Here is a 115,343-nt window from a genome sequence, read left to right on the forward strand (position 1 = left end):
ATCTTCCTGGCAGGCATGTCCAGATACATGAACATCCTGGAAGATTACATCTGCTCCCTTCATCTGAAGCTCGTTAATGATATTAGTAACAGCCTTCTCATTACCTGGGATTGGATGAGAAGAGAAAATAACAGTATCTCCAGCACCGATGGTGATCTTCTTGTGCTGGCTGCTGGCCATTCTACTAAGAGCGGCCATACTTTCACCCTGGCTACCTGTTGTAATGATAACAGTCTTGTTCTCAGGGTAATTTTTGAGCTGATCGATATCAATAAGTGTATTCTCAGGAATCTGGATGCATTCCAGTTTCTGAGCAATATCAATGATGCTCACCATACTGCGGCCTTCTACTACTACTTTTCTACCGCATTTATGAGCTGTGTTGATGATCTGCTGAACTCTGTCTACATTGGACGCGAATGTAGCTACAATGATCCTCTGGTTCTCATGTTCTTCAAAAAGAGAATCCAAAGCTCTTCCTACTGTTCTCTCAGAAGCTGTAAATCCTGGTCTCTCAGCATTTGTTGAGTCGCACATAAGGGCGAGAACGCCTTTTTTACCAATCTCAGCAAATCTCTGAAGATCTATAGGATCACCAAATACTGGTGTGTAATCAACCTTAAAGTCTCCTGTGTGGACTACAGTTCCGGCTGGTGAATATATTGCCAGAGCTGCCGCATCGACTATCGAGTGATTAGTTCTAATGAATTCAACTCTGAACTGCCCAAGGTTAATGGACTGTCCAAACTTAACTACTTTTCTTCGAGTCTTTTTGAGAAGATTGTGCTCCTCAAGCTTGTGCTCAATGATACCCATTGTAAGTCTTGTGGCATACACAGGGACATTGAGTTCATGAAGAATATATGGAAGTGCTCCTATATGATCTTCATGACCATGTGTTATAACAAAGCCTTTTACTTTGTCGATATTTTCCTGTAAATATGTGATATCCGGGATTACAAGGTCAATTCCCAACATGTCATCATCAGGGAATGACAAACCGCAATCCACTACAATAATACTGTCTTCATACCTGAAGGCAGTGATATTCATTCCAATCTGCTCAAGACCACCAAGTGGGATGATCTGCAGTTTGGAGCCATTTTCAGTTTTCTTTTTACTCAAAATAAATCCTCCATTTATACATTGGCGGAGAAATAGAAAAAGCTGTCAACCGCACTCCCCGTTAGGCATCAAGATCTATTCCATCCTCAGAAAGCAGCTTACGAAATACACCTGCAACAGCTTCCAGCTCCAGGTCATCGTCCACAATCACATAAACCGCTTCTTCATCTTTAATATCGGAGTCGTCGCGTAAAATAAGCGCTTCTCCGTCACCATCTTCTTCATCTGTAACAAGCAGGTAGGTCTTGCCTCCAAGGCTTGTCTGTTCAAGGCAGTAGAACTCTACTGCTTCGCCCCCATCCGGGCTAAATAAAATCTTTTCCAAATTATTCACCATTTCCTGACTATGATCAGGTTTTATCTTTGCTATTATCCAGATAATCCTGAAGAATTATCTGAGCTGCAATCATATCTACGTACTCTTTACGTTCACGACCTCTGATACCGGCTTCATCCATGATCTCGTCCGCTTCTACAGTCGTAAGTCTCTCATCCCACATAACAACCGGGATTCCCGTTCTACGTTCAAGCTTATCCTTGAACTCAAGGCATAACTCAGAACGCTCAGAAGGAGTCTGGTCCATATTAAGAGGTAGACCAAGCACCATCTTCTCAACATTGTACTCCTGGATCAGCTCTTCAATTCGAGCCATCGTCCTTCTTAACTTATTTTCCTCTTTTCTACGGATTATCTCTTTACCCTGCGCAGTTAAAAGAAGCTCATCGCTTATGGCAACTCCAACTGTTCTGGAACCGTAGTCCAAACCCATGATTCGCATAATATTACTTTCTAGCCCAGTTGTTGCTCTTGATATACTCTGTGAGCATCTCCTCAACAAGCTCATCACGCTCAACCTTCATAATAAGGCTTCTGGCGCCCTTGTGACTTGTAATGTATGTAGGATCTCCAGACATGATATATCCAACAATCTGATTAACAGGATTGTATCCCTTTTCAAGCAAGGCATCATATACTACAGAAAGTACCATCTTAACGCCAGTTTCTGGCTCGACTTCAACTTTGAAGAATTGGGTGTTCTCTAAATTCTGCTCTGCCATATCATCTCTCCATTCGTATTTTTTTATTTTAAAAAGCACACAGGCTCAATATACTCCAAAAATAATTGTACACTAACTAATTCAAATAAGCAATGTATCAGGAGTTAGGAAGGCTGTTGGAACAACTGTAGAAATGGCTCCAGTACTAGCTTTGTAGTTCTCTTTATCATCAACGTGCAGTGCAACTCTGACATATCTGTCAGTATGTCCGATGATATAAGTCTGACCACCAATCTCTTCTTCATCTTCCCACAAAACTGTGAGCTCTGTTCCGATAAACTTACCTCTATATTCCTTGGAATGTTCCCTTGTCATGTTAAGAAGCACTTCACTTCTCTTGGACTTTTCTTTGTCCGTGAGCTGATCTGGCATTCCTGCGGCAACAGTTCCTTTTCTAGGAGAGTACTTAAATACATGCATCTCATAGAACTGGATCTCTTCTACAAACTTGCGGCAATCCTCAAACTCTTCCTCTGTCTCACCAGGGAATCCCACAATAACGTCTGTAGTGATAGCCGGTTTATCAAAAGCTTCTCTTAATAGTCTTACACCTTCTCTGAATTCATCAGCTGTATAATGCCTATTCATTCTCTTGAGGACTGAATCACATCCACTCTGAAGTGATAAGTGGAAATGTGGACAAAGCTTATCAAGGGCTGCCAATCTCTTTGCATTTTCTTCAGTTATGATCCTTGGCTCCAATGAGCTAAGTCTTATTCTCTCTATTCCCGGAATTTCATTTATCTTTTCAATAAGATCAATAAGCTGCGCCTTACCAAAATCTATACCATAAGAGCTTGTGTGAATACCTGTAAGAACCACTTCTTTGCAGCCCTTCTTAACAAGACCTTCGATCTCGCTCAGGATTTCATCCATATTTCTACTTCTTACTCTTCCTCTTGCGTACGGGATGACGCAATATGAACAGAACTGGTTACATCCATCCTGGATCTTGATATAGGCTCTTGTGTGCTCCGGAAGCTCTTTTAATGTCATGCTCTCATATTCATTAGTCTTGTTGATGTCAATGATAGTACTTCCAAAAAGAGTCTTGTCTATTACTTCATTCCTGGCTTCAATGAACTCATTTAAAATATCTACTATCTCTGATTTTTTGTTATTTCCAATAGCAAGATCAATGCACTCATCCTTCTTGACGCCGTCAAGACCAGTCTCTACATAGCATCCAACTGCAACGACTATAGAATCAGGATTCTCCTTCTTGGATCTATGGAGCATCTGTCTTGATTTTCTATCTGCAATATTAGTAACTGTGCAGGTGTTTATGATATAGATGTCCGCCTTCTCTTCGAAAGGCACGATTATAGCTCCCTGTTCCTGGAGTTTTTGGCTCATAACATCCATTTCATAGCTATTTACTTTACATCCTAGGTTGTGCATTGCAACCTTTAATCCATTAACGTTATTTTGCATAAAGGCATTTCTTTCTTATTTTGTTTAGGGTTAGTCATTGACTTTTGCAGTTACTCCGTTTACTATAAAGAAAAGAAGGAGGTATTTGCGCAATGAAGACCGTAAAAATTTCTTTAAATTCTATCGATAAGGTAAAATCTTTCGTAAACGATATTACGAAGTTTGATTATGACTTCGACCTCGTTTCAGGAAGATACGTTATCGACGCTAAGTCTATTATGGGTATTTTTTCATTAGATCTTTCTAAGCCTATTGATCTTAACATCCATGCAGAAGACGGCGCAGATGAGGTTCTCGAGATTTTGAAGCCTTACATGATCTAATCTTTGGATTAGATCCATCTAAAAGATTATTATAGACCATCTTAAAAGTTCATTTTAAGATGGTCTTTTTTTGATAATCCCAGCGCAAAGCACTTGCTGAGGTTTTTACCTCGTAATCTCAATAACTTCGTCAGTATCAAGAGCAGTCTGCATAAGCTCATCTATCTTTTCTACGAGATTCTCCTCATGCTTTCTGATGATATCAGTTCTTGGCTTAGTAACAGGGTGCTTAGCAACGAAAATAGTACAGCAATCCTCATAAGGAAGGATAGACGTCTCGTAAGCATCAATCTTGTATGAAATATCTACAATATCCTGTTTATCAAAAGCAATGAGCGGTCTGTAAACAGGAATGTCTGTTACTACCTCTCCTGTACACATAAGGCTCTGCATTGTCTGTGATGCAACCTGTCCGATACTCTCACCAGTGATAAGTCCCATAGAGCCTGACTTCTGAGCAAGAATATCTGCAATTCTCATCATATATCTTCTCATGATGATAGTAAGCTCATCATGTGGGCATTTCTCATAGATATACATCTGAATGTCAGTAAAGTTGATAACATGAAGCTTAACCTTACCTGTATACTTTGCAATAACGCCAGCAAGGTCGATTACCTTCTGCTTGGCTTTCTCACTTGTATAAGGTGGGGCATTGAAATATACAGCTTCGATCTCAACACCTCTTTTTGCAACCATGTATCCAGCTACAGGTGAATCAATTCCGCCTGAAAGAAGAAGCATAGCTTTACCGGCTGTTCCTATTGGCATTCCACCTGGTCCAGGAATGATCTCAGAGAAAATATTCAGTTTCTCTCTAAGCTCAACGTTTATGAGAATCTCAGGATCATGAACATCAACCTTCATTTCAGGGAATGCATTAAGGATCCTTGCGCCAAGTTCAGCTGCCATCTCCATAGAATCAACAGGATAGCTCTTATCTACTCTTCTGCACTTAACCTTGAAAGTCTTGTTCTTGTTAGGATACACGCCATCAATAAAATCTAATACAGCCTTAGCTACTCCATCAACATCTGGGAGATGGTTCTCTCCATCTCTTGCGATAGATACAGCTGGGCAGATTCCTGTTACACCAAATACAGTCTGAAGCTGTGATACAGTCTCATCAAAATCAAAGCCTTCTGCTTCAATATAGATACGACCTGCAACCTTAGAAATATTAAAGCTGCCATCACACTTAGCAAGCACTCTCTTTAGCTGCTTAACAAGTGCATCTTCAAAGATATATCTGTTCTTTCCCTTTACTCCGATCTCGGCGTACTTAATTACAAAAGCATGATACTGCATAAAAACCTCTTTCTTTAATGACGGTAGAACTTACGCATATTCTCAACCTGTGAGCATAGCGTATCCAAAAAGTAATCAATCTCTTCCTTGGTAGTCATAAATGACATACTAATACGAATTGTGGATTCAAGCAAATCCTTTTCAAGACCAATGGCCTGAAGCGTATCTGAAATATGTGGGTTGTTGGATGTGCAGGCAGATCCAGCAGATACGTATATATTTTTGCTACTAAGCATGTTGAGAACTGTCTCTGCGGCAAGTCCCTTTATTGAAACGCTGACAATATGTGGCGCTCCCTCTCTGCATGCCGGACCATTTACCTTTATATCTGAAAGCCTCTCATTAAGAGAATTTATGAGATACTCTTTAAGCTCATAGAGTTTGCTTTGCTTGTCCTCAAAGTTCTCGTAGCACATCTTGGCTGCCAGAGCAAGGCCAGCAATTCCAGGCACATTCTCTGTTCCTGATCTCATACCCTTCTGCTGTCCACCGCCATAGCAGATAGGATTGATCTTAGTTCCCTTTTTGATATACAAAAAGCCTATTCCCTTGGGTCCATGGATCTTGTGTCCGCTAACAGACAAAAGATCTATCTTCATGCTCTTTGGTCTAATGACAAATTTGCCATATCCCTGAACCGCATCCACATGGAAATAGATATCGGAATTATATGCCTTGATAAGTTCACCAGCTTCCTGGATCTTTTGAACTGAACCTATCTCATTATTAACAAACATCATTGAAACAAGTATAGTGTCTTCTCTAAGAGCTGCCTTTAAGTCCTCTAACTGAACCACACCTGTCTCATCAACTGGAAGATAAGTTATCTCAAAACCTTCCTTTTCAAGAGCTGAAGTAGTCTCTAGAATCGCAGGATGTTCGATAGCAGTTGTTATTATATGCTTACCACGCCATTTATTAGCCTTGGCTACACCTATCAAAGCAAGGTTGTCTGATTCTGTTCCTCCAGAAGTAAATAATATCTCCTGTGGCTCAACCTTTAATGTAGCTGCTATAGTTTCTCTCGCCTGTGCGAGCCTCTCACCAGATACCATACCCATGTGATGTACACTGGATGGATTTCCATATTCTTCTGTCATTATCTTGGCAACAAGTGAAGCCACTTCATCGTAGGCTCTTGTAGTTGCCGAATTATCTAAATAAGCTTCCATTTCTTTATCCTTCAAGATGATACATAAGCCACGAGATTATTGTAAATCCCGCAGTTTCAGTCCTTAATATTCTCTTACCTAAAGTAATAGGCTTTATTCCATTCTCATTGCAAAGGTCGATCTCCTGCTCAGAAAATCCGCCTTCTGGTCCAATAAACACAGCAATGCTCTGCCCCGGCTTTATAGCTTCAATTATCTTCTTGGTCTCATCAATATGCTCTGCCATCTCATATGGAATAAGCTTAATATCCATATCCTTGGCATATTGAACAGCCTCCTTCATGGTCATAGGCATATGAACAGAAGGAATGATAGCACGCTTACTCTGTTTTGCTGCTGCTTCTGCAATAGCCTGCCAACGCTTTACCTTGCTTTCAGCCTTTTTCTCATCAAGCTTGACGATACATCTCTTAGTGGACATAGGCACGATTTCAAAAGCTCCCAGCTCAACAGCCTTCTGAATAATGAGCTCCATCTTATCAACCTTTGGAAGTCCCTGAAAAAGATATATTTTGGAAGGAAGCTCATTTCCCACTTCCTCTATAAAGCAAAGCTTACCAATGACAGCACTGTCAGTTATTTCTTCTATCTCGTAAAAGAGCTCTCTGCCTTCCTCTTCCTCACGTATGCTTACTGAAAACTGCTCTCCGACTTTCATTCTGAGAACATGAGCAATGTGATTGTAGTCGTTATCAGTGATCTCAACTCTTTTGCAATCAGGCGTTATTTGTGAACTGTCTACAAAAAAATGATACATCAGTTTTTCCTCGAAGTGATTGAAACCCAATCTCCCTGATGATGGATCTCAAGAATCTCAAGACCAGCATCAAGATGTGCTTTCTTAACCTCTTCTTCCTTGGTATTGATGATACCAGAGGTTATATAAATACCACCTGTTTTTAATTGATGCGTGATAACAGGCGTAAGTGGAACAAGTACATTGGCTAAAATATTTGCTACAACAATGTCATATTTATCATAGCCAACTGCATCCTGAATATTCTTGTCATCAATGATATTACCGATCATCATGTCAAACTTCTCAGGTGCAATTCCATTGTTTTCCATATTTTCTTTTACAGCTGGAACTGCGCATTTATCAAGATCAGTTCCTACTGCATGCTTGGCTCCAAACATGAGTGAAAGGATTGAAAGAACTCCGCTACCTGTTCCTACATCCAAAAGCTCAGTGTCGGAAGTTACATACTTTTTGAGCATTCTGATGCAAAGCTGAGTTGTCTCATGCATACCTGTACCAAAAGCTGTTCCAGGATCAATATGAAGAACCATATTTGCCTTTTCAGAGTCCTCATTACTCTCTTTTTCCCATGACGGAATTACAAGTATATCATCAATATAAAATTTATGGAAGTACTGTTTCCAGTTATTGATCCAATCAATATCCTCTGTAACATCTACAGAAATAGTGCCATCACCTATATCAGAAAAAGACTTAAGTTCATCAAGCTTTTCCTTGATCTCTGCCTGCATCTGTTCTGGAGTTTTCTTGACCTTAACATACTCTCCTTCATCATTTGGCATCTCAACAGTGAGCATGTTCTCATCATCTATTTCAAGGAAGAAATTAAGATATGCTGCGCCAGCCTCAATTCCTGTATCCTTCTCATCTGGTTCAAGCTCAGGTGCATCAATAAACATCTGCTCCTTATCTGCAGCAGAAAGTGGTGCGTTGTCTTCAATCTGAGCACCCTCTAATCCAATATCTTCTAAATAACTTACGATAATATCTTCTGATTCTTCGTTTGTACGAACTCTAAAGCGCATCCATTTCATAATTTTAGCTCCTTTTTAATCACACAAAAGCGTGAAGCAGAATTTTGTCTCTGCTTCACGCGTATTGTATCATATTAAGATTACTTAAAAAAACCCTTTTTCTTTTTGCCTCCTGGGCCATCATTTCCCGGGTCTTTACCATCAGCTTCCATCATACGCTCAGCTGCTGTAAGTGAATCTCCTGTTTTTTCATCAAATTTCTTAAGGAGCTCTTTGGCTTCCTTAGAAAGCTTCTCAGGAACCTGAACTACAAGTGTTATGTAGTGATCACCTCTTGTATCCTTATCTCTAAGTGATGGAACACCCTTTCCACGAAGTCTTACCTTAGTGTCAGTCTGAGTTCCAGGCTTAACATCATATGCAACCTTTCCATCAACAGTATCAATAAGAACTGTTCCACCAAGAGCAGCAATTGCAAATGATACTGGTACCATTGAATAGATATTGTAGCCATCTCTCTGGAAGATTGGGTGATCAGAAATGATAACTTCTACAAGAAGATCTCCTCTAGGTCCACCATTAATACCTGGCTCACCTTTTTCACGAAGTCTTACGCTCTGTCCATTATCTATACCTGCTGGAATAGAAACTGAGATTTTCTTTCTAGTCGCAATGTATCCTGTTCCACGGCAGTCTGGACACTTATCCTTGATTACCTTACCAGTTCCTCCACATTCAGGACATGTCTGAACGTTACGAATGGTGCCAAAGAATGACTGCTGCATATGTATCTTCTGTCCTTTACCGCCACAACTTGGACAAGTCTCAGCTGATGTTCCTGGCTTAGCACCTGTTCCATGACATGTAGGACATGGATCTTTCATTGTAAGCTCTAATTCTTTTTCACAGCCAAATACAGCTTCAAGGAAAGTAATTCTAACGCTGGCTCTTATATTAGCTCCCTTAGATGGGCCTGTTCTGGCACCGCCACGAGCTCTTCCACCGCCAAAGAAATCTCCAAATATATCACCGAAGATATCTCCAAAATCAGCGCCATTGAAATCGAATCCACCATATCCGCCAGCGCCTCCTTCGAATGCAGCATGGCCAAACTGGTCGTACTGTCTCTTCTTTTCTGGATCGCTAAGTACGGCATATGCCTCAGAAGCCTCTTTGAATTTTTCAGCTGCTGTTGCATCGCCAGGATTCATATCTGGATGATACTTCTTAGCAAGTACTCTATATGCTTTTTTGATCTCGTCCTCAGATGCGCTTTTGCTGACACCAAGAACCTCATAATAGTCGCGCTTTTGTTCTGCCATATTACTCCTCAACCTTATATCGCTGTCAATTAGAATCAGTATACTCTGAATAGCCAGACGAGAAAAGCTCGCCTGGCTATTTGTATTATAAAACTTTTATTAATTCTGACTTATTAAGATCAAACTTCTCTGTAGTCGCCATCAACAACATTGTCATCATTGCTTGATGTGTTTGCTGAACCCATATCAGGACCTGCGCCAGCACCCATATCTGGGCCTGCTGCACCAGCTGCACCAGCTGCACCCTGAGCGCTCTCATACATCTTAGCAAAGAGTGCCTGAGCATCGTTCATGAGCTTCTCTTTCTGGCTCTTAAGTGAATCGATCTCGCTGTCTGAAAGCTCCTTATCCTTAGTCTGCTCAAGTGTTTCCTTGAGAGCCTTGATATCATCTTCTACAGTCTGCTTCTGAGCTGCATCGATCTTGTCGCCAACATCCTGAAGAGCTTTCTCTGTCTGGAATACGAATGAGTCAGCTTCATTACGAGCATCGATACCCTCTTTACGCTTCTTATCCTGAGCCTCATACTCCTGAGCCTCTTTAACAGCCTTATCGATATCCTCATCAGACATGTTAGAACCAGCTGTGATTGTGATGTGCTGCTCCTTACCTGTTCCAAGGTCCTTAGCTGATACGTTAACGATACCGTTTGCATCGATATCGAATGTAACCTCGATCTGAGGTACTCCTCTCATTGCTGGAGGGATTCCATCAAGTCTGAACTGTCCAAGTGACTTGTTGTCCTTAGCGAACTGTCTCTCACCCTGAAGAACGTTGATGTCAACGGCTGTCTGGTTATCAGCTGCAGTTGAGAATACCTGGCTCTTCTTTGTAGGGATTGTTGTGTTACGCTCGATAAGTCTTGTAGCAACACCACCCATTGTCTCGATTGAAAGTGAAAGAGGTGTTACATCAAGAAGAAGAATGTCACCAGCACCAGCATCACCAGCAAGCTTACCACCCTGGATAGAAGCACCGATAGCTACGCACTCATCAGGGTTAAGGTTCTTGGAAGGTTCATGACCTGTGAGCTGCTTAACTTTCTCTACTACGCAAGGTACACGGGTTGATCCACCAACAAGGAGTACCTTTCCAATATCTGCATTTGTAAGTCCAGCGTCCTTCATAGCGTTCTGTACTGGGATTGCTGTTCTCTCTACGAGATCATGGATAAGCTCTTCAAACTTAGCTCTTGTAAGATCTACATCGAAGTGCTTAGGGCCATCTGCTCCAGCTGAAATGAATGGAAGGTTGATGTTTGTTGTTGTTGAAGATGAAAGTTCCTTCTTGGCCTTCTCTGCAGCTTCCTTAAGTCTCTGCATAGCCATCTTGTCACCTGAAAGATCAACGCCTTCCTTATTCTTGAAGTCCTGAACCATCCAGTTGATGATTGCCTGGTCAAAGTCATCACCACCAAGGTGTGTATCACCGTTTGTTGAAAGAACTTCGATAACGCCATCACCAATCTCAATGATTGATACATCGAATGTACCACCACCAAGGTCATATACCATGATCTTCTGCTCTTTTTCGTTATCAAGACCATAAGCAAGAGCTGCTGCTGTAGGCTCGTTGATGATTCTCTTTACTTCGAGACCAGCGATCTTACCAGCATCCTTTGTAGCCTGACGCTGAGCATCGTTGAAGTAAGCAGGAACTGTGATAACTGCCTCTGAAACTTTTTCGCCAAGATACTGCTCTGCATCAGCCTTAAGTTTCTGAAGAATCATAGCTGAGATCTGCTGTGGTGAGTACTTCTTGCCGTCAATTGTACGACCGTTGTCTGTACCCATATCTCTCTTAATTGATGAGATTGTGTTGTCAGCGTTTGTAACTGCCTGACGTTTAGCTGGCTCACCAACGATTCTCTCACCATTCTTTGTGAAAGCAACGATAGAAGGTGTTGTTCTAGCGCCTTCTGCGTTTGCTATAACTGTAGGCTTTCCGCCTTCCATAACTGCTACGCAGCTATTTGTTGTACCAAGATCGATACCGATAATCTTACTCATTTTTCTTTCCTCCATACCTAAATTATCTGATAGTTTTAAACTTTATTGACTAACACCAACCATGCTATGTCTAAGCACTGTTTCGTGGAACATATATCCCTTTTGAAGTTCCTGTGCAACCATTCCTGATTCAAATTCTTCGCTTTCAACCTGCATTACTGCATTATGAAGATTTGGATCAAATTCTTTTCCCACAGCTTCAATTGGGGTTACTCCAAGGTCTTCAAGCTGCTTCATAAGCTGTTTGTAGATCTTGTTCATACCGTCTGCAAAGGCTCCGTCTTTGTCCGCTTCAGGAACTGCTGCAAGTCCTCGCTCGAAATTATCGACAACAGGTAAAAGCTTCTCTAATACATTAGCCTGTCCCTGTTCAAACATCTGTGCCTTTTCTTTATCTGTTCTCTTTCTGAAGTTCTCGAACTCAGCCATCTGTCTCATGACTTTGTCATTGAGTTCATCAATCTTCTCTTTTAATGGATCTTTCTTTTCTTTTTTAGTTTCCTCAGAAGTTTCTGCCTCAGCCTCTGTAACATTTTCTTCAGAAGCAGTTTCTTCTGCAGCCTTTTCTTCTTTTTCTTCTGCTTCTTTTTCAAGTTCTTCCATGATGTTCTCAAGAACTTCTTTATCTGCTTCACTTACAGGCTTCTTGGCCTTACCATGAACTTCTTTATTTTCTTTGTTACCCAATGTAAATGCCTCCTAATTCGTAAATCATCTATATAAATATGCGCTACTCTTTCTTGTAAAGAGCATCCAGCGCATGTCTCATATTCTTCAAAGTAGAAATAACTTTGTCATAGTCCATTCTCTTAGGTCCGATAATTCCGACCGTTCCTTTCATTCCATCACCAAGTTCGTAAGTAGCTGTTACTACGCTACAATCCTTCATGGCCTGAACAGGAGTCTCATTACCTATATAAACCTGAATGCCAGTCTCTTCTGAATCGGAAGACAATGTATCCTCAACGATACTGGAAAGATCCTTGGTATCCTCGAATGTACTTATAAGTTCGCTTGCCTTTGTGGAATCTGTAAGTTCTGGATATTTGAAAATATTCATAGTTCCACTTGTATATATCTGAAGGTCCTCATCAGCTGTAATCGACTCAGCTGCGGCATCAATGACATTACCTATGATCTCACTGTGTATGCCAGCTTCCTGTTTGACATTAGCTATAAGTCCCAGATTGATATCCTCAACTGCAAGACCATCAAGTCTAGTGTTCATGAGAATATTGAGCTTGAGCATTGTAGCTTCATCAAGCACTTCCTCTACAGGAATGATCTTGTTCTTAATGACATTACCTTCAAGTACAATGGTTGCCAAAAGATGCTCATCATCAACCTTAGATATCTGCATGAATTTAAGCTTGTTCTTCCTGATCTGTGGAGCTGAGATCATTGTGGCATAGTTGGTATCAACTGCCAGTGTCTTAGCTACCTGCTTAAGAAGATTCTCAAGCTTCTCCTCTTTATCAAGGAGCATTTCCTTCATGTTCTCTACTTCTTTTTCCTTGTCCCTGAGCATCTCATCTACATATACTCTGTATCCCTGATCTGAAGGAATACGACCTGCAGATGTATGAGGCTGCAAAATAAGTCCCATCTCCTCAAGGTCAGCCATCTCATTTCGAATAGTAGCAGAACTAAGATTTAAGTCTGTGTACTTGGAAATAGTACGGCTACCAACAGGTTCTCCTGTTTCAAGGTAGTTCTTAACGATTGCATGAAGTATTTTTCTTTTTCTCTCGTCTAGTTCCATATCGCCCTTCCTCTGTATTCACCGGTTAAATTCATTGGAATGGTATCTATTTTTCAAGTGTTAGCACTCACTTGATTTGAGTGCTAACATCTTCTGTAACTTAAAATACAACTTTCTAAGACCGATGTCAACATAGGTTTTTATAAAAAATGTATTAATCTACAGCATCAAAAATGCCCTCCACATTTCGTGGAGGGCAATCCTGTTTTATATAAGATTATTCAAGTCCAATTCTTCCCTGAACCTTATCATTTACTACATAGTAAGCTGCATCCTCTGATGGCTTAACGTAAATGCTAAGCTTCTTGATATCATTTACATTTCCGCCCATCTCATATGCGAAGTTGTTCTTTGAATCTTCAACAATCTTCTCATAAGGAATGTGCTTGTAAGAATACTGAAGCTCGATTGAAACCTGAACTGCCTCTGTTTTCTTAGCTGCTGGCTTCTTTGCTGGAGCCTTCTTAGCTGTTGTCTTCTTTGCAGTTGTCTTTGTAGCAGGCTTCTTTGCAGCTGTCTTTGTAGTAGTTTTCTTTGCTGCTGGCTTTTTAGCCTCTGCCTTCTTTGGCTCAGCCTTCTTAGCAGCTGGCTTTTTAGCTGCAGGCTTCTTTGCTGCTGGAGCTGCTGCCTTTACTTCTGGTGTTTTAGTTGCTGTTGCAGCTACTGGAGTCTTAATTGTTGCAACAGGCTTTACAGATGTCTCTGTTTTCTTGATCTCGGCCATTTCTTGTCTCCTCCTCAAAAAATCACACTTGATTAATATAGCTCGTTAAAACAATAAAGTCTTTTCGAAATAGAGTTTACTCCCATTAACCCCCATTGTCAACGGATTTAGGGACAAAAAATGTCGGTTAAATCAATATTTAAGCCTTGTACACCTCACCGACAAACTGACGCAACCTATCCATGGCTCTTTTCACCTTATCAGTGTCAATGCAATAAGCCATTCTGAAGTATCCCGGAGCACCGAATCCGTCAGCAGGCACAAATATCAGATCGTAATCCTTGGCCTTTTTGCAAAATGCAACAGAATCCTCTTCTAAAGCCTTTGGCATGATATAGAAGGTTCCATCTGGCTTGACCACAGTAAATCCAAGCTCCTTAAGAGTGCTATAGATAATGTTCATGTTGGTCTCGTATACAGAAAGATCTGCTGTCATGTGGCAAACCTTGGCAACAGCCTGCTGTATGATGGATGGAGGACAGTTGTGTCCTGTGCCTCTTGAAATCTGTCCGCACATAGGAACGATAATATCACTTCCCTCGCATGCTGGGTTAACTGCCACATATCCAATTCTCTCACCAGGAAGTGAAAGAGACTTTGAGAATGAATAGCAGCTAAGTGTATTGTCATAGAACTTAGAAACATATGGAGAATCTGCACCCTCAAATACGATTTCTCTATAAGGTTCATCTGAAATAAGGAAAATAGTATGTCCATATTCCTTTGACTTTTCTTTTAATATAGAAGAAAGCTTCTCTAAAGTTGCCTTTCCATATGCTACACCTGAAGGATTGTTGGGCGTGTTAACAAGAACTGCCATAACCTTATCTGTAAGCATTTCCTCAAACTTATCAAAGTTGATCTGGAAAGTTTCGGTATCAGCAGGAACAATCTTTAGTTCAACTCCTGCGCCATTTATATATGGTCTGTACTCAGGAAAAAATGGTGCAAAAGCGATCATCTCATCACCAGGTTTTGTAACAGCGCGTACTGCGTGTGATATAGCGCCTGCAGCTCCTGTAGTAGGAAAAATATGCTCAGGACCATAGTTCATTCCAAAGCGTTTATTTAAAGACTCTGCAATCTTTTCTTTATATAATTGATTACCAAGACTAGGAGTATATCCATGAAGAGTCATGGTGTTTTCTGTCTCCAAAAGTCTTATCATTTCTTCTGTGAATTCCTTTGGCACTTCCACGCTTGGATTACCAAGGCTAAAATCAAAGACATTCTCGTAGCCTATTTCTTTTCCTCTGGCTGTTGCATATTCTGACAGCTCTCTGATCACTGACTTTGCTCCAAGCATATCTTTGTACTGCTGATTTATCATACCCAACCTCCTGATTAAAAAACCTTTGACAAACAGTATAGCACATTATTTCAATGGTTCACAGTACTAAAGTTTAGCAATAGTTCGAAACCTTCTAGCAAGATTTGGTTGGAAGATTTCTGACAAAAAAAGTATAGTAAAAAAGTAAAGAACTATCGGTATTTGGGAGGTTTCAAATGGCTTCAGTAAAGTTTCATCTGCCAGGACTTCGTTACAATTATCCGCTTAACATGTACTGGCTTAGCTTATTAAAACAGTATCCTCATTACTTCCGCGAAGGTGTTGAAATAGCATCTTTTTTTGGTTGCTTTCCTTTTTCACTTTGGAACGGCGGAAGACTTATAGATAATGACCAGTGTGACAGAGCCTTTGTAGAAAATGTAATAAAGAGCATTAACTCTCAGGGCATTCCTGTTCGTTTCACTTTCACAAATCCCCTCATTACTGAGGAAGATCTCCGGGACCCTTTCTGTAACTTCTGCTTGAAGGCCGGTGACAATGGTAAAAATGAAGTTCTGGTATTCTCACCTCTTTTGGAAGAATTCATCAGAACCAACTATCCTTCCTACAAGATTGATTCCACAACATGCAAAGAGATCCGTGATGTGGACGCTCTTAATGAGGAACTTGAAAAAGACTATAAGTATGTAGTCCTTGACTACAACATGAATAACAAGTGGGACATCATTGAGAATATCAATCACAAAGAAAAGCTCGAAGTCCTTGTAAACGCTCTATGCGTTCCAGATTGCAAGCGCCGCGGTGATCACTACAAGAACATCGCCCTTAATCAGAAGATAATAATGGAAAACAGAACGCTTCCTCCTGAAAAGAGAAAGCATATCATTCCTTGGACTTGTGAATACGGTGACAAGAACTGCATCTACACCATCCAGGAATATTCAACTCATATTTCACCAGAGCTTATCTGGGAAAAATATGTACCAATGGGAATCAACAACTTTAAGATTGAAGGAAGAACAGCAAATCTTTTCTCACTTATCGAGACCTACTGCCACTACATGGTAAAGCCAGAATACCAGGGAAAAGTAAGGCTGTTACTCCTCAGAAACTTAGAAGCTTCAAAGATCATCCAGGTCAATAAGCCAAGACCTGCAGCATTTCACTAGGCAGAATTTCATTCTGCCTAGTTTTTTCTTTAGTCACATATCGATCCAATGATCAGATATCCAACAATTGTTAGAACATGACCACAATCTCTTTTGTCTTTTACCATTGTGATATCTATACTTCCAAACAGTTTCTTCGCTAAGAATAATAGCTTTACCATCATGCGCGCTACTAATTCCAGCATTTGTAGCGCATGCATAACAAGTAATTGTACTGTTTTTCATGATCAAAACTGTAGCTACTAGTAATAAACTTTTAACAAATATTTTTTTCATTCTCTTATTTCCAATCTGCAATATGGTCTAGTTTTTAAATCGTCTTTAGGAACAATGCCCCAATCCTCATCATCGATAATGATTCTATATTCATCATCTTCCTTAATCAAATATGCGTTTGTTTCATCAACCGCTACTTCACCTTCTATTTCTGGCTCATAATATGGTTGGAATATTACAGCATATGACAAAAAGAACAAACATATCTCCAACGCTATTGCAACAGCTATCCTTTTTATATTCTTTTTTTCATTTATAAAAACTCTGTCAGCTCTTGAAATAAGCATCGATTTCCTTGATGCAATAGCAAAGCCAGCTTCCATATATCTATAGCAATAATCTAGCTTCACTACTGTCATCTTCTTCATAGTTTCCACATAGGCTATTTTTTCAGATAACGTATAGAATTGTACTGCATTCTCGTCACATCGATATTCCATAAGAATGGAATAGTCTTTCTCAAACAACCTAAAAATTGGATTCCACCAAAAGATACAACAAAAGGCATGTAACAACACTCTATTTCTAATATCTCTATGCTTTATATGAGCAGCTTCGTGAACAAAAATATTATAAAGATCTATGTCAGAATAATCAGTTTGTGGAAGCAAAATCATATATTCTCTAATTCCAACTGTAACAACTTCATCAATCTTATCAGTCACAAATACACAATTTGCATTTAATCCTGCCTTCGTGGCAATACTAAGTTGTTTTTCAGGAAGGCTACTAGCACATTCCTTTATAATCTTTGTCTTTTGAACATCTTTTTTTATAGAACAATTCCATATAAAAAGAGACACTATAGCCCCAATAATCCACGTTAAAACAAGTACTTTTTCTATTGATAGGTCATACAGTAAAGTAATCATTAATAAATCATGAACTGCATTAAGAAGCTTAGTTGACCTGATCACATAAAAAGCATCCGAGTCTACAGGAAAAATCACTCTGATAAAAATCAGCAATAACAGAGTAATATACGGAGTTATAGCATCTTTAATTGTCTTTTTTCTATTACATATTCCAAAATGAAATAATAATAAAAGAACACTTCCTAAAATAATTGCGTAAAATAAAGACCAACGACTTACTTGTATCATTTATCTTTAAGTTCCTTTTTCTTGTCTGAAATCATCCTGTCTAGTTCTTTAATATCTCTTGCATCAACATCACCTTCACCAAGAAGATGAGATACTAATTGAGGCACTTCAATCTTACCTTCAAAAGAGTTGAGCTGTCCTATCATAAAATCTGTATAACTAATCACCGGCGAAAATGTTCTAGCTATTGTCTTTCCGCTATGAACATATCCATCTTCTTTTAGAAGGCCCTTAGTTATCAAACTGTTTATTATCGAAAAACCTGATCGGTCCTTCCAGCATCTGTCAGGGCTAGCCAATATCAAATCATTTAACGACATTGACCTATCTTCCTGCCAGAACGCATGCATAATCTCCATCTCGCTTTGCGTAAGGTACATATTGTTCTCCTAAATAACGAATATTCTTAATTATAATGATACACTTCTTTTCTATACAGTCAACCATTCTTGATTCTTTCTTTTATGTTCAACTGTTCAAAGTCAAAAAACGAAATATATATTCTTCATTTTCCTCAGCTATCATGCATATTTTATTCACCCCAAAGCCTATACCTTTCTCATTTTTTGGGTTCTTCTCGATCCGTTGAACTTTGTTAGAGCTATTTCTACACTTAAATACCCCCTCGTCTTTATTGTATAAATACACATCATCACCTACAATTTTGCAAATACCATATTTACAATTGCTCTTAGGCAGCTTAATCTTTTTCTGTATTTTTCCATCTAGAGATAGTTCCTGATAGTAGCTACTATCATTACTATAGTATGTCAAAACAACTCTGTTATCCAAAACATCCACTGCTGATACCATTCCTTCAGCAGGAAGCTTATCAACACTACCAGTTGCCATATTGACGATAGTCGCCTCGCCATCACAATTCATGGCATATATCATTGAATCGTGAGTTATAAAACTACTAGGTATATTGGTACTAGAAAGAAAAAAACTCCCATCATAACGCTTTACAATGTTTCCATATGAATCAATCACATCTATTCTTGCATCTGCATCCGTAATAGTGCTCAATAAATGACCATCTACAAGTTCATTTTCAGAGCCATATATTAGCAAGCTACATTGGCCACTGTCATCTACATCCATACGAATTATTCTTTCGTTGCCACCGCAAAAATATGGTAATTTTCTGAATCCCGTCTTATCCACATAGTACAAATAAAATTTTTCTTCTTTACAGCAGCAAAGATAAGCCACCTCGCCATTTGAAGCAAAAACCGATTTTTGCGTTCCTTCTCGATCGTATGCATATCTTTCTTCTGCTAAAATACTGCCTTTATTCCAAAGAATACTTAATCTAAACAATGACATCAAAATAATAAGAACCGCACCTATCAAAATGCCACATTTCTGTCCATTATTCATTATTTTCCCTTTTCGCTGATATAAAGCCACACCCTATTTTCAATATTATCTATACATTCATCTAAAGACTTTTGTCCCGCAAAATATCCATCAATTTCTTCGAAAACTATTTCATTGATTTTTCCATCATTAGTAGAAGATACCTTCGCATTTTCTAGAATCCTAACAAAATCATCCTTCTGTTTCTCAGTTATTGAATAGATAGGTTCGCGTTCATATTGATAACTTGTATTATATGTCGCTTTTACAACCTCTTTGTCATTATCCATTTCAACTTTCATAGCTTTGTCTAACTGCGAATTTATGACATCTCTATTAACTGATAAAGTCACTTGATTGTTCAGTTGTTCTTGAAAATCCGGAAGAAGGAGTTGTTTAATAAATTCCCAAGAATAATCCTTATTTTTACTTGCCATGCTTATGGCCATAACATCTAATCCTGGAGAAACTACCGTTCCGTTCCCTTTTTTACTTGGAAATCCCGCATATACTACACCCTCTGTTTGCATTTCTCCTTCAGCAATAGCAGTATCAAACACACTGCCAATGCTTAATGGTCGGACCACGCAGTCCTGCAATTCAAATGAATCCATACTTTGGTTGTACTCATAATCAAAAGTATTTGCAAACTCAACCATATTTCTGAATTCTTCACTATCAAAATAATTCTTACCATTTTCCCAATCAATATAATCTTCTATTGAGTCATATAAAATTTCGCCTAATACAGACGATTTAGTGTCATACCCCATAGGATACTTTTTCCCAAGTCTGTCGAAAGTATCAAGCATCGTTTCAAAATCCCAGTTTTCTACATTGCCTATTTCTGATGACCTTCCTATATATGTGTGAAGTTGATATGATAACGGTATAACATATAACTTTCCGTCAATAGCAAAGGAATCCAATATATTTGTATATAAAGAATCTTTAAGTTCAGTATCTGCATCTATATATGGATATAGATCTTCTGTATACTGACCTATTACGTCTGATTTACTATAATCTGACCGATAGTTGATAATATCTGGGCCTTCACCCGATACAATTTCTCTCTCGATCACGTTAACACCGTCATCATACATATTATCTGATCGAGTATATTCTTTAATTACTATTTCACAGTCATCATGTGTTTCATTAAAATAAGATATCTGATCCTCTAAGGCTTTATCTCCTCTCATATCATCTTCGCTACTATATACCATTGCCAAAACAATCTGCTTTTTCCCTGTGCTGTTCACATTACTTTTTGAACAGCCTGCTATTAACAAAAATAAAGTAATAATTCCTAAAATAATACATATACTTTTTTTCATATTTCCTCTAATAAAATCATTTACTAAGCGAACTACTAAAAACATCATAGCCGATATATTCTATATCAACAGAGTCAATATCTATCAAACAATTCTCTGAAATAGTTGTTTTCAATGATTCTTTAAGTTCATTGGGAATTTCTTTTTCATACACGACCAATATATCCAATTTGCTTAATTGATCATTGTAATACTCTGGATACACCCAATTCTGATAAACATAATCAGAAAGTGTATCATCAACCATTCTTTTTAGTTCCATCTCTTGCTTATAATTTGCATATCCTAAATCCCCATCTCGAATCGGCATCTCAGCAGAATTCCCCATGTGAATTCTAATCATTAAATAAATTAAAAAAATCACTATTATACCGATTAAAATTGCAATATTAACGACCTTTTTACCCTTTTTCTCTACACTCATTTCCCCCTCCATCATTTCTATTGCGAGTATAGGTTATCAATTAATAATAATAGTATACATTAATTATAATTGTGTCAATATTGTTTGATTGTATTTTACCTCGTACTACACAGGTAAAATAGGCACAAAAAAACTGCTTGATATTTCAAGCAGTTTTCGTTCAATAATAATCATTCCTTCATACTTGCCTTGACTATGCCAGCAACAGCTCCAAAAAGAACTGCCATAACAGGCCAGATGATCCATGTATATTCCCACATTCCTGTAATAAAGCTGGCTCCAAGATATGCTGCAACAACTACAGGCCAATAAATTGAACCAATCTTACCAATCTTCTTAGAAGCTTTCTTTCCTTCAAGTGTGTAATCGCCGCTCTGAAGAAGCTTGTCACATGCTGTAGAATACTCACTACCATTTATGATAAGGTTTACGCCAGTAGAAACCAGGATCAAAAGAACTCCAACCATAAATACTACAAGTGACTCATTTCCGCATTTCTCTGAGAAAAGAGCTGAGATGATAAGTGGAACACTACAAAGGATGCAGCACATAACGCCAAAGCCAACCATCATGGTGCGTCTACTCTCAAATTCAGCCTTTCTCTCCTTGGCCATACCATCAACGCCATAAGCTGTGTCTATCTTAACAGTTTCAAGGAACTCAAAAGGCTTACGCTCCTGATTTATCATGATAAACATAAACACAGCGCATGCTACCATCACAAGAAGTACAACTATACCAATAGCAACAGCAAGGTTTTCACCTATGTAACCCATCTCAGAAAATCCTAAAAGAAACATAAGAAGTGCTGGTGAAGCAATGCAAAGAGAAACACCAAATGCCACCTTAGGAGCAGTTCTCTTAACAACCTCTAAAAACCTTGTAGCCTCTTCCAATGAAACTTTTCTTGTATCTTCTTTATAAGAAGCAACATCTTCCTTATATTCGGATGAATCAACAACCTCAATCTCATCCTTTAATAAGTAGTCAGTACTTACACCAAAAAGATCTGCCATCTTCAGTATCTTATTAAGATCCGGTGTTGACTGTGCACTTTCCCACTTTGAAACTGACTGTCTTGATACATCAAGCTGATCAGCAAGTTCCTCCTGGGACCATCCAAGTTTCTTTCTCTCATTGATTATTTTGTCTGCTAATATCATTTTTATTTTCCTCCGTATCTGAAATTTGTTTTTTGATGTATTCAGATTACGAAAAATATCAGTTGCTATCTATAAAGTTAGCTTTGAAATTTGTCAACTGACGGTTGCAAATGCGCTATTTTAGGGCGCTTATAGGGATAATTGACCAATTCCCTCTATCAAATTTATAATTCCGTGGATAAACCATCCAGGTAATATTGATCCATTAGCTTTCTTTTCATTCACCCATGTCAGAAGGAGTGAAACAACCATTGGATAAACCAATAATGCTACAAAAGATATTATACTAAGAGTTCTGCCTGTGGCATATACCAGAGCAACGTGCATAGTCCCAAAGATAACAGCTGTGATTTTTGAACCTATTGCTAACCCTAGCTTTGCGCTTAATCTTTTTAACAAAAATCCTCTAAAGAAAATCTCTTCAGAAAAAGCTGTCTGAACAAAAGCGTATACAATTACGCTACCTATGGCAGATATTCCCATTCCCGAAAAAGTACTGTCAGCTGTCTCAAATCCTCTAAGGCAATATTTCTCAATAATTCCAAGCCCCTCGCAGACTAAAAGGACTCCTATCATTGCTATAAATATCGATTTCACCTTGCTCTTATCTGGCTTCTTTATTCCTACGAAAGAAAAGAAGCTTTCTTTTTTTCTATGGAATATAAGCCACCAGATAAAAGGCACAAGAGAAAACAGGATTACTTGAATGACAGCACTTAAAAGTGTACTAATAAACAAATTCATTCCTGTGCCTCGCCATTAGGGTCATATTTTAAGATGTCTCCAGGTTCACATTCAAGGGCATCACAGATTCCTGCAAGTGTGCCAAAGCGAACTGCATTAACTTTATTATTCTTGATCTTGGACAAATTTACATTGGATATTCCGACCTTATCAGCAAGCTCATTCAAAGACATGTGGCGTCTAGCCATCATAACGTCAAGCTCTAATACTATTCTTCCCATAAGTGCCTCCTTACAGTAATCCATCAACTTCACGCTGAAGCTCTGCTCCATAAGCAAAATACTGAGCAAGGCAAAGGGCTACTAATCCAAATACCACCTCTGATAATGATATTGAGATGTTGAGATTATTTATTCCTACGGTCACAGCAAAAACTGCATACATAACAATTTTGCTCACAGGAATAGCCAGCGCATAATAACCGATATTCTTGATTCTCTTGACATTGGCCTCTGAAAAAGGAGAATCTCCATTAGCCTTCTGGAAAACCTTATATATGTTTCTGAAAATTAGTGCTGAGAGTGCACAAAAGAATACGAAAGGAACAAGAGCCACAATTCCTGAGCCATTCGTAAGGGAATTGATAAATGCCTCTGAATCTACTCCTGTAACAGATATGCTCTGTGAATCAAACGCCCCGCTTTTGTAAGCTTCTGCAATCATATCCCTTGTCGCAAAAAGAACTATCATAGAAAGAACAATACATACTGCCCCGATCCAACTGAGTACTTCAATGATTTTTGCCATAACTGCTGTTATGTTTCTTAAATTTGATTTTTGCATGTCGCCACCTCATATAATCTAAATAATATAAATGAATTAGTTTAAAACGTTAACGTTTATCGTTAAATTATTTATATCATACGATTATATGAGTGTCAACACTTTTTTATCGTAAAACATTAAAAAATTATTTTTCCAAATTAATTACCAGTCTGAACCCCAGTCTGTTGAGCCTGAATCCCAGTTATCTGAGCTCCATCCACTATCATAACTGTCATAGCTACTATAACTGCTATACCCTGAATCATAACGATCATAGCTACTAAAACCACCACCACCAAATCCAAAGAGAAGTGATAAGATCAGGATAACGATACTGATAATAACACCTAGAGCTCCACCTCCCTGTGAATTAGAATGTCCTCTATAATCATAATGATCATAACTACTATGGCTGTCATTTTCGTTATTTTTAAAATATTCCTTGGCTTCATCCACAAACGAATTGATAGGATAATCCGAAGCATGGAAATTCTTTATATATTCATAGCTGTCAGCATTGTCATCCAAAGTGCAATATGTACCAGAGCTTCTGCCCTCGTACTTATTTCTCTCACGTTCTGCCATCTCTGCAGCATAGTGAAGTTTCTGATTGTCGATCTCTTTCTGAAGTCTGTCATAGAGCTCAACTACAGCAAATTCTTCATCAGTTCCTCTGTAACGAACATTTCTGGTTCCGTCGTCTTTATTTTTATAGACAACAAATTCTCCAGTTTCTTCATCTTTATAGATACCAAAAGCTCTGGCTCCCTGATAATTAAAGCCAATAAAGAATCTTGTCTTACTAGCTGTAAAGCCATTTCTTTCACAGTAATCCTTTAATTCTTCAATTGTTTTTGGGATTCCACCGTCTTTGTAATCCATATTTCTTACCTTCCTTTAGAAGTATTTGTATATCTAATATACAAATTAAAAATCAAAACTGTTGCAATCTATAGTTTATCAGACTGCCCCAAGCTGCATTCGATAGTACTTCTCGTAGAGTCCGCCTTTTTTGATAAGCTCCTTGTGATTGCCTCTTTCTTTGATACCATCCTCATCCAGAACAATGATCTCATCAGCTCCAAGAATAGTAGATAATCTGTGAGCAATCGTGATAGTGGTCCTTCCAACAGAGAGCTTATCAAGGCTCTCCTGAATGTATCTCTCACTTTCGTTATCAAGGGCACTTGTAGCTTCATCAAGTATCAGTATTGGAGGGTTCTTAAGGAATACTCTTGCAATGGCAATTCTCTGCTTCTGTCCGCCAGAAAGCCTTGCTCCGCGTTCTCCTACCTGTGTATCAAAACCATTAGGAAGGCTCTCTATAAATTCAAGAAGATCAGCATTTTTCGCAGCTTCTACGATCTCGTCCATAGTAGCATCAAGTCTTCCGTAGGCAATATTCTCTTTTACCGTTCCGTTAAAAAGATATACATCCTGCTGAACTATACCAATAAAGGATCTAAGAGATTTCTGAGTAACATCTCTGATATCTGTTCCGTCAATCTTAACGCTTCCTGCAGTAACATCGTAGAATCTAGGAAGAAGTGAACAAAGTGTAGTCTTGCCACCACCTGATGGTCCCACAATTGCAACTGACTTTCCAGCTTCTACATGAAGGTCGATATCTTTTAGTACTGCCTCTTCGTCACCATAGGCAAAAGAGACCTTCTCGTAATCAATTACGCCCTTAACATCCTTGAGCTCTCTAGCATCATCTTTGTCAACAATTTCAGGCATGGTCTCCATGACCTCAGTAAATCTCTCAAAACCAGCAAGGCCCTTTTGAAGCTGCTCTGTAAACTCAACCAGCACATTTACAGGGTTAATGAATATATTGATATAAAGAGCATAGATAGCAAGATCTTCCCCTGTGAGCTGTCCCTTGGCAATAAAGAAACCGCCTGCCACAAGCACTGTCACAAACATAAGTCCCTCAAAGAAGTTATTTCCTGAGTGGAACCAGGCCATTCTCCTGTAGTTGGCATTTTTGGAATCAAGAAAAGCAATGTTTGATCTGTCAAACTTCTCAGCCTCTATTGCCTCTCCGGTAAAAGACTTAACTACGCGGATGCCGCCAAGTGTATCCTGAAGTGAAGAATTGATGCCTGCTATTTTCTTTCTGTTATCTGAGAATGTAGCTCGCATCTTTTTGTTCTGACTAATAGAGAAAAAAGCCATGCAAATTACTACAGCCACAAGGCACAATGTCATAGGCACATTAATTCTCAAAAGGAGGATAAAAGAGCCTACGATCTTGACTACAGAAATGAATATATTCTCAGGTCCGTGGTGTGCAAGCTCAGATATATCAAAAAGATCCGACACGAGCTTACTCATCATTTCACCGGTATTATGGGTATCATAATACGAGAATGAGAAAGCCTGATATCTGTCAAAAAGCTCTTTTCTCATACCAGATTCCATGCGGGCTCCCATCATATGTCCCTGGTAAGTTACATAGTATCTGCAAAGATACCTGATTACATACATAACGATCAAGGCCAACGCCAAGATTCCCAGTCTACTAAGAATCACCTTGGGCTCCTCAAGAAAAAGAGTACTCCTAAGGATTCTAAGGAACTGTGGAAAGGCCAAATCGATAATAGATAACACCGACGCACAAAATAGGTCAAATAAAAACACTCCAATATATGGTTTGTAGTAAGGAATAAATTTCTTTATCAGCTTCATCTAGTAGTCTCCTCCCATTACTCCTTAACAAGCGTAGTCATCTTCTCAACTACAGCCTCAACTTCCTCAAGAAGCTGCTTCTCAGCCTTGTTTGGATTGCTCTCTTTTTTGTACTTATACACAAACACCGGCACTGTTGTACTGTGGAATGCCATGTTTCCTTTGTAGCTTGATATAAATCCCGGAATCTTGCCAGCATCGATCTTGGCGCTTGGACTAACCTTTATCTCAATTGTTCCATCGCCGCCCTTAATCTCTAATACATAGAGGCTATGTGCCTTGGAACGTAAAAGAGATATTCTAAGAAGGTTATCTGCAGACTCAGGAACTTCACCAAATCTATCGATAAGCTCATCCTTCATATCATCGCATTCCTGCTTGTTCTCAAGGCTTGCGATTCTCTTATATATTTCAAGCTTCTGCTCTTCGTTCATGATGTAGGTATCAGGAATGAAGGCACTTACATCAAGGTCAATATTTGTGTTGATCTCAGCAAGAGTATAATCTCCATCAGGAATCTCATTCTTCTTGATCCTAACAGCTTCGCCTAGCATCTTGCAGTAGAGGTCATAACCTACAGCCTGCATATGTCCAGACTGCTTTCTTCCAAGAAGGCTTCCAGCACCTCGAATCTCAAGATCTCGCATGGCGATCTTGAAGCCAGAACCAAGGTCTGTAAACTCTCTGATGGCAGAAAGACGCTTTTCAGCTACTTCTTTGAGCATCTTATCTCTCTTGTACATAAGGAAAGCATAGGCTGTTCTATTAGATCTTCCTACTCGTCCTCTGAGCTGATAGAGCTGTGAGAGTCCCATCTTGTCTGAATCATGAATGATCATGGTGTTAACATTTGGAATATCAAGACCAGTTTCAATGATTGTAGTAGACACGAGTACATCTATAGTTCCATCAATGAAGTCATACATGATCCTTTCAAGCTCAGACTCTTTCATCTGGCCATGGGCAAAGGCAACGTTAGCCTCCGGAACCAGTTTCTGGATCTGTGCAGCCACATCCGCTATGGTGTTGACTCTGTTGTATACGTAATAAACCTGGCCGTTTCTTGAAAGCTCTCTTACGATAGCTTCACGGACAAGCTCGTCATTGTACTCCATAACATAGGTCTGGATAGGCATTCTGTCATTAGGTGCCTCCTCCAGTACGCTCATCTCACGTATTCCCACAAGGGACATGTGGAGGGTTCTAGGAATAGGCGTAGCAGAAAGAGTCAGAACATCGATGTTCTCTTTTAGGACCTTTAGCTTTTCCTTGTGAGTTACACCAAATCTCTGCTCCTCATCTACAATGAGAAGGCCCAGATCCTTGTACTGAACATCCTTAGAAAGAAGTCTATGGGTTCCGATAACAATATCCACAAGGCCTTTCTTAAGATCTGTTATAGTTCTCTTTTGCTCTGCTGCTGTCCTAAACCTTGACATCAAGTCAACACGTACAGGGAAATCCCTCATACGCTCTGAGAAAGTATTGTAGTGCTGCTGAGCAAGGATAGTGGTTGGAACCAGCACAGCAACCTGCTTGCCATCCTGAACTGCCTTGAAGGCTGCACGGATTGCAATCTCTGTTTTACCAAATCCCACGTCGCCGCAGACAAGTCTGTCCATGGACTTAGAGGATTCCATATCTCTTTTTGTATCTTCGATGGCAGTGAGCTGGTCCTCTGTCTCCTGATATGGGAAGGCATCCTCAAACTCCTGCTGCCAAACATTATCTTTACTAAACTGATACCCCTGTGCCTGCTGCCTCTTGGCATAAAGCTCTACAAGATCCTGGGCAACCTCTTCTACTGCTGCCTTGACCTTACTCTTAGTGTGACTCCAATCACCACTTCCAAGCTTATTGAGCTTTGGCTTGTGGGTTCTCTCGTTATCATCTCCGCCAGAAGCGTATTTCTGGATAACTCCAAGGCCTGTAGCGAGAATATAGAGATTGCCGCCATCACCGTACTCTACCTTGATATAATCCTTAACCACGTGGTCTGTCTCGATCTTCTCGATACCTCTATAGATTCCAAGGCCGTGGTCTTCGTGAACTACATAGTCACCGATCTTAAGATCTGCAAAATTAGATATCTTCTCGCCCTGATAAGCGCTCTTTTTCTTTTTGCGCTTCTTTACATGCTCTGTGAAAATATCTGACTCAGCAATTACAGCAAACTTGATATCAGGATATTCAAAGCCCTTAAGGATCCTGCCGTAGTAGGTCATGATCTCACCAGGCTTTAACACTCTTCCTGGGTCTTCACTATAAAATGCTGTAACAAGATTATCTCTAAGGTCCTCAACAATTCTCTTTGCTCTTGTTCTAGAGCCAGAGAGGATCAGTACTCTGTATCCCTGTTTAACATAATTCTTTAAGTCTTTTACCAGTGCATCAAAGCTGTTGTTGTAAGGGGCAACGCTCCTTGTCTTGATGTCCCAGCTCTTTTCAGGTGAAAAGATATTCTGGCTCTTGGGAAGCTGAAGAGTAGACAGGATAACTCGTCTTCCGTTCTCCATTCTGGCTACGCAGTTATCTGTACTGTATAAAAGTCCCATCTGTCCTGGGAGAACATAGCCCTTCTCTGCTCTGTGGGTCATGCTCTCTCTAAACTCAGCCTCTATTGCCATAGCATGCTCTGCTACTCGGCCAGGCTCGTCAATAAAGATGCAGCTCTTTCCCTTTGGGAACATTTCCTGCATGGTTACGGTATCTTCATAGAAGTATCTGATATAGCTCTCTAAGTTAACTGTGGTCTTAAGTTCAAAGAGCTGCTCTCTAAGTTCCTCAGTCTGAGTCTTTAACTGATGGGCTTCTTTGGTCTTGAACTCACTTCTAAGAGTTTCAACACATCTGTCAGTCTCTTCCTGAATTCTCTCCATGCCTTCTTCAAGTCTCTTTTCATCGAGAATGATCTCAGATGCTGGATAGATTTCAATGGATTCAAGCTTCTCAAGGGATCTCTGGGATAGAATGTCAAAGCTTCGGATTGACTGAATTTCATCTCCCCAGAGCTCAATTCTGTATGGATTTTCCTCTGTAAGATCAAAGACATCCACAATATCTCCGCGGACAGAAAACTCACCAGGCCCTTCAACCTGATAGTTCTTGGTATAGCCCATGGTTATGAGCTTTTTGGAAATCTCTAATTCATCGATAGGCTTGTGCTTATCAATAGACAGAATATTCTCTTTTATGATCTCTGGGCGGATCTGTGGTGCCATAAGGGCAGAAAAGGTCGTAACAACAGTAACAGGTCTGCCTTCGATAAGTCTTCGCATGCACCTGATACGCTGTCTTACGATCTCATTACTGTGAACATCAGCCTGATAGAAAATAAGGTCTTTGGCTGGGTAGACTGTTACATTTCTGTCGTAGAACTTGTAGTCTTCGTAGATCTCTTTTGCTCTGAGATCAGAATATGTAACGATGATCCTATACTTAAAGTCTGCGCCAAGACTATCGATGAAGTGGAGCTTTTGAGAATCAACGCATCCAGTAACTTCGGCGCAGGCAAAAGGTTTTTCAAGATATTTATTTATCTCTTCGAATTCTTTTAATTCATGTAAAGGAGTAGTGATAGCTCTCATTAATTATTTACCGTTAAAATCATTCATGGCGCTGTCTACACCGGTTGAGATGATCTCCTCTACGGCGTTTACAGCTTTGTTAATGCCTTCTTTGATAGAGACTGCGTCTTCTCCCTGGAAGTGTCCAAGGACCCAGTCTACCATATCGTATTCCTTTGGTCTCTTGCCAACACCAACTCTCACGCGGTTAAACTCGCTGTGTCCAAGCTGGGCGATTATGCTCTTAAGACCGTTATGACCGCCGGCACTTCCCTTTGGTCTGACTCTTATCTTTCCTACATCAAGATCTACATCATCAGATATGACGATGAGCTCTTCCTTGGAATCAACCTTGAAGTAATCGCAGATTGGTCTGATTGCCTCTCCGCTAAGGTTCATATAGGTAAGTGGCTTAACAAGGATCACTCTTTCATTTCCTATTCTCCCCTTACCAAAGGCGGCCTTAAACTTAGTCTCTGTAAGTTCAATATTGTATTTATCTGAAAGGGCATCTATTGTTGCAAAGCCCACGTTATGTCTTGTTTCAAAATATTTTTTCTCAGGATTACCAAGTCCCGCTATTACATACATCTTTCCTGTTTCCTCTTCTCTTTTACCAAAAAGTCTGGCGAATATTCCCCACATAACTCCTCCAAAATTATGGACATAGAAATAAAATGGAGCCTAGAAAGTTTAATTCTAAGCCCCATTAATTTAACATTATTTTACCTTTGCAACAAGCTAAATTATTAAACTTCTGCCTCTCCTTCAGCAGGCTCTTCTAAAGCTGCTTTGTCATAAGCCTCAAGGATTGTATCCTGAAGGACTTTACGAGTGTCAGAATTGATAGGATGAGCGATATCTCTGTACTCGCCATCTGATGACTTTTTGCTAGGCATTGCAATAAATAAGCCTCTCTCACCCTCAATCACCTTGATATCATGAACTACGAATTCATTATCAAATGTAACTGATACAACTGCTCTCATCTTACCCTGCTTAGTTACTTTGCGTACTCTTACGTCTGTTATCTTCATTTTTTAACCCCCTCTTTGGTTAATTAGACTTGGTTGTTAGATTACGTATCTTTCATTGTTCTCTACTACGATCTTTATGCCGTTTTCTTCTTTGTAGTAGGAGTTAGCCTGGATAGTTCCATGACTCTCAACAATGCAGTTTTCTATATGAGAATTGTCTCCGATGTATACATCATTCAGTATGATTGAATTTTTGATGTAACAGTTATTCCCTACAAAAGCCCCCTTAAATATGACGGAATCTTCTATTGCACCATTTATTATGCATCCACTGGAGATCAAACTATTTTTGATGCTCACACCTACGTTGTACTTGGCTGGTGGAAGATCAACTACCTTGGTGTATATACCAGGATACTCGCGGAAGAAATACTGTCTTACTTCTGGTTTAAGGAAATCCATGTTGGTTCTGAAATAATCCTCAACAGAAGCGATGTTGTTCCAATATTCCTTGATCTTGTATCCGTATATTCTCTTCATATCCTTGTATCTGACAAGAATATCTCGAACGAAGTCGTATCTTTCTTCCTCTTCAGCTCTTTCAATAAGTTCGATCAGCTGTCTTCGTCTGATGACATATATACCACAGGAGATTGTATTGGACCTTGATACCACAGGTTTTTCTTCGAATTCCTCGATCCTGCTCTCTTCATTCATCCTGATCGTACCAAATCTCTCGGTATCTATACTTGCCGGCATATCCTTACAAACTACTGTGATGTCAGCCTGCTTCTGAATATGATACTCAAGGAGCTTGCCGTAATCCATCTTGTAAACGCAGTCTCCGGAAGTAATGATCACATATGGCTCGTGGCAGCTGCGTAGGAAATCAAGGTTTTGCGCAATGGCATCTGCAGTTCCTCTGTACCACAAATTTCCTGAAGCCTTAACAGCCGGTGTAAAGACATATAGACCACCCTGCTTACGGCCGAAGTCCCACCACTTGGAAGAACTAAGGTGTGAATTAAGACTTCCTGCATTGTACTGGGTAAACACTGCAACCGTCTGTATATGTGAGTTAGTCATATTGCTAAGTGCAAAATCAATACTTCTATAAAAGCCAGCCACAGGCATAGCGCAAACCGCTCTTTTCTTGGAGAGCTCATGCATCCTGCTGCTACTTCCGCCCGCTAAGATAATTCCAATCGCTCTCATGCCTCATCACCTGCCTTCTCTAATGTCCTACCGCTATCGAGAACTCCATTTGGATAATCTTCCAGAACAGTGATACCTGAAATCATTGTATTCTTTCCAATCTGTACATTGTCAGGAATAACTGACTTCTCGCCGACAGTGCAGAGACCTTCGCAATAGATGCTTGGCTTGGTCTCATTTTCTTTCTCCTCAAAGGCTCCGATCTGAACACCATTTCCAATCTTTACCTTCTCGGCAATGATACCTTTTTCTATGTTACAGCCTTCACCAATCTCCGTCTCATTCATGATAATAGAGTGGCTGACTACTGTATCTTTTCCTATCTTTACGCCAGGGCCTATGACTGAGTTGTATACCTTACCGTATATCTCACATCCCTCACCTACGATACTTCTCTCAATAGCACTTTCTGGTCCAAGGTACTGAGGCGGCTGAACATCGCTTGATGTAAAGATCTTCCAATACTCCTCATAGAGATTGAACTCAGGAACTATATCAATGAGCTCCATGTTTGCCTGCCAGTAAGAAGTAAGTGTTCCTACATCCTTCCAGTATCCATCAAATTCATAAGCGTAAAGAGATTTTCCCTGCTCCTTACAATAAGGAATGATATGCTTACCAAAATCAAGACCAGCCTGATCTTTATTCTGGATAAGTGCCTGCTTCAAAACATCCCATGAGAAAATGTAGATACCCATAGAAGCAAGATTACTGCGTGGATGTTCTGGTTTTTCCTCAAAGTCTACGATCTTCTTGTCGTCGTCAGTGATCATGATACCGAATCTGCTAGCCTCTTCCATAGGTACAGGCATAACAGCGATAGTAGCATCAGCATGACTTGCCTTGTGAAAATCGAGCATAGTTTCATAATCCATCTTATATATATGATCACCGGAAAGGATCAGAACATAATCTGGATTATAATTTTCCATATATTCTAGGTTCTGGTAAATTGCATTAGCAGTACCGGTATACCATTCACTATTTGAACTTTTTTCATATGGAGGAAGTACTGTTACTCCACCAAAGTTTCGGTCCAAATCCCATGGAATACCAATGCCAATGTGAGAATTGAGTCGGAGCGGACGATACTGTGTAAGAACACCAACAGTGTCTACTCCAGAATTGATGCAATTGCTAAGTGGGAAATCTATGATCCTATACTTTCCCCCAAATGAAACTGCGGGCTTTGCCATTTTAGCTGTCAAAACTCCCAGTCTGCTGCCCTGGCCCCCTGCCAGCAGCATGGCGATCATCTCTTTTTTTATCATGTTTCACCTCGTTGCATTTTTACGCCATTATAGTCAAGTAACTTTGATACACCATACATGCTTTTACATGTCTCAGAAAATCGCTTCTTTCATATATTAAAGTATAACATAAAGAATTCATTAAAAAAACACAATTTAGATATTTATGTCTACACAATATCATAAACTATTTTACAAAGGGCTTTTTGACATTGATGGAAATAGTGTTAGAATATAATGCGTTATACTTTACAATGATACTAATGAATCGAGGATTGTTATGTACACAATTGATTTTGATAAACCGGTCCATGTCTACTTCATGGGAATCGGCGGAATTTCCATGAGCGGACTTGCCAGCATATTAATAGAAAGAAAATTCAAAGTTTCAGGTTCTGATTCAAAAAAATCTGCAATGACTGAAAATCTTGAGAACCAGGGCGTTACTATTCTTTATGGTCAGAAGGCCGAAAACATCGAAAAGATGCAGCCTATAGACGTAGTTGTTTATACTGCGGCTGTTCATCCTGATAACCCAGAATTTGTTGCTGCCAAGAATGCAGGTATTCCAATGCTCACAAGAGCTGAACTTCTTGGACAGATCATGAAACAGTATGGTCTTCCGATCGCAATCAGCGGAACACACGGCAAAACTACTACAACATCAATGCTTTCAAAGATTCTTTTAGAGGCTGACACAGATCCTACTCTTTCAATCGGCGGAGTATTCAAGGATATCGGAGGCAACATCAGAGTTGGTAAGTCAGAGTACTTTGTAACAGAAGCTTGTGAGTACACTAACAGTTTCCTTAGCTTTTTCCCTAAGATCAGTGTTATTTCTAATATAGATGCTGATCACCTTGATTTCTTCAAAGACCTTGATGACATCAGACATTCATTTAGGAAATTTGCTGAGCTCCTTCCAGCAGACGGAAGCCTTATTATTAACGGAGACATAGACAATCTTTCATATATTACTGACGGACTTAAGTGCAGCATCATCACTTACGGTTCAACATCTGATTGTGATTTCTATCCAACAGATATTACTTACGATGATCACGGTAACCCTGCTTTCAAGGCTCATCTCAAAGATGGCAGTGTTCTTGACATTAAGCTTGCTGTTCCAGGTATCCACAACGTATATAATGCTTTGGCAGCAATTGCTGTTTCTACTATATTAGATATAGATAAAGAGCATGTAGTCACAGCCCTTAGTCTCTTCGGCGGAACAAGCAGACGTTTCGAGTACAAAGGAGAAATTCACGGCGTAACTATCATCGATGATTACGCTCACCACCCAACAGAGATAAAGGCTACTCTTACAGCAGCTCAGAATTATCCACACGGCAAGATCTGGTGTGTATTCCAGCCACATACCTACACCAGGACCAAAGCTCTTATGAACGAGTTTGCAGAAGCTCTTTCACTTGCAGATCACGTTATCCTTGCTGATATCTACGCTGCAAGAGAGACTGATAACCTTGGAATCAGCTCACGCACCCTTAGAGACAAGATCATTGAACTTGGACATGAGTGTAATTATTTTCCAACTTATGAAAACTTTGCTGAAATTGAAAAATTCCTTTTGCAAAATTGCACTAAAGGAGATTTGTTGATAACCATGGGTGCCGGAGATGTTGTTAAAATCGGTAATGAACTCTTAGGTCTGTAACACTTATCCACATATCCACTTTTTGAAATGGATTTATGTAAATCAATCTCGGTGGATAACAGCCAAAAAATTGTCACTTATTTTTGAAATCATAAGTGCCGATGGTTTGGCTGTTTTTTTATTTGTTATATCAATTAATCCACATTATCCACATTGTCCACAATGTTTCACAAAACATGAAACGCCGCACCAGTGCTGGATTTCTTCGTTACTTTTACCCATATCTTTTACATTTTTTGTGTGGTAAGATTTGAATTGTTCTGAGGAACATAAAGAGAAGTGACCGACGATGGTACTTAAAAATGTTCTCGGATAATTTGTAAAGCAGGTGATAAAAGTATATGATGGGGCGAGTAACTATTAGTCATAATTTGGGGGAGGATTCTACCAATGTTTCCAATATTTTCATTGATGAATACATGCAGGACGCCAATGATGCGCAGATCAAGATTTACTTATTTTTACTGCGTATGATGAGTGCCAATCTGCCAACCAGCGTTTCAGCATTGGCAGATAAATTTAATCATACTGAGAAGGACGTAATTCGCGCCCTCAAGTACTGGGAAAAAAAAGAGCTTATCAGTCTTGAGTATGATGTTTCCGGTAACCTCACCGGAATCCATATGGAAGACATTGTAGCTCCACAGAACCTTGGACGTAGAAAGAACGACACTGTTCTTAGAACTGTTTCATCTCATAGAGAAAGCAGCTTTGAGGATCACAAGGAAGAGCTTCCTGAAGTTGTCGCACCTAGCAAGCCAAAGTATTCTGCAGCTCAGCTTCGTGCTTTCAAGCAGACAGAAGGTGCAAACATTGTATTCCTTGCCGAGCAGTATTTTGGAAGACCTCTTGCTTCTACTGAGATGCTTACTTTGTACTACATCCATGATGAGCTCAAGTTCTCAGATGATCTTTTGGACTATCTGATGCAGTATTGCGTCGATAATCATAAAACTGATTTCAGGTATGTTGAGAAGGTAGCATTATCCTGGAGTCAGGAAGGCATCAAAACGCCAAAACAGGCACGCGCGGAAATCTACAAACATGATCCTGAAGTCATCAGTATCATGAAAGCCTTGGGAATGGACAACAGTCCTACTGAGAAGGAGGGGAACTTCATCAGCTCGTGGCGAGGGGAGTTGGGATTTTCGATGGATATCATTGCAGAAGCCTGCGACCGCACTGTTATGGCAACCCAGAAGAATCGCTTGAAATACTGTGATAGCATTCTTCGCAGCTGGCATGAGAAAAAGGTTGAAACTAGGGAGGATATTGCCAGATTAGATGCTGATTTCACCGCTGATCTCAAGAAAAAGAGATCAATGGCTTCTGTATCATCCATCAATAGTAAACTCCGCTCTGACGAATCATATATTCGCCAAAGCGGCAACCAGAACCGTTTCAATCAGTTCCAGCAAAATACATATAATTTTGCTGAACTAGAAGAAAAGCTTCTGGACAACTAACTCTTATAGGATTGGGGAATCTTGTAGGAGCCACATAAAAGTTAAGCCCTGTACTTTTGGTTTGGCGGCGGCATTTGCCTTCCCCAAAGCACGTACAGGGCATACTTTTGTGATTTGCACATTAGCATTTAAGGAGATCACTATGCCATTAACAAATGCACAATATGATCAGATAATGCATGAATATGAAGAAAGACGCGCCTTGCACAGACAGGAGCTTGAAGAGAGACAACGCTATGTCTATGAGAATGTTCCTGGCTACAAAGATCTTGAAGATCAGACAGCTACAGCAAGCGTAACTTTCGGTAAAAGACTTCTTTCAGGAGAGCGCCTTGATAGATCAGCCCTTAGACAGGAACTGGCTGAGCTTGCAAGACAAAAACTCCTTCTTTTAACTGAAGCCGGCTTCTCTTCTGATTATCTTGATATGGGATACACCTGTCAGGACTGTAAGGATACCGGTTATGTAGGCAATGAGAAATGTCATTGTTTCAAACAAAAGATCATTGAAACTCTCTATGATAAATCAAATCTTAAGATGCTTACCAAAACTGCTAACTTTAAGCTCATGTCTGATAAATATTATCAGGGCGAAGACTTAAAGAGATTTCATGGTGCAGTTAATGCTGCTGAAGATTTTATTAATAATTTTAACTCTGACTACCAAAATCTATTCATTTATGGTACAGTTGGTACTGGCAAATCTTTCCTGTCAACTTGTATTGCAAATGAACTCCTTAAAAAGGGACATTCTGTAATATATTTCAGTTCCACAGGATTATTTGAACTACTGGCCGAGAACTCTTTCGACTATCGTAACAAGCAAGAACTTCGGAGCATATATGATGACCTTTATGGATGTGAGCTTCTCATTATCGATGACCTCGGTACTGAGCGCACCAATTCATTCGTTGCTTCTGAGCTTTTCTCTTGCCTTAATGAAAGAGACATTAGAAAGAAAGCCACTATAATTACCACTAATCTTTCTCTTGAAGAATTGCAAATGACTTATTCAGACAGAATCTTTTCAAGAGTCACAAGTAATTACAAGCTCTTGAAATTATCTGGTCAGGATATTCGTAAAATAAAGAAGATTGCAAGAAAAGAAAGCGAGGATTTTCAGTAATGCCAAAAAGAGAAGAGAAACGTAATCTGGAGACAATTCCTGTTGGTTCCTTAGGAATTATCCCTCTTAAGGGTGTAAAGTCTCTAGCAGAGAAAGTCGATTACTATCTCGTAAAATGGAGAGCAGAAAGAGAAAATGAGCACAAAGGAAGCTTAGCTTTTACAGGTTATGAGCGTCCTTCTTATATCTTAGATGCTGATGTTCCAAGATTCGGAACCGGTGAAGCTAAGGGTGTTATCAAGACTTCTGTTCGTGGCGATGACTTATATCTTTTAGTTGATGTTTGTAACTATTCACAGACCTATTCTCTATTTGGACAGGAAAATCATATGTCTCCTGATGATCACTATCAGGATCTCAAAAGAATTATTGCTGCCGTAGGTGGTAAGGCCAGAAGAATCACAGTTATCATGCCTTTCCTCTATGAATCAAGACAGCACAAGAGAAGCTCAAGAGAATCTCTTGACTGCGCTATTGCTCTTCAGGAGCTCGTGAATATGGGTGTTGATAATATCATCACTTTCGATGCTCACGATCCTAGAGTACAGAATGCTATTCCACTTAACGGTTTTGAAACCGTTCGTACAACATATCAGTTCATCAAGGCTCTTCTTAGAAATGTTTGGGACCTCAAGATCGATTCAGATCACATGATGGTCATCTCTCCAGATGAAGGAGGAATGGGCCGTGCAATCTACCTTGCCAGCGTACTTGGTCTCGATGTAGGAATGTTCTACAAGAGACGTGACTACACACAGGTTGTTGATGGACGTAATCCTATCGTTTCACATGAGTTCCTTGGAACAAGTGTTGAAGGCAAGTCAGTTATCATCGTTGACGATATGATCTCATCTGGAGAGAGCATGATCGACGTAGCTAGAGCTCTTAAAGAGCGTAAGGCTGCTAGAATCTATGCATTCTCAACATTTGGTTTATTCACAAGTGGACTTGAGATCTTTGATAAAGCTTATGAAGAAGGAATCATCGACAGAGTCCTTACTACAAACCTTGTATATCAGACTCCAGAGCTTCTTTCTCGCGAATGGTATATCAGCTGCGATATGAGCAAGTACATTGCTTACCTTATCGATACTCTTAACCACGATGCATCAATCAGCGATCTTCTTAATCCTGTTGAGCGTATCAACAACATCATTGAACGTTACAACAGCGGAGAGCTCAAGGCATCTCTCGAAGCAGAGAAAAAGCTTTGATCCTCTATACTTAATGGCAAAATCAAAGCCGGGATTCAGATTTGAATCCCGGCTTTTTTCTTTGTGTTATCCACAAAATTATTCAAATAGTGATTTGATTTCCACAAGTGAATCCAGTTTTTTAAACAGTTTTCCTGATAACTCTTCGTCTGGCTGCGTAAGATCCGGAACCATAATGACATTACAGCCGGCATCATATGCACTTTGAACGCCATTTGGTGAATCCTCAACTGCAAAGGTCTCACTCGGATCAAGCCCTAGCTCCTTGCAGGCAAATGCATAGATATCTGGCGCAGGCTTTCCTTTTTCTACCATATTGGCACATATGATCTTGTCAAAGTATCCAAAGAGATCGATCTTCTTTAGATACCTCTCTGCCCTTGGATATTCATTGGCTGTAACAAGTGCTGTAAAAATGCCATTTTCACGAAGCCAGATGAGTATCTCCTTGGCACCAGGCTTAAGTGGTATTCCTTGCTCCCTTACAAGCTCTTCAACAAGTCCTCTTCTGTACTCACGAACTTCAAAGTAGTCAAGATCTTCTCCAAACCACTCCTTGAACTGAAGAGGTGCAAACGGCCTTCCAAGGGATCTGAGGCTAAGAGTCATCTCTTTTGTCATCTCATGCCCAAAGTGGGCCATTGCCTTAGGCCAAGCCTGCTGATAGTACTTCTCAGTATCTGTCAGAGTGCCATCCATATCAAAAAGAACTGCCTTAATGTCTTTCCCAATCATTTTCATACCTCTCGCAGAATCTGGCAGAAAAAGAAGGCTCCTCATTACCAATATTTAGATGCGTAACATCGCCGCATCTAAGTGTCCTAAAGCTGACAAAGCCCTTCTGACGTTCTTCTGTGGCAACCATAGTAACTGATGTAGGCGCTGTGGCCATTGACTGGAACATTACAAATGGTGATATATTCCACAAATGTGACAGTAAGACCGATGTTATTCCATAGTGGCAAAAGAACGCTATTGTCTTATCGTTACCATTATCTGTTTTGTAGATAAGTCCGTCTCTTACATATCCATACTCAGCAAGAAGCTTATCAAAAGACTCTACGGTATAGTCATACTTTGTGACTGCATCTGATGCTTTAGCAATCTCAGAATCTCTCCAAGCTATTCTATCCAGTAATTCAGGATGCTCATTATAATAGGATGGAAGAAGATCCCATATTATCCTCTTTTCATACTTTCCAGTCTCTTTATTAATAACAAGCTCATTCTCATAAGCCATTCTTGCTGTCTCACTTAAGTTTGGATCAAACTTCGCAGGGAATTCCATGAGCCAGTCATAGGTCTTTCCGCTCTTGCCAAGCCTGTCCATACTATACTTAGCTGTTGCCTGGGCTCTTCCAAGAGGAGAGAGATAGATATCATCTATCTTGTATCTCTCTATATCCTCTGATAAAAGAGTTGCCTCTACCTTACCTTTATCCGTGAGATTGTCATGTGCATAATCAGGATCTCCATGCCTGATAAAAATAAGTTTCATTTCAAACTACTCCCTTAGCCCTGAAGTCCTGCTGACTGACGGATCATATCCTCTACTACAATGTCATAGATCTCGCCTACTGTATTGCAGTATTCGAGCACCTTCCATGGCTCATTTGTATGGAAATGGATTTTAACAAGATCCTCATCACCAGCTGCAATAAGTGAATTTCCTTCAAAATGAGCAGTGATATAATCTGCTATCTCATCTTCATCAAGATCCTTATCTCTTCTGTCAATGAGAAGCTGTGTGTCATATCTATAGGCAAACTGATCATCTTCTGCATCAATGCTGTGTATTGGTTCCATCTTTGGTCCTCCCTTTGCTGAATGATTAAATTCCCTTAAAGCTCATTGTAAACTCAAGCTTCTTGTCATTTGGAAGCAGGAATTCTGGATGAGTCTTAGCTCCCCAGCTGTCATCACCTGCAATACCCATCTGAACAAGGCTACATCTGACAATTGTCTTGAATACTCTAGGAAGCTCATAAGGATGCTGCGCAGCCTCAAGCTCATCTGGAGTATATGGAAGAGCGCTGAAGTTCATTGAATCTGGAGCTTCAAATAACAATCCTCTTCCCTTTCTATCTGTGATCTTAGCCCATCTAACGTCAGTTCTGTTGCCTGTTTCCTGAGGAACAAGATAGTTCTCCATGGCATCAGTAGTTGTTGTCTTGAAAATACCAAGCTTTGCTCCGCGATTTCTATCGACGTAGTTCTCCTCTGGGCCATTTCCATAGTACTCAACGTTCTTGAAGTCTGGGTTAAATCTGAACATCATACCAAATTCTGGCATTGGAGTAAGTCCTTTAACTGGCTCATATTCCTCTTTTATCCATACTCTTCCATCACCTGTTACTGTGTATGTCACAAGAACAGAAGATGCTGGTGTTGTAGGAAGATAATACTTAAATGTAAGGCTTACGCTGTTTTTCTCTTCATTGATGATAGGATACTGGCTTCTGTCCTCAGGTGTTCCGTTTACATAACCATTGCTCTCTTCTTTTACGATCTTTGTTGTAAGGTATGAGCTTGCAACCTTCCACTGAGCATATCTCTGTGGCATATCATTACCCATATCATTATCAACAGGTGCTCTCCAGAAGTTTGGTCTTGGAAGGGCTTCGATCAGCTCTTTTCCTGCATAGTTATAGGATACAAGGCCTCTATCTCTTGCAAAAAGAACTGAGAAATGATTTCCCTTTACACCAACATTGTAAAGTCCCTTAACTACTGTAAGAGGAGCGCATGAAACATAAGTTGAAGCTGACTTTCTAAATACTCCCTGACCAAATGCTACTTCATGTCCAGCCTCAGCCCAAGATGTCTTGTCACGAAGTCTGAATGATACTGTTACAACATACTCATCAAGAGGGAATGGTCCGTTCTCATCAAATACACCAGTTGGCATAACCGCCATCTTAGCTCTGATCTCTTCAGGAAGCTCATACTCTTTTTCTGTAAGTGGCTCAACATTTGTAGCCATGAGCTTTTCTGCAATCTTCTTTCCATCTCTCTCAAGAATGACTACGCAGTTATATTCATTTGAATTTGTGAAAAGATTTCTGTTGATAACCTTTACTTTATCTGATAAAACAATTACCTCCAGGCCCTGATAGTTGAACTTAACGTCCTGCATCTTGGCGTATGGCTGACGCAGGCTATCTACGATACCATTTCCACTGAAGTTATAATCTGTAGGTCTCTCACCAAAGTCTCCGCCATATGCCTGGTACTCTTCGCCAAAGCAGTTCTTGGTCCTGATTGCCTGATCTACATAATCCCAGATAAATCCGCCCTGATAACGTGGCTCTCTGTTTGCAAGATCAGTGTATTTGAACATACCACCAATAGAGTTTGCCATTGAGTGTGTGTACTCACAGCAGATATATGGCTTGTCATCATGTTCCTTAAGGAACTTCTCAATGCTCTCTACTGAAGGATACATCTGACTTTCCATATCACTTGTATCATTGTAGGTTCTATCATGACAAACACCTTCATAGTGAACAAGTCTGTCTGGATCAAGTTTTCTAAACAGGTTACTCATCTCAAACGGAACCTTTCCACCATGAGACTCGTTACCAATTGACCAGATGAGAACTGAAGGATGGTTCTTATCAAGCTGATATGTTGTATTTACTCTATCAAGCATTGCAGCCATGCAATCTTCCCTGCTGCCAGGAAGTGTCATCTCTACCTGCTTTTCTCTAGGGAATCCAGCCCAACTTCCGTGAGTCTCCATGTTATTTTCCGCAATCATGTAAAGGCCGTAGATATCGCAAAGTTCATAGAGACGGGCTGAGTTCTGGTAATGACTTGTTCTGATAGCGTTGATATTATTCTTTTTCATTGTGATGATATCCTTAAGAGTATCCTCATCAGAAACTACTCTACCTACATCACATGAGAATTCGTGTCTGTTTACGCCCTTAAATACGATTCTCTTACCATTGATGAGCATAAGCCCGTCCTTCATCTCAAAGCGGCGGAATCCTACGTTCTGTCTAATAACCTCAGTATTTTCTCCTGAAGCATTATTTACATGTAAAAGAAGCTGATAAAGCTGTGGGTCTTCAGCGCTCCAAAGAATAGGATCCATAACCTTTTCAGAAATCACAACTTCTTCTGCGTTATTAACTGTTCCCTTAACAACAGGGTGATTATTTCTAAGAAGCACATAGTCTGTTGTACCTGTGCTCTTACCAAGCTTAAGTGTTACTTCAAGCTCAGCCTCTGTAAACTCGTCATTTAAGATAGTTCTGACCTTAAGGTCCTCAAGATGTGCATCTGGAACAAGTCTTAAGAATACATTTCTGTAGATACCTGAAAATCTAAAGAAATCCTGGTCCTCCATCCAGCTTCCTGCAGTCCATTTAAATACCTGGACAGCCAGCTTGTTGAGACCACTCTTTATAAATGGAGTAAGGTCAAATTCTGAAGGTGTGAAAGTATCCTCGCTGTAACCCACATAGCTTCCATTAAGCCAAAGAGCATATCCGCTTTCCACGCCGTCAAATACTACATGTACTTCTTTTCCCTCCCAATTGGCAGGAAGTTCAAAATACTTAACATAGCTTGCCACTGGATTGAACTTCTCAGGAACCTCGCCAAGCCAGATGTCCTCGTGTCCATCCCATGGATACTGAGTGTTGATATATGCTGGAATATCATAACCTTCCATCTGAATGTGAGCTGGCACATGAATATCATCCCAGATATTGCAGTTATAATCTTCCTTTTCAAAGCCAGGAATTACTGAGCCATAATTTCTGGCATAGTGAAATTTCCAAAGTCCATTAAGTGAAAGTTCAAGTGAGCTTACACCCTCTGTTAATTCATCATCTGAACCATATGCTCTATGATCTGAATGAGCTGGTAGCACTCCTTCCTTGAAAAATTCGGGGTTCTTTACATTTTGATAGTTAAAGCTTCCCATAAGTTAATCCTCCGTAATATATGTAATAAAATGATTACCGTTATTTTCAAACAACTCCTCGGAATCCTTCATTCCGTACTTGTAGACCTGACCTGTTTTTGGATCAAGTAATACTGTATTGAGTTCATTGAATCCCAGGATCAGCATAGCATCTCCGTTGTTCAAAAGAGCCATAACAGGAATATCCTGATTAACATAATAGAGCATAGCTGATAATGGACATTTATCAAGGTCCAGAACCTTTGCTTCTGCCAGGGAACTCTGCAAAATAGTCATCGCTCCCGCGCCGCTCTCTAACATACCTTCTACATCTCGGTTCGTTCCATTAAACTGTAATATCAGATCAAGACATACTGCCACAGGGCTATTTGATGTCATGTCATCATAACTCTCTGCATTTCGAGTGATTGCCATTATCTGATTTGATCTTGAGAGATTACCCTTAACCCAAACATATCTATTATTATCTCCCAATACAATGCCTGGAGCATCGTAAGCATCAAGTACTGCACTTGAAGGATCAGAATAAACTCTTACGTCTCCATCAAGATCATAAACATAATAGAATGGATTGCTGTCAGGATTTCTTTCTATATCAACAACAACATTCCTATCTCCCTCAAACAGAGTCTGATAAGGAGTCAAAACTCTAAGCTGCTTGGTCTTGATCTCATTCTTGGTCGTGATCTGAACTATCTTTTCAAATACATCAACAGAAGCCACGGTAACTACATTGCTACCGCCATGAACTTCAAGTGTGTTCATGATCTGATCATCATAGGTGCTCTCATATTCTGTACCTTCTGCATTCTTGACCACTCTGCTGATCTTAAGCTGATTGTCGTTTATTGTTATTCCGGTTATGTAAACTCCATCAGGGCTATAATTCTCAAGAACATTTCCTTCTACATCAACAATCCTAAGTGAATACATTGCATAGATCGGATTACCCATCTGATCGTTTAATACATCGTCAGAGTGAACAACTCCATAGATAAGGTCCTCTCCCATGAATCCCAAAAGGATTATGAAATCACCTTTTTCTGCCTCAATCTCAGACACCGCTCTGGTGTTGAGGTTCATCACATTAAGGCTCTTTAAGTCGCTGCTCTGCCATGCGATAACTCTTTTTGAATCTGATATCTTGTACTGTCCTGCGCCTATATCATCTACAACAGACTTGGATTCCTTATCAATAAGGTCTATCTCATAGATATTCTGATCAAGCATGCAGTAAAAGATATTACTATTGCTCACATAGGCAAGCTCATCAATATAGCTTGTGAGGATCTCCGCGCTCCTTGTGCTCTCGATAAATGCTTCCTCTTCAACTGAATTTAAAGAGGCATTGTAATCGTAAACCGCGATTCCCACTCTGCCTTCATGCAGGCCTCTGTTCATGTAACCTGCAACTGCAAACTTTACATTCCCAGCTTCATCCACATTTAATATCTTGATAACGTGTCTGTTCCATCTGGTCCTGATATCATCATTATCTGTATCATAAAAGCCAAACAGATAAGCAAGCTTATTTTCTGCATGGTTAAAGGAATACAACCTGTTCTGGCTCACAAAAGCAAAGGTACTTCCACTGCTGCTCTCTACAAGTTCAATATCAGGATCTGATATTCCAAGGTTGATGGTATTAGAACCTATTGAATATGAGCCTGAGTCGAAGATATAGTCCATCGTTCTTTCATAGTTTAAAAGATATATTCTGTCCGATGTAAATCTGACTCTAAAATATTCGCACACATTGTATGTTTTGGTGACCGAACTATCCTTTAATATAACTCTGTACTGTAGTTCAAAGCTTCCTGTCTGGCCATGAATATCTGTCACATACACATCCGGAGTTGTGTGTTTTGTGATATTAAGATCTCCCCATGTAACCTGATTAAAACTACTATGAATATCTACTTTACTAAAGGTTGTGTTATCACCTTCTGAATTAGACTCAAGATATTTAGAGTATTCCTTAGCCTCAGTCTTATTGAAGGTAGCATTTGAAAAACCAAGTACAAAGGAAAGTTCTTTATCGAGATTGTATCTGCTGTCATCCTCTGTCCACACAAATCTCGTATAATACTTGGCTTTTCCACTATTTGTTTCCATAACAAACACAAGAACATATTCATTTCCAAGTGTGATCAGGTCCTTTATCTGGATAGTTCCTGTGATAGCATCACTTGACTCTACATAGTCAGTAATACTTGTATTCTCGACGAGTCCCTTGCCGTCTATACTCCTGACTTCAAAGCTGATATTCCAAACAGTCTCTCCAAAGGTATTGATCTTGTATTTAAGAGTTCTATCCTGGCCAATTGGGAACACAGAGCCTCTCTGGTAGTTAACATCAACATCTGAAAGATATCCGTGCATAGGGTTAACTTCCTGATCTCCGTTAATAAGAGTTACTACAGGAAGGGTCGCTGAAGGCATCTTGGCAGTCATGTCAGCATTATCCCCATTGGAAAGCTTGCTGATGACAAAAAGCGCAAGAACAAACACCAAAATTGCGTATACAGTTTTTAATATTGTTAATTTTACTGATCTTTCGCGCATAATTGACTTTCAATTTTAATAATAGTAAGATTTTTCAAAGGAGGATTTTATTATGAAAAATCCCGTTCTCTATCGTAAACGCTTTATCCCGGATGAGTGCTTTGAATTAAAAGATGACATCATCCTAGAGCGTACAGATTCTATGATCGTTACTAAATGGTCTGCTATCCGGGCAAAAGAAGATTTCTCAAGCGGATATTCATGCTATTACCTCGACCGCGGCATAAAAGTGAGCAAATTTATCAAATCTGATGGCTCACTGCATTATTGGTACTGCGATGTAGTCACCTATGACTACGATGAAGAAACAAATATACTCTATACTATCGACCTTCTGGCAGACGTGATCATCTATCCAGACGGCAAGGTCAAAGTTGTTGACCTCGATGAATTATCAGAAGCCTTCGAAAAAGGGCTCATAGATAATACTCTTCTTAAAAAGAGTCTGCTCTCATTGAACAGACTCCTCACAGAAATCTACGATCATGGAATTGAATCGCTTACTCAGCCAATCCGAAAATATACTGACTGATATTAGTAAAATACATGACCTCCTATAGTAGTTCCAGAAAGACCCGGAACCGGAGTTCTAAAATAAACACATGATCCGACGTTTGAATAGCCCTTCATGGCTTCATCTGCAGCCTGATAGCAGGATGCTGACGCTTTGCCTTCCGCGAGGGCAAGTGCCAGTCTTCCACTGGCAACAGGTGAAAACTGCTTGTTCTGATAGATAACCCCAACAACAGTATCAGGATATACAGAACTAAGCACCCTGTTAATAACTACTGCTCCAACGGCTACCTTGCCTTCATAAGGCTCAGCTCCTGCCTCACAGTATATAAGGTTAGCTAAAAGATATCTATCTCCTTCAGCAAAACTGACTTCTGAAATATCTCTCCAACTTGAAGAAGCTGCCAATTTGGATAATCTCATTTCCTCTGCAAGCTTAGCTTCAAGATTCTTAATGTCATTTTCCTGAGCTTTGATCTGTTCTTCCAGCTCTTCCGCCTTGGCTTCCGCATCAGAAATATCATTGGCATACTGTTTGATAGATCCTGAGGTCTGACTTACAAGCCCATTAACACGACTCTGTTCAGCCTGCTGCTTGACCTGATATTCCTCAAGCTGATCCATCTCTTCTTCTAAGGTCTTCTCTTTTTCCTCGATAAGCTTTCTAGTCTCAATATATTCCTGAAACTTCTGCCTGTCATAAGCTGATAAGCTCTCAACGTAATTGTTCTGATTAAGAAAACCTGAGAAACTCGTAGCTCCCAAAAGCATATCAAGAAGCATGAAATTCTGCTTCTCATATATGAACTGAACCCTCTTCTTCATAGAAGCATACTGCTGCTCTTCTGTTGTCTTGGCAGCTGCAAGCTCCGTCTGAGTGTTCTCGATCTCGTTTTCCTTGTCACCAATCTGCTCTTCAATCTCTGCAAGATTATTACTAACCTCTGTCAGCTGATTGTTAAGTGTATTGAGCTGTCCCTGAAGTGAAGATTTCTCCTCATTCATCTCAGCTATGTTTTCTTTGGTGTTATCAAGCTCATTCTGAGATTGTTTCTTTTTCTCTTTTGCCTCCTCAAGCTGTTGCTTGGTGGTCTGTGTAGCCATTACGGGTAATGGTCTTAGCAAAAGAGCTATAGAAACAACAAAGAGAATAGCTCCCTTAAAATATTTAATTGTTTTTCCCCTTACCCCTCTTTTTCTCATAGGCTCTGTTTATTAAATAGTAATCTTTATATTTCTACCACTAGGCTGATACTGATAATATCTTACTCCTGCCGCATCAAACATCCTCTTGGAGGCTCTTGTTGATGCAGATGAACTATACTTATCGCTATCATAAACAACAGTCTTAATTCCAGCTTGTATTATGGCTTTGGCGCATTCATTACAAGGGAAAAGAGATACATATATCTTGGAACCCACCAGGCTACCGCCGCGATAGTTTAAGATCGCATTGAGCTCACTGTGTGTCACAAAAGGATATTTGGTAGACAGCTCGTCTTCACCATCTCTTTCCCATGGGAAGTCCTCATCTGAACATCCCTTTGGAAAGCCATTATATCCCATGGAAAGAATATTATTGTCCTCGCTGACGATACAGCTTCCAACCTGAGTGTTGGGATCCTTGGATCTCATAGCAGCAAGCTTGGCAACACCCATGAAGTACTCATCCCATGTTATGTAATCTTCTCTCTTCATGCTGCACCCCCTGTCACATGAATATTACTTTGTTCCAAAGATTCTGTCTCCAGCATCTCCAAGACCAGGTACGATATATCCATGCTCATTGAGTCTCTCATCAAGTGATCCAACATATACGTCAACATCTGGATGTGACTCCTGCATTTCCTTGAGTCCCTCTGGAGCTGCAATGATGCAAAGGAAATGAATGTGCTTGCATCCTCTGTCCTTGAGCATCTGAATTGCAGCAACTGATGATCCGCCTGTAGCAAGCATAGGATCTACTACAAATATTTCTCTTTCTGTAATGTCAGCAGGCATCTTGCAGTAGTACTCTACTGGCTTAAGTGTCTCAGGGTCTCTGTAAAGACCAATGTGTCCAACCTTAGCTGCTGGAATAAGAGCAAGCATACCATCTACCATACCAAGACCAGCTCTTAAGATAGGAACTACGCAGAGCTTTCTTCCCTTAAGTTCCTTAACAGTTGTCTTGCAGATAGGTGTCTCTATCTCAACGTCCTGAAGCTGAAGATCTCTAGTTGCTTCATAGCAGATAAGCATAGCGATCTCGCTGATAGTCTGTCTAAAATCCTTTGTACCTGTATCTGTCCTTCTAATGTATCCAATCTTGTGCTGAATCAGTGGATGATCCATAATAACTACTTTTCCCATAGCTACCTCCTAAAAATTATTCTTCTATTTTTTTAATTCTGCGACTATGCTTTTCCATTTCTGAAAATGGTGTATCAAGGAATGTATCAACTATTTCAAGTGCCTGAACTTCGCCGATCATTCCTCCCCCCATAGCTAGCATATTCGCATCATTATGCTCTCTTGTAAGTCTTGCAGATGTCTTCTCAGAGCAAAGAGCACATCTGATTCCCCTAACCTTGTTGGCAACAATTGAGATGCCAATTCCAGTTGTGCAGATAACGATTCCTCTATCACACACTCCCTGTGCTACAGCCTCTGCAGCCGCTCTTCCAAAATCTGGATAATCACAGGAATTCTTGTCATATGTACCAAAGTCTTTGTACTCAAGTCCCCTCTCTTCGAGGTGCTTGATCACTGCCGCTTTGAGATCAAATCCGCCATGATCACTTGCTAATGCTATCATTTCTAGTACCTTCCTTATCCTATTATAATACAACTCAATTTAGAGTGTTATAACATTGTGACCTGCTGCCTTCAAAAGCCTGTTCATGATAGCCTGACCAATTCCGCTGTCATCAAAAGACTCTGAATACATGATATCTATCTGTTCATCATCAAATTCTCTAAGAACCTTGAAAAGTTCATGAGCAATAGTACTTTCATCTTCCCTATTTCCAACGCTCTTGACTACATCTGCTTCATAAAGCCCTTTTGTAGCATCTGTTCCGATAACTCCGACCTTTTTGCCTGCAGCCTTAGCCTCTTTTGCCTTGGAATTGATAAAGCTCACAACCTTATCCTGATCGCCCTGTATGATAGTAAGCTCTCCCTTTGGGGCATAGTGTCTATACTTCATTCCAGGTGCCTTAGGACGCTCGGTAGATGATGAATCTATTATTGTCTTATCAATACTTATCTCACCAAGCACATCCTTTAGCATCTCCGCTGTGATATAACCTGGTCTCAAGATCATTGGAATTTCAGACGTCAGATCTACTATGGTAGATTCAAGTCCAATTCCAACCTGACCTCCATCAATTATCATCTCTATCTTGCCTGAAAGATCCTCTTCGCAATACTTGGCTAGTGTAGGACTAGGTCTTCCTGATATATTTGCGCTTGGAGCAGCTATATATCCGCCTGATGCCTCGATCAGAGCAAGTGCGATCTTGTTGTTAGGCATTCTGATGGCAACTGTATCAAGTCCACCTGTTGTCTCATATGGCACCCTGTCATTTTTGTTCATGATCATTGTAAGAGGTCCTGGCCAAAAGGCGTTTGCCAACTTAATGGCGCTATCTGGTACCTCTTTTACTATATCTTTGACATCCTCCATGTTTGAAACATGTACTATAAGAGGATTGTCTGATGGTCTACCCTTAGCAGCGTAGATTTTCTTGGAAGATTCGGGATTAAGGCCATCTCCTCCAAGACCATATACAGTCTCAGTAGGGAAAGCTACAAGCCCGCCTTTTTTGATGATCTCTCCGGCTCTTTTGATGCCTTCCAGAGCCTTATCATCTATATTATTTTCTTTTACAACTAATACTTCTGTTTCCAATTTTTTATCCCTCGGTAAAGCCTGCAATCACATCCCACACATCACTTGTTTCCATGCCAAGTGACCACTCAGCAATTCCAGCGATGTTGTGTGCCTTCATGGAATCGATTTTCTGTCCGATGGATGTTACATCTTCATTCCAGATCTGATTGAGTGTTCCATCTGAAGATGTGTATTCACCATAATTCTGTCCTGCCTCAGCATCCCATTCCATGCTGATCTGATGATTTGCTATATATTCCTGCGCAGTCTTCATGCTGACAGCTTCACTTGAAAGGCTGCCATTTGAAGTGTGCCATATTCTAGTGTAGAAAGGCACTGCGTTGATCACCTTTGAAGCATCAACTTCTTTTAGGGTGTTAATGATACCATTTTCTACATATGACAATGAAGCAACTGAACCAGCTTCTGATGAACCAGCATAATGCTCATCATATCCCATGATAACCACATAGTCAGCTACTGTTCCCTGCTCTTCAAGATCATAATGATCATTGAAATTCATAGGTACGTAGTTATCTATTGAAAGTACGAGTCCTGCTTTGCGACATGCAATTGAAAGCTCACGGACAAGCTCTACATATGACTGTCCATCTTCTGTAGCAATAAGCTCAAAGTCAAAGTTCACTCCATCTGCGCCGCAAGCTGTTACTTCATTTATTACATTGCTGATAAAGTTAGCTCTTGCTGTTGCACTTCCCATCATCTGTCCAGTTGATACATCGTTGCCGCTTGTAAAGTTATCTACAAGTACCCAAACTTCCATGCCCATGCTATGCGCTGTATTTACATAAGAGGATGAAGCAAAGCTCTTGATACTGCCATCTTCACTTGAAAGCTTGATCCATGTAGGAGAAATAACGTTAAGTCCCTTAGCTGATGACACTACACTTGAAAGAGTATCGTTACCAGCTGGCCCTCCAATATTATGGAAGCCAAGGTTGATCTTGTGGTCTCTTGTAAGAGATGTATATTCCTCTTCTACATAATCTGTCACTGGAATAGGACTTTTTGTTGTTATATCGCTTAACTTTTTCTTTTCAACGTAACCGATATATGAGTCCGGACTCTTAACCTTAACCCAGTTCTCCATCTCTTCAAGAACAACTACAGTATCGTCCTTGTGAAGATCCTCCAAGATCTCGCTCTTAACTCCTCCGCGGATTCTGAGCTGAGTATCCTTCTTGACTGTAGCCACCTGCTGGTCGTCCCAGCTTGTTGTGATCTGAATATGATTAGGTTCTGTATATCCGGCATATGAGAAATTAGTGAACTTCTTGACATAATCAAGCGCCACAAGGAGTGTATCGCCGTTCATCTTGGCGATGACATATCCTTCATCTCCGTTTTCTCCCTCTGAGTCATACCAGGAGGTTGATCCTATCTCAGTTGTGATGATCCTGGATGCAGTTGTATAGATAAGTTTTCCATCCTGCACTCCATAATAAAATCTATCATTGAGATAATCCTGTACTGAATCAAAATCAAGATAATATGTTCCATCCAGGAGGAATGCTCTTTCTGCAAGCATCTCATCTCCATAGATAATTGCAACATCAGTGTCTGATGTAATGCTAAAGTAGTCGTTAAGATCAGCTCTTTCTGTACTATATGCATAGTGTTTTTGTAAAAGCTGAAGCGCATATATACCACCCATAACAAAAATAAGGGCGATTATAATAAGCGCTGGAATCACCTTTTTTTTCATGTTCTAGCTCCTTTACAATCGCCCTTTATTATATCATAATTCCTCATTCGTTAAAGACTTTATCGGAATTAATCACATTATGCCTTTTTAGCTATTATCCTTTAACATTCTTGTGTATGTCCAAGGCGGGGTCCTCTTCAATAATTCAATTGATGTTTTTTAAGGATTTTTATAGCCAAATATGATCTGAAGACGGCCAAAAGGTCTTTTTTTGTGACAATTCCTTGCAACAGCCTTAAGTTGCTCCTTCAGATTTTGACATTATTTAATTTCTGCGAGATACCTGCGCCGAATCTACTATCTTATGCCCTTAAGAGCGCACAAAATATGGTATAATTAATACACAATAATAACTAAAAAATGTTAATGCTCAAAAATATGTTTGATGTTATTTAGGGGGATTTAAAAAGAAACTATTGTAAGACATTCTGTGATAGGCCACAGAAAAATTGAAAAAATAGACGTTTAAATTCCCTTATGCTATTACCGATCGCCTCCCTTCACGATTCACACATTGGAGAGGCATCTCACAAGAACCTATGTTAGCATACAAATCTTAAGAATTACCTACGAATTTTCTTAAGATTTCCTTAAGATGACATAGGCACATCAAAAAATATTAAAATATGTCGATACATCTATTGACATAGATACATGTATAACTTAGTATCTATGTATTCCAAAGTCAGGAGGTGAGCATTATGAAAATTGAAAAAGTCAATGATCACCAGATTAGATGCACTCTTACCAGAGATGACCTTGCGAAGCGCGACCTAAAAATCACTGAGCTTGCTTATGGAACTGACAAAGCCAAAGAGCTTTTTCAGGACATGATGCAGCAGGCCAATTTAGAATATGGTTTTGATGCCGAAGATACTCCTCTTATGATAGAAGCAATTCCTATCAATTCAGAATGTATTGTACTCATCATTACCAAAGTCGAGGATCCAGAAGAGTTAGATACTCGTTTTTCAAATTTCGCACCATCTGTCCATGAGGAAGATGATGACGAGGATGATGATTACGACGACTACGAAGATGACAGCTATGATGAGGACGAAGACGAAGACGTTTCAAGCCTCTTCAAGAGACTCCAGCATAGCAACATGGCAGACTTCCTGGATTCACCTATGGGAGCTCCTTCATCTGATGCCAAGAAAGTCAAAGAAAAAACATCTGGCACTCGAAAAAAGGGACAGCCTAGCAGAAAAGGTTCGAGAATATTCTCATTTGATTCTCTTCACGAGGTTATGAGATTTTCTCATATAGTCAGCAGGAAATTCAATGGTTTGAATACACTATACAAGAATGAAGTAAGCGGAAAGTTTTATCTGATACTTCATCAGGGTGAAATAGAAGATAATATCTTCGCCAATATCTGCTCAGTTCTTACCGAGTATGGCAAAACAGAGATTGGAAGCACTGCAGAGCAGCAATATCTTGACGAGCATTACACAATAGTTATTAAAGATAACGCAGTTCAGTCTCTTTCAAAAATTTGATCATTGCAAAAAATGGACCGGTTCTTTCGAACCGGTCCTTTTTATTTTGTTATTAGTTCTTGCCGTAGAGGCTAACGAGTTTCTCGAGATAAGCTCTGTGTTCCTTAGCATGCTCTGCAGCCTTAGCGTTAAGTTCTGCAGCTCTCTCAGGATTCTTGAGCTTAAGTGAAAGGTATCTAACCTCACCATCAAGGAAGCTCTGGAAGTCTTCTGTAGCTGGCTTAGAATCAAGTGTGAACTTGTTCTCTGCCTGAGGATTAAATCTGAACATATCCCAGTATCCTGTAGCAACAGCCTTCTTCTCTTCGTCCATAACCTTGTTCATACCAGCCTTAAGACCCTGGTTGATACATGGTGCATAAGCGATGATAAGTGAAGGTCCTGGATATGCCTCAGCTTCTTTGATTGCATTGATTGTCTGCTGCATATTTGCACCCATTGCGATCTGTGCAACATATACATAACCATAGCTCATTGCGATAGAAGCAAGATCTTTCTGCTTGATCTCTTTACCACCTGCAGCGAACTGTGCAACAGCACCTGTAGGAGTAGCCTTTGAAGACTGACCACCTGTATTTGAGTAAACCTCTGTGTTTACAACGAGAACGTTGACATCCTTACCAGATGCAAGTACGTGATCGAGACCACCGAATCCGATATCAAATGCCCATCCGTCACCACCGAAGATCCACTGTGACTTCTTAGCAGCAAAGTCTTTATTCTTAATTACATACTTAGCTGCATCTGAGCTGTCGCCCTTAAGAGCCTCAACAAGAGCCTCTGTAGCAGCTGTGTTCTCAGAGCCAACATTGAATGTATCAAGCCACTTCTGAGCAGCATCCTTAGCAGATCCGCCAGCAGCTACGATCTCTTCAACCTTCTCCTTGATTGCATCACGGAGTGCGTTCTGAGCAAGTACCATACCCATACCAAACTCTGCGTTATCCTCGAACAGTGAGTTATCCCATGCAGGACCCTGTCCCTTAGCATTTACAGTGTAAGGTGTTGATGGTGAAGAGTTACCCCAGATTGATGTACATCCTGTAGCGTTTGCAACGTACATTCTGTCACCAAAGAGCTGAGTAACAAGTTTAACATAAGGTGTCTCACCACAACCTGCGCAAGCGCCTGAGAACTCAAGGAGTGGCTGCTTGAACTGTGAGCCCTTGATTGAGCCTTCGCCGAACTTAGCAACAACGTCTTCCTTGATAGGAAGTGTCACAGCATAGTCGAAGTACTTCTGCTCATCCTTATTAGCTGCGATAGCACCCATCTTGAGTGTCTCGCCCTTGTTATTACCAGGACATACATTTGCGCAAGATCCGCAACCTGTACAGTCAAGAGCAGAAATAACAACTGAATACTTATATCCATCCATTCCAGCAAGTGGCTTTGTCTGAAGTCCTTCTGGAGCCTTAGCGATCTCATCGTCTGTAAGAGCTACTGTTCTGATTGCAGCGTGTGGACATACAAGTGAGCAGAATCCACATCCGATACATGTTGTAGCATCCCACTTAGGAACGTTAACTGCGATACCTCTCTTCTCGTATGCAGCTGATCCTGAAGGTGTAGCACCATCAACATATGGAAGACAATCAGATACCTTAAGTGTGTTACCTTCCTGAGCATTAACCTTAGACTGGATGTTGTTAACGAAGTCAATAACATTCTTTCTAGAGCCTTCTGCCTTCTTGAAGTCAAGTCCTTCGTCCTTAGCATCCTTCCAAGACTCAGGGATCTCAACCTTGATAAGGTTCTTAGGATCTGCACCAGCATCAATAGCATCCCAGTTCTTCTTAACGACATCTTCACCCTTACGGCCGTATGTCTTCTGCGCTGCATCCTTCATGAACTTGATAGCATCTTCTTCAGGAATGATCTTTGTGATGTTGAAGAATGCTGACTGAAGGATTGTATTGATTCTTGTAGGTCCCATACCAACTTCAACACCGATCTTAGAACCGTTCATGATGTAGAAGTTGATCTTGTGATCGTACATGAACTTCTTAACCTGTCCAGGGATCTCAGTTTCAAGCTGATCTACTGTCCAAGGGCAGTTGAGAAGGAATGATCCACCATCAACAAGTTCCTGAACCATGTTGAACTTGCGGATGTATGAAGGGTTGTGGCAAGCTACGAAGTCAGCCTTCTTGATGAGGTAAGTTGACTTGATAGGCTTCTTACCAAATCTAAGGTGAGACATTGTAACACCACCAGACTTCTTTGAATCATAGTCAAAGTATGCCTGAGCATACATGTCTGTGTTATCACCAATGATCTTGATTGAGTTTTTGTTAGCACCAACAGTACCGTCAGCACCAAGTCCCCAGAACTTACAGTTTGTTGTTCCTTCTGGAGTTGTAACAAGAGGAGCACCTACATCAAGTGAAAGATTTGTTACATCATCCTCGATACCGATTGTGAACTCTTCCTTCTTGTCGTTATTAAATACAGCAACGATCTGTGCTGGAGTTGTATCTTTTGAACCAAGTCCATAACGTCCACAGAATACTGGAACTGACTCGAACTTTGTTCCCTTAAGAGCTGCGATAACATCAAGAGCAAGAGGCTCACGATATGATCCAGGCTCCTTAGTTCTATCAAGAACTTCGATTCTCTTAACTGATGCAGGGATAGCATCAACGAGAGCCTTAGCTGAGAATGGTCTGTAAAGTCTTACCTTTACTACACCAACCTTCTTGCCCTGCTGCTCGAGGTAATCGATTGTCTCTTCGATAGTATCATTTACAGAACCCATAGCTACGATAACTACTTCTGCATTAGGATCACCATAGTAGTTGAAGAGCTTGTAGTCTGTACCAATCTTAGCATTAACCTTGTCCATGTACTTCTGAACAATATCAGGAAGCTCATTGTAACCAGTGTTACAAGCTTCTCTTGTCTGGAAGAAGATATCAGGGTTCTGAGCTGAGCCCATCTGGCATGGATGATTTGGATTAAGAGCGTTAGCCTTGAATGCATCAATTGCATCGTGGTTAACCATCTCATCGAGATCCTTGTAATCCCAAACCTCAATCTTCTGAATTTCATGTGATGTACGGAAACCATCAAAGAAGTTAATGAAAGGAATTCTTCCTTCGATTGCTGCACAGTATGCAACAGGTGTTAAGTCCATAACCTCCTGTACGCTTGAGTCGCAAAGCATTGCAGCACCTGTCTGTCGGCAAGCATATACATCTGAGTGATCGCCGAAGATATTGAGGGCATGAGAAGCTACGCAACGAGCTGATACATTGAATACGCCAGGAAGTCTCTCACCAGCAATCTTGTAGATATCAGGGATCATAAGAAGAAGTCCCTGAGAAGCTGTGTATGTAGATGTAAGAGCACCTACTACAAGTGATCCGTGTACAGCACCTGCTGCACCGGCTTCAGACTGCATCTCTGTAATCTGAACTGTACGGCCGAAAATATTCTTCTTTCCAGCTGTTGCCCATTCATCTACATGCTCAGGCATAACAGATGATGGTGTAATCGGGTACATAGCGGCAACTTCAGTAAACGCATATGAAGCATATGCAGCTGCTTCGTTACCGTCCATGGTTTTCATGTTTCTTGCCATTTTGTTTCCTCCTACCTTTTTTATTGGATTGTTTGGCTTTTTATATTAAATTGTATAGAAAACCTTTGAAATAGCGCAAAAATTCCAGTCACACTCTTTTCCTCCCATGAAAAATCAGATGTGACGGAGACTTTTACTCTTATTCTGCCGATTTCAATAGTACCACTTAAAGTGCACTCGTGTCAATGTTTTCAAGGCTTTGAAGCCATTTTGTGTAAGCGCTTACACATATCGTTTTTACGGGTATTGTCACGCAATTTATACTTATTTAATGATTTCATCTGATAAAAGTTTTCGTTAAAAGTATTGATAAATAAGTATCAGTATTATATGATAACTTTGTATCAAAGATTGGTAACGGCAAAGCCAGTCTGTTTTTGTTACATTTATTATTCTAAAACAAATAGTGGAAGGAGATTTATTATGGCATACGTTATTAATGATGGTTGCATTAGCTGCGGTTCATGCGCTGCACAGTGCCCTGTTTCAGCTATTTCTCAGGGAGACTCACAGTTCGTTATTGACGCTAACACATGCATCGACTGCGGTTCTTGCGCAGCTCAGTGTCCTGTTGGTGCTATCACACAGGGTTGAGTACAATCAACAGAAATAACAAAAGGTGTAGTTTCGATTCTATCGAAAACTACACCTTTTTTATTTTGCTCAGTGGCCTTTTTCAAGGTTTGCAAACTTAGTATATTCAGGAAGCCAAAGGAGCTCTACGGTTCCAATAGGGCCGTGTCTCTGCTTGGCAATGATGATCTCGGCTACGCCCTTCTTTTCAGTATCTTTATTGTAATAATCATCTCTATAGATGAACATTACCATATCGGCATCCTGCTCAATGGCTCCAGATTCTCTAAGGTCTGAAAGCATAGGTCTGTGATCAGGTCTCTGCTCAACTGCACGAGAAAGCTGTGAAAGAGCTACTACAGGAACATTAAGCTCTCTGGCAAGAGCTTTAAGTGATCGTGAGATCTCTGAAATTTCCTGCTGTCTAGATTCTGAACTCTTTCCAGATCCGCCAGACATCAGCTGCAAATAGTCGATCATGATGACCTGAAGGTCATATTCCATCTTGTACTTTCTGCACTTAGATCTAAGCTCCTGGATTGAGATACTTGGAGTATCATCAATGATCAGCTTGGAAGAACCAACTACATCAGCGCTTTCGATGAGTCGTTCCCAGTCAAGGTCTGACATATTACCAGTTCTGATATGCTGAGAATCTACATGTGATTCCATGGAAAGGAGACGGTTAACAAACTGCTCCTTTGACATTTCCAGTGAAAACATTGCAACGCACTTGTTGTCATGGAACGCCATGTGCTCTGCGATATTAAGAACAAAGGCTGTCTTACCCATAGCAGGTCTGGCAGCTATCAGAATAAGGTCAGAAGGCTGGAATCCAGCTGTATTGTAATCAAGATCAATAAATCCTGTTGAATGACCTGTTACATTACCCTTCATCTTGCTGGCTGTCTCGATCCTATTGAGGGCATTCATAACTACCTGATCGATAGGTACGAAATCGCCAGTGTTACGCTTCTGAGTGATCTGAAAGACATTTTTCTCAACATCATTAAGAATGCCTTCCATATCTTCACCACCAGCATAACAGTTATTAATTGTATCCTCGCTGACACGAATAAGCTTTCTGAGAGTAGATTTGTCTGCTACTATCTTGGCATAGTACTTAACATTTGCAGAAGTTGGCACCGCTGAAACCAGCTCACCAATGTATTCAACACTGCTGACATTTGGTGGAACATTCTTTTCACGAAGTCTGTTCTGCAAAGTTACAACGTCAACCGCACTGCCTTCTCTATTAAGTTCTACCATAGCCTCAAAGATAGTACCAAGCTGTCTGTTATAGAAATCATCTGCAGTTACTATCTCAGCTGCTATCTCGATAGCATCTTTATCCATAAGCATAGCACCTACAACAGACTGCTCCGCTTCGAGACTGTTGGGTGCCACCCTTTTTAACAGTGTTTCATCTGCCATTTTTTACTGTTCCTTTACACTTACCTTTAATGTAGTAGTAACCTGTGGGTGTAACTTAACTGGAATCTCATATGTTCCGAATGCCTTTATTGGTTCAGGCATCTGTAATTTCTTTTTGTCGATATCAAATCCGAACTGCTGCTTGGCTGCTGTAACGATTTCCTTGGATGATACTGATCCAAAAACTCTTCCGCCCTCGCCAGCTTTCATTGTAAGCTGTACAGTCTCTTTTGCAATCTTCTCACCATATGCCTTAGCTTCATCAAGCTGCTGCTTGGCTACGATAGAATCTCTCTTTTGCTGATTCTTGAGCTCGTTTAAATTCTTCTGAGTAGCTTCTACGCCAAGGTTCTTTGGAAGAACATAGTTCTTGGCATAACCATCACTTACTTTTACTACTTCGCCTTTTTTACCAAGGCTCTTTACGTCTTCTAATAAAATTACCTGCATCTATTAAAGCTCTCCTTCTTCGATCATCTGATCGATCGTCTTTTTAACAACTTCAACTGCCTCTGCAGCTGACATGCCTTCCATCTGACATCCGGCTGAACTCATATGTCCGCCGCCGCCAAGTCTTTCCATTACGACTTGAACATTGACTTCATCAATGGATCTGGCACTTACATATACCTGATTCTGGTACTCTGTACATACAAAGCTTGCTCTGACACCTTTAATGTTCAAAAGTTCATTGGCAGCCTGAGCTCCTATGATAGTAGGACTCTGTATATCATCATTTATGAGTACTGAAATAGCATATCTGTTTTGGTAAACCTCAGCCTGGCTGACTGCATCAGCTTTAGCCTTGTATTCGTTGGCATCCTCTCTAAAGAGCTTACGTACTCTTGTAACATCAGCACCGTTTCTACGAAGGAATGCAGCTGCCTCAAAGGTTCTGACACCAGTCTTGTTCATAAAGTTCTGTGTATCTACGATCATACCTGAGTAGAGTGAATCTGCCTCTTCATTCTTGATCTTGACGTTCTCACCAATGTACTGAAGGATCTCAGAAACCATCTCACATGCAGATGAAGCATAAGGCTCAACATATGAAAGTGTGGCATTCTCGATAACCTCTGTTCCAGCTCTGTGGTGATCAAGTACCACAATAGTCTTACAGAATCTAAGAAGCTCAGGACATTCTGTGATAGTTGGCTTGTTAACATCAACCACTACCAGAACTGTATTATTACCAGCAATGTCGATTGCCTGCTGGTTGTTAATGATCATATCGTCCTCATATTCCGGATTATTCTTGAACAGTTCAACAAGTGGCTGCATAGAAGTTGTAACGTCATTAAGTACGATATGGCACTTTCTATCCAGAGTTTTGGCAATCCTGTAAATACCAACAGAAGCGCCAAAGCTATCTACATCGCCCAGTCTATGACCCATTACGATAACTGAATCCTTGCCTGAAATGATCTCACGAAGGGCATGAGCCTTAACTCGTGCCTTAACTCGTGTACTCTTTTCAACCTGCTGACTCTTACCACCATAATATGAAATATTCTCAGCGCTCTTAACAACAGCCTGATCTCCGCCTCGTCCAAGAGCTAGATCAATGGCGTTTCTAGCAAATTCATAGTTCTGAGCATAGGAAAGGCCATTAAGTCCAATACCTATACTGAGGGTGACTGCCATCTCATTACCGATATTAACAGTCTTAACATCTTCAAGAAGGTCAAATCTCTGCTCTCTAAGCATCTCGCATGACTTCTTTGGCATTACAACAAAGTACTTATCTTTCTCGATCTTCTTGGCAATACCATTACATCCGGCAATATACTTATTGATCTTTCTATCAATAAGAGCAGTCAAAAGAGATCTTCTTACTTCCTCAACACTATCAAGGGCCTCTTCATAATTATCAAGGTAGATAAGGCCTGCTGCCAGTGACTGGTTATCTACTTCCTGAATAGCAAGCTTAAGTGCAGTCTCATCAAAAAGATATACCGCAATAAGACTGCCCTCATAACCGTCAGCATCGATGATATCGCTGTTATTAGCCATCTCCTGAAGAGATATTCTCTTCATCTTGAGAGTGTAATTATTTTCCTCATAGTCGATCTCATAGGATACTTCATCATATCCTTCCGGGAACTTATCCTGAGTAATACTTGGGAAAAGAGCTGTGATATTCTTCTTAAATCCTTTTTCCTGATGGACTATTCTTTCAAAGGCTATGTTAGACCACACAACCTTGCCGGTATCATCAAGAACTGCATGGGCAAGATCAAGCTCCCTTAAAAGCTTTTTCTGGATCTGTCCATACTGCGTAGCAAAGCTAACAAGCTCATTCATGATGATAGGCCTGTTATAGAAATTCAGATAAACTACAGCCACAAAGTAAAGTGCTGTAAAAGCAAGGAGCACCAAACCAGCTGTGAAGTTCACTGTAAATATTCCTATATTTATGAAGATCAGAAGAACACCTAATATTGTGAATATAGTGAGGTATGTCTTCAGCTTTCCCTTTAATTTAACTCTGGACTTATTTGCCATGAAATCAACCTTCTTTTCATAATTAGACATTTCACTGTATAGTATACCACAGTGCAAAGTCAGTTAGCATTATCTCTTTTTATGATAAATGCAAGAAAGCATCCTGCAGCAATTATCACAAGTCCTCTGTAACAAAGCTCAAGTTTCAATCTATCGCCAGTATTTCTGTCTCTTCCAACTGCTGCGCCCTGGGAGAATTCGTAGGCATCAACCTCTTCAAATTCCTCGCCATCAGGAGGTGTACCCGGTGGAGTTCCGGGAGGAGTGCCTGGTGGCGTTCCTGGTGGTGTTGTTGGTGGTGTTGGTGGTGTATCAGGCGGACTATCTGGTGGACTATCTGGTGGATTATCCGGTGGATTGTCAGGCGGATTATCCGGTGGATTTGGCGGTGTTGGCGGCGTTGGTGGTGTCTCGCCATTTACTATGGTGGCGATTGCCGTTGAACCGTTATATCTCACAGTTGCATTTAATTTGCCGTGTCTTGATGGATCATCATAGGCAACTGTTATTACTACTGTGACCTTTTTGGTTGTATCAATATCCTCAGTTATTGTATATGTATAGGTTCCCGGATAGATAAAAGATATAGCTCCAAATATAACATATCCCTGTCCTCCCGCTGGAGCTGTGGTACTTGATTCAGTAACAGGTGTCGGCATAGGGATCGCAATCTCATTACCCGCAGTATCTTTTACCGGATTTCCTGATGAATCCAGCGCACTTACACCAGTTATGGTAAAGTCATAGGAATCAACTACAAGTGTAGGATCACTTAACTTTTTATATAGCTCTACTTGCACAGACGGTGCTTCATAGTCATAAATACTACCATCCGATGTATCACCAATATATACCGTTACTTCAGGCATACCAAAAGCCTGTTCATCAGTAATAGTTGCCGTGTATTCATGAGGATTTAAAAGATATCCTGTAGGAGCAGTTTTTTCTTTAAGCTTGTAGTTTCCGGCTGGAAGTCCCTTTACTTGAAAAATACCATCAGTACTATCGCTGTCCGGCTTGTATGTATTGTCATCATCTGATGAATTATCATTGATGATATAGGTCTTTCCATCTGGAAATGTCAGTTCCCATGAGCTTCCGGTCAGAGCGTCATAGTTGGCTACGCCTTTCCTCTTTCTCCAGGAAAGAATACCAAACTGCTGGAACGTAACTGTTCCATCGCTTCCAACTCCTCCTCCAGACCAATAGGCGGTATTATTGTAGATTTTAAGGTTTGCACCATTAATTGCCTGGTTCTTATCAGCACTTGAAAAATCATCCCAGCTGCTTGAACCATAGGCTTTTAACGCCAGAGCATAGTCTGTTCCGGATCCTCCCGGTTTAAAGAGCTGGTCTTCTCCATCTGTTTCAAAGGCTGGACTTATGGTTCCAGTTTCAACTTCGAATCCACTCAGGAAATTTCCACCTGTCTGCGAGTTGGCTCCTTTGTAATAGTATCCAGAAGCAGCATTTGTAGGTCTTCCATCATCCTTCCAGTAAGCTTTTGTGTAGCTAAACCACTGAGAAGCAAGTCGGATACTGGATTTTGCTGAACCTGTCGGTTTGTTGGGGTACATAATGGCAAAGTCATCGCCGGCAGCCCCTCCAATATGCTCCTGCTCTGGCTCTGTAGCATCAGAAGCAGGGAACCAGTCTGGATGCACATAACCATCCTGCGAGGAATTAAGGTTTCCATCATGGGATAAATCTGCGTCATTTCCGAATATAGCCGCAAATCCAAGAGTGTTGAAATCACCTATTCCGGATGGGCACAGCCACAGACCTCCTCCAAAGTGTCCCGCGTTATTACCATATACAGCTGTCTTTCCAAAATATGTATTAGAGTTTTCTTCAGAATATATAGCGCCGCCCAGCTTGTAAGCTATATTATCATGAAAAGTGCCTTTGAAGATCTTATTATCCTCACCATGATTTATGAATATTGCTCCACCAAAGCTTCTAATGGCTTTATTATTCATAAATTCCCCGCCAGCAATCACAAGACCGCCATTTGTCCAGATGGCGCCGCCTCCAAAACTCACATGATTGCCAACATCAGTAATCGGTCTAAAGCCTTCTTCATCTATACCATCTGCACTTTCGTTGGATATACCCGCCATATTATTTGAAAATGTTCCTCCAGTAATTGTCAGCTTTCCTGGAAGTGTCTGAGATGGATCAGTAATGTTAAAAACTGTCCATTTGCCAGATAAAATGGCACCGCCATTCTCCGCTTTATTGTATTGGAAGATTCCACCTTTGATCTCTAGTTCAGCGCCGTCATAGACGTGCATAACACCGCCTTCGCCGCCTACGTTATTTTGGAATGTTCCGCTAGTTACTGTAACTTTCGCATTATCTTTTATCTCAATTGGTGAATATTCATAGTTATTGGCGTCTCCAGATTTTGTGCAATCAAAATATTCCACAGTAACACCACTAAAGGTAACCTCTGTACCGCTTCCGCTGATCCTAAATAACCTCGGGGTATCTCCAGTACTATGAGCGCTGTCACCATCTATGTCTCCAGACAAAGTTCCACCCGAAAATGTCAGCTCTTTTCCTGATATAGTTATAATGTCATTGATTAAAAGAGTGCCAGAAATGCTGATGGTATCGCCAGAGCTTGCGTTTGTGATGGCATTTTTTAACGCATCTGTGTCAGTATCCGCATCTCCAGAACCAGTAACGGTTACGGTAGCTGCATAAACGATGACACTTCCCCTATCAAGCCAGAAGCATGACGATATCAATAGAAATATGATAAGTAAAAGGCTTTTTAGCCTACGTTTCTTTTCCCCCATAGCGCCTCGCAATATATATCGTCTAAAACAAAACACAATATCATGTATATATTTTAACGCCATAACGCTATATGTGCAAATATAATGGACCATGGGGACGGGGTTGCAGGGCCATTTTTTCACAAAAATGGCCCTGCAACCCCGTCCCCATGGTCCACATTCGGCTTAGTTATTCTTTTACACCACCAATGGTAAGACCTGTAACGAAGTATCTTTGCAGGAACGGGTATAAACATACGATAGGTAGCATGGTTGCAACTGTAACTGCTGCACGGATAGTGATAGGTGTAATGGTGTTCGCACCATTCTTAGCATTTTCTGCACTACCACTCTGCTGCATTACTGATGAAAGAAGCTTCATAAGCTCGTACTGAAGTGTTGTATATTCAGTCTTCATACGGTTATAGAGCATTGCATCGAACCATGAATTCCACTGCCATACAGCAATGAAAAGAGCTACTGTAGCATATACAGGCTTACTAAGAGGTGAAATGATGTCCTTGAATATTACCCAATATCCTGCACCATCAAGCTGTGCTGATTCCTCCAAGCTCTCTGGAATTCCTTCCATGTAGGTTCTCATAACCAGCATGTTGAATGCACTGATCATTCCAGGAATCCAGTATACATGGAATGTTCCGGTAAGGCCAAGGTTTTTGTACAACAGAAAGACAGGGATCATTCCACCATTTACATACATTGTTATAACCCAAAACAGAGAAAGCTGTGACTTAAACAGGAATCTCTTTCTACTAACCACAAATGCAAGAAGGGCATTTGCAAAAAGAGATGTAACAGTAGCGATCACTGTTCTAAGTACTGTGATCTTAGCGCCAACCCAGATGTTCTGCATTGCAAATACTGTCTGGTAGTTCTTCATAGAGAACTTACGTGGTATTAAATAAATTCCTCCTCTTACAGCATCGATACCATCATTAAATGACAGCGCTACTGTATTAAGAACAGGGTATAGTGTTACTACTACGAAAATAGCCAGGAACAATACGACAAATATCTCGAATATGACGTCGCTGACAGGTTTTCTTACTTTGTATTCATTCTCATTCATCGTCTCGCCCCTCCTTTAGAATAGTCTCTGCTCGCTGTATTTCTTGGCTATGGCGTTGGCTATAACGATGATCGCAATACTTACAGCGCTCTTAAATAATCCTGCAGCTGTACCAAGAGAGTAATCGTTCTGTGAAATACCCCACTTCAGAACGTAAATATCGATTGTCTGTGATACTGACTGTACGAGTCCGTTTCCAAGCAAATACTGAACTTCAAAACCTGCGTTTAATACGTTACCTACATTCATGAGAAGAAGGATCATAAATGTTGGCTTGATGCCTGGGAACGTAATATATTTTATCTTTTGTAATCTGTCTGCGCCATCGATAGAAGCCGCTTCATACAACGAAGGATCGATAGCTGTGATGGCTGCCAGATAGATTATTGCATTCCATCCTGTCTCTTTCCAGCAGTGAGCAAATGCTACGATTGGCCAAAAATATTTAGGATGGGCAAAAAAGTTGATTGCCTGATCAATAATTCCAAATCTCATGAGCAGATCGTTTACAATACCTGTTGATGACAATGATACATGAAGAATACTGGTAACAACGATCCATGAAAGGAAATGTGGAAGATATGATATTGTCTGAATAGGCTTTTTGATCCATGCCTTCCTAACTTCATTTAATATAATTGCAAAAAGAACTGCCATTATGGTTGTAGCAACGAGGTTGATAACACCCATTGCAAAGGTATTTCTGATGACTTTGATAAATACTTCATCTTCAAATAAGAATCTAAACTTATCCAGTCCAACAAATTTGGATCCAAGTAGTCCATTCTTTGGCTTATAATTCTGAAAAGCCATGATCCAGCCAGTCAAAGGCCAGTAGTAGAATATGATACCGTACACAACAACAGCGAGCGATACAACCATCAGAAAGCTCTGGCGCTTCATCTCTTTAAGTGTGGCCTTCATATCCATTTTTTTATGCGTTTTATTGCGGGCCATAAACTCTCTCCTATTGCTCTTTTCTCAAGGAATTTAACTGTTTTTCTTAAGAAAAAGGCAGCAACATTGTCTGTGGCGCAGTTGCTGCCTTTTAATGATCCTACACTAGACTCGAAGGAATCTCGTCAAGCGATTACAAGGAAGTTCGACTCTCGCTATCGCTCGATCGAACTAAGTAGTACACTAGACTCGAAAATACCTCGTCAAGTGATTACTTAAATGTATCAAGAATTTCCTGCATCTCTCCAAGGAAGTCCTCTGGCTTGCATGCATTGTATGCATCCATGTACTCAGCCCATCCCTGCTCGAAGTCCTTAGCCATAACAACCTTAGGAAGCCACTCGTGTTTGCACTCACCCATCTTAGCCCAAGCTACACCACCAGGTGTCTCTGTTGTGAAGTTGTTTGAGTATGAATACATTGGGAACCAAGGTCCGTTTGTCTCTACTACAGAATTGATCATCTGAGGATATGTTGTTACTCCATAAGCATCGAAGCATGCCTTAAGAGGAGCTGCCATATCGATCATGAACTCTGAAGGCTGTTCTTCTGGCTTGTTAGCGTTCTTTCCATCATCAGATGTTCCACCCCACTGTGGGAAGTATGAATACTGGCATCTGTGAGAAGCCTGATAAGAAGTATCTGCCCACTGTAATCTCTGCTCATCTGTACGATAGTATAATCCGTTGTCATCAACCTGGTAATCTACACCTTCAACACCCCAGAATCTGAGATCATGAAGTTCCTGATCCATAGCGCAATCAACGATGAACTTAAATGCCTTTTCAGGATCCTTACAATCCTTTGTGATAGCGATACCAGAAGCCTGGTTTACTGTGTCATCATATGTATGCCATCTGTTTTCCATGCCAGCCTTTGTTGTAAGTCCTAAAGGTACATAGTTGCATCCCTTAGCATCAAGGCCTGTCTGCTTGTATGAATCGTTAACTGTGTTAGCAAAATCCCACCACTGGTCAACCATACCAAGAACACGTCCAGTTGAAAGCTTAGCGATGTACTCATCATATGTCTGTGTAAATGATTCAGGATCTACATAACCCTTGTTGTACTCTTCGTTGAGCTTCTTAAAGTAAGCGATTGTATCCTCTGATGTGTTGTAATCCTTGATTGTCATATCTGTCTTATCAACGATTACAGAACCATCATTTGGATATCCAGCAAGGAACTGTCCTGCGTTCTCAAGACAGAAATATCTCCAGTCTTCGCAAAGGATAGTATATGCAATGTTTTCTGTTCCATCATCCATTGTTGGATTAGCTGCAATGTAGTCTTCAAGAAGCTGGAAGTACTGGTCTAATGTCTCAATCTTAGGATATCCAGCCCACTCAAGAACTCTTACCTGGATCCAGAATGCTTCATCGTTGTGAGTTGTCTGCTTTGATTCGCCCTTTGTGTTTCCGAATGGGTTGATCCAGTAGATATGTCCATCTGGCTGACGGAATTTCTCCCACTCTTCTTCTGTGAACCACGCGTTCTTGAACTCAGGGTACTTATCGATGTAATCATCAAGAGGAACCAGTGCATCTGCGTCGATAAGAAGATTCATTTCGTCTGAGTCGATGAAATCAGGATACTCGCCGCCTGCAATAAGTGTACCTGTAGCCTCTGATGCTGTCTGACCTGTAAGCCATGTCTCTTTTACCTTAACCCCATACTTGTCTGCGATCATCTGAGCGATCTCGTTGTCGTCATTGATCTCTGATCCAGGCATTGTGATGAACATTGTAAACTCAGTTACATCGCCTGATCCTGCATCAGTTGAATCACTGCCAGTCTCTGTTGATGCTGTTGTGTCTCCACCTGATGTTGTGCCTTCTGATGCGTTGCCACAACCAGCGACAACAGATGCCATCATCAAGACACTCAACAATAGTGATGCTGCTTTTTTGAATTTCATTGTAATCCTCCCATTTTTTATTTGCCCCCCATAAAGGGCATACCATCTGTTACTTTTTAGTCTAATACTGACACCTTTTCTTTTCCCCCTACAAAGTCAAAAAGATAACAGGACAAATTCTAGTGATTTGTCCTGTCAATTTATTCTTCTGTCTGACCATTTCCATTTTTTCTGTATTTTGACGGTGTACAGCCCTTAATTGATATAAATTTATTGATAAAATAGTCAGTATCGTGATATCCAACCTCTTCAGCTATGCAGCCTATCTTTTCATCAGTCTTGATAAGCATAGTTGCTGCCTTATTGATCCTGACCATATTTAGATATTCCCTAAATGACATGCCGTATTGCTTACGAAAGAGCTGTCCCAAATAAGAGCTGTTCACATAGTATTTCGCTGCAAAATCCTTAAGTGTTATATTCTGCGCATAATTTACATCAAGCTCTTTTTCTATGTCATGAAGAACCCCCTTGGAAACTGTTCCGCGAAGGCTTGCCAGATAACCCGCATATTCACTGGCAAACTGCTTTAAGTGAAGTATAGTTCCCATTTCTGTGCCACTCATTAAGATATTATCCGAGATGTACATCATGACAACTTCCTGATCTATACTCTTATCTAGCTCTACAGCCAGATGAAGAAGCCTAAACACAAGATAATTCTTGTTGACATCGAGAGCTTTTGGGGAAAGAGTTGTCCCATCTCCCCCAACCTTCATAAAGAGCTCATCGATATTCTTATTGATCATATCCTTGTCATTGTGCTCTATACCTAAAATTATTCCATCAAGCTCATCCTTAAAAAGAGCTGTCGCAGATTCAGTTTTATCCTTTTTCTCATGATCTGTTAATCCGCCGCCATGAGCTGCCACTTTCTTATTCTTTACTTTTTCAATAACCTCTATAAGGCTATCAGCACTTACCGGCTTTAGCAGATAGTCAAGTGCCTCATATTTAATAGCCGTCTGGGCGTACTGAAAGTCATTGTAACCACTTAATATAACAAAATACGCTGAGGATAAACCTTCCTCACGAGCCGTCTGCAATAGCTCAATACCCGTCATTACCGGCATTTTGATATCTGTGATCACAAGATCGATATTCCCCTGCTTTAGATACTCAAAAGCCTCTTCCCCATTGGAAGCCTTGGCAACTATCATACAGTCGTATTTTTCCCAATCAATGAGAACTGATAATCCTTCCAAAATGAACGGTTCATCATCTACCAGCATCACTCTTATCATCGCTTATTTTCAGCCTGTCTGTAGGAACTGTTATGGTGATATAAGTTCCAACGCCTTTCTCACTTTCAAGACTAAAGACAGCCGCATTGTCTGTACTCATGCGAAGTCTTAAACATGCATTCAAAATACCGACATGAGAGCCTTTCTTTACATCTTCAAAAGTGCAATTATTCATCCTGTCATTAAGATACATAACATCTTCATCAAGCATTCCGCTTCCGGTATCCTCTATCTCCATGACAAGTTTATCTTCATTTCTATATACCCTCACATATATGTAGCAGGCCGCAGTCTTTCCTTCCATACCATGCACACAAGAATTCTCAACGAACGTTACCAGTGTTAGCTTTGGCACCCGGAAGTCCTTGCAGTCTTCTCTTAAGCTGATATCAAATTTAAGCTTTTCTCCAAATCGATACTTTTGAAGCTCAAGATATGACTTTATGAAATTTACTTCATCTTCTATCGTAGATCTATCTGTAGACCAGCTTACATTCTGCCTTATGAGGACTGCAAGCTTCTCGATCATGGAAGCGGTCTCTCTTTCACTCTTTATTACACTTCGCATCCTTATGTTTTCAAGCATATTGAACAAGAAATGCGGATTGATCTGGGAATGAAGTGCCGAAAGCTCAGCGTTCTGCCTTGCAAGTTCAATTTCCTGTCGTTCCAGCTTGGCAGTATAATTGGTCCTTATAAGGGTATTCAGTCTCTCGACCATTCGGTTATACCCTCTTATCAAAAGACCTATCTCGTCATCGCCAGGATTTTCCTCATCAATTCCTTTGTTATTATCAATATCTGCTTCATCAAATGCTTTTGAAATTCTATAGAGTCTCACAGCAAAAGATTTGTTGATAAACCAGATCACTATAATAGGTGCCAGGAGGTTAAATATTATGAGCAGTACTATCAAAGAAGCATGATCACTAAACACCTTTTTAAAGCTTGTTCCGTCTCCTGATACGATGATTCTTAAGTTTCTGCCGTATATATCCCACGGTACTTCAAGTCCAATGTTGACATCATCGCCCAAAGTCTCATAATCCACATTGATACTTTTCTGGAGCGGACTTGATAACAATATTCTGTCACCTTCGCACAGATATACGGAATACTCATATGTCATGGCTTTCATCTTGCGCTGAAGTACGCTAAAATCAAGGTCCACGTACACCATCATATCCCTATCGTACCAGGAATAATTGTCCAGCATTCGTATTACTGCCACTTTCTTTTTATTGGATATATTTTTGATAGCATCATCTGGATAATAGAAAAAGACTATTATCGAGTTTTTGGATGCCAAAAGATCTCCCCATTTAATGTACTTAATATCTTTGATGTTACAGAAATTACCACCGTTGACTATCCCCGGATTGTCACTACAGAGAATGATGCTGCTAAGAACAGATTCTTTACCACCATCAAGCGGCTTGATCTTACTATCAATGATCTTCAGTCTTTTTTCAAAGAAATCATACTCTGATTCAAAATCATCATCCAGGAATTTATAGACGTCTTCATCCAGATATATCTTATTGATTGCTGTAACTGCTTCGTCAAAAGAGCTATTGACCAAGTACCTTACTGAGTCTGCCACGCTTCTCATTCGGTACTCCTCTTCTCTTTTCTCATAGTGCTCCAGGAGTCCAAATACAATACTGTCAGTTAATATAAGCGGTATCACCATGCATATCACATAAACTAATATCAGCTTATTTCTGATACTTAAGCCATTGAGCAATCCATAAATATAGTCAGTAATCTTTTTAGAATGCATATTTTAGTCCCCTATGCCTTGCCAGGCATTACTTTTGCCATACTCCCCATTTACAGCAACTATTTTAACACACAAAAAAAGACACTTTCTAGAATTTCTTCTAAAAAGTGTCCTATTTATTATCTTTATAGGATAACTGAATTACTCAGCTACGTATGGCATAAGTGCCAGATGTCTTGCTCTCTTGATAGCTGATGTAAGCTCTCTCTGGTGCTTAGCGCAGTTTCCTGTGATTCTTCTAGGAAGAATCTTGCCGCTCTCAGAAACGAACTTCTTAAGCTTAGCTGTATCCTTATAATCGATTACATTATCCTTGCCACAGAATACGCAAACTTTCTTTCTTCTGTGCATTCCGCCCTTTCTCCTTACAGGAGCATCGGACTTCTCAGACTTTGTGAAAGCCATGTTATTTTACCTCCTAATTAATTGAAAGGAAGCTCCTCGTCAATTCCGTCTGGAATGTTCATGAAGCCATCCCCTGCTGCAGAAGGTGCAGGCTCATTTGATGGAGCAGATCCACCAAAGCTTCCGCCGTTACCAGCAGATGAATTCTTGGATTCTGCAAACTCCTGATCCTCTGCAACTACGTCAGTTGTGTATACTTTAACGCCATCCTTGTTGGTATAGCTACCAGTCTGGATACGTCCTGTTACGATAACCTTAGTGCCCTTCTTGAGATACTTCTCAGCAAACTCGCCTGATTTACCGAAAGCTACGATTCCAATGAAATCTGCTGTCTGTCCATCCTGCTGATTGCTTCTGTTAACTCTTCTGTCAACTGCAAGAGTGTATCTTGCGATTGCCATTGAATTCTCTCCCTGTGAATATCTTACTTCAGGGTCTCTTGTTAAACGTCCACATAGTATAACTTTATTCATATTTTTCGTCCTCTTCTATTTAAGCCTCGTTCTTAACGCATAAATATCTGATGACGCCGTCCATGATTCTCATGCGAGCTTCGATCTCTGCTGGTGCAGTTGGCTCACCGTCGAACTGGATGAAATAGTAGAAGCCTTCTGTCATTTTCTCGATCTCATAAGCGAGCTTCTTCTTTCCCCAATCATCGACATTAGTAATCTGACCACCATGCTTCTCGATAGTCTTCTTAACTTTCTCGATGACTGCTGTTCTGGCATCGTCTTCGATCTTTGCACTAACAACAACGGCTAATTCGTATTTGTTCATGCTTTGTTACCTCCTTTTGGTCTCTGGCTACCCGTATCAGTCAGGCAGCAAGGAATTTATCACAGAATGGTATGTTATCATATCCACGTGATAATTGCAAGCTTTTTATCGTATCCCCTTAACACTTTTTTCCAAGTTTTTTCTAGGAATCATGATCTGGTGCCCGCAGCCTGTACATTTGAGTCTAAAGTCGGCTCCAACGCGCAAAACCTCCCATTCAAAGCTTCCGCAAGGATGTTGTTTTTTTAATTTAACTATATTTCCTACTTGAATATCCATTCTTTATAATGTTATTCCTTGTAACTTTGCTACTTCGGTAAATACTTTCCCGATTTTTTCTTTAATTATAAGAGTGTTCTCAGCTCTTTTAACAGGAATATCACTCTCATTGATTATTACGAGGTACCTGCCTCTAAAATAGTTGATAAATGAAGCTGCAGGGTAAACTGTAAGTGACGTACCACCAATTATGAGCATATCTGCCTTAGAAATAGCATCTATTGCCCCACTGACCTGATCTTCTGGAAGCCCCTCTTCGTATAGAGTGATATCTGGTCTGATGGTTCCACCGCATGAGCACTTTGGAATCGGCTCATCAGATTCAAAAATATAATCGTCAGGATATTCTTTGCCGCAGCTCATACAATAGTTCCTGAGCGCGCTTCCATGGATCTCATATACGACCTTGCTTCCAGCCTTCTGATGGAGTCCATCGATGTTCTGAGTTACTATCCCCTTTAGCTTTCCAGTCTCTTCCAGCGCTGCAAGATACTTGTGAGCATTGTTTGGTTCAATATCACGAGTGTCCATCTTCTGTCTATGGAACTCATAATAAACCTTTGGTTCATAAATAAGACAGCTATGACTCAAAAGATATTCCGGCTGATATTTGTCAAATCTGATATCGTGCTGATTGTACAGTCCATCTTTGCTTCTAAAATCAGGAATACCACTCTCTGTAGAAACGCCTGCTCCGCCAAAGAATACAACGTTTTTTGAATCATCCATCCATTCTATGAATTTTTTAACTTCTTCCTCCATAAGTCCCCCTTTCCGTCAAAACTTCTTTTCCTATTATAATACATTCAAGAGAACTTCTGTATACAGAAAGTGCCGCCCGGTTTCCCAAGCGGCACTTTTGCATCTAAAAGATTATTTATTACTGAAGTCTTGTTGAAAGACCATCATTAAGGAGCTGCTGTCTCTCATCAATGATCTCCTGGTATCCTGCATCAAGATACTTCTGTGAAAGCTCATCGTAAAGAGCATCAAACTCTTCTGGCTTGCACATTACAAGCTGATCACGATACTCTGGGTAGAGCTCTTCCTTAAGTGTGTTACCATACTCTGTTACAGACTCAAGAGCTGCACCAAACATACAGTCAACATTGCACTTACCAGCATTGTAGATAGCCATCTGTCCGTTGTAGTTAGCAAGGATCTGATCGTAGAAGTCCTGAGGAAGTCCCTGAGGATTGATTGCTGCGATATCGTCTTCGATGTTTCCAAGAACCTTGATAGCTGTTACAACCATCCAATAGTCAACGTTGTTGTTGTGACCCTGCTGCTCTTCAAGACCTGACTGATCACCAACTGCAACTGGCTTACCGTTTTCGTAGTTGAAGTTCTTACCTTCGATACCCCACTGCATTGTGAAGAGGTTTTCTGGCTGAGCCATCCACTCAAGGTACATCATACCAGCTTTAACTTCATCTTCTGTAGCGTTGTTTGCGAAACCGATCATAGCACCGATGTTACCGCCTGGACGATATGCATTGCTGTTGCCCCATGTCTCATCCTGAATGAACTCTGATGGGCAAACTGCAACTGCAAGCTTAGCATCTGGCTCGTTCTCATAAAGAGAATTAAGTACGTTCATTGTTGATGAAACATAACCTGACCACTGGAATGCCTTACCATTGATGAAGTCAGCTTCTACATCTGACTGAGCTCTTAAGTAGTACTCAGGGTTGATGTAACCATCATTGTAAAGCTCGTTCTGCCATTTAAGGAATCTCTTCTGAGCCTCTGTTGAAAGAGCAGGAATCTGATAGTCACCTGTTGTAGCCCATGTTACTTCATCCTGTGGATAATCTCTGTAGCTGTAGTTCTGGTCTACACCAGCACCTGAAACCTTTGATCCTGAAAGAGGATACTCATGTCCGTTCTCTACAAGCTTAGCATAAAGCTCAAGGAGCTCTGAGTCCTTTGTAGGAAGCTCTGTGTATCCAGCCTCTTCAAGCCAGTCCTGTCTGTACCATGTGCAGTATGTGTAAGTTGAAGCACCATATGGTCTGTTACCAACTACAAGATAGTTGTCACCCTGCATCTGGATGTAGTTTGTAAGTCCGTTATCTACCATGTTCTGGAAGTATGTAGGAGCAATTGTCTTGAACTGATCAACATCGTATGGCTGTAAATATCCATCAGATACCCATGTTGCAAGCTTGTCATAGTCATATTCCATACAAAGAGTAGGAAGCTCACCTGTTGAAGCAAGCATTGCATAGTCAGTCATAACGTCTGAACGAGTGATTCCTACATATTCAACATTGATGTTGTACTTGTCACCGAAGTTCTCCTGAACCCACTTTGTCCAGTAGTTGTTCTCTACGTCAGAGCATCCATTGCCGTTATCACCTCTGTCGTATACAGCTACTCTAAGAGTTACCGGGTCTGAGAATGGCTCCCATCCATCAATACCAGCTGTTACATCAGAAGTCTCCTCTGAAGTAGTAGCTTCTGCCTCAGCCTCAGTTTCCTGAGTTTCAGTGTTGTCTTCTGTTGTAGCAGGTGCATTGTTCTGTCCACACGCTGCTATTCCCATTACCATGCTTGCGCTAAGTAATGCAGCTAAAACCTTCTTTTTCATCGTAATCCTCCTTTTACATATAAGAAAATATCTGAACCTCGATTTGAGGTTTCATTCATAATGACGTTCTGCTCTCGCTTCGCTCGCCAGAACACGTTCGCACTAAACTCGCTTTCAGCTCGTTAAGTGCTCTCAGCCTTTTACTGCTCCTACCATTGTTCCCTGAACAAAATACTTCTGAAGGAATGGATAAATGATAATGATAGGAATTGTTACGAACATGATACATGCAGCCTGAAGTACTTCTGGTGTTGACTGTGTTACTCCACCTGTATCTGCAAGTGACGCTGTCTGAGCCTCTGTAGCAGATGCAACTAACTGATAAAGCTTGTACTGCATCATCTTAAGGTCGGCAGATCTTGTATAGTACATGTTGTCCGCATAAGAATTCCAACGTCCTACTGCGTAGAACAGTGAAAGTGTAGCCAAAATAGGTTTTGAAAGTGGAAGAACTATTTTCCAAAGGATCTGGAAATTTGTTGCTCCATCAAGGAATGCTGACTCTTCCAAACTATCTGGAATAGTTGATGCAAAATAGTTCTTCATGATGAGCATGTTATATGGTGAATAAATAAGTGGTAATATCAAAACCCAAAATGTATCAAGGATATGCAGCTGGTAATACAAAATGTATGAAGGAATGATTCCGGCTGTAAAATACATAGGTACCATAAGTAGGAATGTAAGTACTGGGCGGCCTTTAAGTCTCTTTTTGGAAAGAGGGTAAGCTGCGCATGTACAAACGATCATTCCAAGGACTGTAAACAAAAGTGTGATCCATACTGAGAAGATCATTGAGTGACTCATTGTTGGATCTGCAAGTACTCTTTTGAATGCATCAAGTGTAATATCTTTTGGCCAGAAATATACTGACTGTGACATTACTGCTGTATTTCCTGATATTGATTTTGCTGCAACATGGATAAATGGAAGTACACATGTAGCGCAAAGAAGTATGATGACCAGCATCATGATCGCGTCGCTGATCTTAAATCCTATAACTGCATGAGCTCCGCCAGCTGAATAGCTTTCTTCGCTCTTTGCTTTATTATTTCTAAGCATTTGTAACAACCTCCTATAGCAAGCCATCATCGCCAAGCTTCTTGGCTATCCTGTCAGATAAAAGAACTAATATAACGCCTATAGCTGACTGGAACAAACCAACTGCTGTGGCCTGACTGAACTTATTATTCTCAAGACCTTTATTGAAGATGTAGATTGCCAGCTGATACTGGAACTCTTTTACCTGAGTATTTCCAAGAGCTGTAAGTCTCTCAAGGTTACTACCCATTACTCGGCCAAGGTTCATAATAAGAAGTGTTACGATAGTACTTCTGATACCCGGAAGTGTGATGTGGACCATTCTCTGCCAGCGGTTGGCTCCATCGATCATAGCTGCTTCATACTGCTCACCGCTGATTCCGGTGATAGCTGCCAGATAGAGGATTGTTCCCCATCCCATACCCTGCCATACTCCGATGAGAAGGTACGTTACTGCCCAGTGCCATTTTTCATTAAGAAATGGTATTCCACTGTCTATGATTCCTGCATTCATGAGTGCTACGTTTACAAGTCCACTAGAAGGCTTGAACATTGTAAGTGCTACGCTACCGATGATCGCCCATGAAAGGAAATGTGGAAGATATAAAATCGTCTGAGAAACCTTTTTAAACTTTTGATATCTAAGCTCGTTAAGTATAAGTGCCAAAATAATTGGCATAGGGAAACCAACTAAAAGATCAAGTATATTAAATACAATTGAATTTCTAAGGGCTCTTGTGAAATCAGCATCTTTAAAGATCTTTCTGAATGTTCCAAGGCCTACCCATTTACTTCCTGAAAATCCTTTAGCAGGCTTATAATCCATGAATGCCATTCGAAGTCCTGGATAAGCACCGTAGCTAAATATGATCACCAAAGCAAGTGGAATAAGCAAAAGAAGATATAGTTGCCAATCGCGCTTTAGACTGTTTTTCCAAGAAGAGCGCGAGATACTCCCCTTATTTTTTGTCTGAACATTACTCATAATATTGCTCCTCCCCTTTGATAAAACAATCCTAAAATAATTTAGTATGCGCATCTAATCACTTAGTTAAAAAAGCTTTGCAATATCAACCATTTATTTGCTTTTTTATAGTTCGATATGTCTCTTATATATAAAACGAGATACTTACTTTTGTGCACATTGTACAAATGGTGTTGTTCTAAATACCGTCAGTTTATTTTAGGCAAATAAAAAAGAGTGGTTACCCACTCTTTTTTCTCATATTCACTTATTTTTGTGGTTCTGTCAGGTTCTGAGCCTGCATCCAGCCGGTATATTCAAGAATTGAAGACTTATCAACCTTGGCCATTCTGTGTCTCCATTCACTAGGTTGCGTGCCCATGATCTCTGAGAAATGCCGGTTGTAGCTTGATACCGATCTAAAGCCTACTCTCTCGGATATTGTAAGGATTGACTCTTCCGTTGTCCTAAGCAATATGCATGACTGTAAGATCCTAGTGGTATTGAGATAGCTAAGCGGACTAGTGTTCATGATCTCTCCAAACACCCTTCTAAAATGAGTCTGGCTCAGGTGGCACATGTCTGCCAGGTCCTCTATAGGAAAATTGAACATGTAATTTTCCTTGATATAGTCAAGCGCCGGCGCAATAACAATGGCATTTTCATGGGGTTCTTTGTCATCTTTATTCTTGTCATTTGTGGCATTATATATTCTCATGAGCTTCATGAAAAGTGCCAGAAGAAGGCCTTTCACAGACAACTGGTAGTTCATTTCCTTCTTTTCAAGTTCTTCCATAATGGTTCTGATGAGGAAGTATATCTCCGGATATTCCTTCCTATTTATTATGATCTGGGAGTTCTGCATCATATCTTCAAAGACATTTGCATATGGTGAAGCCCCTCCAAAGTCCCCTTTTAGCATTTCATCAGGCTGCAAAAAAATGTAAGACCAAAGACTTGCCTGTCCTTTAGTGCTATAGGTTGTATGAGGAACATTTCGAGATATAAAGGTCATATCCCCTTCCTTAAATGGTACAGGATCATTATCAAATTCAATCATTCCGCTGTCACTGTGACAGATCCCAATCTCAAGACAATTATGGAAATGAAGTTTTCCAGACTTTACATCGGAAATATGCCATCTGTCTCCAGTCAAAAGAAGAATTGGAAAATTGAGCGGAAGCTCATAGTTACGGTATTCTATGACAGTTTTCTTGGGCTTTGACATAAATTTATCCTTTATAAAAAAATTTAGTATTTCGTCCATTAACTTCGATGACTTATTTTAACTCAAATAGTTGAAATTGCATAGTTTTTTCATCTACTTGAATAGACTTTTCAACCATCAACTAATATAATTTGCTCAAAATACTATGTTTTTGCAGAAAAGGAAGTATTATGGCAAATCTTATTTATGACAAAAAAGAAATCGAAAACGCAATTGATTCCATCGTAAAGAGAACCATGCGTATGGATCTTACCTGGGATTGGCCAGGAGGCGTTGCTTATTATGGTGTATGCGAGGCTTATCTTGCTACAGGTAAAAAGGAATATATTGAACTCTTAAAAGAAAGAGTTGATGAATATATAGAGCTTGGTCTTCCATCATGGACAGTCAACACTTGTGCCATGGGACACGCTATGCTCACATTATATGAATATACAAATGATGAAAAGTATCTTGATATTGCAAAAAGCAAGATTGACTACCTTGAGAACGAAGCTCTTCGTTTTGGTGACAATGTTCTTCAGCACACTGTTTCAGTTAACAATGATTTTCCTGAACAATGCTGGGCAGACACACTTTTCATGGCAGCATTTTTCCTTTTAAGAGCCGGAGTTCTTTTAAAGGATGAAAAGCTCATTGACGATGCATTAAACCAGTATTACTGGCATATCAAATATCTCCAGGATCCTGCTTCAGGTCTTTTCTATCATGGATACAACAACATTACAAAAGACCACATGTCTGGCTTCTATTGGGGAAGAGCCAACGCATGGGCTGCATACACAATGTCTGAGGTAGGACGCATTCTTCCTGAATGTTACTTATATCCAAAGTTCCTTGATATTGTTGGTTCTTTAAATGAGCAGCTTGCTTCTATCAAGCTTTTACAGACAGAAAACGGATTATTCAGAACTATTCTCGATGATCCAGATTCTTATGAAGAAGTTTCCGCTTCTTGCGGTATTGCTGCTGCAATGATCAACAAGGGCAATCCTCTTCACATCAAATATATCAACAAAGCTACTGTTGGCATTCTTGATAACATTACTGAAGATGGCCGTGTTCTCAACGTTTCAGGCGGAACAGCAGTCATGAAAGACAGAGATGGTTACAGAAACATTTCCAGAGAGTGGATTCAGGGCTGGGGCCAGGGACTTGCACTTGCTTATCTTTCTGGAGTACTTAATTATGACAAAGTTCGTAGTGATGGCGCACTATAATCAATCAACTACTTGGGGGTTTAATAAATTATGAGTTTAGATTCAAAGCATTCCAAAGGAGGATTCACTCTTCCTGGTGAATCAGGTTACGAAAAGCTCACTTTGGAGCTTGCTGACAAATGGGGAGCTGACGTTATCAGAGATAGTGACGGAACAGTTCTCTCAGATGAGATCTTGGATTCAGGTTATGGCATTTATTCAACAATCTGTATCATAAGAGACCACAATGAATGGGCCAATGCAAATAAGGACAAGCTTCAGCAGTCTTTTCTTATGACACAGCCTAAAGTAGCTGATGATTCATACGTTATCTTTCATCTTATTGATGACTTTTTTGATCAGCAGTTCGTGGTAAACGATAGCAAAGAGTCAATGAAGTACTGGCAGGTCTTTGACCGCACTACAGGTCAGGAGATCAGCAATAACTTTTGGACTTATGAAAAAGAAGCTGGAAATGTCATTGTTAACAACGTAATACCTTATCACAGCTATACTGTAAGCTTCCTTGCTTACAGAATATGGGAAGAAATTTCCATGTACAACCACACCACAAATAACTGGGATAAAGAGCATTTGATGCCTATCGATCCTGTTTATCCTGAGACTCAGGAGTACATGCTCTCCTGGCTTAAAAACTGGTGTGAAACACATCCTGCAACTACAGTTGTACGTTTCACTTCAATGTTTTACAACTTTGTTTGGATCTGGGGAAGCAGCGAAAGAAACAGAAATCTTTTTACAGACTGGGGTTCATATGATTTCACAGTAAGTCCAAAGATGCTTGATAACTTTGCTGAGCGTTATGGTTACAAACTTACTGCTGAAGATTTCATTAACAAGGGTGCACTTCATGTAACTCATCAGCCACCTGTTAAGACTCAGCTCGATTACATGGATTTCGTAAATTCTTTCGTAGTTGAATTTGGTCGTAAGCTTGTAGACATGGTTCATGAGTATGGCAAAAAAGCTTATGTATTCTACGATGACAGCTGGGTTGGTGTAGAGCCTTACAGCAAGAGATTTAAGGACTTTAATTTTGACGGACTTATCAAATGCGTATTCTCCGGCTACGAAGTAAGACTATGTGCTGGCGCTGATATCGAAACCCACGAACTTAGATTACATCCATATCTTTTCCCTGTTGGCCTTGGTGGACTTCCAACCTTCGCTCCTGGCGGAGATCCAACTAGAGATGCAAAAGAATATTGGAATCATACTAGAAGAGCTCTTTTAAGAGCAAAGATCGACAGGATTGGTCTTGGAGGATACCTTCACCTTGTTGAAAACTATCCAGACTTTGTTGATTACATTGCAAAGATTTCTGATGAGTTCAGAACAATAAGAGATCTTCATACAAATGGTTCACCTTATACATTAGATGTTAACGTTGCTGTTCTTCACAGTTGGGGAAGTTTAAGAAGCTGGACACTTAGCGGACATTTCCATGAAACTTTCATGAATGATCTGATCCATATCAACGAAGCTCTTTCCGGACTTCCTGTTAATGTGTCATTTATCAGCTTTGAAGATGTAAAGACTACTGATCTATCAAAATATCAGGTGATCATCAATGCTGGTGCACAGGGCACTGCATGGAGCGGTGGAGATAATTGGAAAGACGATTCCATAGTAGCAGTTCTTACTAAATGGGTATACGATGGTGGAACATTTATCGGTGTTAACGAACCTTCTGCTGTTGACGGCTATAATACAACCTTTAGAATGGCTCCTGTACTTGGCGTAGACAAGAACACTTCACCTTATGTATGTCATGGAAAATGGGCATTTGATAAAACAGAAGTTGAAGGACTTATTCCTGAAGGAAGCTTCGTTCCAGAAAGATGCCATGTTCATTTAACTGATGGAAATGCTAAAGTACTTGCTGAAAAAGACGGAAATCCTCTTTTCACAGTTAACCACATCGGTAAGGGAAAAGGCATATACTTATCCACATTTGAAACTAATGTTTTAAACAACAGACTCCTTTTAAACATACTTATGTATGCTGCTAATATGCCATTAGCTCAGAAATACATAACTGATAACTCAAATATGGAATGTGCATTCTACCCTGCAGACAAGAGACTTATTGTAATCAATAACTCAGATGCTGTGCAGAGCACAACAGTAAAGACGGAATTTGGTGATAAGAAGTTTGAGAACGTAGCACCATTCGATACAGTTATAATTCAGCTATAATATTCTTAGCTGTTCCTTTTCATAGTGTGTGTGTAAAAAAAGACGGTGAATGATCACCGTCTTTTTTATATCAGAATCCTGCTTTTTTAAGAAGATCTCCAAGTGATGTTGTAGCTTCTCCATCACTCTCAAACTCTATCTTTTCTTCTGTTATCTCAGTTGCAGCAATTTCTTCCAATGCTTTCATACTAAGGCTCAACTTGCCATCTTTGATAGCAGTAACCTTTACTTTTACCTTCTGGCCAACCTTTAACACTGAAGAAGGATGTGCAATTCTCTGGTTACAGATCTGAGAAATGTGGACAAGACCTGTCATTCCATTTCCAAGGTTTACAAATGCTCCATAATTTTGAAGGCTTTCTACAACACCCTCTGTTACAAGTCCTACTTCAACATTTGATATCATCTCTGCTCTCTTGGCATCTGCCTGTTCTTTCAGGAATTCTCTTCCAGAAAGTACGAGCTTTCTATTCTCTTCATCTGCAGTAATTACCTTAATTTTCAATGTCTTACCAACAAATGAATCAAGATCACTTTCTTCTACATAATTAAGGTCAAGCTTTGAAGCAGGAATAAAACCTCTGATTCCCTCAAGGAAAGCAACACATCCGCTTTTTACAGCCTCTGATATCTTAACATCTACATACTCCCCGGAGTTCATAAGTTCTTTTAACTTATCCCATGCAACTATCTGATTGGCTTCCTTCTTAGATAAAAGAATGTTTCCATACCCATCATCTGTACTTACTACTGTTGCAGAAATCTCATCCCCAACATGAATATCTCTGTGTATACTGAACTTTGGATCATCACTCAAATCCTCAGCTCTGATGATACCCTGGGTGTAATACTTAAGATCAAGTACTACTTCAGTATCTTTTACATCAATAACTGTTCCCTCGAGTATGTCACCCTCTTTGATCTTACGAAAAGATCTGTCGATCTCATCTTTAAAGTCATTCATTGTTTCTTCTGCCATGATATCCTCCCCAAGTATTTTTTTAGTCTAGGTCATTCCACTTAGCTACTTTATTATCAAGATCAGTAATATCTTCCTCATAGCCAAGTTCATGAATATAGCCATTTAAAATAGGCAATAACTCATCCCTATTATAAACCTTAATACCCTCTTTGTCGCAAGCTTCAATAAATCTTGCATCAAGATCAGTATCACTGCCATCAGAATATAGTACATAGTATTTATCTGATCCACATTCAAGAACAGAAACATATGACCAATTGCCATCCGCATACATTTCAGCAAATATAGCAAAAGCCCTGTGATCATCTCCCATGTATTCTGCTTCACTTGCTACTGCCATTGTTTCATTGAAAAGATCTACTATCTGTCCATCTTTATCAACAATATAAGTTTTATTTATCAAAAGGTTTCCGCTACTACGTCCAAGTGGTTGAGACTTATAAGAAAGAAGCCCTCCCTGACCAACATATCCATATGTATACTCATCGCACATTGTATCCTTGTATGAAACCAAATGTACTTCTCCATCCTTTACAGCAAAGAACAAAAGACAGTTATTCTCATCTCTATAATTTGGATTATCTGGGACAAGAACCGCTAATATTGGGCTCTTTTTATCTTGATAAAAGAATGTATATGAGAGTTTCATTTCATCTCCCCATCCGCTCTTGCTGATGCTAGTCTTTATTTCTTCCAATGATATTTCATCACCTACTTTATAATCAAAGTAGTGCTCGCCATCGTAGGAATCAACTGATATCTCTACATCAGACACTGCGGAAGCGGTCTTTCCATCTACTCCAAGAAAGTTATATAACAGATCTACAGCTGGTACTTCTTTATCTTCTTCTACTTCACTTACTTCTTCAGTGGCTTCAGATGTTATAGCTTCTAGTGAAGTTTCTTCAGTACTTGACTGTCTTCCAGTTATCTCCTTATCGATTTCTTTTGCTTCGTTGCTACCACAACCTACTAACATCAGGCTGGCAGCTAAGATCATTGCAAGTCTTCTTTTCATCACACTCTCCTTAATTGTTGAATATATAAAAAAAATCTGTAAGCCATATGCTTACAGATTTTATAGAGGTGACAGGCGGATTTGAACCGCCGCTCAAGGTGTTGCAGACCTATGCCTTACCGCTTGGCTATGTCACCATATTAAAATGACTCCGACGAGAATCGAACTCGTGTTACCGCCGTGAAAGGGCGATGTCTTGACCGCTTGACCACGGAGCCGTATCAGACCGTAGTAACAGTCTTTTTTAGCTCCCCCTGTCGGACTCGAACCAACGACACTTCGGTTAACAGCCGAATGCTCTACCGACTGAGCTAAGGAGGATTATTAAAGATACTATATATACAAAATGCCATGCTACTGCATGGTCCTTTTGCTTTGTACCTTCAAAACCGAACACTGATATCTAAATCCATTTCCTATACTTGCATTTTGGATAAGCCCTCGACCTATTAGTACACATCAGCTGAACACGTTACCGTGCTTACACCTTGTGCCTATCTAACCTCGTACTCTCCAAGGGGTCTTACTGCCGAAGCAGGGATATCTCATCTTGAGGGGGGCTTCACGCTTAGATGCCTTCAGCGTTTATCCCTTCCGGACGTGGCTACCCAGCCTTATGCATCTGGCGATGCAGCTGATACACCAGCGGTCCGTCCATCCCGGTCCTCTCGTACTAAGGACAGCTCCTCTCAGATATCCTACGCCCGCGCCGGATAGGGACCGAACTGTCTCACGACGTTCTGAACCCAGCTCGCGTACCGCTTTAATGGGCGAACAGCCCAACCCTTGGGACCTGCTACAGCCCCAGGATGCGATGAGCCGACATCGAGGTGCCAAACCACTCCGTCGATGTGAACTCTTGGGAGTGATAAGCCTGTTATCCCCAGGGTAGCTTTTATCCGTTGAGCGATGGCAATCCCACTTTCATACCACCGGATCACTAAGTCCTACTTTCGTATCTGTTCCACCCGTCGGTGTCACAGTCAGGCTCCCTTCTGCCTTTGCACTCTGCGAATGGTTTCCGTCCATTCTGAAGGAACCTTTGAGCGCCTCCGATACCCTTTCGGAGGCGACCGCCCCAGTCAAACTCCCCGGCAGACATTGTCCCCGGACCTGTTTCAAGATCCTTGGTTAGAAGCCCAGCATCATAAGGGTGGTATCCCAACAGCGACTCCGTAGCAACTGACGTCACTACTTCTTAGTCTCCCACCTATCCTGTACATATGGTACCGGACCCCAGTATCAACCTGGAGTAAAGCTCCATGGGGTCTTTCCGTCCTGGCGCGGGTAACCAGCATCTTCACTGGTACTTCAATTTCACCGGGTGCATTGCCGAGACAGTGCTCAAATCATTACGCCTTTCGTGCGGGTCGGAACTTACCCGACAAGGAATTTCGCTACCTTAGGACCGTTATAGTTACGGCCGCCGTTTACTGGGGCTTAAATTCAAAGCTTCGATTGCTCTAACCTCTCCTCTTAACCTTCCAGCACCGGGCAGGCGTCAGCCCATATACCTCACCTTTCGGTTTCGCATAGACCTGTGTTTTTGCTAAACAGTTGCTTGAGCCTCTTCTCTGCGGCCCACTTGCGTGGGCTCCCCTTATCCCGAAGTTACGGGGACATTTTGCCGAGTTCCTTAACAATGCTTCTCCCGTCGGCCTTAGGATTCTCTCCTCATCCACCTGTGTCGGTTTACGGTACGGGTTATGTATACGCAATAGTGGCTTTTCTTGACAGTCATATCTCACGCTTCACTACTATACTTCGCTCCCCCTTGCGGGACCGGTTCTTCCTTCCCCGGCTCGTGCCTTTTGCCTGTGTCCCCACAGTTCTGATATACATAAGTGCAGGAATATCAACCTGCTGTCCATCGCTTACGCCTCCTCGGCCTCAGCTTAGGTCCCGACTTCCCCAGGGCAGATCAGCTTTACCCTGGAATCCTTGGATATTCGGCCTGGAGGATTCTCACCTCCATCTCGCTACTCATTCCGGCATTCTCTCTTCACAGCGCTCCGCTGCTCCTTTCGGTACAGTTTCTACGCCCCTGTGAATGCTCCCCTACCGATCATTATTACCCGTAGATGATAACAATCCCTAGGCTTCGGTGTCGTGTTTCAGCCCCGGTAATTTTCGGCGCAGGACCTCTCGGCTAGTGAGCTATTACGCACTCTTTGAATGTGTGGCTGCTTCTGAGCCAACATCCTAGCTGTCTATGAAATCCCACATCCTTTTCCACTTAACACGTACTTTGGGACCTTAGCCGTAGATCTGGGCTCTTTCCCTTTTGACTACCCAACTTATCTCGTGTAGTCTGACTCCTGCGCTCATCCTCTTTGGCATTCGGAGTTTGATAATCTTTGGTAAGCGGTGAAGCCCCCGCGGATATTCAGTGCTCTACCTCCAAGAGGAATGCTACAGGGCTAGCCCTAAAGCTATTTTCGGGGAGAACCAGCTATCTCCGAGTTCGATTGGAATTTCTCCCCTATCCACAGCTCATCACCACCCTTTTCAACGGATGTGTGTTCGGACCTCCACAGCCTTTTACGGCCGCTTCATCCTGTCCATGGATAGATCACCCGGTTTCGGGTCTATGTTTGACGACTATTCGCCCTATTCAGACTTGGTCTCCCTTCGGCTATTCACCTTAAGTGCTTAACCTCGCCAACAAACATAACTCGCCGGACCGTTCTACAAAAAGTACGCGATCACTCTCATATGGAGCTTTCGCAGCTTGCAGGCACAGGGTTTCAGGTTCTCTTTCACTCCCCTCCCGGGGTCCTTTTCACCTTTCCCTCACGGTACTATTCGCTATCGGTCACTAAGTAGTATTTAGCCTTACGGGGTGGTCCCCGCATATTCAGACAAGGTTTCACGTGTCTCGTCCTACTCTGGATACTGTCTCGCTTCGACCGTTTTCGTATACGCGACTTTCACGCTCTTTGGCTCTGACTTTCCATTCAGATTCTACTAACAGTCTCCATCGATTATACAGTCCGAACCCCTAAGAGCAAGCTCCTAGGTTTGGGCTCTTCCGCGTTCGCTCGCCGCTACTTACGGAATCACTTTTGTTTTCTCTTCCTCCGGCTACTTAGATGTTTCAGTTCACCGGGTTCCCTTCGTTAACCTATGGATTCAGTTAACGATGACAGAGTTCTTCTCTGCCGGGTTGCCCCATTCAGATATCTACGGATCAAGGATTATTTGCATCTCCCCGTAGCTTTTCGCAGCTTATCACGTCTTTCATCGGCTCTTAGTGCCAAGGCATCCGCCCTGCGCCCTATATAACTTAACCATTTTAGTTAGCTAGTATAGAACTGGTCTTATCTTTCGATAACCATTCTCTCTTCTTTATGATGTATAGCGTTACTCATAAAGAATAAATTTGTTTCTTTGTTTTGGATTTTCGATGTCTTTTAATCGTAAAAATATCTTGGATTAAAAAATTTCTCAGTATTCGGTTTTCAAGGTACAACGTCAAGTTATTTCTTGACGAATGGAGATGGAGAGATTCGAACTCTTGACCCCCTGCTTGCAAGGCAGGTGCTCTCCCAACTGAGCTACACCCCCATTTGGATCCGGCAGCCACCTATCCTCCCATACCGTTGCCAGTATAGTACTTTCGGCCGCTTAGGTCTTAACCGTCGTGTTCGGGATGGGAACGGGTGTTACCCCTAAGCGCATCGCCACCGGAAATTTCTTGATGCTCATTGGCATCTAAACAGTAATACAACTCCCTACTTCATTCCTTTTTCTTTCCTTAGAAAGGAGGTGATCCAGCCGCAGGTTCTCCTACGGCTACCTTGTTACGACTTCACCCCAGTTATCAGACCTGCCTTCGACGGCTCTCTCCTTACGGTTAAGTCACCGGCTTCGGGCATTTCCGACTCCCATGGTGTGACGGGCGGTGTGTACAAGACCCGGGAACGTATTCACCGCAGCATGCTGATCTGCGATTACTAGCGATTCCAGCTTCGTGCAGGCGGGTTGCAGCCTACAGTCCGAACTGGGTCGTTATTTTTGAGATTTGCTCACCCTCGCGGGATCGCGTCCCTTTGTTACGACATTGTAGCACGTGTGTGGCCCAGATCATAAGGGGCATGATGATTTGACGTCATCCCCACCTTCCTCCAGGTTATCCCTGGCAGTCTCCATAGAGTTCCCATCTTACTGCTGGCTACTATGGACAAGGGTTGCGCTCGTTGCGGGACTTAACCCAACATCTCACGACACGAGCTGACGACAACCATGCACCACCTGTCTCAGATGCTCCGAAGAGCTACAGGCATTACCCTGTATTCATCTGGATCTCAAGATCTGGTAAGGTTCTTCGCGTTGCTTCGAATTAAACCACATGCTCCACCGCTTGTGCGGGTCCCCGTCAATTCCTTTGAGTTTCATTCTTGCGAACGTACTCCCCAGGTGGAATACTTACTGCGTTAGCGACGGCACTGAATGCCTATGGCACCCAACACCTAGTATTCATCGTTTACCGCGTGGACTACCAGGGTATCTAATCCTGTTTGCTCCCCACGCCTTCGAGCCTCAACGTCAGTTGCTGTCCAGTAAGCCGCCTTCGCCACCGATGTTCCTCCTAATATCTACGCATTTCACCGCTACACTAGGAATTCCGCTTACCTCTCCAGTACTCTAGTCATACAGTTTCCAAAGCAAGCCCACGGTTGAGCCGTGGGGTTTCACTTCAGACTTGCATCACCGTCTGCGCTCCCTTTACACCCAGTAAATCCGGATAACGCTTGCCCCCTACGTATTACCGCGGCTGCTGGCACGTAGTTAGCCGGGGCTTCTTAGTCAGGTACCGTCATCTCTCTTACGAGCCTTTCTTCCCTGCTGATAGAGCTTTACATACCGAAATACTTCTTCACTCACGCGGCGTCGCTGCATCAGAGTTTCCTCCATTGTGCAATATCCCCCACTGCTGCCTCCCGTAGGAGTTTGGGCCGTGTCTCAGTCCCAATGTGGCCGTCCGCCCTCTCAGGCCGGCTACAGATCGTTGCTTTGGTAGGCCGTTACCCTGCCAACTGGCTAATCTGACGCGGGCCCATCTCATACCACCGGAGTTTTTCACACTGCATCATGCGATGCTGTGCGCTTATGCGGTATTAACAGCCGTTTCCAACTGTTATCCCCCAGTATGAGGCAGGTTGCCCACGCGTTACTCACCCGTCCGCCACTAAGATTTAACAAGAATCCGCCGAAGCCTCATCAGCGTTAAATCTCCGTTCGACTTGCATGTGTTAGGCACGCCGCCAGCGTTCATCCTGAGCCAGGATCGAACTCTCACGTTTAAAAGTTTGATCTGACAAAGAACTAAAGCTTGGCTTTTGTTCTGTCCGTTATTTACCAAATCTTTGTTCTGAATAATTCTCTTGGAATTTTTCAGGGTTGCATTACTGTTTATTTGTCAATGTGCTTTGTTGCTTAGCTCTCAGCCGCAACTCATTTAGGATATCACAGCTTCAAGTGTCTGTCAACAACTTTTTAAAATTATTTTTTCGACTTTTGATTTGTCGGAAAACCGCTTATTTACTGAGGTTGCTCACCTCACAGCGGGTAAGACATAGTATAGCACTACTTTTTTTACTATGCAACACCTTTTTTCAATTATTTATAAAAACTTCTTAAATATCTTTGAATACCGCAAAATAACTGGGTTCCAACCTTCAAGACAGGTATCACGATATCAATATCAGTAATGAATTCAACAAGATATATGATGCAAGCAGCTTCAAATATACCGATAACTGCGCCCATGAATCTGTCAAACTTCCCAACCACCGGTATATTCTTTACCTTTTTGAATGCTTCTCCTATAGAAGTCATTATCTTATATACCGCAAATGCTACTACAAGGTAGCCTATCTTCGGGATGATAGTTCCCAAGTTCTTATAAAGTACGCTTCCTGCGATATTCATAAGATAATATACCGCAGCAAAGGACGCTATGACAGCAACAAGGCCTGCCGCTTCCGCAAACAGGCCATTATTAGCACCATATGACATTCTCCATAAGATCAAGCACAAGACTACAATAGTCATTACTACTTGTGAAATATCAAAGTCCATATCATATCCTTATTTCAAAACGTAAGTATCAACACTACTAGCTGTTACAAGAATGAATTTGTTTCTAGCACCTGTGGCAGCCATTGTACGAACAGGCTTGTCAAATGTCCCCTTGAACTTATCATGACCCTTCATATCCTTGATAACACATTCATCTTCGTTATAGATAACAAACTGATTCTTGTCAAAGATGATCTCTGTGTAATCCATATCAAAATATGTTGTAAGTATAATAGCTCCACTCTCATTATAGACTTGAAGTCTATAAGCGCCTTCATCTGTACTGTTGGCAAAGACAAGTCCAACATAGCTATCACTGAAATACACAGATCTGATCTCTTCATTTCCAGTAAAGCTCTCACTCTTGATGATAGGTTTTTCATCTCCAGAATAGAACATTATTCTGGCGTCAGATATAGCAAAGCTTGCGCTTGAATTCATAAACTGCACGTAGGGAACAACTTCTCCTGGGTAGTCAAATCCACTAGCATAGTTATCTATCGCGTTCTGTCCCACTGATCCAAAGTTAAAAAATGCAACACTAGTCTTAACTTGACCATCTTCCGGATAAAGATACGATACACATACCAGCTCCGCATTAGGAGAAATACTGATATCTATAGGATATCCACTGTCCTTCATTGTGGTCTTAAAGTTAGCTAAAGTGTTTCCTTGTGAATCATAGAGGTAGATCCAGGTAACATCCTTACCATCAAGGACAGCTGCAACCACCCCCTGGGATGATACGCAGAAATCTCTAATTGGAAGATTAGTATCCACCTGTCCCAAAGAGCCGCTGACACTATTGACGTATATGTTATGCCCGTTATAGTCACCAACCGCAACTATACTCTGGCAAGTATGAGCTATAGGACTCTGCATCTCATATGTCTGATTCCAAAGCACCTGTCCGCTTTCATCCAAACAACTGATGCCATCTTTACTATACTGAACAATGTGGCCGCTTAGACTGATAACCTTGGCATCCGCTCCATTTGTAATACTAGAACCGGTAGAGATAACAGCTTCAGAATATTCCTTATCCCTCCAGCTGATATAAACTGCTGCCACAAAGAATATTGTGACAGCCGCAATGATCACTGTTCTAAAAAACACTCTGAGCTTATGGCTTCGTATCTTTTCCTTATAGGAAGTTTCTCTTACAGGGCTCTCATCAAAGGATTCCTCAGGTAGTTCTTCATCTGACTCGATGATCTTATTTAATTTGTCGGCATAAGCTTTAAAATCTTTTACTTCCGCCAAAGCCTTGTTTCTCCATTATCATTTATTTGAGAACTGATAGATAGTGGTATTATCGTAGTCTCTTTCTGGTCCATATACGCAGTCTGGGAAGCCAGCCTGATTGATAGAGTTAGGATATACCTGTGTCTCAAGGCAGAATCCTTCTCTTGCTTTGTATGTTGCACCGCCCTTAGCATTTTCAGCAGCAAGGAAGTTACCAACATAAAGCTGGAATCCAGGTAGATCTGTTGAACACTTCATTGAAATACCTGTTACTGGTGAAGTTGCTGTAGCAAATACCTTCATTGTTCCATCAGCGCCATCGATACAATAGTTGTGGTCATATCCCCCAACATACTTAAGCTGCTGGTCATCAGCATTTATATCCTGTCCAATTGTCTTTTCACTGGTGAAATCAAACGGTGTTCCAACAACACTAGCGATCTCGCCAGTAGGAATAGCTGCTGAATCAATAACAGGAGTGAACTTAGTTGAGTTAAGAACAAGCTTGTGATCAAGAATACTTCCTGAATTATGACCACTAAGATTGAAGTATGCATGGTTAGTCATATTGATAAGAGTCTTAGCATCACTTGTTGCATGATAGTGAAGCTTGAGCTCATTAGCTTCTGTAACAGTAAATGTTACCTCGAATACTCTGTTTCCTGAAAAACCTAAATCTCCGTCTGCAGACTTAAGTGTAAACTTAACGCAGTTGTCACCTTCCTCTGCATCCCAGATTCTCTTGTGGAATCCATTAGCCATATCTGTATGAAGATTGTTTGGTCCATCATTTACAGGAAGGATAAACTCTCTGTCGTCGATCTTGTACTTAGCATTTGCGATTCTGTTTGCTGTAGGTCCAACTGTTGCTCCAAGGAAGCAGCTGTTAACCTCGTATCCCTTAATATCATCAAAGCCAAGGTTTACATCTACTTTGTTTCCGTTCTTGTCTGGAACAAAAATATTCTTGATGATACATCCAAAATTTAATACAACAACTTCCATTCCTGCATTATTGCTAATGTGGTACGCATATACTGGTACTCCATTAGAATTCTGTCCAAATGCTTCTTTTTTTACTGCCATTTCTTTTCCCTCCAACAATTCTTTTTATAGTTCTGTTCTTCCCTCTAAAGCTCTCAAAAGAGTCACTTCATCGATGTATTCAAGATCTCCGCCCACCGGAACGCCACTTGCAATCCTGGTCACTTTGATTCCTGTTGGTTTAATAAGTTTGCTGATATACATAGCAGTAGTCTCGCCCTCCAAGCTGGAGTTTGTAGCAATTATGACCTCATCAACATCCTCAGTCTGAAGCCTCTGCATAAGTTCAGTAAGCCTGATGTCCCCTGGTCCAATGCCAAGCATAGGTGAAATAGCCCCATGCAAAACATGATACACGCCTTCAAACTTACCGGTCTTTTCATATGCCGCGAGATCTCTGGCATTTTCCACGACCATTATAGTCTTGTGATCTCTGTTGGGATTACTGCAGATAGGACATACATCATCATCTGTAAGCGTGCAACACACACTACAATAATGTACATTCTCCCTTGCACTGGTGATCGAATCCGCAAGCTTTTTTACCCTGTCCTTTGGAAGATTAATGATATAAAAAGCCAATCTCTGCGCAGATTTGTTACCAATTCCCGGCAATGCTGCAAGTTCATCTATCAGCTTGTTAATATGTCCGCTGTATAGGTCCATTAGAAAGGAAATCCTCCACCAAGGCCGCCTGTCATCTTGCCGATCATAGCGCCTGAAGCTTCATCTGCCTGTTTCATTGCTTCGTTAACTGCTGCAACGATCATATCCTGAAGCATCTCTACATCATCTGGATCAACTGCTTCTGGTGAAATAGTAACACTCTTAAGAGTCTTGCTTCCTAATACAGTAACTTCTACTGCTCCGCCGCCAGCTTTAGCTGTAAACTCCTTAGTCTCGAGCTCTTTCTGGCTCTCCTCCATCTGACGCTGCATTCTCTGCGCCTGCTTCATTAAATTATTCATGTTGCCAGGCATACCACCACCTGGGAATCCTCCACGTTTAGCCATTTCTTAATTCTCCTTTTCTTCATCTTCTGTAACTATATCAAAATTTATCGATTGTAAATTAACATAGTTTTCTTCAAAATCCTGCTCTGCAGGAAGGAACCTTGTCTCATATTCTACATGTTTACCTATGGCTCCATCAAGAACCTGTTGAAGTTCCTCAGCATACTGTCCGCCAGAATACTTTTCTGACAGCTGCTTGTTATCGAAAACAATCTGAAGAATATCGCCATTGCCAAGACTGAGTCTCGCTCTCTGCATATATGTCTTCATGGGATTGTCCATTCTGGCAAGAAGCTTAGCCCATCCATTTACTATTCTCTGGATATCCTCTGGTACTGCTCTATCCAGTACCTTCTTTTCCTTTGGTGCAATCTGCCCTGCTCCAGCAAAAGAGCTACTGGTTGCCACCGCTACCTGACCACTTTTTATTCCTTTCAAAAGCTTGCTGTTTTCTTCATCGTGCTGCTCTAATATCCTAAGCCTGTCTTCATAAGAATCTTCTGCCTTATCCATCTGTGGTTTACACATTTTGATAAGTGTTATTTCTATTAATATTCGTTTCTGAGTTGCATACCTGATCTGAGATGAAAGCTCAGAAAAAATACGGATATATCTGATAATAGTATCTGTATCTGCACCTTCTGCCTGCTCTTTTAACGACTTGAGATTGTCAGATGAGATATCTACTACATCCTCCATCTCATCCGAAGCCTTAACTAGCATAAGATTTCTGAGATACCATACAAAATCATTTACAAACTGAGTAAGCTCCCTACCCTGAATTACTATGTCTGCCAAAAGGGTAAGTGCCGCATTGGCATCCTGCGTATAAAGAGCAGAAAAAAGTCTGTTAAACACTTCCGTGTCCACCGCACCAAGTACGTTTAGCACCTTGTCATAAGTAAGCTCCTGACCATAGTTAAAGGCTACGCACTGATCCAAAAGACTAAGTGAATCTCTCATAGAACCATCTGCAGTCTTGGCAATGTATCTAAGAGCTCTATCTTCAACCTTGATTCCTTCTGAATCAACAACCTCTCGAAGTCTGCCCTCGATGTTGTCGATTGTGATTCTGTGGAAATCATATCTCTGGCATCTAGAAAGGATTGTGATAGGAATCTTCTGAACTTCCGTCGTTGCCAGAATGAACATTACATATGAAGGTGGCTCTTCCAAAGTCTTAAGGAGCGCATTAAAAGCACCGGCGGATAACATATGTACCTCGTCGATGATGTATACCTTTTTTTTACCTTTGGTAGGTGAATATGAGACCTCTTCAATGATCTCACGGACGTTATCAACACCATTGTTGGATGCAGCATCGATCTCTATGACATTCATGCTGTTTCCTGCTGCGATCTCTTTGCACATCTCGCACTCACCACATGGACTTCCATCTATAGGGTGCTCACAGTTAACTGCCTTTGCAAGAATCTTTGCAACAGAAGTCTTACCTGTTCCGCGAGTTCCGCAGAACAGGTAAGCATGTCCAACTCTGTCAGATTTGATCTGATTCTTAAGTGTTGTAACTATGTGATCCTGGCCTTTGACATCTTCAAAGACCGGGGGTCTGAATTTTCTGTAAAGTGCTACATAACCCATTAAAAAAACTACTCCACCATTAACAAAACTTTTATATTATTTAATCTCCGAAGCAAACCCCAAGCATCTTCGCTTCTTTGATAATGCTGGCATCCGGTGATACATATTTGAGTTTGCCGGCAATCTCTGAAAGAGGAACCTTAACAATCTCTCTGTTCTTGTATGCAACCATGTATCCAAACTCTTTATCGAGGATCAGCTGACCAGCCTCTGCTCCAAGTCTTGAAGCAAATACTCTGTCGTATGGATCTGGTGCTCCACCTCTTTGCATGTGTCCAGGAACTGTAACACGAACTTCATGTCCGCTCTTTTTCTGGATTGCTTCTGCAATTTCATAAGATACTGATGGATACTTACTGTTTGCAAGCTTCTCTTTATATTCTTTCTTGGAAAGCTTAGCATCCTTCTTGGAAATCGCCCCCTCTGCCACTGCAATGATCGTAAATCTGCTGCCGTGCTCATCTCTAGCCTTGATTGCATCACAGATCTTGTTAATATCATATGGGATCTCAGGAATAAGGATAACGTCCGCTCCACCTGCAAGGCCTGCATTAAGCGTAAGCCATCCAACCTTGTGACCCATTACTTCTATAATAAACACTCTTCCATGAGAATCTGCTGTTGTATGAATGTTATCTATAACATTAGTTGCTACATCCACAGCACTCTGGAAACCAAAGGTCATATCTGTTCCCCAAAGGTCGTTGTCGATAGTCTTCGGAAGAGATACGATATTAAGCCCTTCTTCCCTTAAAAGATTGGCTGTCTTCTGAGAGCCATTACCTCCCAAAACAACAAGACAATCAAGCTGAAGCTTGTAATAGTTCTGCTTCATAGCTTCTACTTTATCAAGACCATTTTCGTCTGGTTCGCGGATAGTCTTAAAAGGTGTTCTGGAACTACCAAGAATTGTTCCACCCTTGGTAAGAATACCTGAAAAATCATGAGATGTAAGCATTCTAAAATCGCCATAAATAAGTCCTTTATAGCCATTCTTGAAACCATAAAATTCAACTTCCTGGCCGCTGTGGGCGATGCATTTTACAACGCCGCGCATTGCTGCATTCAAAGCCTGACAGTCACCACCACTTGTCAACATACCAATTCTCATCATGTGAAAAGGCCTCCTTTGAAAAAAGCTTTTTTAGGAACGCATACTACTGATAATTATACATAATAATAGATAAACTGCCAAGTTTGTCCGGTTGACTCTACCTCATTATAAAAGTATAATAAAAAGCGCTTTGGAACTACTTCCAGAGCACTCGGAGACGTATCAAAGTGGTCGTAATGAGGCGCACTCGAAATGCGTTTGTCCTTCTGGGCACGCGGGTTCGAATCCCGCCGTCTCCGCTATTTCATTTACATCACACAGTTCTGTATTTTCTGCTTCTTTTGATTATTCATAATTTTTTCAAAAAACATGTAACCTGCCAATGTAATTTATCGTTATATATAGTGAAGACCTTAAAAGGAGGATAAATATGAAAAATAATCTTATATCATGCATTTTAAGCGCCACTCTCGTTGCAGGAACCATTATGGGATGCGGAACACAAGCCCCTCAGGAACAACCCTCTTCTGATTCCTCGGTTGCTGATAACAGCAAGTCACAGGAGACCACAATCACACCAAACCCAGACTTCAACAAGTCCCTTATAGAATTTGTAGAACAAAATGGCTTTAGTCAGGAAAACTACATGGTATCTCCTACCTCCTTTAGAGCAGCCCTTGCTCTTGCTGCATCAGGCGCTGACAACGAAACTAAAGACCAAATCCTTGCCGCCATGGGATTTAGCAGCATGGAGGAAGTAAATGCATGGTACAACTCTGTTAGCTCTTCAATTGATAACTTTGATTCTCTGCTAAAAGAGGCTAAAAAGGATTTTAAAGAAAACAAAGAGTGGTACGGTGATGATGCCAAAGAACCTGATGGTGCCTTCCAGATGGCTAATTCCATTTGGAGCAACACTGATGCCAGCGGCAAGCTTTCAAAGGACTACATCAAATACGTTCAAAAAAACTATGACGCAGAAGCAGAAAACGTTGACAGTAGCCACATTACAGACAAGGTAAATTCCTGGATCAATAATAAGACCATGGGCCTCATTCCAGAAATAAGCGGCAACATGTCAGATGTAGCAGTAGTCCTCGTTAATACCGTCTACCTTCGAACATCCTGGTTAGAAAGCTTTAGCGACTATTTCACAACTCAGGACGACTTCACTACAATCGACGGATCAACTGTAAAAAAAGACTTCATGCAGCAAACAAAAAGCTATAGATATTACGAGGATGAAAAAGGAAAGTTCGTTGTACTCCCTATGAACGGCGGAATCAACGCTGTATTTATCCTTGGTGAAGTGGATGATATAATGGATAAGCTAAAAGATGCTTCTTACGAAGAGGTTGATGTTCTTCTTCCAAAGTTCGAGATAGAGAGTTCTTTTAGCAACAACGAGTTAATAGACTACATGATCAGCCAGGGTGCAACACTTCCATTTACTGAAGATGCGGACTTCTCCGTAATGAGCAAAGATATGTCCCTTGTGATCTCTGACATCATCCAAAAGACCAAAATTAAGGTGGATGAAGACGGAATAGAAGCCGCTGCAGCCACAGCGATCATGATGAAAGAATCTGCTATGGAGATAAATGAAATAAAAGAATTCCACGCAGACCAGCCTTTTAAATTCATGATCCTTACTGACAGTGACACACCAGAACCACTCTTCTGCGGTCAGCTCGTTAAATAAACCAATATTAAGGAGATCAACATGGAATACATAGAAAACGAATATCTTAAGATTGGGATAGCCACTCACGGAGCTGAGCTTAGCAGCATTTTTGACAAAAAGAGAAACAAAGAGCTCCTCTGGCAGGCTGATCCAACATATTGGAAAAGGCATGCACCAGTTCTTTTCCCAATCGTAGGAAATGTTAATGGCGGTGTGTTCAAGTATAAAGGCAAGTCTTATCCTATGTCCGCCCACGGATTTGCCAGAGATACAGATTTTGAACTGGTAAAAAAAGACAGGAACAGCGTAAGCTTTTCACTTAGCTCAACTCCCGAAATGAAAGAAAGATATCCTTTTGATTTCCAGCTCATCATCACTCATACTCTGGAAGAGTCCACAATCATAGTAAAATGGGATATAGTAAATACCTCTGACAGCGAGCCTTTATACTATTCAATTGGCGGTCATCCCGCTTTTGCCTGTCCAATAAATAATGGTGAAAAGAGATCTGATTACAAGGTAAAGTTTGAAAAAGATAGCCTTACCTACTCTCTTATCATTCCAGATACAAGAGAAGTTGATTATCAGAATCCTAGTACTCTCACATTAAAAGATGGGGTTCTTGATATCACAGATACCTTATTTGATAAGGATGCTCTTATCTTTGATGACTATCAGGTCCAAAAGGCAAGCCTCTGCACACCAGATGGCAAGCCATATATCACCCTTACATGCGAAGGTTTCCCAAGCTTCGGACTTTGGTCTCATCCTTCACCAGATGCTCATTACGTATGCCTTGAGCCATGGCTTGGAAGATGCGATAACAAAGGATTTGACGGAGAACTTCCAGAAAAATATGGAGAGCAGTGCCTGGAAGCAGGCAAGACTAAAACAGAACAGTATCAGATAACTATTTCCTGATAAAAAAAAGCGTGCAGATTAACAATTCTGCACGCTTTTTAAAATCACTGATTATGATTGCTTATCTAAGATCATATTCAAGCTTAACTGTAATAGTTGCTGTCTTATATCTTGAGCTTGTATCAAAAGCTCCATCGTAAGAATAGCTGCTTGTTCCTGAATTCTTGGCTGTTATCTGGAATACACCAAGGCTTGAATTCTTGAGTTTTCCAAGCTTGGCGCCTGAATTCTTGGCAACTATATCAATTCTATCCTTGGCATTTATTGAAGCCTTATCAATAAGATCAAGCTTAAGAGCATCAAGGTCTGAGTAGTAATACTCAGGTGCACCTGATGAAAGCTCTACGCCCTGATCAAGAAGGCTTGAAATGTCGCGAGATACCTTTTCAATATTATCGAGATTTGAAGATGAAACAGTTACATCCTGAGTGAGCTGATAGCCATCTGCTTCAGATCCGACATAATTACCATTTACATCATAGACATCTCTATAGGTTCTACTGATATCTACTGAATTAAATACGATCTCCTCATCAGTTACGCCGTTACTTGTAAGATAATTCTTAACAAGCTCAGCATCCTGCTTGATCTTGGAGTATGCATCCTGTGAAGTATAAGCTACAGCCGAAAAAGAACCTCTCCAGATAATTATATCTGCTTCAAAATCTACGCTGGCACTTCCAGTAGCTGTAATAACATGACTTGACTCTGATCTGAAATGAGCAAGTCCAATTGCGAGCGAAACGCAGCTTACCACGATACAAAGGCCAATAATAAGCGCGTTAACCGGACTGGTTTTCTTTTGTTCCATAACACTTTCCTCCCTAACAACAAAACTCTACTAACGCCTCTATTGTACCCTACTAGTAAGATATCAACAAGTTTTAGACAGAAACGTCAAAGCCTCCACTTATAACAGGTGCTGTCACTTTGGCGCCGCCGACCTCTCCCGGCATCGATATTACAGGATGAACCTTAGGTGATGGGTCTATTCCAAGACTCTGAGCAGATACCCCAGTATTCACAGGCATTCCTGCCTCTGCCTTACTCTTTTCATGTTCCATCATACCCTTTAAGTACTCTTTATCAGCTTGTGCTATCTCCTTAAGCTCTTTATATCTATGCTTTATCTTGAACATCTTAAGGTCATCCTCTGACATGTTAGGATCAGGAGCATACATAGATTCTGCTAGATCAGTAAGGTCAAGCTCCTCCATCATGTCCATCATTTCATCAGAAAACTCATCCATAAGATCTGACATAGACTCAGTCATCATATCCATAAGGTCTTCATCTGAATATTCATAAGCAATTACATCCGGATCAAGGTAATACTCATCACCATAAGACGCGCCAGCAAGCTCTTCCTCTAATAATTCCTCATCTTCAGGAATTTCTTCCAGCTCTTCTTCAGGTGTTTCCTCTGTTTCCTGCTCATCTGTCTTTAATTCTTCTTCAAATGACGCTACACCTTTGCCACCACGCTCTATCATCTCTTCCTGCTCGAGGTGACTTACTTTTTTCTTGGCAACCTTCTCCATTGCCTTGGCATGATCTATAGCAAGCTGGAGTTCCTCTTCATCGTATTCTCCACCTGCCTTAAGCCGTTTAAGGCGCATTATCTCTCTCTTTGCGGCTTGAACGGCTTTTCTAGCACTTACTGAATTTTTACTTCTGATAATTTGTGAAGATATCTTCTTGAAACTGTATTGTAGCTTTTTCTTCTGAAGAGAATTATCCTTGGACTTAGCCCTTGAAGCACTGAGCTGCTTTGCATAGCTTAAGGACTGATCTACAACACTACTTTGTTTACTACTATCCCTCTGCTGATATTCCATTTTTCTAAGGGATGTTCTATCTGTGGAATTTGCTGATTTTTGCGCAGAATTGCCCTGTGATCCATTCTTGACGAACATATTAGCAAAAGCATTTTTACTAATAGCATTAAGAATCATCGCATCCTCCGTGACGCATTGATCAAATTCCCTTTTACGTATTATATTTCGGCAATTCTATAGTAAAACTTAACCCTTATAAAGAGCAGATCCAGTCTGCATGTTTAATACAGATATCCATGCACGCCATGCCCATAGCAAAAAATGACATCAAAATGATCACAAAAACTGCTGACTTATCATATACAAACTTATCAGTGAGCATATTTGTTATCAGGATCTCAACGCCTAATCCCACCAGGATCAGTGGCCACATGCTAAAAACAAATTCATAGCTAAGGACATTAAAGATCGTAGAAAAAATAAACATAACTCCGAAAGCAATAAGTGTAACACCTGCAGTGATAGTGCCTGTTTTATGCATTCTGGTTGTTTCCATCATCTACCTCCTCTATAGAATCAATCTCTTTCTTCTTTCCTTTTATCAAAAGAACTCCGATCACAATAAGGATCACTGCTATCACGATCTGTGGAAGCCCATCTACGATAGGATAAAGGTCCCCCCACATGCTATCAGGAATGATTCTACAGAATATATCTTTTATATAGCCCCATAAGATCGAAGTACCAAAGATTATAAGAAGGACTGCGCCCCAAGTGCGTACCTTTTTATCAGTAAATTTAACTGAACCTTCACCAAGGTACTCTTCCCAGATATATCTGTCTTCGAAGGTTGCGAACTCTTCAGCATCCATAGACGCAACTGACCTTGCGTGGAAAAAGCTTACAATATAGATAATAGCCACGAATCCCATAAAAATGTCACTGATCCCACCAGCCATCACGCAGGCAAATATCATAAATATCGCAAGAAGACTAAATCCACTCTTGTTAAATCCCATATAGAGCTCTGCAGCTCCTGGCATGAATGAAAATATAAATGTCATAAAAGCATTTTTCTTTTTTGGTTTCATTTTTAACCTCCAATTTATCTTAAATATTCTTCAATCTTGTTTTCTATTAGTAACTGAACATCACTGATCTTTTCCAAAGCTCCTTTATCTTTTATAGCTTCTTCTTTTGTCATGATGTCCCTTTCTGCCATTGCTTCTTCTTTGGATGCAACTACTCTAGACTGCTCAACAACCTCTCTTGAAGGAACCTCTGTCTGCACTAAAGGATTAAACGGTCCAACAAACAATATAGCTATGGCTGCTGCCACCGAAAGACCCACTCGCATACAATATAGACGAAAGTCAGTAACTTTCTTTTTCTTGATGTGTATCTCTCGAAGTACATTTTTTTCGATCCTATCAGGAGCCTTGACCAAACCTTCATCTTCGACTTCAGCCATCAACTTTAATAGTTCTTCGTCAGAAAGATAATTATTACTCATGCCAGTAGATCCTCCTTTCTCATAGTTTTTTTAAGCATATCTCTCGCTCTGTAGATATGTGTTTGAACCGTTTTTAAAGGCTTTCCTCTCTTTTCAGCAATCTCTTTTGCCGTTAGTTCATTTATAAAATAGTCTTCAGCCACTTCTCTGTATGGTTCTGGAAGCGCATTGCAATCGTCTCTGAATTTCACCAGCACATCCTTGTTTACAAAGGATTGCAGTGGCCCATCCCTTTCCTGAGTGATCTCCTGCGGCATCTCATCTTCTTCTGTCGCTATAGCGCGCCTCTCCGCCGCTCTCATATAGTCAATACATTTATTAGTGGCTATTCTACAAAGCCAAGCCTTTTCGGCCGTTCCATCAAATTTGTCCAAGTGCTGATAAGCAGAAATAAAGGTTTCCTGGGTTATATCCTCCGCGGCAAAATAATCACCAGTCATCTTAAGGCATACAGAGAAAACCAGATTCTTATACTGATTCATCAGCTCTATTAACTTTTTCTCAGAATCTATTTTCCCCACCTTCTTTTTCCTTTATTTTTGCCTCTCATTTATATAAACGAGACAATGATAATATTATCTTCAAAAATTTTCATCTTTTTTAGTATAGTGCCATTTTCCTTCTTAAACCACATAAATAGAGCCATAGCATTCCGCTACAGCTCTGTTTTCTAATTAAAGATTTGCTTTTATCTTATTGATCATCTCATCATATTCGGCATCTGTAAGGAACTTTTTTTGAGGATTCATCTCAAAAACACCGCCCCACTCGAACTCATCCTTATACTTTGGTACAAGGTGCATATGAAGATGACATCCTGTGTCTGCATATGCGCCATAATTCACCTTATCCGGATTAAATGCAGCATGGATAGCCTTTGATGCTCTTGCAACATCGGCAAAAAATGCATCTCTCTCTTTATCTGATATGTCTACAAGCTCACTGATGTGATCCTTGTAGGCCACAATACAGCGGCCAGGATGGCTCTGCTCCTTAAAAAGAATAAGCTGGCTCACCTCAAGATCACAGATCTTGATGCCAAACTTTGCAAGAGGCTCTCCTCCAACGCAATATCCACAATTACAGTCTTTCATACCTTTTTCTCCCGCTATGTCATTTATTTAAAAAGTATACTGCAGAACCAACTCGCTTAAGGTTCTGTAAGTTCCTCTTGGAACCGCAAATTCTGTGCCATCCTCCATGGCGATGGTCTCTTTGGTGATCCTAAGAACCTTTTTCAAATTTATTATCACATTTTTACCCAAAAGATAAAAATATGGTTCCTTGTTAAGATCACTTAAAAGTTCCTGGATAGTACTGCGAACCAGGTAACTTCTGTCACTGGTAATAATCCTCTTGTAATGGTCTTCTGACTGAATGTACATTATGTCGTTCATGGCAACTTTACTAAGCTCGCCGCTCTCTCTTATGGTGAGGTAATGTATCTCTTCAGCAATACACACTCTGTCCATTGCAGCAAAAAACTCTTCTTCAAGAATAGGCTTTTCAAGATAGTGAACAGCATGAATCCTGAATGCCTCTTTATAAAAGGCATTAGAAGAAGTCATAAAGATGATCTGACCGTTATTATCTCTTTTTCTGATAAGATCAGCAATCTCTATGCCATTCATTTTGTCTATGTAGATATCAAGAAGGTAAATATCATAGATATTCTTTTCAATTGCCCCCAAAAGCTCAATTGAAGAATTAAAGATATCCACATCCATCACGATAGAAGGATGCACTCTCCTATATTTAGCTAAAAGCTCTGCCGCAGCAGCAGCAGAGCTTTTTTCATCATCACATACAGCGATTCTGTACATATTGCCCCCAGTTCAAGTATTTATCCCTTGAAGTCTATTGTCTGCCCCACATTTTTCTCCATCGGAGTCATTATAGTGTCTGCTCTTAAATTATAGTTAAACGCATCTATCTTTTTGAGGAGCTCCTCTACAGAATCTGCCATAAGAATCTCGTAGTCTTCCTCTTCATCAGATCCTTTGTCTCGTATCTTTTCTAGCTGCGCTTCTCTTGCTTCTTTCTTTTCTGCCTTTTTCTCGGCTTCTTTTTCAGCTTTTTTATTGGCAGCTCTCTTTGCTGCAAGCTTCTCAGTCATAGTCTGAGACGACTTCTGCATAACTGCAAAGAAAGAAGCTGTACCATTATCATTAACCTGCATTCCGATGGTCTTTACATTACCTTTGGTCTGCATAATAGACTTAAGTTCAGGCATCTGAGACTGTGCTTTAGCGATAAGACCTTCATACTTAGCTCTGTATGCATCATCAGTAGCCATTCTCTCAATCTTTTCTTCATCGATAAGTACTACCATTCTATTGGCATTGCCAAAAGAGCTTGCATGCTGCTTGGCATATTCCTTCATGTCCTTACTTACAAGAACAAAGTCCATGTTGGAATATTTTTTCTTGAGCTCTTCGTAGTACTTGGCGCCCTCCTCAGAAAGCTGGGCTTTACCGATCGTCTTTCCATAGTTGCCTGTTTTGGTAGTTGTAGTATCATTTACGCCTGTACTTTGGGCTGCATCATAAATACTAGAACTATTGTTAAAAACATCAGATATTGCCATGGTTCCCTCCAATCCCGGACTTCCCGTCCGCTAAGCATCCTTGCTATCAACAGATCATTTTATAGGCTCACCTGTTTTTGTGCTGTACTCTGCTGATTCTATAATGACATCATCATTTCCATATTCTCTTTTGCTAAAAAGCACCTTTTTAGCCTTTTCATCTATCTCTTTCGCATATATATATCGACTACCACCTTCAATTACTTCACGGTATCCATACCAAAATGGGCAATTATTTATAAAATTATTAGAATTATGGAGTTCCATCAGCTTATTAGAAACTTCATCGCTGATTCCGTAGTCAGAATCAATCTTGTATTCAAAGTCCCCATAGTCACCGATCTCTGCATCTTCCCTTCCGATAAATGCAAGATACTCCTCAGCGTATCCCTGCTCCATCTTAACAAGTTCGCTGTTATCCTCATCTTCTATTGTAATGCAGCGGCTCCACAGGTCTTCAGGGAAGAGCTTCTTGATAGAACCAACAAAAGCACTACCATCTTCGGCTTCCTGATAGTCCTTAACTCTGTAGATACCCTCTTCATCTCTTTCAAAAGTCACAACAGCAGGAATTGCTCCTGTTCCGGCGAACTTTACAAAGTTACCATTTTCAAATTCATATTTTCCATACATTGTAAGCAGATAGCAAACCTGCTCATCTGCGTCATCCTCACCATCTTTTCCCATGAGGATATGACCTTCGCCCGAACATTCTCCGCCTTCAAAATTCTCATTGTTATGATCAAATACCGCCAGGGCTATAGCATCATCAAGCTCTGTAGGATTAGGATCAAGAGAGATACCGGTACTTGCCGCATCAGCAGCATCTTCTGTGCTGGCAGCTGTTGCTTCTTCGGTAGATGCAATTACAGATGCTTCTACAACAGCTTCTTCATTTGCTTTTTCTTTTCCGCATCCTGCTAGTAGTGAAGCTGCAAATACAAAACTGATCATTACGGAACAAATCTTCTTTTTCATATTATCACCCCTCTTCTGCAATGATTACATTTGCTGTCGGTACTAATAGTTTATCACACTTTTTATTTCCACATGTCTGACACAAAGTACATAAGCGCAGCCCATGTAAATACTGAATAAAAATGTCCCTTGTCATCTCTTCCGTTCTTTAACAGCTCTTTTGCCTTATCCTTGGTCACGAACTCAAATCCGTCAAAAAACTCCTGACCAACAGCTCCATCCTGATTAAGTGTGGACAGATCTGGATTCTTTAGGACTACCAGTACAAGGCCATTGCTCTCATCCGTCATACCAGGTGTGCTAAACACAAATGGATTTATCATCTCAACCTTGTCTGTGTCCTTAACTGTGATTCCAGTTTCCTCAAAGATCTCCCTCTTTGCAGTTACAAAAAGCGGATCCTGGACCTCTTTGTCCTCAGGATCAATAAGTCCCGCAGGAACACTTAAGAGGAATCTTCCAGCTGGATATCTGTATTCATAGGACAAAAGAAGTTGTGGCTCCTTGCCATCCTCCTCAATTACTACCACACAGCTGACCGCATCTGGGAGCATACTTTTGAATTCTTCTTCACTCTTTGCTGCAACAAGATCATCAAGTGGTCTTCTTGAAGCATCGAAATAATGCCTGCCCTCTTCATACTGAAGGTCAAAAACTCTGATGAACTTCTTATCAAGCACTGTTTCTATCTTATCTTTTGTTATATTTATTCCTTTCATAAACGCCTCCGTTTGATAATTCTTGTCGTTACCACGCTACTTGCATTATACCAAAAACGCCTTATAAATGTTAAAATGTGTGTTAGAGATATAGAAAGAGGGAATGATAATGATAAAAGAAATACATATTGATACCCTTGAAGAGCTCTTACCTCTTCTGACAGAGCAGGAATATCGTCCTGATCTAGACAGGAACAGAAGTCCATATGTATATAGAGGAATGTCAGACTCATCCTTTAAGATGTACACAAGTCTCAGTAGAAATTGCAAAGGACTTCAGGAACATCTTGAGCCGGCAATTCTTGAAAATTTTGCAAAGTACGCCATCAACGACGAGCCATCAATTGGACATTCAGTATGGAGGCAGATGATCCTTGGTCAGCACTACGGCCTTCCTACAAGACTCCTTGACTGGACACAGTCAGCACTTGTTGGTCTTAACTTTGCCATGACTGAAGAGAACCTTGAAGAAATGGATAAGCACGATTGCATGGTCTGGAGGATCAATATGTCTGAAATGGTCGATCATCTTCCTGAACCTTACAAATACGCAGTAAACAGGAAACACTCCACTATCTTCACAGTAGATATGTTAAAAGAGCTTACTGGCAACAGCTTAAAGCAGTATGATACCGACATGGGCTCATCCTCAATGGTAATCATCGAGCCACCATCACTTAACCAGCGTATCATCAACCAGCACTCATTCTTCGCCGTTGTACCATCCGGAATTAAAGATATTGAACAATTCCTTTCAGATAATACAGAAGATACTGTAAAGTATATCATTGACAAGAAATTAAGATGGCGAGTTCGTGATATGTTAGATCAATTAAACATGAGCGAACGAATCGTATATCCCGGCCTTGAAGGACTTTCTAAATGGATTGCAAGGCATTATTATGTTAAATGAAAATAACCCCAGATGATTTATGTTCTGAACGAACGTGATATAAATCATCTGGGGTTATTTGAATGTTTAATGTATCCTACAAAAAATATCGGAGCGAAAGATACAATACTATATCTTCATACGTCCGGTACCACTACCTAAATTACTTTACAGTAACTTTTGTGATGTGTGGGTTAGCACCCTCGTACCAGTAAAGGAATCCCTCTACGTCTACAGTCTGACCAGCCTCAAGGCCGCTTACAAGATTGTAGAACTCTTCGTCGCTACCATTTAAGTAGTACTCAAGACAGAAATCATAGTTGTTTCCATCCTTTGAAAGAGTAAGGTAGATATCATCACCAGGAGTCTCGTTCTTGAATGCAACTGACTCAACTGTCATATCTGTGAAAGATACGAGCTGGTTCTGCTTGTCGATAAGCTCATCCTTGCCAAGAAGATCTGTAACATCTACAGCCTCTGCAATGAAGTTTCCTTCTTCGATCTCGAATGTAGCATCAACGATCTCAACTTCGCCAGACCACTCTGACTTTGTACCAGTTACTTTGATCTTTGTTCCAGGTGTAAGCTTGTTGTAATCTTCCTCTGAGCAAGCCATCTCATAGATGAAGTATGCACCATCCTGATCCTGTGTATAGAATGTAGCCTTGTCTTCCCACCATGACTGCTTGTTCTGAACATAAGTCTCAACAACAACCTCTGAATCAAGCTCAGCTGCGGCGTACTCTGCATAAGTCATAACGCCTTCAGCCTTAACATCCTCTGCAACTTCTTCTGCAACTTCCTCTGCTACTGACTCAGCTTCTGTAGCTGCATCAGATACTGCCTCTGCTGCTGTCTCTGTAGTCTGTGCAGGTGTTTCCTTACCGCATCCTACGAAAGCAAGAGCAAGGCCCATTGTAAGAACTACTGCTAATGTCTTTTTCATAATGTTCCTCCTATTTTTTGACAAGTAACAATACCATAAAAAATTATACTAAAAATAACTCAAATATCAATCTGAATTATTGTCTAGCCTTCATTTTATCCTTAAGTGCAACCACTCCGATCATAACCCAGGCAAAAATTATAACTACGATCAGTGCCACCGAAGCAGCTGGAAGCTTTCCAAGGTCTTTTTTACCGCCAGTCATGTTTCCACTGACACCGCCCTGATCAAGGTGATACAAAGATTTCATCTCTTCATAAAGATCATCAATAAACTTATCATCCACAGTCTTTTTTCTGCGAACTGACTTGGTCACATTCTCGATCATCTGTCCCGCAGCGTCTCTGACTGAAGTTGAACCGTTGAACACAGGAGTTACAAAGGTGTTCTCTGTATTTGCCATAAGCAGCTTTGCTGCCTTTATCTTTACATCATAGTGCTCCACGTTATCAGTGCCTTCTTTTGCCAGATAGTCCTGATACTCAGGTGTTTCCTGAGCCTTCTTGGTTACAGGAACATAACCTTCTGTCTCTGAATATGCGATCTGTACATCATTTGTTAAAAGATACTGAGCAAAGAGCCAGGAAGCAAGTACTTCCTGAGAGTTTGCTTTGTTAAATACGCAGATTGAAGGGCCCTGTGAGATCATCTTAGGATTAGCCACATCGTACTGAGGAATTGTCATTACCTCTGTTTCAAAGTCAACGATCTTATCCTTGGCGATATCAACAAGTGGTGCCTTGCTTCCCATCCAGGTTGCACCTGCTGTTGAATCGACAGCAAATATACACTGTCCAGCATTTAAAAAGTTTGCTGGATATCCTGAAATCTTGAAGGTAGAAAAAGCTCCAGTCTTGGTATGCTCTGCCACGGTATTTAATATCTCTTTTGTATCATCATTAAAAAGTAATATGTTGCCATCGGCGTCAGAGTATTCAGCGCCTTTCTGCCAAAGACTCTGGATCATCATGTTATCCGTAGACTTATAGATAAATGGGATCATGACCTGCTGCCCGTTTATCTTGAAAGTGCCATCAGCATTTTTCTCCATAGCCTTCTCAGAAACTTCCCAGACAAAATCCCAGGTAAGAGTTTCTGGAAGTTCATATCCAAGAGCCTCAACATATGTCTTATTAACATAGCAGGCCTCTGTCGATCTCATATATGGAATGGCATAGTGCTTGTCGCCTATCATACACTCATTAAGAAACTCAGGAACGATCTCGTCTACACTTGGTGAATCAAACTTAAGCTCTGAGCCTCCAAGACCATATCTTTCATCAGTAAACAGATCATCTAAAGGAACTACTGTATTGCTGCCAGTAAGATATGTAGCAATGTGATCAGGATAAGTAATGCATACGTTAGGTGTCGTATTAGTTGAAATATTCGTGATAACATCGTTGTAGATCTTGCCATAGTCTGTATACAGACGCATATTTACTGTGATGTTTGGATAGAGCTTTTGGAAATCTTCTATAGCCTTGTTATAAATAGCTGTCTGGGTCTTGTTGGTATCATTCTTGGCCCAAAACGTGATCTCTATATTCTTGGATTCATCAAAGCTCTCAGGAATCTCAAAGGAATTGCCGCCCTTTGAACCATGACATCCCGTCAAAAGCCCTGCCATCATTATCATGCTTAAAATTACTGTTAAAAACTTTTTCATTTCATTTCTCCATGCAAGGAAGTTATGCTCTCAGCCTTTAGTTCCTCCTCTGGCAACGCCCTCCATTATCTTATGTCTGAAAACAAGGAACAGTACCACCAGTGGAACTGAAATAACTACTACTGCTGCCATCATGGCCGGAACATTCTCACGTCCGAATCCATTTTCTCTGATCTCCTGAATTCCATTCGAAACAAGAAAATAGTTCTGGTCATCAGTTATAAGTCTTGGCCATACATAGGAATTCCAGCACTCAATAACCTTCAAGATAGTAATTGTTATAAGTGTAGGCCTTGAAATAGGAAGCATAACCTTTGTCAGATATCTAAAATCTGAGGTTCCATCTACTTTTGCAGCCTTATACAGGTTCTCTGGTATCTGCTCAAAGTTTTCCTTGAGGAGATAGATGTAGAACACCGAAGTCACAGATGGAAGTATCAGTCCCAAAAACGTATTTCTAAGGTTTAAGTTTGTGATAGTAACAAAGTTTGTGATGATGACCAATTCATTAGGTATCATCATAAGAGAAAGAAACAGTGAAAACAGGATGTCTTTCCCCTTAAAATCAAGCCTTGCAAAGGCAAATGCAGATAATACCACAACCACCATCATTATGGCTGTTGTCACCACAGTGAATATAAAGGTGTTAAAAAAATACTTGGCAAGTGGCACAGCAGTAAAGGCTGTTACGTAATTTTCAAAGGTAGGACTAAGCGTAAAGAACTTTGGCACATATTCGCCATTATAAGATCCATAGCTCTTTACCGAAGTCAGAATCATCCAGTAAAAAGGAAACAGCACTATGATGCCCCAAAGGATAAGGAGCATATATATCAAAATGTTTCTGGTCCTAGTCTTCATTGATAGTACACCGTCTTTCTACTAACCATCAGATTGATAGTAGTAATAGTAAATACAATAGCAAAAAGAATGAGCGCTGCCGCAGATGCGTAGGATGGATATCCGCCGCTATTTCCGTATAGCATGTCGTATACATATCCAACAATTGTGTTCATTCCCGCAGCATTAAGGTCTGTGCCAAAAAGAGCTACCTCATCGCTATATGCTTTGAAAGCGCCGATGAAACCTGTGATCACAAGGTAGAACACCATAGGAGATATCATAGGAAGAGTGATCTTGTAGAATATTCTCCACTTAGGCGTGTTATCAACCTGCGCAGCCTTGTAATACATTGGATTAACAGAGGCAAGGGCACTTGTCAGTATTAAGATCTTAAATGGCATTACGATCCAGATTGTGTAAAAGCACATTACAAACATCTTGGCCCAATATGGTCCATCAATGAAATCCACTGATGGTCCGCCAAATAGCTGGATCAGGATTGAGATAAGTCCATCAGAATAGGCTGTCTTTTTAAAGAGGATCATGAACACCAGACCAACTGCCAATGTATTAGTAACGTAAGGCAGGAAATATATAGTCTGGAAAAGATCCCTAAGCGCCTTGATGGAGCTAAGCTCAAGAGATATCAAAAGAGCAATTCCTGTAGATAAAGGAACTGTGATTATAACGATTATAAAAGTGTTCTTGAGAGCCTGTATAAAGAATGGATCATGAAGAACATAGGAATAGTTATAAAAACCTACGCTCCAAAAACTCTGAGACGCGAAGTTATAACCTTCCTCAAAGGAATAAACAAAAACATCTATAAGAGGGTATACCATAAATACCCCAAGAAAAAGAATGGCCGGAAGAAGACACAGCCATGCAGTCAGATTCTTTTTCATAGCATTATCCTCTCCGTAGTTTTGCCATCAAATACACATACCTTCTTTGGCTTAAGTGAAAATCTTACCTTGCCGTCTTTTTCATGTACCGCTTCATCTGAAGGAATGATGGCACGGATCTTTTCTCCAATAAATTCAGGATGAGTAACAATAAGACTTGTATCTCTTCCCATAACTTCGCGGTTTACAAAGGTGCACTCAAATGGGCCATTTTCATCAACCACAAATCCTTCCGGTCTGATAGCAACATAAACTTCTAAATCATCTTTGCCAGGAGCATCCAAAAGAACTGAATCGCCAATGCAGACTTTCTCATTCTTGATACGTCCTCTAAATACGTTGATCTGTGGTGTTCCAAGGAAGCTTGCAACAAAAAGATTTGCAGGTTCATCATAGATTGACTGTGGATCGCCCATCTGCTGAAGGACACCATCCTTCATAACAACAATCATATCAGAAATACTCATGGCTTCTTCCTGGTCATGAGTTACAAATACAGTTGTAATGCCGGTTTCCTGCTGGATCCTCTTAAGTTCTTCCCTTGTCTGAAGTCTGAGTCTTGCATCAAGGTTAGATAAAGGTTCATCCAAAAGAAGCACTTCCGGAGTCTTAACAAGTGCTCTTGCGATGGCAACTCTCTGCTGCTGTCCGCCTGACATCTCGTTGGGTCTTCTGTCTAAAAGCTCCTCGATCTGAACAAGCTTTGCAGCTTCTCTTATCTTCTTATCCATCTGCTCTTTGGTGAGCTTATTTTCTCCACGAAGATTCTCAAGAGGGAATTTGATATTATCATAGACTGAAAGATGCGGATAAAGAGCATAGTTCTGGAAAACAAGGCCCACTCCACGCTTCTCAGGTGGAAGTTCTGTTATATCTTTTTCACCAAAAAAGATCTTGCCTTCACTAGGCTTCTCTAATCCACAGATAAGATTAAGGGCTGTACTTTTTCCACATCCGGATGGTCCAAGTAAGCCAATAAGCTTTCCGTCAGGAATAGTAAAATTAAAATCGTTTACCGCAATAACATCTTCCTTTATCTTCTTGTTTCTGTTAGGAAACCTCTTGGTAAGATGTTCCAAAACTATTTTCATGATCTCCTCCAAGTTTACAAATTTCGCTCACATCTGATGTCTTACGACTTTATACTCATCATTGTCCTGATAATAAGGGCACTCACTTTTGCGATTACTCATGAGTCTTGCGTAATCGTCCTCGTCCATATTCACCATGCATGTGTAACATTCCCAGTCTTCATCGTACACATAGTTGGCACATGTATCACAGATCATACAAAATCCTCTCTCATTGGATTGAAAATATCCAGTAAAATTCCTGCTTCAAGGCACTTACATCCATGCTCAACGCTGTTAGTCTTAAGCATTGTATCTCCTGCCTGAACGATCTTTTTTACCCCATCGATCTCAAATTCAAACTTGCCGCTAACAACATATGTGATCTGTGTATGTGGGTGATGATGAAGTGCTCCGATAGCCCCCTCAGCAAAAGTATTCTCAACACACATAAGATCTTTACTGTATGCAAGAACTCTTCTCACAACACCATTTCCAAGATCCTCTGCCTTTGCATCATCGTGAAAAACCCATCTCTCGTCTAACATAATAATCTCCTTTTAAAAATTCATTGCTTCCAGATATTCAGAATTAAAACCATTATCATCTGCAAGGACTACCGTTTCAGCCTTTTCTGCTATCTCTTTTACAGCGCTGGTAGCCTCTTTTTCTTTTCCCATAAAGACTTCTGCTAAAAATCTTATGCATCCCTTCAAAGAGGAATTTCCTATAGGCAACATATTACCATTAAATTCCTTTGGAAACATATTAATATTAGAAATCTTGTCAGTATCAATATGTGAGCCAAATCCTCCTGAAATATACACTTTCGAAGGTATCGCTTCTTTGGTAAGTGCCTTGATCCCTGTATATATAGCTCCCTTTGCAAGCTGCACATTTCTGATATCCTGCTGCGTAAAAAATATATTTTCATCCAAAGAAACAGGATATCCCTTTTCAAAGAATTTTCCAATCAAAAGTCCCGTCTCATCCACAAAGCCATTCCTTATAAGCTCAGATACAGTCTCTATGACCCCGGTTCCGCACAGACCGATCGGTGCTTCTGCGCCGATAGTCGTAAGCTCTGCCCTGCCATCTTGAATAGTAACATGAGCTATTGCCCCTTTAACGGAAGGGACTCCCGATGATATACCGCCTCCCTCAAACACTGGCCCTGCCGCAGTGGAAGTAGTAAGAAACTTCTCCCCATCGTAATAGGCAATCTCGCCATTTGTTCCAAAGTCTATCAAAAGAGCTGTTTCATCTTTTTTATTTATCAGATCAAGACTATAGATTCCTGAAACAATGTCAGCTCCAACAAATGCAGAGATTCCTGGAAGTATAATGGTCTTGATATCTCTAAGAGCTTTAGTCCTAAATGAAAGGTGGCTTGCTTTATAAGGATACTGCCCAAGTTCTTTTGTATCATCGCCGCATAACAGATAAAGCATTGTTGTGTTACCAGCAAGGCATATAAGTTCAGGTCTTTTACATATAGGACCTGATACCTCATCTATGAGAGCTTCTATATCTGCCGTCACAATTTCTTTTAACTTATCAGCAGTAGTCTCATCCTCTGCGGCTGCAATCCTGCTGATAACATCACTTCCATAGGCTCTCTGATGATTAACTGTAGAAGCTGTCTTTATGATCCGAGGTCCATTATCAGTCTCATCAAATCCAACCAGGGCTGCTGCAATAGTCGTAGTTCCAAGGTCTATTGCTATTCCATATTTATCAAAGGCCCTATCAGACATATCAGCAGTCTCTACGCTCTGAACCTCCATAGAAGTCTCATCAAAGGTAAGGCCCTCTGCTGATATGATGCAGTCCTTGTCCAGCACGCATCTGCAGGCAAGTCTAACGCCACCTGCCATCTCATCTTCTGTCAAAAAAGCCTTATCCAGACTATTAGGTTCTGGTGCCCCTTTAATAAAAGCAACTTTACACTTCCCGCATCTACCAGTTCCTGCGCATGGCATAGACATAGTTATACCCGCATCAGAAAAGAGCCCCTTTAGTAGCTTGCCATAAGGAGCTGCAACATAGAAACTCTTAGAGCTGTTTTTAATATAGACGGCGAGTTTTTTTGCTTTCATAACAATGTAAGCATAGCACAATTATCCGTCAAATAATATTGGTATTTTCAGCGTAAATATGCGAAAATATATGATGCAGGCTTTAAGAAATCTGCTAATTTTTTATTCTTTTTAAGTATGAAAGGAGATTAGTTATGGGGCTTTTACAGGCAGCACTTGTTGCAGGTGGTAGTGTATTAAAAGATCAGTGGAGGGATTATTTCGTAT

Annotated in this window: 105 protein-coding genes, 5 tRNA genes and 3 rRNA genes (2 of these 113 only partly in view); 16 read left to right on the plus strand and 97 right to left on the minus strand. The window is 40.7% G+C overall.

Features of this window, described 5'->3' with window-relative positions; translation table 11 throughout:
* The 5 genes from bhn_RS13050 to mtaB all read right to left on the minus strand — a co-directional run.
* Positions 1 to 1,125 carry the 5' portion of a ribonuclease J gene (locus bhn_RS13050; RefSeq protein WP_071177105.1) on the minus strand. 555 nt of this gene lie to the left of the window's left edge, so the window shows 1,125 of its 1,680 coding nt (coding positions 1-1,125); the start codon lies at positions 1,123 to 1,125; its stop codon lies off the left edge, out of view.
* 61 nt (positions 1,126 to 1,186) lie between these two features.
* Positions 1,187 to 1,450, minus strand: a complete 264-nt coding sequence (locus tag bhn_RS13055) for a DUF1292 domain-containing protein (RefSeq protein WP_071177541.1) — start codon at positions 1,448 to 1,450, stop codon at positions 1,187 to 1,189.
* 25 nt (positions 1,451 to 1,475) lie between these two features.
* Positions 1,476 to 1,904, minus strand: coding sequence for a Holliday junction resolvase RuvX (gene ruvX, locus bhn_RS13060; RefSeq protein ID WP_071177106.1), 429 nt, complete (start codon positions 1,902 to 1,904; stop codon positions 1,476 to 1,478).
* A 4-nt stretch (positions 1,905 to 1,908) separates the two neighbouring features.
* Complete coding sequence (locus bhn_RS13065) at positions 1,909 to 2,184, minus strand: IreB family regulatory phosphoprotein (protein WP_071177107.1); 276 nt, start codon at positions 2,182 to 2,184, stop codon at positions 1,909 to 1,911.
* An 81-nt stretch (positions 2,185 to 2,265) separates the two neighbouring features.
* A complete protein-coding gene (mtaB, locus tag bhn_RS13070) occupies positions 2,266 to 3,618 on the minus strand; it encodes a tRNA (N(6)-L-threonylcarbamoyladenosine(37)-C(2))-methylthiotransferase MtaB (RefSeq protein ID WP_071177108.1) in 1,353 nt (450 codons plus the stop codon).
* A gap of 92 nt (positions 3,619 to 3,710) precedes the next feature.
* Between mtaB and bhn_RS13075 the strand changes: the two genes are divergently transcribed.
* Positions 3,711 to 3,941, plus strand: coding sequence for an HPr family phosphocarrier protein (locus bhn_RS13075; protein WP_013282005.1), 231 nt, complete (start codon positions 3,711 to 3,713; stop codon positions 3,939 to 3,941).
* A 105-nt stretch (positions 3,942 to 4,046) separates the two neighbouring features.
* Here the strand turns inward: bhn_RS13075 and thiI are convergent, their stop codons facing one another.
* From thiI to bhn_RS13125, 10 genes are all read right to left on the minus strand, one after another.
* Positions 4,047 to 5,249: a tRNA uracil 4-sulfurtransferase ThiI gene (gene thiI / locus bhn_RS13080; protein WP_071177109.1), complete on the minus strand. Its 1,203-nt coding sequence runs from the start codon at positions 5,247 to 5,249 to the stop codon at positions 4,047 to 4,049.
* Between the two features lie 14 nt (positions 5,250 to 5,263).
* Positions 5,264 to 6,421, minus strand: a complete 1,158-nt coding sequence (locus bhn_RS13085) for a cysteine desulfurase family protein (RefSeq protein ID WP_071177110.1) — start codon at positions 6,419 to 6,421, stop codon at positions 5,264 to 5,266.
* Between the two features lie 4 nt (positions 6,422 to 6,425).
* Complete coding sequence (locus bhn_RS13090; protein ID WP_071177111.1) at positions 6,426 to 7,178, minus strand: RsmE family RNA methyltransferase; 753 nt, start codon at positions 7,176 to 7,178, stop codon at positions 6,426 to 6,428.
* Positions 7,178 to 8,215, minus strand: a complete 1,038-nt coding sequence (gene prmA, locus bhn_RS13095; RefSeq protein ID WP_071177112.1) for a 50S ribosomal protein L11 methyltransferase — start codon at positions 8,213 to 8,215, stop codon at positions 7,178 to 7,180. Before prmA ends, bhn_RS13090 begins: the two co-directional genes overlap by 1 nt.
* 80 nt (positions 8,216 to 8,295) lie before the next feature.
* The gene (dnaJ, locus tag bhn_RS13100; protein WP_071177113.1) at positions 8,296 to 9,477 is read right to left on the minus strand and encodes a molecular chaperone DnaJ; all 1,182 of its coding nucleotides are present in this window, start codon (positions 9,475 to 9,477) and stop codon (positions 8,296 to 8,298) included.
* Between the two features lie 119 nt (positions 9,478 to 9,596).
* The gene (dnaK, locus tag bhn_RS13105) at positions 9,597 to 11,486 is read right to left on the minus strand and encodes a molecular chaperone DnaK (protein WP_071177114.1); all 1,890 of its coding nucleotides are present in this window, start codon (positions 11,484 to 11,486) and stop codon (positions 9,597 to 9,599) included.
* A gap of 42 nt (positions 11,487 to 11,528) precedes the next feature.
* A complete protein-coding gene (gene grpE / locus bhn_RS13110; protein ID WP_330393219.1) occupies positions 11,529 to 12,173 on the minus strand; it encodes a nucleotide exchange factor GrpE in 645 nt (214 codons plus the stop codon).
* A 43-nt stretch (positions 12,174 to 12,216) separates the two neighbouring features.
* The gene (gene hrcA / locus bhn_RS13115) at positions 12,217 to 13,248 is read right to left on the minus strand and encodes a heat-inducible transcriptional repressor HrcA (RefSeq protein ID WP_071177115.1); all 1,032 of its coding nucleotides are present in this window, start codon (positions 13,246 to 13,248) and stop codon (positions 12,217 to 12,219) included.
* A gap of 217 nt (positions 13,249 to 13,465) precedes the next feature.
* Positions 13,466 to 13,972 (minus strand): DUF6465 family protein, encoded by a 507-nt coding sequence (locus tag bhn_RS15815; protein ID WP_071177116.1) that lies wholly within the window; start codon positions 13,970 to 13,972, stop codon positions 13,466 to 13,468.
* Positions 13,973 to 14,111: 139 nt separating this feature from the next.
* Entirely contained in the window at positions 14,112 to 15,302 is a 1,191-nt protein-coding gene (locus bhn_RS13125; RefSeq protein WP_071177117.1) for a pyridoxal phosphate-dependent aminotransferase, read from the minus strand.
* Positions 15,303 to 15,478: 176 nt separating this feature from the next.
* Here bhn_RS13125 and bhn_RS13130 point away from each other — a divergent pair, with 176 nt between their 5' ends.
* Positions 15,479 to 16,432: a hypothetical protein gene (locus tag bhn_RS13130; RefSeq protein ID WP_071177118.1), complete on the plus strand. Its 954-nt coding sequence runs from the start codon at positions 15,479 to 15,481 to the stop codon at positions 16,430 to 16,432.
* A 33-nt stretch (positions 16,433 to 16,465) separates the two neighbouring features.
* On the opposite strand, the gene bhn_RS13135 is transcribed toward bhn_RS13130, so the two are convergent.
* The 17 genes from bhn_RS13135 to bhn_RS13215 all read right to left on the minus strand — a co-directional run bounded on the left by bhn_RS13135 (position 16,466) and on the right by bhn_RS13215 (position 33,332).
* Complete coding sequence (locus tag bhn_RS13135) at positions 16,466 to 16,657, minus strand: hypothetical protein (RefSeq protein WP_143015137.1); 192 nt, start codon at positions 16,655 to 16,657, stop codon at positions 16,466 to 16,468.
* 47 nt (positions 16,658 to 16,704) lie between these two features.
* Positions 16,705 to 17,625 carry a M56 family metallopeptidase gene (locus tag bhn_RS13140; protein ID WP_161487330.1) on the minus strand — a complete coding sequence of 307 codons (921 nt, stop codon included), beginning with the start codon at positions 17,623 to 17,625 and terminating at the stop codon, positions 16,705 to 16,707.
* A gap of 182 nt (positions 17,626 to 17,807) precedes the next feature.
* The gene (locus bhn_RS13145; protein WP_071177121.1) at positions 17,808 to 18,191 is read right to left on the minus strand and encodes a BlaI/MecI/CopY family transcriptional regulator; all 384 of its coding nucleotides are present in this window, start codon (positions 18,189 to 18,191) and stop codon (positions 17,808 to 17,810) included.
* A gap of 88 nt (positions 18,192 to 18,279) precedes the next feature.
* Complete coding sequence (locus bhn_RS13150) at positions 18,280 to 19,194, minus strand: hypothetical protein (protein WP_071177122.1); 915 nt, start codon at positions 19,192 to 19,194, stop codon at positions 18,280 to 18,282.
* On the minus strand, positions 19,194 to 20,513 hold the full coding sequence (locus tag bhn_RS13155) for an ABC transporter substrate-binding protein (protein ID WP_071177123.1): 1,320 nt from the start codon (positions 20,511 to 20,513) through the stop codon (positions 19,194 to 19,196). The genes bhn_RS13150 and bhn_RS13155 overlap by 1 nt, the downstream gene beginning before the upstream one ends.
* A 16-nt stretch (positions 20,514 to 20,529) precedes the next feature.
* Complete coding sequence (locus bhn_RS13160) at positions 20,530 to 20,937, minus strand: hypothetical protein (RefSeq protein WP_071177124.1); 408 nt, start codon at positions 20,935 to 20,937, stop codon at positions 20,530 to 20,532.
* Between the two features lie 170 nt (positions 20,938 to 21,107).
* Entirely contained in the window at positions 21,108 to 22,100 is a 993-nt protein-coding gene (locus tag bhn_RS13165) for a helix-turn-helix domain-containing protein (RefSeq protein WP_071177125.1), read from the minus strand.
* A 129-nt stretch (positions 22,101 to 22,229) separates the two neighbouring features.
* Positions 22,230 to 22,784: a CPBP family intramembrane glutamic endopeptidase gene (locus tag bhn_RS13170; protein WP_161487331.1), complete on the minus strand. Its 555-nt coding sequence runs from the start codon at positions 22,782 to 22,784 to the stop codon at positions 22,230 to 22,232.
* Positions 22,785 to 22,840: 56 nt separating this feature from the next.
* Complete coding sequence (locus tag bhn_RS13175) at positions 22,841 to 23,065, minus strand: helix-turn-helix domain-containing protein (protein ID WP_071177543.1); 225 nt, start codon at positions 23,063 to 23,065, stop codon at positions 22,841 to 22,843.
* Between the two features lie 10 nt (positions 23,066 to 23,075).
* Positions 23,076 to 23,627, minus strand: a complete 552-nt coding sequence (locus tag bhn_RS13180; RefSeq protein WP_071177127.1) for a DUF2975 domain-containing protein — start codon at positions 23,625 to 23,627, stop codon at positions 23,076 to 23,078.
* Positions 23,628 to 23,771: 144 nt separating this feature from the next.
* Positions 23,772 to 24,491: a hypothetical protein gene (locus bhn_RS13185; protein WP_071177128.1), complete on the minus strand. Its 720-nt coding sequence runs from the start codon at positions 24,489 to 24,491 to the stop codon at positions 23,772 to 23,774.
* Between the two features lie 78 nt (positions 24,492 to 24,569).
* Positions 24,570 to 26,303: an ABC transporter ATP-binding protein gene (locus bhn_RS13190; RefSeq protein WP_071177129.1), complete on the minus strand. Its 1,734-nt coding sequence runs from the start codon at positions 26,301 to 26,303 to the stop codon at positions 24,570 to 24,572.
* A gap of 17 nt (positions 26,304 to 26,320) precedes the next feature.
* On the minus strand, positions 26,321 to 29,890 hold the full coding sequence (gene mfd / locus bhn_RS13195) for a transcription-repair coupling factor (RefSeq protein WP_071177130.1): 3,570 nt from the start codon (positions 29,888 to 29,890) through the stop codon (positions 26,321 to 26,323).
* 3 nt (positions 29,891 to 29,893) lie between these two features.
* Positions 29,894 to 30,514 (minus strand): aminoacyl-tRNA hydrolase, encoded by a 621-nt coding sequence (gene pth / locus bhn_RS13200; protein ID WP_269466243.1) that lies wholly within the window; start codon positions 30,512 to 30,514, stop codon positions 29,894 to 29,896.
* A gap of 104 nt (positions 30,515 to 30,618) precedes the next feature.
* Positions 30,619 to 30,906, minus strand: coding sequence for a septation regulator SpoVG (gene spoVG / locus bhn_RS13205; RefSeq protein ID WP_071177131.1), 288 nt, complete (start codon positions 30,904 to 30,906; stop codon positions 30,619 to 30,621).
* A 36-nt stretch (positions 30,907 to 30,942) separates the two neighbouring features.
* The gene (gene glgD, locus bhn_RS13210) at positions 30,943 to 32,061 is read right to left on the minus strand and encodes a glucose-1-phosphate adenylyltransferase subunit GlgD (protein WP_071177132.1); all 1,119 of its coding nucleotides are present in this window, start codon (positions 32,059 to 32,061) and stop codon (positions 30,943 to 30,945) included.
* Positions 32,058 to 33,332: a glucose-1-phosphate adenylyltransferase gene (locus bhn_RS13215; protein ID WP_071177133.1), complete on the minus strand. Its 1,275-nt coding sequence runs from the start codon at positions 33,330 to 33,332 to the stop codon at positions 32,058 to 32,060. The genes glgD and bhn_RS13215 overlap by 4 nt, the downstream gene beginning before the upstream one ends.
* A 259-nt stretch (positions 33,333 to 33,591) precedes the next feature.
* Between bhn_RS13215 and murC the strand changes: the two genes are divergently transcribed.
* The 4 genes from murC to bhn_RS13235 all read left to right on the plus strand — a co-directional run bounded on the left by murC (position 33,592) and on the right by bhn_RS13235 (position 38,792).
* Positions 33,592 to 34,986 (plus strand): UDP-N-acetylmuramate--L-alanine ligase, encoded by a 1,395-nt coding sequence (murC, locus tag bhn_RS13220; RefSeq protein ID WP_071177134.1) that lies wholly within the window; start codon positions 33,592 to 33,594, stop codon positions 34,984 to 34,986.
* 341 nt (positions 34,987 to 35,327) lie between these two features.
* A complete protein-coding gene (locus bhn_RS13225) occupies positions 35,328 to 36,452 on the plus strand; it encodes a DnaD domain protein (RefSeq protein ID WP_083385996.1) in 1,125 nt (374 codons plus the stop codon).
* A 142-nt stretch (positions 36,453 to 36,594) separates the two neighbouring features.
* A complete protein-coding gene (locus bhn_RS13230; RefSeq protein ID WP_071177135.1) occupies positions 36,595 to 37,578 on the plus strand; it encodes an ATP-binding protein in 984 nt (327 codons plus the stop codon).
* Positions 37,578 to 38,792: a ribose-phosphate pyrophosphokinase gene (locus bhn_RS13235; protein ID WP_071177136.1), complete on the plus strand. Its 1,215-nt coding sequence runs from the start codon at positions 37,578 to 37,580 to the stop codon at positions 38,790 to 38,792. Before bhn_RS13230 ends, bhn_RS13235 begins: the two co-directional genes overlap by 1 nt.
* 78 nt (positions 38,793 to 38,870) lie before the next feature.
* On the opposite strand, the gene bhn_RS13240 is transcribed toward bhn_RS13235, so the two are convergent.
* The 5 genes from bhn_RS13240 to bhn_RS13260 are packed head-to-tail and all read right to left on the minus strand — an operon-like array spanning position 38,871 to position 46,293.
* Positions 38,871 to 39,527, minus strand: a complete 657-nt coding sequence (locus tag bhn_RS13240) for an HAD family hydrolase (protein WP_083385998.1) — start codon at positions 39,525 to 39,527, stop codon at positions 38,871 to 38,873.
* Entirely contained in the window at positions 39,508 to 40,290 is a 783-nt protein-coding gene (locus bhn_RS13245; protein ID WP_071177138.1) for a histidine phosphatase family protein, read from the minus strand. The genes bhn_RS13240 and bhn_RS13245 overlap by 20 nt, the downstream gene beginning before the upstream one ends.
* A gap of 14 nt (positions 40,291 to 40,304) precedes the next feature.
* Positions 40,305 to 40,598 carry a hypothetical protein gene (locus bhn_RS13250; protein WP_071177139.1) on the minus strand — a complete coding sequence of 98 codons (294 nt, stop codon included), beginning with the start codon at positions 40,596 to 40,598 and terminating at the stop codon, positions 40,305 to 40,307.
* Between the two features lie 25 nt (positions 40,599 to 40,623).
* A complete protein-coding gene (locus tag bhn_RS13255) occupies positions 40,624 to 43,728 on the minus strand; it encodes a glycoside hydrolase family 2 TIM barrel-domain containing protein (protein ID WP_071177140.1) in 3,105 nt (1,034 codons plus the stop codon).
* A gap of 3 nt (positions 43,729 to 43,731) precedes the next feature.
* Positions 43,732 to 46,293 carry a hypothetical protein gene (locus bhn_RS13260; protein ID WP_071177141.1) on the minus strand — a complete coding sequence of 854 codons (2,562 nt, stop codon included), beginning with the start codon at positions 46,291 to 46,293 and terminating at the stop codon, positions 43,732 to 43,734.
* Positions 46,294 to 46,345: 52 nt separating this feature from the next.
* Between bhn_RS13260 and bhn_RS13265 the strand changes: the two genes are divergently transcribed.
* On the plus strand, positions 46,346 to 46,825 hold the full coding sequence (locus bhn_RS13265; RefSeq protein WP_071177142.1) for a DUF402 domain-containing protein: 480 nt from the start codon (positions 46,346 to 46,348) through the stop codon (positions 46,823 to 46,825).
* 2 nt (positions 46,826 to 46,827) lie between these two features.
* Here the strand turns inward: bhn_RS13265 and bhn_RS13270 are convergent, their stop codons facing one another.
* The 6 genes from bhn_RS13270 to bhn_RS13295 are packed head-to-tail and all read right to left on the minus strand — an operon-like array spanning position 46,828 to position 52,409.
* Entirely contained in the window at positions 46,828 to 48,009 is a 1,182-nt protein-coding gene (locus bhn_RS13270) for a cell wall hydrolase (RefSeq protein ID WP_071177143.1), read from the minus strand.
* A 12-nt stretch (positions 48,010 to 48,021) separates the two neighbouring features.
* Positions 48,022 to 48,504, minus strand: coding sequence for a deoxycytidylate deaminase (locus tag bhn_RS13275; protein ID WP_071177144.1), 483 nt, complete (start codon positions 48,502 to 48,504; stop codon positions 48,022 to 48,024).
* Positions 48,505 to 48,528: 24 nt separating this feature from the next.
* Positions 48,529 to 49,158 (minus strand): uracil phosphoribosyltransferase, encoded by a 630-nt coding sequence (gene upp, locus bhn_RS13280; RefSeq protein ID WP_071177145.1) that lies wholly within the window; start codon positions 49,156 to 49,158, stop codon positions 48,529 to 48,531.
* Positions 49,159 to 49,174: 16 nt separating this feature from the next.
* Positions 49,175 to 49,603: a ribose 5-phosphate isomerase B gene (gene rpiB, locus bhn_RS13285; protein WP_071177146.1), complete on the minus strand. Its 429-nt coding sequence runs from the start codon at positions 49,601 to 49,603 to the stop codon at positions 49,175 to 49,177.
* Between the two features lie 39 nt (positions 49,604 to 49,642).
* Positions 49,643 to 50,701: an L-threonylcarbamoyladenylate synthase gene (locus tag bhn_RS13290; RefSeq protein WP_071177147.1), complete on the minus strand. Its 1,059-nt coding sequence runs from the start codon at positions 50,699 to 50,701 to the stop codon at positions 49,643 to 49,645.
* 4 nt (positions 50,702 to 50,705) lie between these two features.
* Positions 50,706 to 52,409 carry a glycosyl hydrolase family 18 protein gene (locus bhn_RS13295; RefSeq protein WP_071177148.1) on the minus strand — a complete coding sequence of 568 codons (1,704 nt, stop codon included), beginning with the start codon at positions 52,407 to 52,409 and terminating at the stop codon, positions 50,706 to 50,708.
* Between the two features lie 701 nt (positions 52,410 to 53,110).
* On the opposite strand from bhn_RS13295, the gene bhn_RS13300 reads away from it, so the two are divergent.
* Entirely contained in the window at positions 53,111 to 53,911 is an 801-nt protein-coding gene (locus bhn_RS13300; RefSeq protein ID WP_071177149.1) for an adaptor protein MecA, read from the plus strand.
* Between the two features lie 52 nt (positions 53,912 to 53,963).
* Here the strand turns inward: bhn_RS13300 and nifJ are convergent, their stop codons facing one another.
* Positions 53,964 to 57,494: a pyruvate:ferredoxin (flavodoxin) oxidoreductase gene (gene nifJ, locus bhn_RS13305; protein ID WP_071177150.1), complete on the minus strand. Its 3,531-nt coding sequence runs from the start codon at positions 57,492 to 57,494 to the stop codon at positions 53,964 to 53,966.
* 423 nt (positions 57,495 to 57,917) lie between these two features.
* On the opposite strand from nifJ, the gene bhn_RS13310 reads away from it, so the two are divergent.
* Positions 57,918 to 58,088 (plus strand): DUF362 domain-containing protein, encoded by a 171-nt coding sequence (locus bhn_RS13310; protein ID WP_026656525.1) that lies wholly within the window; start codon positions 57,918 to 57,920, stop codon positions 58,086 to 58,088.
* Between the two features lie 69 nt (positions 58,089 to 58,157).
* Here bhn_RS13310 and dnaB read toward each other — a convergent pair whose 3' ends face one another.
* The 18 genes from dnaB to bhn_RS13395 all read right to left on the minus strand — a co-directional run bounded on the left by dnaB (position 58,158) and on the right by bhn_RS13395 (position 79,071).
* Positions 58,158 to 59,501, minus strand: coding sequence for a replicative DNA helicase (gene dnaB, locus bhn_RS13315; protein ID WP_071177151.1), 1,344 nt, complete (start codon positions 59,499 to 59,501; stop codon positions 58,158 to 58,160).
* Positions 59,502 to 59,504: 3 nt separating this feature from the next.
* Positions 59,505 to 59,951, minus strand: a complete 447-nt coding sequence (gene rplI / locus bhn_RS13320; protein ID WP_071177152.1) for a 50S ribosomal protein L9 — start codon at positions 59,949 to 59,951, stop codon at positions 59,505 to 59,507.
* Between the two features lie 3 nt (positions 59,952 to 59,954).
* Positions 59,955 to 62,036 (minus strand): DHH family phosphoesterase, encoded by a 2,082-nt coding sequence (locus bhn_RS13325; protein WP_236845932.1) that lies wholly within the window; start codon positions 62,034 to 62,036, stop codon positions 59,955 to 59,957.
* A gap of 29 nt (positions 62,037 to 62,065) precedes the next feature.
* Complete coding sequence (locus tag bhn_RS13330; RefSeq protein ID WP_071177154.1) at positions 62,066 to 64,810, minus strand: SpaA isopeptide-forming pilin-related protein; 2,745 nt, start codon at positions 64,808 to 64,810, stop codon at positions 62,066 to 62,068.
* A gap of 169 nt (positions 64,811 to 64,979) precedes the next feature.
* Positions 64,980 to 65,879, minus strand: coding sequence for a carbohydrate ABC transporter permease (locus bhn_RS13335; protein WP_071177155.1), 900 nt, complete (start codon positions 65,877 to 65,879; stop codon positions 64,980 to 64,982).
* 15 nt (positions 65,880 to 65,894) lie between these two features.
* Positions 65,895 to 66,809, minus strand: a complete 915-nt coding sequence (locus bhn_RS13340; protein ID WP_236845933.1) for an ABC transporter permease — start codon at positions 66,807 to 66,809, stop codon at positions 65,895 to 65,897.
* 238 nt (positions 66,810 to 67,047) lie between these two features.
* The gene (locus bhn_RS13345; protein WP_071177157.1) at positions 67,048 to 68,754 is read right to left on the minus strand and encodes a type 2 periplasmic-binding domain-containing protein; all 1,707 of its coding nucleotides are present in this window, start codon (positions 68,752 to 68,754) and stop codon (positions 67,048 to 67,050) included.
* A 140-nt stretch (positions 68,755 to 68,894) separates the two neighbouring features.
* Positions 68,895 to 69,998, minus strand: a complete 1,104-nt coding sequence (locus bhn_RS13350; protein WP_071177158.1) for a response regulator transcription factor — start codon at positions 69,996 to 69,998, stop codon at positions 68,895 to 68,897.
* Positions 69,973 to 71,781, minus strand: coding sequence for a sensor histidine kinase (locus bhn_RS13355; RefSeq protein ID WP_071177159.1), 1,809 nt, complete (start codon positions 71,779 to 71,781; stop codon positions 69,973 to 69,975). The genes bhn_RS13350 and bhn_RS13355 overlap by 26 nt, the downstream gene beginning before the upstream one ends.
* A 141-nt stretch (positions 71,782 to 71,922) precedes the next feature.
* On the minus strand, positions 71,923 to 72,186 hold the full coding sequence (rpsR, locus tag bhn_RS13360; RefSeq protein WP_071177160.1) for a 30S ribosomal protein S18: 264 nt from the start codon (positions 72,184 to 72,186) through the stop codon (positions 71,923 to 71,925).
* Positions 72,187 to 72,203: 17 nt separating this feature from the next.
* On the minus strand, positions 72,204 to 72,659 hold the full coding sequence (locus tag bhn_RS13365) for a single-stranded DNA-binding protein (protein ID WP_071177161.1): 456 nt from the start codon (positions 72,657 to 72,659) through the stop codon (positions 72,204 to 72,206).
* Between the two features lie 19 nt (positions 72,660 to 72,678).
* Positions 72,679 to 72,966, minus strand: a complete 288-nt coding sequence (gene rpsF, locus bhn_RS13370) for a 30S ribosomal protein S6 (protein WP_022775257.1) — start codon at positions 72,964 to 72,966, stop codon at positions 72,679 to 72,681.
* 105 nt (positions 72,967 to 73,071) lie between these two features.
* Positions 73,072 to 73,245 (minus strand): DUF951 domain-containing protein, encoded by a 174-nt coding sequence (locus tag bhn_RS15495; RefSeq protein WP_072704666.1) that lies wholly within the window; start codon positions 73,243 to 73,245, stop codon positions 73,072 to 73,074.
* Positions 73,246 to 73,248: 3 nt separating this feature from the next.
* Complete coding sequence (locus tag bhn_RS13375) at positions 73,249 to 74,007, minus strand: NAD-dependent protein deacylase (protein ID WP_071177162.1); 759 nt, start codon at positions 74,005 to 74,007, stop codon at positions 73,249 to 73,251.
* A 118-nt stretch (positions 74,008 to 74,125) separates the two neighbouring features.
* The gene (locus tag bhn_RS13380; protein WP_071177163.1) at positions 74,126 to 75,838 is read right to left on the minus strand and encodes an extracellular solute-binding protein; all 1,713 of its coding nucleotides are present in this window, start codon (positions 75,836 to 75,838) and stop codon (positions 74,126 to 74,128) included.
* 132 nt (positions 75,839 to 75,970) lie between these two features.
* Positions 75,971 to 76,900 carry a carbohydrate ABC transporter permease gene (locus bhn_RS13385; RefSeq protein ID WP_083386001.1) on the minus strand — a complete coding sequence of 310 codons (930 nt, stop codon included), beginning with the start codon at positions 76,898 to 76,900 and terminating at the stop codon, positions 75,971 to 75,973.
* A 13-nt stretch (positions 76,901 to 76,913) separates the two neighbouring features.
* A complete protein-coding gene (locus tag bhn_RS13390) occupies positions 76,914 to 77,864 on the minus strand; it encodes an ABC transporter permease (protein WP_071177164.1) in 951 nt (316 codons plus the stop codon).
* A 247-nt stretch (positions 77,865 to 78,111) separates the two neighbouring features.
* Entirely contained in the window at positions 78,112 to 79,071 is a 960-nt protein-coding gene (locus tag bhn_RS13395; protein WP_071177165.1) for a helix-turn-helix domain-containing protein, read from the minus strand.
* A gap of 170 nt (positions 79,072 to 79,241) precedes the next feature.
* On the opposite strand from bhn_RS13395, the gene bhn_RS13400 reads away from it, so the two are divergent.
* Positions 79,242 to 80,291 (plus strand): glycoside hydrolase family 88/105 protein, encoded by a 1,050-nt coding sequence (locus tag bhn_RS13400; RefSeq protein WP_071177166.1) that lies wholly within the window; start codon positions 79,242 to 79,244, stop codon positions 80,289 to 80,291.
* A 30-nt stretch (positions 80,292 to 80,321) separates the two neighbouring features.
* The gene (gene gnpA, locus bhn_RS13405; protein WP_071177167.1) at positions 80,322 to 82,490 is read left to right on the plus strand and encodes a 1,3-beta-galactosyl-N-acetylhexosamine phosphorylase; all 2,169 of its coding nucleotides are present in this window, start codon (positions 80,322 to 80,324) and stop codon (positions 82,488 to 82,490) included.
* 70 nt (positions 82,491 to 82,560) lie between these two features.
* On the opposite strand, the gene bhn_RS13410 is transcribed toward gnpA, so the two are convergent.
* The 16 genes from bhn_RS13410 to bhn_RS13485 form a co-directional block, all read right to left on the minus strand.
* Positions 82,561 to 83,469 (minus strand): S1 RNA-binding domain-containing protein, encoded by a 909-nt coding sequence (locus bhn_RS13410; RefSeq protein WP_071177168.1) that lies wholly within the window; start codon positions 83,467 to 83,469, stop codon positions 82,561 to 82,563.
* Between the two features lie 22 nt (positions 83,470 to 83,491).
* The gene (locus bhn_RS13415; protein WP_071177169.1) at positions 83,492 to 84,490 is read right to left on the minus strand and encodes a hypothetical protein; all 999 of its coding nucleotides are present in this window, start codon (positions 84,488 to 84,490) and stop codon (positions 83,492 to 83,494) included.
* 66 nt (positions 84,491 to 84,556) lie between these two features.
* Positions 84,557 to 84,627: transfer RNA gene (locus bhn_RS13420), tRNA-Cys, on the minus strand.
* A gap of 9 nt (positions 84,628 to 84,636) precedes the next feature.
* Positions 84,637 to 84,708 (minus strand) — tRNA-Glu (locus tag bhn_RS13425).
* Between the two features lie 30 nt (positions 84,709 to 84,738).
* Positions 84,739 to 84,811 (minus strand) — tRNA-Asn (locus tag bhn_RS13430).
* Positions 84,812 to 84,919: 108 nt separating this feature from the next.
* A 23S ribosomal RNA gene (locus tag bhn_RS13435) occupies positions 84,920 to 87,782 on the minus strand.
* 202 nt (positions 87,783 to 87,984) lie between these two features.
* Positions 87,985 to 88,057 (minus strand) — tRNA-Ala (locus tag bhn_RS13440).
* 6 nt (positions 88,058 to 88,063) lie between these two features.
* Positions 88,064 to 88,181 (minus strand): 5S ribosomal RNA (rrf, locus tag bhn_RS13445).
* A gap of 70 nt (positions 88,182 to 88,251) precedes the next feature.
* Positions 88,252 to 89,796, minus strand: a 16S ribosomal RNA gene (locus bhn_RS13450).
* Together the 16S, 23S and 5S rRNA genes with 4 tRNA genes alongside form the textbook arrangement of a ribosomal RNA operon.
* A 316-nt stretch (positions 89,797 to 90,112) precedes the next feature.
* Positions 90,113 to 90,574 (minus strand): CvpA family protein, encoded by a 462-nt coding sequence (locus bhn_RS13455; protein WP_071177170.1) that lies wholly within the window; start codon positions 90,572 to 90,574, stop codon positions 90,113 to 90,115.
* A gap of 9 nt (positions 90,575 to 90,583) precedes the next feature.
* Positions 90,584 to 91,837, minus strand: a complete 1,254-nt coding sequence (locus bhn_RS13460) for a DUF5711 family protein (RefSeq protein WP_071177171.1) — start codon at positions 91,835 to 91,837, stop codon at positions 90,584 to 90,586.
* An 18-nt stretch (positions 91,838 to 91,855) separates the two neighbouring features.
* Complete coding sequence (locus bhn_RS13465; RefSeq protein WP_071177172.1) at positions 91,856 to 92,905, minus strand: aldose epimerase family protein; 1,050 nt, start codon at positions 92,903 to 92,905, stop codon at positions 91,856 to 91,858.
* A 24-nt stretch (positions 92,906 to 92,929) separates the two neighbouring features.
* On the minus strand, positions 92,930 to 93,529 hold the full coding sequence (recR, locus tag bhn_RS13470) for a recombination mediator RecR (protein WP_071177173.1): 600 nt from the start codon (positions 93,527 to 93,529) through the stop codon (positions 92,930 to 92,932).
* The gene (locus bhn_RS13475; RefSeq protein WP_071177174.1) at positions 93,529 to 93,876 is read right to left on the minus strand and encodes a YbaB/EbfC family nucleoid-associated protein; all 348 of its coding nucleotides are present in this window, start codon (positions 93,874 to 93,876) and stop codon (positions 93,529 to 93,531) included. Before bhn_RS13475 ends, recR begins: the two co-directional genes overlap by 1 nt.
* A 3-nt stretch (positions 93,877 to 93,879) precedes the next feature.
* Complete coding sequence (gene dnaX / locus bhn_RS13480) at positions 93,880 to 95,478, minus strand: DNA polymerase III subunit gamma/tau (protein WP_071177175.1); 1,599 nt, start codon at positions 95,476 to 95,478, stop codon at positions 93,880 to 93,882.
* Positions 95,479 to 95,518: 40 nt separating this feature from the next.
* Positions 95,519 to 96,592: a 6-phosphofructokinase gene (locus bhn_RS13485; RefSeq protein WP_071177176.1), complete on the minus strand. Its 1,074-nt coding sequence runs from the start codon at positions 96,590 to 96,592 to the stop codon at positions 95,519 to 95,521.
* 153 nt (positions 96,593 to 96,745) lie between these two features.
* Between bhn_RS13485 and bhn_RS13490 the strand changes: the two genes are divergently transcribed.
* The 3 genes from bhn_RS13490 (at position 96,746) to bhn_RS13500 (ending at position 99,137) form a co-directional block, all read left to right on the plus strand.
* A tRNA-Ser gene (locus bhn_RS13490) sits at positions 96,746 to 96,831 on the plus strand.
* A gap of 131 nt (positions 96,832 to 96,962) precedes the next feature.
* A complete protein-coding gene (locus bhn_RS13495; protein WP_071177177.1) occupies positions 96,963 to 98,234 on the plus strand; it encodes a serpin family protein in 1,272 nt (423 codons plus the stop codon).
* Between the two features lie 21 nt (positions 98,235 to 98,255).
* The gene (locus tag bhn_RS13500; protein WP_071177178.1) at positions 98,256 to 99,137 is read left to right on the plus strand and encodes an aldose 1-epimerase family protein; all 882 of its coding nucleotides are present in this window, start codon (positions 98,256 to 98,258) and stop codon (positions 99,135 to 99,137) included.
* Positions 99,138 to 99,198: 61 nt separating this feature from the next.
* On the opposite strand, the gene bhn_RS13505 is transcribed toward bhn_RS13500, so the two are convergent.
* The 11 genes from bhn_RS13505 to bhn_RS13555 all read right to left on the minus strand — a co-directional run bounded on the left by bhn_RS13505 (position 99,199) and on the right by bhn_RS13555 (position 106,712).
* Complete coding sequence (locus bhn_RS13505) at positions 99,199 to 99,948, minus strand: SIMPL domain-containing protein (RefSeq protein WP_071177179.1); 750 nt, start codon at positions 99,946 to 99,948, stop codon at positions 99,199 to 99,201.
* A gap of 73 nt (positions 99,949 to 100,021) precedes the next feature.
* A complete protein-coding gene (locus tag bhn_RS13510) occupies positions 100,022 to 101,092 on the minus strand; it encodes a hypothetical protein (protein WP_071177180.1) in 1,071 nt (356 codons plus the stop codon).
* 76 nt (positions 101,093 to 101,168) lie between these two features.
* Entirely contained in the window at positions 101,169 to 101,474 is a 306-nt protein-coding gene (locus tag bhn_RS13515; RefSeq protein WP_161487332.1) for a LiaI-LiaF-like domain-containing protein, read from the minus strand.
* Positions 101,449 to 102,006 (minus strand): hypothetical protein, encoded by a 558-nt coding sequence (locus bhn_RS13520; RefSeq protein ID WP_071177181.1) that lies wholly within the window; start codon positions 102,004 to 102,006, stop codon positions 101,449 to 101,451. Before bhn_RS13520 ends, bhn_RS13515 begins: the two co-directional genes overlap by 26 nt.
* Before the next feature lie 14 nt (positions 102,007 to 102,020).
* Positions 102,021 to 102,428, minus strand: coding sequence for a hypothetical protein (locus tag bhn_RS13525; protein ID WP_071177182.1), 408 nt, complete (start codon positions 102,426 to 102,428; stop codon positions 102,021 to 102,023).
* Entirely contained in the window at positions 102,425 to 102,910 is a 486-nt protein-coding gene (locus tag bhn_RS13530) for an RNA polymerase sigma factor (RefSeq protein ID WP_071177548.1), read from the minus strand. The genes bhn_RS13525 and bhn_RS13530 overlap by 4 nt, the downstream gene beginning before the upstream one ends.
* 192 nt (positions 102,911 to 103,102) lie before the next feature.
* Complete coding sequence (locus bhn_RS13535) at positions 103,103 to 103,522, minus strand: HIT family protein (RefSeq protein ID WP_071177183.1); 420 nt, start codon at positions 103,520 to 103,522, stop codon at positions 103,103 to 103,105.
* Positions 103,523 to 103,549: 27 nt separating this feature from the next.
* Positions 103,550 to 104,251: a LytR/AlgR family response regulator transcription factor gene (locus bhn_RS13540; protein WP_071177184.1), complete on the minus strand. Its 702-nt coding sequence runs from the start codon at positions 104,249 to 104,251 to the stop codon at positions 103,550 to 103,552.
* Positions 104,252 to 104,271: 20 nt separating this feature from the next.
* Positions 104,272 to 105,015, minus strand: a complete 744-nt coding sequence (locus tag bhn_RS13545) for a DUF6033 family protein (RefSeq protein ID WP_071177185.1) — start codon at positions 105,013 to 105,015, stop codon at positions 104,272 to 104,274.
* Between the two features lie 54 nt (positions 105,016 to 105,069).
* A complete protein-coding gene (locus bhn_RS13550) occupies positions 105,070 to 105,993 on the minus strand; it encodes a hypothetical protein (protein ID WP_071177186.1) in 924 nt (307 codons plus the stop codon).
* Positions 105,994 to 106,055: 62 nt separating this feature from the next.
* Positions 106,056 to 106,712, minus strand: coding sequence for an NUDIX hydrolase (locus bhn_RS13555; RefSeq protein WP_071177187.1), 657 nt, complete (start codon positions 106,710 to 106,712; stop codon positions 106,056 to 106,058).
* A gap of 109 nt (positions 106,713 to 106,821) precedes the next feature.
* On the opposite strand from bhn_RS13555, the gene bhn_RS13560 reads away from it, so the two are divergent.
* Positions 106,822 to 107,625, plus strand: coding sequence for an FRG domain-containing protein (locus bhn_RS13560; protein WP_071177188.1), 804 nt, complete (start codon positions 106,822 to 106,824; stop codon positions 107,623 to 107,625).
* A 142-nt stretch (positions 107,626 to 107,767) separates the two neighbouring features.
* Here the strand turns inward: bhn_RS13560 and bhn_RS13565 are convergent, their stop codons facing one another.
* The 8 genes from bhn_RS13565 to bhn_RS13595 form a co-directional block, all read right to left on the minus strand.
* A complete protein-coding gene (locus tag bhn_RS13565; RefSeq protein WP_071177189.1) occupies positions 107,768 to 108,550 on the minus strand; it encodes a hypothetical protein in 783 nt (260 codons plus the stop codon).
* 76 nt (positions 108,551 to 108,626) lie between these two features.
* The gene (locus bhn_RS13570; protein WP_071177190.1) at positions 108,627 to 110,219 is read right to left on the minus strand and encodes an ABC transporter substrate-binding protein; all 1,593 of its coding nucleotides are present in this window, start codon (positions 110,217 to 110,219) and stop codon (positions 108,627 to 108,629) included.
* Positions 110,220 to 110,249: 30 nt separating this feature from the next.
* Entirely contained in the window at positions 110,250 to 111,080 is an 831-nt protein-coding gene (locus bhn_RS13575) for a carbohydrate ABC transporter permease (protein WP_071177191.1), read from the minus strand.
* On the minus strand, positions 111,077 to 111,967 hold the full coding sequence (locus bhn_RS13580) for a carbohydrate ABC transporter permease (protein ID WP_071177192.1): 891 nt from the start codon (positions 111,965 to 111,967) through the stop codon (positions 111,077 to 111,079). The genes bhn_RS13575 and bhn_RS13580 overlap by 4 nt, the downstream gene beginning before the upstream one ends.
* Positions 111,964 to 113,058, minus strand: a complete 1,095-nt coding sequence (locus bhn_RS13585) for an ABC transporter ATP-binding protein (protein WP_071177193.1) — start codon at positions 113,056 to 113,058, stop codon at positions 111,964 to 111,966. Before bhn_RS13585 ends, bhn_RS13580 begins: the two co-directional genes overlap by 4 nt.
* Before the next feature lie 27 nt (positions 113,059 to 113,085).
* Complete coding sequence (locus bhn_RS15820; RefSeq protein WP_178297669.1) at positions 113,086 to 113,256, minus strand: DUF6472 family protein; 171 nt, start codon at positions 113,254 to 113,256, stop codon at positions 113,086 to 113,088.
* A complete protein-coding gene (locus bhn_RS13590; RefSeq protein WP_071177194.1) occupies positions 113,253 to 113,585 on the minus strand; it encodes a cupin domain-containing protein in 333 nt (110 codons plus the stop codon). Before bhn_RS13590 ends, bhn_RS15820 begins: the two co-directional genes overlap by 4 nt.
* A gap of 12 nt (positions 113,586 to 113,597) precedes the next feature.
* Positions 113,598 to 115,136 carry an ASKHA domain-containing protein gene (locus bhn_RS13595; protein ID WP_148661957.1) on the minus strand — a complete coding sequence of 513 codons (1,539 nt, stop codon included), beginning with the start codon at positions 115,134 to 115,136 and terminating at the stop codon, positions 113,598 to 113,600.
* Positions 115,137 to 115,270: 134 nt separating this feature from the next.
* On the opposite strand from bhn_RS13595, the gene bhn_RS13600 reads away from it, so the two are divergent.
* Positions 115,271 to 115,343, plus strand: the 5' end (the start) of a protein-coding gene (locus bhn_RS13600; RefSeq protein ID WP_071177196.1) for an SPFH domain-containing protein. It continues 1,088 nt past the right edge of the window; the window shows 73 of its 1,161 coding nt (coding positions 1-73); the start codon lies at positions 115,271 to 115,273; its stop codon lies off the right edge, out of view.

This window comes from Butyrivibrio hungatei, assembly GCF_001858005.1.
Classification (GTDB): domain Bacteria; phylum Bacillota; class Clostridia; order Lachnospirales; family Lachnospiraceae; genus Butyrivibrio; species Butyrivibrio hungatei.

Coding starts and splice junctions, on each gene's coding strand:
- bhn_RS13540 (WP_071177184.1), bottom strand. CDS start 104,251: ATGTACAGAATCGCTGTATGTGATGATGAAAAAAGCTCTGCTGCTGCT.
- bhn_RS13160 (WP_071177124.1), bottom strand. CDS start 20,937: ATGAGTGTAGAGAAAAAGGGTAAAAAGGTCGTTAATATTGCAATTTTA.
- dnaB (WP_071177151.1), bottom strand. CDS start 59,501: ATGGCAGATGAAACACTGTTAAAAAGGGTGGCACCCAACAGTCTCGAA.
- bhn_RS13505 (WP_071177179.1), bottom strand. CDS start 99,948: ATGGAACAAAAGAAAACCAGTCCGGTTAACGCGCTTATTATTGGCCTT.
- bhn_RS13225 (WP_083385996.1), top strand. CDS start 35,328: ATGATGGGGCGAGTAACTATTAGTCATAATTTGGGGGAGGATTCTACC.
- bhn_RS13535 (WP_071177183.1), bottom strand. CDS start 103,522: ATGAAAGACTGTAATTGTGGATATTGCGTTGGAGGAGAGCCTCTTGCA.
- bhn_RS13585 (WP_071177193.1), bottom strand. CDS start 113,058: ATGAAAATAGTTTTGGAACATCTTACCAAGAGGTTTCCTAACAGAAAC.
- dnaX (WP_071177175.1), bottom strand. CDS start 95,478: ATGGGTTATGTAGCACTTTACAGAAAATTCAGACCCCCGGTCTTTGAA.
- bhn_RS13465 (WP_071177172.1), bottom strand. CDS start 92,905: ATGGCAGTAAAAAAAGAAGCATTTGGACAGAATTCTAATGGAGTACCA.
- prmA (WP_071177112.1), bottom strand. CDS start 8,215: ATGAAATGGATGCGCTTTAGAGTTCGTACAAACGAAGAATCAGAAGAT.
- bhn_RS13145 (WP_071177121.1), bottom strand. CDS start 18,191: ATGTACCTTACGCAAAGCGAGATGGAGATTATGCATGCGTTCTGGCAG.
- bhn_RS15495 (WP_072704666.1), bottom strand. CDS start 73,245: ATGGATATTCAAGTAGGAAATATAGTTAAATTAAAAAAACAACATCCT.
- bhn_RS13415 (WP_071177169.1), bottom strand. CDS start 84,490: ATGAAAAGAAGACTTGCAATGATCTTAGCTGCCAGCCTGATGTTAGTA.
- bhn_RS13190 (WP_071177129.1), bottom strand. CDS start 26,303: ATGAAGCTGATAAAGAAATTTATTCCTTACTACAAACCATATATTGGA.
- bhn_RS13075 (WP_013282005.1), top strand. CDS start 3,711: ATGAAGACCGTAAAAATTTCTTTAAATTCTATCGATAAGGTAAAATCT.
- bhn_RS13380 (WP_071177163.1), bottom strand. CDS start 75,838: ATGAAAAAGAAGGTTTTAGCTGCATTACTTAGCGCAAGCATGGTAATG.
- bhn_RS13550 (WP_071177186.1), bottom strand. CDS start 105,993: ATGAAAAAGAAGATTTGTTCCGTAATGATCAGTTTTGTATTTGCAGCT.
- bhn_RS13230 (WP_071177135.1), top strand. CDS start 36,595: ATGCCATTAACAAATGCACAATATGATCAGATAATGCATGAATATGAA.
- bhn_RS13130 (WP_071177118.1), top strand. CDS start 15,479: ATGGCTTCAGTAAAGTTTCATCTGCCAGGACTTCGTTACAATTATCCG.
- bhn_RS13390 (WP_071177164.1), bottom strand. CDS start 77,864: ATGAGTAATGTTCAGACAAAAAATAAGGGGAGTATCTCGCGCTCTTCT.
- dnaK (WP_071177114.1), bottom strand. CDS start 11,486: ATGAGTAAGATTATCGGTATCGATCTTGGTACAACAAATAGCTGCGTA.
- bhn_RS13295 (WP_071177148.1), bottom strand. CDS start 52,409: ATGAAAAAAAAGGTGATTCCAGCGCTTATTATAATCGCCCTTATTTTT.
- bhn_RS13590 (WP_071177194.1), bottom strand. CDS start 113,585: ATGTTAGACGAGAGATGGGTTTTTCACGATGATGCAAAGGCAGAGGAT.
- bhn_RS13235 (WP_071177136.1), top strand. CDS start 37,578: ATGCCAAAAAGAGAAGAGAAACGTAATCTGGAGACAATTCCTGTTGGT.
- recR (WP_071177173.1), bottom strand. CDS start 93,529: ATGGACCTATACAGCGGACATATTAACAAGCTGATAGATGAACTTGCA.
- bhn_RS13575 (WP_071177191.1), bottom strand. CDS start 111,080: ATGAAGACTAGGACCAGAAACATTTTGATATATATGCTCCTTATCCTT.
- bhn_RS13410 (WP_071177168.1), bottom strand. CDS start 83,469: ATGGCAGAAGAAACAATGAATGACTTTAAAGATGAGATCGACAGATCT.
- bhn_RS13345 (WP_071177157.1), bottom strand. CDS start 68,754: ATGAAATTCAAAAAAGCAGCATCACTATTGTTGAGTGTCTTGATGATG.
- bhn_RS13250 (WP_071177139.1), bottom strand. CDS start 40,598: ATGGAACCAATACACAGCATTGATGCAGAAGATGATCAGTTTGCCTAT.
- bhn_RS13515 (WP_161487332.1), bottom strand. CDS start 101,474: ATGATGGAAACAACCAGAATGCATAAAACAGGCACTATCACTGCAGGT.
- bhn_RS13545 (WP_071177185.1), bottom strand. CDS start 105,015: ATGGCAATATCTGATGTTTTTAACAATAGTTCTAGTATTTATGATGCA.
- bhn_RS13495 (WP_071177177.1), top strand. CDS start 96,963: ATGAAAAATAATCTTATATCATGCATTTTAAGCGCCACTCTCGTTGCA.
- bhn_RS13325 (WP_236845932.1), bottom strand. CDS start 62,036: ATGTCTAATTATGAAAAGAAGGTTGATTTCATGGCAAATAAGTCCAGA.
- bhn_RS13475 (WP_071177174.1), bottom strand. CDS start 93,876: ATGGCTAAACGTGGAGGATTCCCAGGTGGTGGTATGCCTGGCAACATG.
- bhn_RS13485 (WP_071177176.1), bottom strand. CDS start 96,592: ATGATGAGAATTGGTATGTTGACAAGTGGTGGTGACTGTCAGGCTTTG.
- bhn_RS13150 (WP_071177122.1), bottom strand. CDS start 19,194: ATGAATAATGGACAGAAATGTGGCATTTTGATAGGTGCGGTTCTTATT.
- bhn_RS13385 (WP_083386001.1), bottom strand. CDS start 76,900: ATGCTTAGAAATAATAAAGCAAAGAGCGAAGAAAGCTATTCAGCTGGC.
- rpsR (WP_071177160.1), bottom strand. CDS start 72,186: ATGGCTTTCACAAAGTCTGAGAAGTCCGATGCTCCTGTAAGGAGAAAG.
- bhn_RS13270 (WP_071177143.1), bottom strand. CDS start 48,009: ATGAGAAAAAGAGGGGTAAGGGGAAAAACAATTAAATATTTTAAGGGA.
- bhn_RS13255 (WP_071177140.1), bottom strand. CDS start 43,728: ATGGGAAGCTTTAACTATCAAAATGTAAAGAACCCCGAATTTTTCAAG.
- murC (WP_071177134.1), top strand. CDS start 33,592: ATGTACACAATTGATTTTGATAAACCGGTCCATGTCTACTTCATGGGA.
- bhn_RS13355 (WP_071177159.1), bottom strand. CDS start 71,781: ATGCATTCTAAAAAGATTACTGACTATATTTATGGATTGCTCAATGGC.
- rplI (WP_071177152.1), bottom strand. CDS start 59,951: ATGCAGGTAATTTTATTAGAAGACGTAAAGAGCCTTGGTAAAAAAGGC.
- bhn_RS13275 (WP_071177144.1), bottom strand. CDS start 48,504: ATGAAGAGAGAAGATTACATAACATGGGATGAGTACTTCATGGGTGTT.
- bhn_RS13090 (WP_071177111.1), bottom strand. CDS start 7,178: ATGTATCATTTTTTTGTAGACAGTTCACAAATAACGCCTGATTGCAAA.
- bhn_RS13555 (WP_071177187.1), bottom strand. CDS start 106,712: ATGAAAGGAATAAATATAACAAAAGATAAGATAGAAACAGTGCTTGAT.
- upp (WP_071177145.1), bottom strand. CDS start 49,158: ATGGGAAAAGTAGTTATTATGGATCATCCACTGATTCAGCACAAGATT.
- bhn_RS13330 (WP_071177154.1), bottom strand. CDS start 64,810: ATGGGGGAAAAGAAACGTAGGCTAAAAAGCCTTTTACTTATCATATTT.
- bhn_RS15820 (WP_178297669.1), bottom strand. CDS start 113,256: ATGATCTGTGATACATGTGCCAACTATGTGTACGATGAAGACTGGGAA.
- bhn_RS13455 (WP_071177170.1), bottom strand. CDS start 90,574: ATGGACTTTGATATTTCACAAGTAGTAATGACTATTGTAGTCTTGTGC.
- bhn_RS13500 (WP_071177178.1), top strand. CDS start 98,256: ATGGAATACATAGAAAACGAATATCTTAAGATTGGGATAGCCACTCAC.
- hrcA (WP_071177115.1), bottom strand. CDS start 13,248: ATGGAACTAGACGAGAGAAAAAGAAAAATACTTCATGCAATCGTTAAG.
- bhn_RS13340 (WP_236845933.1), bottom strand. CDS start 66,809: ATGGATATGAAGGCCACACTTAAAGAGATGAAGCGCCAGAGCTTTCTG.
- thiI (WP_071177109.1), bottom strand. CDS start 5,249: ATGCAGTATCATGCTTTTGTAATTAAGTACGCCGAGATCGGAGTAAAG.
- nifJ (WP_071177150.1), bottom strand. CDS start 57,494: ATGGCAAGAAACATGAAAACCATGGACGGTAACGAAGCAGCTGCATAT.
- bhn_RS13155 (WP_071177123.1), bottom strand. CDS start 20,513: ATGAAAAAAAGTATATGTATTATTTTAGGAATTATTACTTTATTTTTG.
- bhn_RS13215 (WP_071177133.1), bottom strand. CDS start 33,332: ATGATAAAAAAAGAGATGATCGCCATGCTGCTGGCAGGGGGCCAGGGC.
- bhn_RS13395 (WP_071177165.1), bottom strand. CDS start 79,071: ATGTCAAAGCCCAAGAAAACTGTCATAGAATACCGTAACTATGAGCTT.
- bhn_RS13350 (WP_071177158.1), bottom strand. CDS start 69,998: ATGATAAGAGTGATGCTGGTAGATGATGAACCGTTCATTTTGGAAGGA.
- bhn_RS13525 (WP_071177182.1), bottom strand. CDS start 102,428: ATGAGTAATAATTATCTTTCTGACGAAGAACTATTAAAGTTGATGGCT.
- pth (WP_269466243.1), bottom strand. CDS start 30,514: ATGTGGGGAATATTCGCCAGACTTTTTGGTAAAAGAGAAGAGGAAACA.
- bhn_RS13400 (WP_071177166.1), top strand. CDS start 79,242: ATGGCAAATCTTATTTATGACAAAAAAGAAATCGAAAACGCAATTGAT.
- bhn_RS13520 (WP_071177181.1), bottom strand. CDS start 102,006: ATGAAACCAAAAAAGAAAAATGCTTTTATGACATTTATATTTTCATTC.
- dnaJ (WP_071177113.1), bottom strand. CDS start 9,477: ATGGCAGAACAAAAGCGCGACTATTATGAGGTTCTTGGTGTCAGCAAA.
- bhn_RS13165 (WP_071177125.1), bottom strand. CDS start 22,100: ATGATATTAGCAGACAAAATAATCAATGAGAGAAAGAAACTTGGATGG.
- bhn_RS13560 (WP_071177188.1), top strand. CDS start 106,822: ATGATAAAAGAAATACATATTGATACCCTTGAAGAGCTCTTACCTCTT.
- glgD (WP_071177132.1), bottom strand. CDS start 32,061: ATGAGAGCGATTGGAATTATCTTAGCGGGCGGAAGTAGCAGCAGGATG.
- rpiB (WP_071177146.1), bottom strand. CDS start 49,603: ATGATAGCATTAGCAAGTGATCATGGCGGATTTGATCTCAAAGCGGCA.
- bhn_RS13175 (WP_071177543.1), bottom strand. CDS start 23,065: ATGGGAAGAATAGTATTAGAGCTTGACGTTATGATGGCTAGACGCCAC.
- bhn_RS13570 (WP_071177190.1), bottom strand. CDS start 110,219: ATGAAAAAGTTTTTAACAGTAATTTTAAGCATGATAATGATGGCAGGG.
- spoVG (WP_071177131.1), bottom strand. CDS start 30,906: ATGAAGATAACAGACGTAAGAGTACGCAAAGTAACTAAGCAGGGTAAG.
- bhn_RS13260 (WP_071177141.1), bottom strand. CDS start 46,293: ATGCGCGAAAGATCAGTAAAATTAACAATATTAAAAACTGTATACGCA.
- bhn_RS13240 (WP_083385998.1), bottom strand. CDS start 39,527: ATGATTGGGAAAGACATTAAGGCAGTTCTTTTTGATATGGATGGCACT.
- bhn_RS13300 (WP_071177149.1), top strand. CDS start 53,111: ATGAAAATTGAAAAAGTCAATGATCACCAGATTAGATGCACTCTTACC.
- bhn_RS13185 (WP_071177128.1), bottom strand. CDS start 24,491: ATGGATTACAAAGACGGTGGAATCCCAAAAACAATTGAAGAATTAAAG.
- bhn_RS13245 (WP_071177138.1), bottom strand. CDS start 40,290: ATGAAACTTATTTTTATCAGGCATGGAGATCCTGATTATGCACATGAC.
- gnpA (WP_071177167.1), top strand. CDS start 80,322: ATGAGTTTAGATTCAAAGCATTCCAAAGGAGGATTCACTCTTCCTGGT.
- ruvX (WP_071177106.1), bottom strand. CDS start 1,904: ATGCGAATCATGGGTTTGGACTACGGTTCCAGAACAGTTGGAGTTGCC.
- bhn_RS13595 (WP_148661957.1), bottom strand. CDS start 115,136: ATGAAAGCAAAAAAACTCGCCGTCTATATTAAAAACAGCTCTAAGAGT.
- bhn_RS13530 (WP_071177548.1), bottom strand. CDS start 102,910: ATGAATCAGTATAAGAATCTGGTTTTCTCTGTATGCCTTAAGATGACT.
- bhn_RS13580 (WP_071177192.1), bottom strand. CDS start 111,967: ATGAAAAAGAATCTGACTGCATGGCTGTGTCTTCTTCCGGCCATTCTT.
- bhn_RS13565 (WP_071177189.1), bottom strand. CDS start 108,550: ATGAAAAAGACATTAGCAGTAGTTCTTACAATGGGCCTTGCTCTTGCT.
- mfd (WP_071177130.1), bottom strand. CDS start 29,890: ATGAGAGCTATCACTACTCCTTTACATGAATTAAAAGAATTCGAAGAG.
- bhn_RS13265 (WP_071177142.1), top strand. CDS start 46,346: ATGAAAAATCCCGTTCTCTATCGTAAACGCTTTATCCCGGATGAGTGC.
- bhn_RS13085 (WP_071177110.1), bottom strand. CDS start 6,421: ATGGAAGCTTATTTAGATAATTCGGCAACTACAAGAGCCTACGATGAA.
- bhn_RS13375 (WP_071177162.1), bottom strand. CDS start 74,007: ATGGAGGAAGAAGTTAAAAAATTCATAGAATGGATGGATGATTCAAAA.
- bhn_RS13065 (WP_071177107.1), bottom strand. CDS start 2,184: ATGGCAGAGCAGAATTTAGAGAACACCCAATTCTTCAAAGTTGAAGTC.
- bhn_RS13180 (WP_071177127.1), bottom strand. CDS start 23,627: ATGCAAAAATCAAATTTAAGAAACATAACAGCAGTTATGGCAAAAATC.
- bhn_RS13310 (WP_026656525.1), top strand. CDS start 57,918: ATGGCATACGTTATTAATGATGGTTGCATTAGCTGCGGTTCATGCGCT.
- mtaB (WP_071177108.1), bottom strand. CDS start 3,618: ATGCAAAATAACGTTAATGGATTAAAGGTTGCAATGCACAACCTAGGA.
- bhn_RS13135 (WP_143015137.1), bottom strand. CDS start 16,657: ATGAAAAACAGTACAATTACTTGTTATGCATGCGCTACAAATGCTGGA.
- bhn_RS13365 (WP_071177161.1), bottom strand. CDS start 72,659: ATGAATAAAGTTATACTATGTGGACGTTTAACAAGAGACCCTGAAGTA.
- bhn_RS13335 (WP_071177155.1), bottom strand. CDS start 65,879: ATGAATGAGAATGAATACAAAGTAAGAAAACCTGTCAGCGACGTCATA.
- bhn_RS15815 (WP_071177116.1), bottom strand. CDS start 13,972: ATGGCCGAGATCAAGAAAACAGAGACATCTGTAAAGCCTGTTGCAACA.
- bhn_RS13125 (WP_071177117.1), bottom strand. CDS start 15,302: ATGATAAATCAGCAGTACAAAGATATGCTTGGAGCAAAGTCAGTGATC.
- rpsF (WP_022775257.1), bottom strand. CDS start 72,966: ATGAACAAATACGAATTAGCCGTTGTTGTTAGTGCAAAGATCGAAGAC.
- bhn_RS13510 (WP_071177180.1), bottom strand. CDS start 101,092: ATGATTCTTAATGCTATTAGTAAAAATGCTTTTGCTAATATGTTCGTC.